Raw genomic sequence first — 111900 nt, 5'->3', positions numbered from 1 at the left:
TCTCCACCTCACCCGACCTGGCGAGCCGCCGGGTGGACTCGCGGGCGTCGTCCATCAACTCCCGCCAGTCGTCGCCGCCCAGCGCGCGGGCGGCGTCCGACGGGCAGATGCTGCTCCGGGGCCCGCGATGCTCGGTCAACGCGCGGATAGCCGCCTCCAGCCGGCGCCCGATCGGTCCGTCGCCGAGGGCGATCTCGGCGTGATCGGCGCCGCGGCCGCCACCGCCGAGCACCCGAACCAGTTCGTCACGCGACCGCTGACCCACCCCACCAGTCAAGGCCACGGCGCCGCCCATTCGCCACTACCCGGTCGAACCGGGCCCGGCCGGCTGCGCCACGCGTTCTGGCACCGCCCGCAGGCCTCAGCGGCCGCGCCACTGCGGTTTGCGCTTCTCCGCCCAGGCCCGCAGCCCCTCGGCGACGTCTTCGGTCGCACCGGCCACCTTGCGCATGGTCTCGCCGAACCGCACCGATTCGATCCAGCCCATGTCCGCGGTTCGCCACGCCACCTCCTTGGTCGCCCGCTGGGCCAGCGGCGCCGCCTCGGTGAGGGTGCGTGCCCACGCCTGGGCTTCGGCCTGCAGCTGGTCGGGCTCGACCAGCTTCCAGACCAGGCCGATCTCCTTGGCCCGCTCGGCACTCATGGGTTTTCCGGTCAACAACAACTCCATGGCGTTGGCCCAGCCCACCCGCTGGGGCAGCCGGATGGCCCCGACGATGGTGGGCACCCCGATCGACACCTCGGGAAAACAGAACGTGGCCTCGGTGCTGGCGATGACGAAGTCGCAGAACAACACCCCGGTCACCCCGTAGCCGATGCAGGGGCCGTGCACGGCGGCGATGGTCGGCTTGAACAATTCCATGCCGGATTCGAACGAGTTGATCGTCGGCTTCTCCCAGAAGGTGCCACCGAAGGTGCCGACCGAGCCCTCCCCGTCCTTGAGGTCGCCGCCGGCGCAGAAGACGCCGCCGTTGGCCGTCAGGATTCCGACCCAGGCGTCCAGGTCGTCGCGGAAGCGATCCCAGGCGGCGTTGAGGTCCTGGCGCAGCGCGCCGTTGATGGCGTTGCGCGCCTCGGGACGGTTCAGGGTGATCGTGGCAACGTGGTCGTGCTGCTCATAGGTGACCAGACTCATCACTGCAGACTATTGCGCCACGCCCGCGCCCTTGCCATGAGCCGGGGAACAATCCCTGGTCATGGCGTGCGCGGGCGGCGAAAGTCATGAAAAACGCCAAGGCGCCCAACGGTTTTCGAGGGCAACCGTTTGATGTCGTCGAAATGCACATGGACCCGCTCGAAGGCTTTGACCCGTTCGGCTTTGACCTTTTTGGTGTAGGTTCGCCGATCCGCCATCGTCAGATCCGCGTCGTCGCTGAATGCGCCGAGCAACGCGCGCGGGTAGAGCCGCTCCACCAAGACGACGTTGACCTCGGCGCACATCACCAGCGCCACCGACGCCAGGAACAGAAACGCCAATGCCCCCAACACCAGCGCGAACACGCTATTGGTGGCGCTGGCCCGTTTGACGGTGTGCGCGACGTAGCCGGCGCCGAACCACTGGAGCATCTGCCAAATGAACGCGGCGGCAAGGGCTCCGGGCCACACCTGCCTGTATGTCAGTGCGCGCGCGGTCGTGACGCGAAAGGCCACCAGGCAGATCATTGCGTTGATCGCCACGGCGGCCAGTGCAAGGCCGATCTTGCTGAACACGCCAAGCGCTCCGGTGGCGTGGCCCGCCGCGGCCAACACGGTGGCCGCGATGGCGGCCGAGCCGAGCACCAACAGCAACAGCAGGCTGCGCAGCCGGGACAGAATCGGGTTGGGGCGCTTGTGTTTCGGCACCGCCCAGATCGTGTCCATCGCGTTCTGCAGGGCCTGCCCCACGCCCAGCCCGCCGTAGAGCGCGCCGAGCAGCCCGACGGCCACGCCCACCGCTCCGCCGCTGAGCCCCTGGGGGTGATGCAGCTCGTCGCCGAGCACCGGGAACTGGCTCAACGTGCTGTGCAGCACCTGTGCTTGGAGATCGGGTCTGCCGGCCAGCACCACCCCGAGGCCGGTGGTCAACAGCAGCAGCAGCGGAAACAGCGACACCAGCCCGTAATAGGTGATCAGGGCCGCGAGATAACCGCCCTGGTCGTCGTTGTATTTGTAGACGACAGCGACGATCACGCCGACGACGCGATTCCGTCGCTGCAGCCTGTCCAGCCAACCGACCATCGCCGATCACTTCCCCCGCAAGCCGGCATCTACGTTCGATGCACTCGGCACGTGATACCCGGATTCGGCTGCCGCCAACCCCGCCGGCCGCCCCGGCGCGTTGGGGTGACGGCCGTTCGGGTGCCTATTCTGTGCGGGGTGGCCGAACCGTCTGCAGCGCAGTTGCGCACTCAGCTCGACGGTGTGACGCTGCGTGACGCCGCGCGGTTCGGCCGGCGCCTGAGGAATCTGCACGGGGGTCCACCCGAGAAGCTGCGCCAGCTGGCCGACCAGATCGCGGCCGCGCAAGCGGTCGTCGCGGCCCGTCAGGCCGCCGTGCCCGCGATCGCCTATCCCGACCTGCCGGTCAGCGAGCGGCGGCAGGAAATCGCCGAGGCGATCCGCGCGAATCAGGTGGTGGTGATCGCCGGGGAGACCGGGTCCGGGAAGACCACCCAGCTGCCCAAGATCTGCCTGGAGGCCGGCCGCGGCATCCGCGGGACCATCGGGCACACCCAGCCCCGCCGGCTGGCCGCGCGCACCGTCGCGCAGCGCATCGCCGACGAGCTGGACAGCCCGCTCGGCGACATCGTCGGCTACACGGTGCGGTTCACCGACCAGGTCAGCGACCGCACGCTGATCAAGCTGATGACCGACGGCATCCTGCTCGCCGAGATCCAGCGCGACCGTCGCCTGCTGCGCTACGACACCCTGATCCTCGACGAGGCCCACGAGCGCAGCCTCAACGTCGATTTCCTGCTCGGCTACCTGCGCGAGCTGCTGCCGCGCCGGCCCGACCTGAAGGTGATCGTCACCTCGGCGACCATCGAGCCGCAGCGGTTCGCGGACCACTTCAGCGGCGGCGTACCGATCATCGAGGTGTCGGGGCGGACGTATCCGGTCGAGGTGCGCTACCGACCGCTGGAGGTCGCCGTGCCCGCCGCGTCGGGCGACGATCCCGACGACCCCGACCACGAGATCGTGCGCACCGAGACCCGCGACGAGGTCGAGGCGATCGTCGACGCCATCGCCGAACTGGAGGCCGAGCCGCCGGGGGACATCCTCGTCTTCCTGTCGGGCGAACGCGAGATCCGGGACACCGCAGAGGCTTTGGGCGGTGCCCTCAAACACACCGAGGTGCTTCCGCTGTACGCCCGGCTGCCCACCGCCGAGCAGCAGAAGGTGTTCGCGCCCCATACCGGGCGCCGCGTCGTGCTGGCCACCAACGTCGCCGAAACGTCGTTGACCGTGCCGGGGATCCGCTACGTGATCGACCCGGGCAACGCCCGCATCTCGCGTTACAGCCGGCGCCTGAAGGTGCAGCGGCTGCCGATCGAACCCATCTCGCAGGCGTCCGCCGCCCAGCGCGCCGGCCGGTGCGGCCGCGTCGCGCCCGGGGTGTGTATCCGGCTCTACGCCGAACAGGACTTCGCGGCCCGGCCGCGCTACACCGACCCCGAGATACTGCGGACCAATCTCGCCGCCGTGCTGTTGCAGATGGCGGCGCTGCAGCTCGGCGACATCGAGAAGTTCCCCTTCCTCGATCCGCCGGACCGCCGCAGCGTGCGCGACGGAGTGCAGCTGCTGGCCGAACTGGGCGCGTTCGACCAGCACGGCGCGATCACCGACCTCGGCCGCCGCCTCGCGCGGCTGCCCGTCGACCCGCGGCTGGGCCGAATGATCCTGCAGGCCCAAACCGAGGGATGCGTGCCCGAAATGCTGGTGCTGGCCGCGGCGTTGACCATCCCCGACCCGCGGGAACGGCCGAGCGACCGCGAGGAGGCGGCCCGCCAAAAGCATGCCCGTTTCGCCGACGAGCACTCCGATTTCATGTCCTACCTCAACCTGTGGCGCTATCTGCGCGAGCAGCAGAAGTCGTTATCGGGCAATGCATTCCGGCGGATGTGCCGTTCGGAGTTTTTGCACTACCTGCGCATCCGGGAGTGGCAGGACCTGGTCGGGCAGCTGCGCAGCATCGCCCGCGACCTGGGCATCGTCGAGGACCCGTCCGATGCGCCGGCCGATCCGGCCCGGGTGCACGCGGCGCTGCTCGCCGGGCTGCTGTCGCATGTGGGAATGCGCCGCGAAGACACCCGCGAGTATCTGGGCGCGCGCAACTCGCATTTCGTGCTGGCGCCCGGCTCGGCGCTCACCAAGCGGCCCCCGCGCTGGGTCGTCGTGGCGGAGCTGGTCGAGACCAGCCGGCTGTACGGGCGCACCGCCGCCCGCATCCAGCCCGAAGTCGTGGAGCGGGTCGCCGGCGACCTGGCGCAGCGCGCCTACAGCGAACCGCACTGGGACGCCCAGCGCGGCGAGGTGATGGCCTACGAGCGGGTGACGCTGTACGGGCTGCCCCTCGTCGCGCGCCGCCGCGTCGGATACGCACGCATCGAGCCGGTGGTGGCGCGCGAACTGTTCATCCGCCACGCGCTGGTCGAGGGCGACTGGCACACCCGTCATCGCTTCTTCGGTGACAACGCGCGACTGCGCACCGAGCTCGAAGACCTGGAAGAGCGGGCACGCCGCCGCGACCTGCTGGTGGGCGACGACGAGATCTACGCGCTCTACGACGCCCGCATCCCCGCCGATGTCGTCTCGGCGCGAAACTTCGACGCCTGGTGGAAAAAGCAGCGCCACAAGACGCCGGACCTGCTCACCTTCACCCGCGCCGACCTGCTGCGCACGCACGAGACGGCGGACGCCGATCGCCCCACCACGTGGCGGACGGGCGACGTCGCGCTGCCGTTGACCTACCGCTTCGATCCCGGCGCCGCCGACGACGGGGTCACCGTGCACGTGCCGATCGACGTGCTGGCGCGCCTGGGCGGCGACGAGTTCGCCTGGCAGGTGCCGGCGCTGCGCGAGGAGCTGGTGACCGCGCTCATCCGCTCACTGCCGAAAGACTTGCGCCGCAACTTCGTTCCCGCCCCCGACACCGCCCGCGCGGTGCTGGCGGCAATCGACCCGGGCGGGGAACCGTTGCTGCCGGCGCTGCAACGCGAGTTACGCCGTCGCACCGGGGTGCTGGTCCCCGTCGACGCCTTCGACCTGGACAAGCTGCCGTCGCATCTGCGGGTGACGTTCGCGGTCGAGTCCGGTGACGGCGGCGAGCTGGCGCGCGGCAAGGATCTGCGGGCACTGCAAGAGCGGCTCACGACGCCGGCCCGGCAGGCCGTCACCCGTGCGGTCGCGGGTGATCTGGAGCGAACCGGGTTGCGCGGCTGGCCCGAGGACCTCGACGAACTGCCGCGGGTCGTGGAACGCACGGTCGCTGGGCGCACCGTGCGGGGATTTCCCGCATTCGTCGACGCGGACGGCGGCGTGAGCCTGCGGGTGTTCGCCACGTCGTCCGAACAGGAGCAGGCGATGCGACCCGGCATCCGGCGATTGGTGCGCCTCAGCGTCGCGTCCCCGGCCAAAGCGATTGCGCGTCAACTTGATCCGCGCACCCGGTTGGTTCTCGGCACCAATCCGGACGGCGACCTGTCCGCACTCCTGGACGACTGCGCCGACGCCGCGGCCGACGTGCTCGTGCCGGCGCCGGTATGGACTCGCGCGGAGTTCACCGAGCTGCAGCAGCGGGCGGCAAAGTCTTTGTCGCCGACCACCGTCGACGTTGTGGGACGGGTCGAGAAGGTGCTGGCCGCCGCTCAGGACGTGCAACTGCTGGTGCCCGCGAATCCGCCGGCCGCGCAGGCCGATGCGGTCGCCGACATCCGCGCGCAGCTGGGTCGGCTGTTGCCGGCGGGATTCGTCACCAGCACCGGGGCCGCGCACCTCGCCGACCTCACCCGCTACCTGATCGCGATCCGCCGCCGCCTCGAGAGCCTGGCCCGTGCGGTCCAGGCCGATCGGGAGCGCATGCAGCGGGTGCACGCCGTGCAGGACGCCTACGCCGAGCTGTTGCGTGCGCTGCCCCAGGAGGCCAGCACGGCCCCCGACGTTCGCGATGTCTCCCGCCAGATCGAGGAACTCAGGGTGAGCCTGTGGGCCCAGCAACTCGGCACGCCCCGCCCGGTCAGCGAGCAGCGGATCCACCGCGCGATCGATGCCCTGCGCGACCGCTGGTGATGGCTGTTCCCGCCACTTTCAACCTATAGCGCACCCGGGGGCTTGCCGCAAGGCCCGGGTGGTGTTGCAAAATCGCTGTCCTCAACCGGAATTCAGGCGAATCGGGGTGGCGAAGTGGGTGTTTCGAGATCAGCGGAGAGCTCGCGCGGCGGCATGGAGCACGCGGTGCTCATTGCCGGCGGCGGGCCGACGGGGCTGATGCTGGCGGGCGAACTGGGCTTGGCGGGGATCGACGCCGCCATCGTCGAGCGGCGCACCAACCAGGACCTGGTGGGGACGCGGGCCGGCGGCCTGCACGCCCGCACCATCGAGGTTCTCGATCAGCGTGGCATCGCCGATCGGTTTCTGTCGCGGGGCCAGGTGGCGCAGGTCGCCGGCTTCTCCCAGATCCGGCTGGACATCAGTAACTTTCCCACCCGGCATCCCTACGGACTCGCGCTGTGGCAGAACGAGATCGAACGCATCCTGGCGGACTGGGTCGACGAACTCGGCGTGCCGATCTATCGCGGTCAAGAGGTCGCGACCGTCGCGCAGGACGGCGATGGGGTGGACCTCGGGCTGGACGATGGCCGGGTGCTGCGGGCCCAGTATGTCGTGGGGTGCGACGGCGGACGCAGCGTCGTCCGCAAAGCCGCCGACATCGATTTTCCGGGCTGGGAGGCGACGACGAGCTATCTGCTCGCCGAGGCCGAATTGGATTCGGGGGCCGGGCAATCCCCGCAGTGGGGCATCCATCACGACGCGCTCGGTGTCCATGCCCTCTCGGTTGCCGAGGAGGGGGGACCGGTTCGGATCATGGTCACCGAGCGGCGCCTCGGGCCGCCCACCGAACCCACGCTGCGCGAGTTGAGCGAGGCCCTGGTCGCCGTGTACGGCACCGACTACGGGATCCACAGTCCCGCATGGATTTCCCGGTTCACCGACGCGGCGCGCCAGGCCGCCAGCTACCGGCGCGGGCGGGTTCTGCTGGCCGGCGATGCCGCACATATCCATCACCCGGTGGGCGGGCAGGGCCTGAACACCGGGGTGCAGGATGCGGTGAATCTGGGCTGGAAGCTGGGCCAGGTGGTCGACAAGACATCGCCCGACAGCCTGCTGGACAGCTATCACGCCGAACGGCATCCCGTCGCTCGCCGCGTGCTGCGCAATGCGCTGGCGCAGATGGCGCTCCTTCGCCCCGACGAACGCACCCAGGCGCTGCGCGACACCGTGACCGAGCTTCTCGAGATGGACGAACCCCGCGCCCGCTTCGCAGCGATGATGTCGGGCCTGGACATCCGGTACGACCTGGGGGAGGGGCACCCCCTGGTGGGGCGACGCATGCCCGACCTGGATCTGCTCACCGCCGACGGTTCGTCGCGCGTCTTCGACCTCCTGCGAGATGCCCGCCCGGTGCTGCTCAATTTCGGGGAGGCCGGCCGCATCGACATCGCATCCTGGGCGCACCGGGTGCGACTCGTCGACGCGAAACATGTTGGTACATGGCAGCTTCCGGCGCTGGGCGCGGTGAGCGCACCGACTGCGGTGTTGATCCGGCCGGACGGACACGTCGCCTGGGTCGGCGCCGGAGCCGACGCGGCGCTGCGCGGGGCCCTCGGCACCTGGTTCGGACCGCCCGTCGCAACGTGAGGGCGGTACGCGCGCCGAAAAAGGTGACTTGTGCCGCCCGGCGCAGGGTGTAACGTGCGTGTTCGCTGTTCAAGAGCAGGAAGCACGCACCGTGGATATCGCAACCGAGCAACCGCCGGCGGCGCCGGAGGATTGGGCCGAGGCCCAACCCTTGCTCAGGCCGGTGTTGCGACCGCAGAGCTACGTGAATTACTTGGTCAACGCCGGCGGTCAGCCGTGGGTGCGCCCGGTGTTTCCCTTCATCAACGAGATGGTCGTGGTCGACCTGCCCACCGTGCGGGCCATGGTGACACCGGCGGAGACTTCAGCGTGGGGCATCACCGGCGATGAGGCCTTCGCGGTGGCCAGGGAGAACCTGTCGGCGCGTCAACAGACCTTCGCCCCGGGCGAGAAGTTCCTGTTGAAGGATGCCGACGGCGGCACCTATATCGATTCGATGATCCTGGCCACCGGCTGGCTGGGCTCGCTGGCGGTGGCCGGCGGCCCCCGTCCGCTGGTGTTCTTCCCCGGCGACGGCGTCTTGCTGCTGGGCACCGACGCACCCGACGACGCCGCGAACCTCTTCGAGGTCGCCGAGCAGATGTACCTCGATGCCGAACAGCCCATCTCGCCACAGGGCTACACGATCGAGGGCACCGTCATCGCGCCGTTCGACCAGGCCGGCCCGCATCCCCTGCGCGAGCTGGCGCTACGGGCCCGAACCTTGTTGGCCACACAGGAATACCGCCATCAAACCGAATTCTTGCGGGAGCACTATGAGCGCGAATTGTTCCCGCAATACGTCGGCGAAGCGCAGGTGATCGAGACGGCCTGGGGCCGGCGCACCACCGCGGCGTGGGGGCAGGGGATCCCGTGGGAGCTGCCGCAAACCGACTACGTGACCTTTTTGGTCGGCGATCCGTCCAACGTTTCCGACAAGTTCACCGTGCCATTCGCCACCGTCGTCGATGCGGTGGGCATCCTGCCCGTGGCGGGAATCAGCCCGGTCCGCTACCGGGCCAACGAATGGCCCACGCCCGAGCTGCTGGCGACGCTGAAGGCGCACGCCGTCGACTTCCCGAGCGAATGAGGGTGCTCGTCTGAGCCAGGCCAGCGACCGCTCAGTCCGGCGGCTCGTTGGTGGCACCTCGAACAGCCGCCTGTTCCCGGTCGCTGCGGTTTCCGGGAACGCCTTCGGCTTCGCTTTCCTCGGTGACCTTCTCCTCGAGCTGATCGACGATGTTCTCCAGCTCCTGCGCGCGGCTCAGCGGGTCTTTGTCCGGTTTGGTCATATCGCTTTCCAATGGCGTGGGTGGGGACGGGACCCGGCGCCGGGAACCCGCCGCTATTCAATACCCGATCGAGCGGTTGTTAACCAGAACCGGCCGGCCGCGAGACAGACGAGACACAGCGCCGCGACGGTGGAAGTATCGCAAGAGTGGCTACCGAGAAACCTCAGACCATCGCTTACCCCGCCGACGCGCGCCCGCATCGCCGCCACGCCGATTCGCTCGACCCACACGTCATCGTCCTTTTCGGGGCGACCGGCGATCTGGCCAAACGAAAACTGATCCCCGGTCTGGCCTATCTGGACCAGTCGGAATTGGCGCCCAATATCCAGATCGTCGCCACGTCGCTGGAGGACCTGAGCCAGGAGGAATTCCGCGAACTCGCGAAGGAGGCAATCGATTCCTTCGGCACCCACAAGCTCTCGGACGAACAGTGGGCCAACTTCGCCAGCATCATCAGCTACGTCCCACAGGGCGCCGGACCCGAGGGGCTGGCCGAGGCGGTGGCCCAGGCCGAGGAGAATCTGGGTCCCAACGTTCGACGCCTGCACTACCTGTCGGTTCCGCCCAAGGCGGCGCGGGCCGTGATCACGATGCTGCGCGACGCCAAGCTGGTCGAGCGTTCGCGGGTGGTGATGGAGAAACCGTTCGGCACCGATCTGGCCAGCGCGGTGGCGCTGAACGACTTCGTGCACGAAACCTTCGAGGAATCACAGATTTTCCGCATCGACCACTTCCTGGGCAAGGAAGCCGCGCAGAACATCCTGGCGTTCCGCTTCGCCAACGGTCTCTTCGAGCCGATCTGGAACCGCAATTTCATCGACCACATTCAGATCGACATTCCCGAGGCCCTGGGACTGGATCAGCGGGCGAATTTCTACGAAGAGACCGGGGCCTACAAGGACATGGTGGTAACCCATCTGTTCCAGGTGATGGCGTTCGTGGTGATGGAGCCGCCGACCGCGCTCGAACCGTTCGCCATCAGCGAAGAGAAGAACAAGGTCTTTCGGTCGATGCTGCCGGTCAAGCCGTCCAACGTGGTTCGGGGTCAGTACAACGGATATCGCGACGAGGACGGGGTGGCAAAGGATTCCGACACCGAGACCTTTATCGCCCTCAAGGTCGGCATCGACAACTGGCGATGGGCCGGGGTGCCCATCTACCTGCGCACCGGCAAGAAGATGGCCGAGGGCATCCGCATCATCTCGATCGCGTTCAAAGAGGCTCCGCGGACCATGTTTCCGCCCGGGTCCGGGGTGGGCACGCAGGGGCCCGATCACCTCACATTCGACCTCGCCGACAACTCGAAGGTCTCGTTGTCGTTCTACGGCAAGCGACCCGGCCCGGGCATGAAGCTGGACAAGCTGTCCATGCAGTTTTCCTCGCAGGAGATCGACACCGTCGTGGACGTCCTCGAGGCCTACGAACGCCTGATCCTGGACGCGATGCGGGGCGACCACACGCTGTTCAACACCGCTGAGGGCATCGAATCATTGTGGGAGCGTTCCGAAGATCTGCTCACCGATCCGCCCCCCGCCAAGATGTATCAGCCAGGCACGTGGGGCCCCAACGCTATTCACCAACTCATCGCGCCCAACGCATGGCGGCTGCCGTTCGAGCGGGGGTGGCGCGAAGCCAAGTCCTAACGGAACCGCTCGCCCGCCGAAAATGTTAAGGCTCAGGTCAATTCGGCGCTGAGGTAACTGATCGAGTGACGGAATTGCTTGAGGATTTCGTTGTCCGGTAGCACGAATCCGTAGTCCGCATAGACCTCTTCGGTGGGGCGCCGGGTGACGTTCCAGCCGGTGTCGGCCAGGTGCTCGGCCGCCGGCCGTCGCTCGCCGAGCCAGACGAGCTCGGCGACGTCGATGTCGAGCCCGTGCTGACGCCAGGTGTTGCGCATCGCCCGGGCGCGTTCGTCGGTGAACACGCTCATGTCGGTGATGTTCTCGGTGGCCAGCCGGCTGCCCGGCGCGCTGAGCGCGGTGATGTTGTCCAACAGCCGGTCCTGGGCGTCCGGCGGCAGGTAGGGCAGCAGGCCCTCGGCGATCCAGGCGGTGGGGGAGCCGGCGTCAAAACCGCTGTCGCGCAATGCCGTCGGCCAATCTTCGCGAAGGTCGATGGCGACGGTCCGCCGTTCCGCGGTCGGTTCGGCACCGAGCCGGGTCAGCGTGTCGGTCTTGAAGGCGATCACCTGCGGCTGGTCGACCTCGAAAACCACGGTGCCCGACGGCCATGCCAACCGATAGGCCCGCGCGTCGAGCCCGGCGGCCAAGATGACGGCCTGCCGTATCCCGGCGGCGGTGGCGGCGCCGAAGAAGTCGTCGAAAAACCTCGTCCGCACCGTCATCTGTTCGCGCCGCTGTTGCAGCGTCATCGGCATGTCGTCGCTTTCCAGCGGGATGTCGTTGTCCAGCATGCGGATGAAGAAGGGGTGACCGACCGCCCGCACCAACGGCTCGGCGAATCGGTCATCCAACAATGGGTCTGGCTCGCGGGACGCCAGCGCCCGGGAGGCCGCCACCATCGTCGCGGTCGCCCCCACGCTGGAGGCCAGGTCCCAGCTGTCGCCCTCGCTACGCGCCGAACCAAATGATGACATTCGCTTTCCCCTTCCGGGATCCACTAGACGCGTCGCCCAATTCGCCTGCCTGGCCGCACACCACCGGCGACCGCACCACCGGTACCGAAGGGTACTTTCTGCCTATGCCGAGCGCACCCCGCACCCACCGCGCAGGCCCGTGACTCCCGTCCCGCTCCTCGACCACAGGAAGTGAACCGCTTTCATGGCACCCACCCTGCGCCCGCGCCGATCCGCCCTGTACCTGCCCGGCAACAAGCCACGCGCGCTGGAAAAGGGTAAGACGCTGCCGGCGGACGTGCTGATCTTCGACCTCGAGGACGCCGTGGGTCCCGACGCGAAGGCCGATTCGAGGACGACGGTGTGCGACGCGATCTCGTCGGAGAGCTACCGCCCCCGCGAGGTCGTGGTGCGCATCAACGGCCTGGACACCGACTGGCACGACGATGACCTGGCGGCCGTGGCCCGATCGAGCGCCGACGGCGTGCTGGTGCCGAAAGTCGAGACGGGCCAACAGGTTCAAGCGCTGGCCGACGCGCTGGACGCCTTGGGAGCGCCGAAGTCGTTGCAGCTGTGGGTGATGATCGAAACGCCCCTGGCCTTTCTGCGGTCCGAGGAGGTCGCGTCGGCCAGCGATCGCCTGGCCGGTTTGGTGGTGGGCACCAACGACCTGGTCAATGAGCTGCACGGCCTGCACGTCCCCGGGCGCGCGCCCGCCGTACCCGCCCTCGGCTTGGCATTGTTGGGAGCACGGGCGGCCGGAAAGGTCATCTTGGACGGTGTGTTCAACGACATCACCGACGCGGGCGCATTCCGGGCCGAGGCCCAGCAGGGCCGCGAGATGGGCTTCGACGGTAAGACGCTGATCCACCCGTCGCAGATCGCCCCCGCCAACGAGCTGTTCGGGCCGTCGCACAAAGACGTGGAGGACGCCCGCAAGATCGTCTCGGCCTACGAGGAGGCCCAGGCGGCCGGCACCAGCGTCATCACCGTCGACGGCCGCATGATCGAGAGCCTGCATGTGCGTGACGCCCAGCGCATCCTCACCCTCGCCGATCTGATCTCCGAGATGGAATCCGCTTCCTAGGGCCGGCGGCCCGCGACGGGCGTTCGATGCCGCTCACACGGTAGGTTGAACGCGTCCGGAGGCGACTCGAGAGGAGAAAACGTGGGCCAGACCGCGGCCATGGCCGAGGCCGACCGCACCTGGATGATCGACACCCTGCTGGCGCTGCTGCAGACCCCGAGCCCGTCGGGACGCACGGACGCGGTGATGCAGGTGATCGGCGACATCTTCGACCACTTCGGGGTGCCATTCACGCTGACCCGGCGCGGGGCGCTGACCGCCGAACTGCCGGGTGAGTCCGCCACCATCGACCGGGCCCTGGTGGTTCACTCCGACACCATCGGCTGCATGGTTCGCGACCTGAAGGACAACGGCCGCCTCCAACTGGTTCCGGTGGGCACGTTTTCGGCGCGGTTCGCCGCGGGCGCCCGGGTGCGCATCTTCATCGACGACCCCGAGGAATTCATCACCGGCACGGTCATGCCGCTGAAGGCCAGCGGGCATGCGTTCGGCGACGAGATCGACACGCAACCCACGAACTGGGAGCACGTCGAGGTCCGCATCGACCGCAAGGTGTCCTCGCGAGAGGACCTGGTTCGGCTCGGCCTGCAGGTCGGCGATTTCGTGGCGTTGATCACCAGCCCCGAGCTCACCGCCGACGGTTTCATCGTGTCGCGCCACCTGGACGGCAAGGCGGGTGTCGCGATCGCGCTCGCGCTGGCCAAGAACTTCTCCGAGAACAAGGTGGTGCTGCCGCACCGCACCACCATCATGGTCACCATCACCGAGGAGGTCGGCCACGGGGCCAGCCACGGCCTGCCCGCCGATGTCGCCGAGCTGGTTTCGGTGGACAACGCGGTGTGCGCGCCGGGCCAGCATTCCCTCGAGGACGGTGTGACGATCCCGATGGCCGACATGCACGGCCCGTTCGACTACCACCTGACCCGCAAACTCTGCCGGCTCGCCCACGAGCATGGAATCCCGTTCGCCCGCGACATTTTTCGCTACTACCGCTCCGACGCCGCGGCGGCCATCGAGGCCGGGGCCAACACCCGCGCGGCGCTCGTCGGCTTCGGCCTCGACGGCAGTCATGGCTGGGAGCGCACGCACATCGATTCGCTGGAAGCCGCCTACAACCTCCTGCACTGCTGGCTGCAGACACCGTTGACGTTCGCCAAATGGGACGCCAAGCCGACGGGCGCTCTGCGCGACTTCCCGTCGTCGGAGCAGCCCGCGCCCAGCGAGCGGTGGGTGCCGCTGGCCCGCGGCGATTTCGAAAGCCCCGGCGAAGCGTCGCCCGGAACGGTCTGGCCACCCTCGGAAGGCCCCCAGGCCTGATGCCGCTACATCTGGGCCCAGACGATCTTCGTCTGTAGGTAGGCCTCGACGCCGGCCTTGCCGGACTCGTGGCCCCAGCCGGACTGCTTGTAGCCGCCGAACGGCATCGAGTGGTCGTAGGGGAACGCGCAGTTGAGCCCGACGGTTCCGGCCGCCAGGCGCTTGGCCAGCCGATGGGAGCGGCCCAGGTCTTTGGTCCACACCGTGGCGGCCAGCCCGTAGGTGCTGTTGTTGGCCAACGCGACGGCCTCGTCCTCGTCATCGAAGGGCAGGATCGTGACGACCGGCCCGAAGATCTCTTCCTGGAACAGCCGGCTGGTGTCGGGATCGACGTTGGTGACGACCGTCGGGTGCACGAAGTACCCCTTCCGATCGAGCCGGTGGCCGCCGGTGACGATCTCCGCGCCATCGGACCTGCCCTGCTCCAGGTAACCGAGCACACGGTCGAGTTGCTTCTGGCTGATCAGCGGCCCGCTCATGGTGCCCTCTTCCTTCGGGCCGCCCATCTTCATGGCATTCGCGACCATCGCCATACCCTCGACGACCTGGTCGTACACGCCACGCTGCACCAAAATGCGCGAACCACACACGCAGGCCTGCCCCGAGTGCACGAACGTGCCGAACGCCGACATGGGGATGGCCTTCTTCAGTTTCGCGTCATCGAAGATCAGCACCGGTGACTTGCCGCCGAGTTCGAGGGTGACCTTGTTGAGGTTGCTGTCGGCCGCGGCGTGCACGATCGCGCGGCCCACCTCCGTCGAGCCCGTGAAGGCGACCTTCTCCACGTCGGGGTGCGCGGTGATCGCCGCGCCGACCGTGTGCCCGTAACCGTTGACCAGGTTCGCGACCCCGTCGGGCACCCCGGCCTCGGCCAGCAGGCGCATCAGCACGTGTGCCGAAAGGGGCGTCTCCTCAGCGGGTTTCACCACGCTGTTACAGCCGGCCGCCAGCGAGGGCGCGAGCTTGGCGCAGAAGTTGAACACCGGCCCGTTCCACGGGAAGATCAGTCCGACCACGCCGTAGGGCTCGCGCACCGTATAGGTGTGCATGTGCGAGTCGACGCCGGTCAGTCCGCCGGTGTTCACGTCGCGCGCAATCCCGTCGATCTTGGTACACCAGCCCGCGTAGTAGCGGAACCACTCGGCGCCGATCTTCACCTGCATCTGCGCTTGAGCGGGATACATTCCGGCATTGAGCATTTCGAGCTCGGCGAGCAACTCGGCGTTGTCGTCGATCAGGTCGGCGACGCGCCACAAGATCTTCGCCCGCTCGTAGTCCGGCTTTCCGGACCAGATCCCCGACTCGGCGCTGGCCTTCGCGCGCGCGACCGCCTCGTTGACGGCTTCGGTGCCGCAGTCGGTGAACTCGGTGATCTGTTCCTCGGTGGAGGGATCGAAGACCGGGATCACGTCACCGGTACCCGGGCGTTCTCGGACCTCGTCCAACACGGATTGCACCGTCATTGCGTCTCCTCAGTGAATGCGGCAGAAGTTACGCGCTTAACCCCTTGCTGTCTACGACATCCGGCACAAGGAGCGTCCACGCGCCGCGGCGCCTAACGGCCGCGGGGGATCCGATCGGCGCGCCAGCACCGAGACTGCATGGGGACGTCTATCGTCTCCGCGCCGGGGAAACGCTCGGTCAAGATGGCTCGGGCGTTGTCGAGCCGCTGCGCGCGGTCGTCTGGAGAGCCGATGATCACCCGGCTGTAGGTGGCCAGCATCGCGACGACGTCGTCGACGGTCATCGTCCGCGCGAATTCGAACGTCTCCCGGGTGATGTTGTGGAAGATCTGCGGGTCCGGCAGCACGACGTTCTCGTGGCGCCGGCGGAACCGGTCGGGCGCATCCAATTCGGATGAGTCGTCCTTGGGCAGCACCTCGAGGTCGCGGACCCAGTCGACGTCACGGTCCCGACTGGTCCAGATCAGCCCGAACCGCCCGCCGTCGCGCAGTACCCGGCCGATCTCCGGGACGGCCCGGTCGGGATCCATCCAGTGCCATGCGGAGGAGACGAAGACCGCGTCGGCGCAGCGATCAGGGAGGGGAATGGCCTCACCCGTGCCCGCCATGGCGCGAACCTCGGGGGACCGTTCGGCCAGCACCGCCCGCATCCGCGCATCGGGCTCGACGGCGACGACGTGCGACGCCCGGCCGACGAGCGTGCGGGTGAACAGTCCGGTGCCCGCACCGACGTCGACGGCCATCTCGCAGTCGGCCGGCAGCAGCCAGTCCACCGCTTGCCGCGGGGGCTGCGGCCGCAGCCCGTCGTAGTCCTGCGCGATCGACCCGAAGGACATCGCGCGTTCTTGGCGATCAGTCACACGCGACAAGGTAATCCAGCTCGCTGTGCAAGCCATGAGAAGTTGTGCCGCCTCACCACAGCGCGCTGTGATTGACGAGTGCGTCCGCGATGAGCCCGGTTCCGAAAACCAGGAACAACAGGCGCACCGACATCGGGCCGTAGCGGGTCAGCGCACGCACGATCGCCCGCTGAATGCGCTTGGCCCGCATGGTTCTTCTCATCGAGAGGGCAAGGATCAGCAGTGGCGGCGACAGCGCGATGGCCCAGTAGACGAGGATGATCAACGGCCAGAGCGGCGGGCGCGGGTGTAGCGCCGCGAGCATCGCCAAGCCGGTGAGATAGGGCACGGCGGTCGGAGCTTGGCCACTGCCCACCGCCAGCCCCAGAAACCCGAGCAGCCAGGGTCGTTGGCGCATCGCCGCCAGCGCCCAGCCGGGCGCCGACGACTGCGCGGTCAATGGAAAGTAAGCCAAACAGATCAGCGCGATCCCCAGCAGCAGTTCGCCCCGGAAGCGAATCGCCGGTGTCAGGTGAAAGTCGAGGACCTCGGTGATGAAGCCGATGCCCAGCACCGTGCACACGCCGAAGGTGGTCGTCACCGCGAACACGCCCGCGACGTAACTCAGGGCGCCGGGAACCGGAGACCGACGCCCCAGCCGGCTATCGAAGATGACGGCCGAGACCACTCCCACGTTGAGCACGTTGAGCGAGTCGAGAAACGCCAGTCCGGCAAGCGCCAGTGCCAAAGCCACCACGCGTCAGCACCGGGCCTAGCGTGCGGATTTACGGGCCGCCCACAGCGGGCTGCGCACTGACCACGGCGAGAGGACCAAGGCGGCGATCATGCTGCAGACAATACGAGTTCGGGTGAAAGCGTGTGGGGTGAGGCTTGCGGTTCGCACCGGTGATCACGCGCTCGCCGCGCGGGACGCGGGGGGCGACGGCGTCGGCGCACGTCATCCACGGCATCATCGAGGCGTCGGCGGGGCGCGCAGTCGCGGCCACGGTTGAACGGCACATCATGGAGGGGGCGGCAACCATGACCACGCTTACCGGGCGGGATCGACGCGAATACCTCGCCGGGGCTTGGACGTTGGAGTCTTACCAAAACTCCAAGGTGGACGGCTCCAACGTGCTCGCGGACCGTGCCCCGTTCGCCCTGGGCAACCTTCACGTCGATGACGACGAATTGGCCACGGCGGCAAGGGGTTATCTGGCCTACGCGGGCCGCACCGACTCGAGGAGAGACCCGAATGGGATTGCTCGACCATAGGATCGCCGTCATCACCGGCGCCAACTCCGGGATCGGGTTGGCCACCGCCGAGCGGTTTCTCGCCGAAGGCGCCGCCCGGGTGTTCATCACCGGCCGGCGCCAGCCCGAACTCGACGCTGCGGCACGCACATTGGGCCCTCGCGTGAGCGCGGTGCGCGGCGACGTCGGAACGTCGGAGGATCTCGATCGGCTCTACGCCGAGGTCGCGGCCGCCGGTAAGGGACTCGACATCGTGATGGCCAACGCCGGATCGACCCGGGTGGCGCGGCTGGGGGAGATCACCGACGACGACCTCGACGCGCTGCTGACCACCAACGTCAAGGGAGTCGTCTACACCGTGCAAAAGGCGCTGCCGCTGCTCAACGACGGCGCGTCGATCATTCTGACCGGGTCCACCACCGCCGACCGCGGCCGCCCCGGGCTGAGCATCTACGCCGCCACCAAGGCCGCCGTGCGATCCCTGGCCCGTGCCTGGGCCAACGAACTCGCCGACCGCAACATCCGGGTCAACGTCATCGTGGCCGGGTCCACCGCCACCCCCGGAAGCAACGCGCTGGCCGCGCAGACCGATCCCGACGCCTCGATCGAGGAGTTCCGCGCCGGGCGCATCGCCACCATCCCGCTGGGCCGCTTCGCCGACCCCACCGAGATCGCCAATGCCGCAGTGTTTTTGGCCAGCGATCTGTCCAGCTTCACCACCGGATCCACCGTCACCGCCGACGGCGGATTCAACCAGGTCTGACCCGTTCGCCGGGTCAATGCCCGGATGGCACCCGCCGGCCTATGGCGGGGGTTCGGCTCGGGTGTGATTCAGCGGCGACGCCTCGGCGCGCTGTCGGACAGTTCATCGAATAGGGCCTGGTTCAGGCCGAACGCGTATTTCACCTCGCCGACTATGCGATCGATGTCGCCCGCGTCGGGACGCAGCGCGTCGAGGCGAGCCCGATAGGCGTCCTTATACGGTTTGGGCCGCACCGGGAATTCATAGAATGCCAGTCCGGCGCCGCGGAGATTGAAGGTGCGATCCAGGATTTTGCCGATGCCCCGGCCTCCGGAGAGGTCCCCGAGATAGCGTGTGTAGTGGTGGGCCACCAGCGCGCCACCCCACGTGAGCGTGCCCAACCGCTCGGCGTAGGCCGCCGCCGCGGGGGAGTCGACGTCGCGTGCGGCGCCCGGGGCCAGCCAGTGATCGAGGTCGGCGTCGATAGCGCTCAGGCGCTCCAGCGCGGGGTCGTACACGGCGGCCACCATGGCATCGTCGCGACGGGCTCGCACGGCGTCCTCCAGGGCGGCGTACACGACACGCAACCGAAGCAGGTACTCGGAATAGCCCGATGCGCCGATCCGGCCGGCCAGCAGTTCGGTCATGAACGGGCTCTGCTCGGCGGCGTCGTGTTCGGCCGCCGAGCCCTGCTTCATCGCGACCGACAGACGGCGACTGGTGGGGACGGCGACCGAGCACATGACCTGCTCAGATTACATTGGTCGTCCCGGCGGGACCGGTCACCGCGGGGGGCCAACCGGAGTCGACGCCGCGGTGCCTTCACCGTCGAACCCGGACACGGCTTGGTCCTGTTCTCCGACGGCCTGGTGGAACGTCGCGGCGAGCGGATCGACGGCGGGCTCGATCTGTTGGGCGCGGGGCATACCATCATCACGCTGCTTCGTCCCTGAACTCCCGCTAAGCGATTCGTATATCAGCGCCTAATCGAGCGGCGGCCATCTACAGTTCGACAAATAGCGAGCTGCATTGACCACTAAAGGACAATACGATGGCGAAAAGTGTTGCAACCAAAAACGACAACGAAAAGATCGTGGTCGACTTTATCCATGCCGCTTACGGCACGAGCATGGACGTGGACGCGATGACCGCGCTCATGGCCGACGATTTCGTGTGGCAGCTGCACGTGCCGCTGTCGCCGGTCGTGCGGGGCCGTGACGCGGCGCGCGCCGAACTCGAGAAGCACAACACCCTGGCGACGGGCATGATCGAGGGGAGTGAAATCCGCACGATGGTGTCCGATCACGACACCGTCGTCGTCGAGCGAGTCGACGTGAACGCCATGAACGGCGTGGCCGTCACGTTCCACGTCACCGCGATTTTCGAGGTTCGCGACGGGGCGATCACGCACTGGCGTGAGTACTGGGACACCAGTCACGTAGCTCAACAGCTCGGCATAGATCCCGCGCTGATGTTCGCGCCGTTGGGCGATTAGCCTGCGGGGCAGAGGATTTGGCGGGCCGAGCTAGCCGTTGGCGCTGAGGATTTTGATCGCGAAGACCAGCGAGTCGCCGGGCTGAATGCCGGCGCTGGGCTGGCCCTCGGGGTAGCCATCCGCGGGGACCATCGCGACGGCCACCGTCGACCCGACCTTCTGCCCCGCGATGGCCTTCTGAAAGCCCGGCACGACTCCGGTAAGCGGGAAGTCGACCGGCGCGCCGCGCTGGTAGCTGCTGTCGAAGACGGACCCGTCACGTCCGTTGACACCCATGTAGCACACGGAGACCCTGGCGGTGTTCGAGACCACAGGCCCGTCCCCGGCGTGCAGCGTGTGCACCTGGGTCTGGCCCACGCTGAACGGCGTGGTCACCTTCACCAGCGGAGCGGCGGCGTCGGTGGATCCGGTGACCGCGACGCTGCCCGTGGTGCCACTCAGCGTCCAGTCGGGCGTGGCACCGTTTTGCGGCGCCGCGGTGGGGCACGAGCCGGCCGCTGTCGCCGTGCCTGCTCCGGCGAGCGTCAGAACGGTTGCCGCGACACAAGCCGCGAGCGCGACGGAGGAAAACATCCGGGAGGACTTCACCGCCGTCACGCTACAGCCAGTTACTGCGTCGCTCGGCGGGGGTCCTCAGGTGCAAAGGCTGGGGGCGTCGCAGACATTGCCGGGGCAATAGATCGAGTGGGCGGCGTTGACCAGGCTTCCGACGTCCAACAGCGTGACGCCCTTGGTGTCCAAGCGGGCGTGCAGGTCGTCGGCGATCTGTTGCGGCGTCCAGCCCCAGGTCAGGTCGTAACACACGTCGTGCGCCTCGGCGATGAGCGCCTCGTCCGTCTTCGGCGGCCAGGTGAGGCCGGCGGCCCGCAGTTGCGCGAGGTACGCGTCATCTTGGGGAGTCGCGGCCGCGGTGCCGGCGGTGCTGACCAGTGCCGCAGCGGCCAGCAGGGACATGGCAAGCGCGGCCGGCCAACGAGTTGAGGGCATGCGATTCCCTTCCTGTCCTGGTGGCGCGATCGAGGCCGCCAAAAGCGTGCTGCTCCAATACAAGACAGATGCAGCATAGCCGCAGCTGACCCCAACGGCTCGCCGAAAGTTTCGCCCGCGCGGGTCGGCTAGCCGGTGACGCCAGCCAATTCGCGTGCCACCGCATCGAAGGCGCGCAGGGTGTCTGACATGTGCGGCTCGTGAGTCTGTAGCTGCGTGGACAACTTGGCGGCGACCACCTCCGCACCGCGGTTGATGTAGATCATCTGACCGCACATGCCTTGGCAGAGCACGACATTGCTGCCCGGGTAGGGGAACCACATCTGGTTGCGGTACATGCCGCCGGGCATCTCGTTGTCGTCGGGGCTGGCGGCGAACGCCTGACGCGAGTCGGGTCCGCCGTCGAGGGTGTCGGCGATCCACGCCGACGGCATCACGTGCCGGCCGGTCAACGAGACGCCGTCCCGCAAGAACAGTGACCCGAACCGGATCATGTCGGTGAGGCACGCGCTGATGCCGCCGTCGAAGAACCCGGTGCCCTCGGCGTCGACGCCGATCGTGGCGTCGCATTGCGCGCCGATGCGGCTCCACAACAATTCCGACATCAGCTCCGGCATCCGTTGGCCACCGGCGATCTCGCAGATCCAGCCCAGCACGTCGGTTTCACACGAACGATATTCGAACGGACCACCATGAGCGCGCTTCTGGCGCAAGCCCAACAGGAACTCCTGCAGCGTCGCGGGAGCGTCCGGACTACTGCCGGGAGCCCAGCCCATTGCCTGGTCGAGCAGGTGTATCTGCGCGGCCGGGTCGTCGTAGTTCTCCGAGAAGGCGATGCCTGACCTCATGTCCAGCAGGTGGCGCACCGTCGCACCGGCATAGCCGCAATCCTGCAGGGCGGGAACGTATTTCGTGACCCGCGCGTCGAGATCGATCGCACCGTGCCCGTGCAGCGCGCCTGCCACCGCGCCGATGAGCGATTTGCTCACCGAGAACAGCAGGTGCCGGCCTCCGGCGTTCAACCCGTTGAGATATTCCTCGGCGACCATCGCGCCGCGGAAGGCGACGGCCCACCCGTCGGCGCCGGCGCCGGCCAGCACCGCGCCGACGGTGGTGGCCGCGCCGTCCGTGCCGATCAGCGGGATCCCCGACAGATCAGCAGGAGCTGCGGGCACCGTCGCGACCGGCCCGGTCCCGCGCGAAATGACCGCGGTCGGTACGAAATCTTCGACATGCTGGAACGACCACCGCGCGTACGGCGCCGACAGCCAGTTGTCCAGTGCGATACCGGCCGGGGCGCGTTTCACGCTCGTGCGACGAGCCGAGAAACGATCGGCGCGGCCGGCGTCAAGGGGGTTGAGACGAACTTCGCCTTCATCCCCTTGACCCAGCGCTGGCAGCGCTCGCTGAGCCGATAGTCATCCGTCTGCAGGTGTGAGCGAGTGACGAGCACGCCGAGTTGGGCACCCTGCGAACGTAAGTCGCCAGGTGCGGCGACCCGCATGTAAAAGGCCTCGGAGCCGTCAAGCAGCGTGGCCCAGTCGTTAGCGGTCCGCGAAAAGGAGACCCGCCCGTCGTCGTCGATCCGCCACACCCCGGTGCGTGGCGTCGCGGTGAAGAGCTCGATATCCGACGACGTCTCGGTGATGATGACCTGGCCCCAGACCTCGTCGTCGCCATAGCCCCGCTCCCAGCGCGAGTTGACCTCATCGATGTCGAGCTCGTAGTCCACGTCCATGTACTCGAGCAGATGAAAGAGGAACAGCGGCATGTCGGCGTAGGCCTCGGTGGTCAAGTTCGTCATCGGGCTGGCACCGCTCAGGCGGGGATTCACCTCGCCGAGGTAGAGCTGGTCGGCGTCCAGATCGTGCAACAGGTCCACCTCGAAGTAGCCGCGGTAACCCTCGCGGCGCATGACATCGCCCAGCTTTGCCACCATTTCCCGGGCGGCGTGGGTCTGGGCGGGCGGCAGCACCTCGCGCCAGATGTCATTGCCACACCAGCTGCCCCGGCTCGGCGTCAGCTCCGAATATCCGACGAGACTCGTCATCGCGGGCCCGACCACCGTGCCGTGCCGGGTCACGGCACCTTCGAGGCACACCTCGACGTTGCGGATCCGTTTCATCACCTTGAGCTCTTGCCCCACCAGGTCACCGGCGTGCTGGTCCCAGTCGCGCTGACCGTGCACAAAGAACGTGCCGCTGCCGGCGTTGCCGTAGGCGATCGAGATGACGAGGTCATCTCCCAATCCGGCGTTGTCCGCGAGCGCCAGCAGCTCGTCATAGGAGCTGGCCCGGCCGATCGTATTAGGCACGCTGGGCACCCCCGCCTCGTCGGCCAGGCGCGTCATGACGATTTTGGAACCCAGGCGCTGGCGCAACTCGGTCGGCGGATGCATGACTTCGAGGCCTGCCGACCGCGCGAGCGCCTGAATCTCCTCGTTCAGCATCACAAAGCAGCACTTGCCGCCGGGACCTTTACCGGCGATGAACTCGACCGTCTCGGGATCGGATAGCAGATGGCTGCACACCTCGTCCATGGAATCGAAATCGCGGCGGTCGCGCCGCCGGGGCACGAACACGCGCGAGTGTGTGCCTTCGAAAGAGTCAAAGTAGGTCAGGTAGAAGAAGTTTCGTATCCAGCGATCAACGCCGAGGAGGTTGAACGGCGTGGGCGAGATGAAGAAGAGCGGCACCTTGTTCGTGTGAAAGAACGCGCGTATGTCCGAGAGGCCGTTCAGCGTCCGGCGCGGCTCGGGCCCCGTCACGTCTGTCGCGGTGACATCGAGGCCCGAACCCCGGGCGAGGGTGGCGGCGCGGCCGGACGTGGCGCGCTCGGCGCAACGTCGATGCAATGGCGTATCTCCATTCGACAAGTGTGCGCCCTGTCGGCGCCAGTGTCGAAGGGGAAACAGTCCCGAATGCAGACAGCGAGCCGGACGATACGCCTGGGCCCAAGGGCCGTGGCCGGCGTTTAGGCCGTTGCCCCGCAGCGCGTTTGGTGTGTCCCGGGTGGATATCGGCCGGGGTGTCGCCGCGAATTAGTCGGCAGCGCCGGGCCGGCCCGCGCCGACCCTGGCGGGTCCGAGCATGACCGGGAGGTGCTTGATTCCGTGCAACAGCGTGCTGTCGTTCGGGGTCGGTTCGTCCGCGAGGGGGAGTTCGGGGAATCGTTCGAAGAGCGCGCGCAAACCGATGTTGAGTTCCATCCGGGCGAGCGGCGCGCCGAGGCAGGCGTGGACACCGGTGCCGAAGCCGATGTGGTCGCGGGCGTTGACCCGGGTGACGTCGAATTCGTCGGGACGATCAAAGACGGCCGGATCGCGGTTGGCGCCGGCGATGCTGAGGAAGACGGTCGAGCCCGCCCGCACGGTGTGGCCGCCGATCTGCAGCGTTTGGGCCGCCACCCGGGCGCCGAATTGGGCGACGGAGCGGTAGCGCAGGGTTTCTTCGACGGCGTTGGGCCAGCCCTCGGGCTGCGCGTGGAGGCGGGCCAGCTGGTCGGGGTGATCGAGGAGCGCGGTGACGGCGTTACCGAAAGCGTGTGTGGTGGTGATGAATCCGGCGCCGAGCAACAGCCCGGCGAACATCTTGACTTCGAGGGCGGTGAGATCGCTGTCCTGCAGCACGGCAGACAAGACGCTGTTATCGCCGCCGCTGCGCCGCAGCCGCTCGATGTGCGCCTCGAGATAGCCTTCGAATTCGCGCAGCGCCGCGAGGGCGGTCTCGAAGTCGCGCCAGGAGGGCACCGTGGTGGTGAGCAGCTTGGCGCCCGGGTCGGCCATACCGTAGAGATAAGGAATTTCGTCGCGCGGAATCCCCAGCAGCTCGGCGATGACCTGGATGGGAATCTGAGAGGCGTAGTCGGCGATCAGGTCGCAGTGAGCGTTGCCGCCGAGGTCGTCGAGCAGGGCGTCGACTATCTCCTGAATGCGTTGGCGCAGCCTATCGGTGGCCCGCGGGGTGAATGCCCGCGACACCAAGCGTCGCAGGCGCTCATGCTCGGGTGGGTCGATGACCAGTAGAGACGGCGGTTCGAGGCCGTTCAGTACGCCGGGATTCGTTTTCACAAGTGCCCATTGAGCCATAGAAACGGTGACCGATCGTGGGGCTTGGCGGTCCGAAACCTATCGTCCCGCAACACCTCTCGGACAATTCGCGCATCGGCGGTGGCCCAGCCACCGATCACCTCCGACAGGCGCCCCCGTTCGCGAATCTGCTCAATGAGCTGATGCGCGTTGTCGGGTCGGTTGTTGTCGATCACCAACCGGGCGAACGGGTCGCCTCGGCGAGCCAGCAGCTTCAGCGTCGCGCGAGCCAGTCCGTATCCCAGCAGCCAGTGCGACCGGGTTTTGAGCGCCATCTCCGTATTGTTCGCCCCCACCTCGCCGGATGGATAGAGGCGCGCGCCAACGTCGCCGAGGCTAGGTACCTCGGTGGTATTCGTCTTTCATCAGGACATCGACGCCACGCCAGCCCCAATACACCCGGTGGGCCTGGATCAGGCCTCCCTCGATCTCCATCACCTCGACGAAGTCCATCTGCTCGCCGTCCGGCGTCGCACGGGGATACTCCCACGTCACGCGCCGTCCGTCGGTGAAAAAGCCTGCCCGGTGATAGGCGCGCAGCGTCGGCGTGCGCGCTACCACCTCGGCGAGAAAGGGCCGTAGCTGCGGGTGCCCGCGGCGGATTCCCTCCTTGCCGGTGATGTGGGCGGCCAGCGGACTTTCCAGGGTCGCATCGGTGGCGTAACAGGCGAGCAGCGCGTCCAGGTCATGAGCTGCCAGGGCGTCTTCCCACGCCTGCACCACTGCCTCGATCGCGCGCCGCGGGGCTGTCGTGTTTGCCGCGGTGTCTTCGGTGTCCATCGGCCCATCGTGACGCCGTATTGCTTCGGTGCCGCCCGAAATGTCCGCCGCCTATCGTGGTGGCATGCCCAGCGATCCCGCACTCGCGATCGCCGTCCGGCACGGCGGTGACGCCGATATCGGCAGTGTTGCCGCACTGATCGGCGAGCGCGCCCGTGCACGGGTATTGATGGCGTTGCTCGACGGGCGCGCGCTGCCCGCCAGCGTGCTGGCCAGCGAAGCCGGGGTGGCCGCTTCGACGGCCAGCGAACACCTTGCCCGACTGGTCGATGCCGGCCTGCTGACGGTGCACCGCCAAGGCCGCGCCCGCTACTTCCGTCTGGCCGGCCCGCCGGTCGCCGAAGCCTTGGAGGCGCTCGCCCGAATCGCTGCGCCAGAGCCGATCCGTTCCCTGCGCCAAGGGACGCGTGCGCACGCCCTGCGGCGCGCCCGCACCTGTTACAACCACCTCGCCGGGCGGCTGGGGGTGGCGATCATGAGCGCGATGCTTGACCGGGGACTGCTCGCCGGCGGGGACGGACGCTACCGTCCCGGTGTCGCGGTCGCCGACCGGCTGTCGGCTCCAGGAGCGGAGCTGACCTACCAACTCACCGCGGACGGACGAGAAGCCTTGAGCACCTTGGGAATAGACCTCGCCGCTGTCGATCGCAGCAAGGTCATGATCCGCTATTGCGTGGACTGGTCCGAACAACGCCACCACCTGGCCGGCGCGCTCGGGGCCGCGCTTACTCGACGCCTGTTCGACCTGGACTGGATCCGGCACATCAATCAACGCCGCGCGGTGGTGCTCACCGATGCCGGACGGCAGGGACTCAGCCAGACCTTTGGCCTGCCCGCGAATTGGGATTGACTGTTTAGCCGGTCAACCCGCGACCGAGCGCTCGAGAGCGGCCAGCGACGTGGCGAGGTAATCCTCGCCGAAGATGGGCATCTCGCCGACGCGGTCTCGGAAAGCCTGCGGCGTGCGGCTCCAGTCGTACGTGAGGGTGAGGTCGGTGCGGTCACCGTTCGGCACAAGGTCATAACGCCAGAACCAGCCGCCGGGCGTGTGGTTGCCCGCGTCGTCGAGCACCCCCGGCATCCAGGCAATGGCGCGGTCCCGCTCGAACACATGCACCAGGTTGTGCGTGACGTAGTCGCCGCCCGCGGCGATGAGGTACATGTTCATCGCGAACATCTGTCCCGCGCCGGTGATCGGGGCCGTGTCCACCGCATTGCGGACCCAATCCGTTGGCTCGGTGTCCTGGTGCCGGGACGGGTCGGCGAGGACCGTGAAGACTTCGGCCGGGGTGGCAGCGATGGTGCGGGTGACCACGTAACGTTCGGCGGCGCTCATCGCGTGGCCTCGGTCGTCGTGGATCCGTAAGCGGCTGCAATAGCGGGGGAGTCGAGCCACCCCGAGTAGGTGGGCCGCGACGGCCACCCTTCCGGCGAATCGAGCCAATCCTCTTGACGACCCCACGGCAGAATGTCGATCAGCCCGAACGAGTGACTCAGTTGCTCGGTGCCTCGCCCATTCGTATGCCACGTGCGATACACCGTGTCGCCGTCGCGGAGAAACACGTTCACGCCGAAACCGCCACCGGGCGGGGCGTCCATGTCGGCGGCGAACGGGCTCTGCGATGACGAGTACCACTCCATCCGGTTGCCGACTTTCCGCTTGTAGGCCAGCGCTTCCTCGATCGGTCCGTTGGTGACGATGACGAACCGGGCGTCGTAGTTCTCGAGGAATTTCAGTCGGGTGAATTGCGACGTGAATCCGGTGCACCCGCTGCACTGCCATTCCGCGCCGTCGGACCACATGTGGTGATAGACGATCAGCTGGGATCGCCCGTCGAACACATCGACCAACCGGAGGGGTCCATCGGCACCGACCAGGGTGTAGTCGGGCAACTCGACCATCGGCAGCCGTCGCCGCTGGGCGGCGATCGCATCCAATTCGCGGGTGGCGGCCTTCTCGCGGTTGCGCAGTTCGTCCAGTGCGGCCCGCCAGGTTTGGTGATCGACGACTGGCGGCAACGCCGTGTGTTCGGGGGACATGGCTCCGCCTTTGCTCTCGATTTGTCCGTCCGAAAGGTCTGACCGCTCGCGCGTCCGAACTTCATCGGCGCACCGGCCCGTCAACCGTCCATTTGCCGACCCCGGCAGTCGGGAGTCGCCCGCGTTTGCTCGAGCGCCGAAAACGCTATTGACCTCCACGGCCGGGGTTGGGTTCGATGAACGGATAGTGACGAGGGGAGGTCCCCGTGAGGACATTCATTCGCCAAGCAGTCGTCATCGTCATGCTGGCGTTCGCATCGATGGCGGCCGTGACGGTGTTGACACCGGCGGTGAGCAAGGCCGACTGCGCCGACGGCGAGTGGTGGGACCCGACCGGCAAGGTTTGCCGGCCGCTGGGGGTCGGGCCGCAACCCTTGGCGTGCGACCCGGGCCAGTGGTGGGACCCGACGGCCAATGTGTGTCGTCCCTTGGGTGTCGGCCCCCAACCGCTCGCATGCGACAACGGCTGGTGGTGGGATCCGGGCACCAATGAATGCCGTCCGCCGGCCGGCTAGCACCTAGACGGCGGGATCCCGACTGATTCAGCAGAGCGGCGTATTGGCGTTCCAGGGCCTTGGCCGCACCGCCATACCAGCTCGGCGAGACCGACAGTGACATCGGATCGGGGAAGATCTCTTCGGCCCCTTGCTCCACCCCGTCGAAAATGGCGCGCGCCACGGACTCCGCTGAGGACTTGGGTATGTCGAGGCCTCGGGTCATATCGGTGTCCACCGGGCCGGTCAGGACCGCGTGAACGCGTACGCCCTGTCCTGCGAGAAGAACTCGCAACGACTGGGTGAAGTTGAATGCGGCGGCTTTCGAGATCGAATAGGCCGGAATCAGCGGTAGCGGCGCGAGCGCGTTAACCGAGAGATTGTTCACGATGGCACCCCGAGACCGAATGAGCAACGGCAGCAAGGCCTGAGTGAGGTCGGAGGTGCCGAAGAGATTGACGGCGAGGTGTTGTTGGAGCACCGCGCGATCACTCAGGTCGTCATAGAGCGACACGCCGGCGTTGTTGACGAGGATGTCGAGGGATTCGAGTTTTATCGCGATCTGCTCGATCTGCGCGGCGTCGGTCACGTCCAGGCTCACGGCGATCACCCGCGGGTCCGGATGCACCGCCCGTCGCCGGGTGCCGGCGTACACGTTTTTGGCGTCTCGACGCAACGCCTCCTCGACCAGGGCCTTCCCGATGCCCCGATTGGCGCCGGTCACCAGAACGGTCTTGCCAGCGATGCTCATACATCCTCCTAGATCAAACGGCAGTTTGAAGCGGTCGAAGATGTAGATCCCGCGTGGCGCAGAAACTAAGCGGCCGTGGGCCGCCTAGTGCCGCGGGCGTTGCTCCGAACCAACCGGCACATCACGGCGTTCCCGAGCACATGAACGGAAACCCGCACCACGGCTTGCGCGTCGCCTCCGGCGGCGGGGGACCACCCTCCCAGACACCGGGGGCCGCGTTTCCGTGCCCCCAGACGACGCCGTACCAGGTGTGGCACTGGCTGGCGTCCCAGTCGACTTGCGTTCCCGGGCAACCGCGGCCGGTCTGCGGGTGCAGCCCGGTCTTCTGGTCTTCGGGGCAACAGGTGTATGGCCCGCTTGCACCCGGTGGTACCGGCCCGTCTTCGGGCGCGAAGCCATGCGTCTGCGGCACGGGACCCGGCTGGGCCTGTGCGGGACCGAGGGCGAGCCCCAGCCCGGTCACCGCCACACCGCCCGACAACAGCGCCGCGCCAACGATTTTCTTCGCCACTCGATGGATGTCCACAGCAGTGCCCTTTCGCAGGTATCGGAAATTCAACGCCGAAACTCGCGAAATTTTTGCGCTTTGGCGCGGCTACCGATCCCAACAAGGGGTTAGCGCATCACACACCGGCCGGGACCAGCGCCGCCGACGTCCGCATCTCGTGCCGCAACGCGGCGAAGTCGGTGATCGTCTTCGTGGTCACCGTCGCCACCGGGCGCGAGTTGCGGCCGGTGGCTTCGCGCTTGGACACCATCACCACACTGTCGATGTAGGGCTGGATGGTGGTGGCGTTCTGCACGGTCGCCACGATGACGAGCTGGAAGCCGAACTTGCGGAACGCCTGCAAAGCCTGCTGAGCGAACTGCGGGTCGGACTTGGAAAACGCCTCATCGAGCATCAGCTGAGCGAAAACCGGCTTGTTGTCGGCACTTTCGGGATTGGCCAGGTTGAAGCTCAACGCCCCGGCCAAACAGAACGCCATCAGCTTCTCCTGCTCGCCGCCGGAGTTGTCGCCGGCGTTGCTATGCGTGCGGATCAGCTCGTCACTGCTGACATCCCACTCGGCACAGTCGAAGGTGAACCGGTTACGGACATCGAGGGCGTCACGGGTCCAGGCCTTGTCTTCAGGAGCCGTCGAGGCCAATCGGTTACGCAGGCGCAGGATGTCGGCGTACTGGTCCAGGATGGCCTGCTTGTCGCCGAGGCCGACCTCGGCGATGCGCCGTGAGATGGCCCGAACGATCTCGGTGAGCTCGGCGACCGCGGTCAGGCTTCGCGCCGTGGCGCGCAGGGTGAGCCGGGTGCCGCGGTTGAACTCCACCGCACCCAGCCCGGTGTTGACGCGTTCGATCTGCTCGCTGATCCGACGGGCCTCCTGCTCGGCGACGCGGTGCAGGGTCAGGATGGCGTCGGGCGCCTGCTCGGTGACCAGCCGCATCATTCGCTCGTAGGCCTCGGGCAGTTCCCGCTCGTCGATGTGGCGGCACAGCGCGACGTAATCGTGCACCCGCTCGTCGAAGACGTCACTGTCATTGGGGATCGCGTCGGGGAACGCGGTGTCGAACGTGTTGAGGATCCGCGCCAGCTCATCGTATGAGCGCCTGCGGCTTTCGCGCAGTTGCTCGCGCTCGCGCCGGATGGCGGTGAACACCGCGTCGCGGTGCGGTTCGGGGTTGAGCATGTCCAGCGCGACGGGCACTTCGGCGGCGTAGCGGTTCAACAGATCGGTCAGCGGCTCCGAGACGAAAGCCGGAGCCAGCCGGTCCTGGAGCTCGAGCAACCGGGTGCGGCGACCGTCGAGGTCGTCGCGGCGGGTCTGGATCGCACCTCGACGGGTCATCAAGGTCTGGATCTGTTCCCAGCATTCCTCGGCCCGCGCCGTCAGCGCCTCGATATCCGGATTGTCGGCCAGCAGCAGCTCGAACTGCTCGCGCAGCCGATCGGCGTGGCCGTCGGCGGTCTCGGTGTCGACATGGGTCCACTGCTCGTATTGATCGCAGATCGCCCTGAACGCCGCGGCCCGGTCGCGCCACTGCTGGCGCTCGGCGGCGATGTCGTCGGCGACGCCGCGGGCGCGGCGATACGCCTCTTCGGCGTTGGCCAGATCCACGGTCAACGCGTCGACCTTGGCGGCGACATCGCCCTGGTAGATGTAGTCGGCCTGCTTGAGCGGTCGGCGGTCGTCCTTGATGGCCAGGCGTTCGGAGTCCTTGTACAGGCCGTTGTCGGTGACCGCGCGCCGGAAGCGGGGAAACACGTCGGGGGTGTCGACGCAGATGTGATCTCCGGCGGCGGCGATGACGTCGGCGGCCTCGGCGGCGCAGTCATGGTTCGGGTCGACCACGAACAGCTTGCCGGCCAACGTATTCGGCTCGGCTTCGGTGATCTCCGCGCCGATGAACCTGGTGCGGACGTGATGCAGCTGCAGCCGGCCACCCATGTTGGTCTCGTTGACGAACCGCAGCACCGCGGCGTAGTGGCTGTCGGGGACGAGCAGCCGCAGACCCACGCCGCGCAGCACCTTTTCGACGGCGACGCGCCAGCGACTGTGCTCGGGCCGCAAATCCATCAGCTCGGCGATGTAGGGCAGCTCGCCGGGGTGGATACCGACGGCGGCGCAGATGTTTTCGCGCATGGTCAGCGCGAACTCCGGCAGCGCCGAGCCGACACGCTCTACGCGTTTGAGCTCCTTGGCCGCGTCGTCGCGAGCGATGCGTGCGACTTTCTGGGCGTACTCGGCGTCGGTCGAGGCCTCCCGGCCGCGATCCAGTTTCGCCAACAGCTCGGTGGCGCGGGTGGTGAGTTCCTCACGCAGATTCCAGAATTCGTCGGCGGTCTCCGGGATGTCGAGACCGTGCGTGTTGAGCATGGCTTCATAGGCGGTGCGCCGGCGCGACACCTGCTCGGCGTGCGCCTCGGCCGCGGCCACCTGCGACTGCAACGGGCCCAGGCTGGTGCTGGATCCGCTGATCTGGGCGTTGAGCGAATCGCCTTCGGCCTTGGCCAGATTCAGCTGGCGGGTAACGTCCTCATATTCGTTGCCCAGCTGATCGATGGTGGCGTCGAGCGATTCGATCTGCGACGGGCACTGCGTCAGCCGGACGTGGTCGGTGTAGGCCCGGACCATCGGTTGGTCGACGAGATCGATGATGCCCAGGTCTGAGGACTCCGAGGCGTAGCGCTGCTGGATCTTCTCGATGTCGCCGAGGATCTTGCGCTTGCGTTGCGCGACGGCCAGCAGTTCGCGGGCGTCGACCAGCGGATCGATCTGCTTGAGCGCCTCGGGCAGCCGGGTCAGGCTTCCCGGCTCGTCGAGCATGAACTCCCGGACGAACTGTTCAAGGCCCCCAACGCTTTTCAGCGATTTGGCCTTGCCGAGCAGCTGCTGCGCGGCATCGGAAGCCCGGATGCCGATGGTGGCATACAACTGGGCGAGGTACTGCGACTCCACCTTGGTGGAGAACCGCCAGTCGTCCTTGAACACCGCGGCGTCGAAGCGGCCAGCGGCCCAGCGGTTGCAGACGTTCTCGATATCGCGGTCGCCGTCGGCCAGCACGAACCGGCTCGAGGAGTCCGACCGCGATTCACCGGTGAGCCATTTGAGCACCAGGCCGGTCACGGTGCGGCCGGTGTTGCTGCGGTAGGTGACGGCGACCGCCGACCAGGCGGTGCCGTCGCCGCGCAGATACATGACCTTGCTGGTGCCGGCGTCGCTGCGCTGACCCCAGGCCCCGCGGACGTATTTGTCGACGGTCCGCCGGCCGGCGCTCGACCCGGCGGCGGTGTTGTCGCCGGAGGCGTTGAAGTTGCGCCGGTTGAAGGGCAGGAAGCCAAGCGAAATGGCATCCAGCAGTGAGGATTTGCCGCTTCCAGAGGCACCGGCGATCAGCGCGCCCCCTTCGCTGAATCCGATGGAGTGGTATCCGTCGAAGACGCCCCAGTTGATGACCTGCAGGCGCGCCAGGTGGAACTGTTCAGTCATCCTCGGGTTCCTCCCCTTCGCCCTGCACTCGCTCCTGGGGGACGCCGCCGCCCAGGAGCACCTCGAACTGCTGCTGCAGCTCGGCGATCACCGAGGCCGTCATGACGGCGTTGATGACCGGGCTGACCGTGTAGCTGTCCTCGTCGTCGCGGGTCTTGCGCAGGATCTCCAGCGACGTCAGCCGGGCGATGGCGCCGTCGATGCGCGCGCTGAACGTCACGGCGTCGCGGTCGACATCGTTGAGGACGCCGGAGAACAGCCCGTGCATTTCGTCGCGGCTGATCACGACGGCCTGATCACCGGAGGCGCGCATCATCTGCGCCAGGTGCAGCGCCAGGATGGAATCATAGGTGCCCAGCGGTTCACGGCGCAAAAGCTTTACGCCCCGGGCGGATTCGTAGCGGGCCTGCTCGACGAACGCGACCCCGTCCGTCTCGGAGGCGCCCTCGACGACGCGCAGCAACAGATCCAGTTCCGACAGCCGGACCGAGAGTTGGGCGCGGTATTCCTGCACCCAGGTGTAGACGTCGCGATCGGCGTCGGCGCTGATGTAGCGGCGGGTCAGCAGCTGTTGTAGCGCCCAGCAGGCCCGGTCGGGCAGCTCGGAAACGTCGCCGTCGAACCGGGGCCGGCGCTGGTGCGGGATGCGCGCGGTCTGGTCGACCTGGGGGAGGGCGGAGAATCCGCTGTAGTCCGCGGTCTCCTTGACGGTCTCTTCGACGGTCACGCAGTGGCTCCCAGCAGACTGGAAACCGGCTCGGTGAACATCAAGTGGGGCACCTCCATTTCGCGGTCGCGCCCGTCCAGGGATTGAAAGCGGACGGTGACCGATTCGGAAGCCTGCGCGGATTCCGGTTGTTTGAGCGCCCAGGACCACAACACGATGACGTGGCCCAGGTAGGCCGAGTCGAGCATCGCGACCGCGTCGGGCAGCGACAGCTTGGCCCCGGAGCCGATCGCGGTGTTGATCATCTCGGACATCGCGGGCGCGTCGACCTGCGTGGTGAGCGCTGCGAAGCTGGTCAGGTCGACCTCGCCCTCGGCCGCCTGGGCCGGCTTCGGATTGGACAGGTCACCGATCCGGAAGCTCAGTGCCCCAACGGAACTGAATGCGTGGCGGGCCAGGGGGAGTTCGATGTCCAGCCTGGAGTCGGTCAGCGAGGCTTTGAGCAGGTTGCGGGCGGCGCCGATGGCCTCGTTGAGCTGACGGGCCACACCGCGGCTCTGTTCGAGGGTGCCGAACGCGGTAAACCGTTTGACGCGCTGCGCGCAGCGCTGCTGGATGCGTTCCACTTCGTCGATCTGATGACCGACGAGTTCGAAGAAGCCGGCCATCACCCTGCGCAGGGCGGGGTCGAGGGCGGGCAGGGCTTGGGCGACGGCGGCGACGTCGGCTTCGAATTCGGCACGTTGGTCGGGGTCGTTGATCATCCGCAGGAAGGCGCGGTGCGAGTCGCGCCCCTGCGACTCCCACGCGGCCTCGTAGTCGGCGTACATGCGGCGCTGACGGTCGCGGTATTCGACGTTGCTGTCGATCGGCTCGTCGAGGGCCGCGGTGGCCCGCTCGATCATCGTCCCGTACTGACCGATGTCGGTGATCAGACGTTCCATCTGCAGGGCGATGGCGTGGGCTTCGTCGTAGGCGTCGGTGAGGTCGACGTCCTGGCTGTGCTCGGCGGAGGCCCCGCCTTGGTCCAAGGCGTCGAGTTCGGCTTGTAGAGCGGCGATTTCGGCTTGGATGCCGGCGCGGATACGGTCGGGATCGTTGCCGACCCGCAACGCGATCTGCTTGAGGCGGGACGCGATGCCGTTGATCGAGCCGCCGGTGGCGATGGTGTCCTGGCGGCGCATGCCCCGCAGGAAATCGAGCGCCCGTCGGGCTTCCTGGGTCAGATAACACAGGTTGCGTTCGACGCCGGAGCGCTGGTCGGCCACCCGATGTAGCCAGCCCTGACTGGCCCACGACTTGATCAGGGCCAGCCCGGACTGCTCGCCACACTGATCGAGTTCGGCCAGGTCGCGTTCGAGCCGGATGACGAGGTCGGTCTCGGGGACCACACCGCCGCTGAGCTGGCGCTCCATCAGCGTCGCATACAGATTGAGGTTCAACGTGGCCAGCAGGCGGACGGTCGGCGAACCCTGAAGGCCGCGGTTGGACTCGAGCAGGTCGGCAGGCGACAGCGTTGTGTCGTCGTCCAGCACGCGCCCTCCGTCTCGATCGGTCATGTCTCGGACGCTCCAAGATAGGGCACGGAGGCGACAATCGGCCTTCGGCCGGCGGGGTGTCGGGGGATGGCTTCGCCAAGTCGGTCACAGCGGTCTCAGGCATCGCTCGAGCCTCAGTGGTCACCGGGCGCAAGCAGGGCGAACGGCGGGGTTGGCACTGCGAGGTATGCGCGGACGCCCTAGCCCGGAACAGAGCTAAAATCCGCTTCATGACTGCGCTGCTGGTCGCCAAAGCCCTTTTGCTGGGCTTTCTCATCGTGGCCTGCGGTGCCCTCATCGTGACGTATGTGCGCCGGCGCCGCTCCGGCGTGCAGCCATGGCAGAACCCTTATGCCGCACCATATCTCGACCTGTATCGCGGCGGACTGCCCCCGGTGCCGCCGCCGCCGTCCATGGCCTATGAGCGATCCGCCGACGGCGAGCCTCCCGCGCGCGGTCCCGATGGCGTTGCCGGTTAGCCCCAGTAGGCGAAGTTGCAGGTGGGTCGCGGTTCACTCTTGAGGGACACGAGCTTGTCGCCGTCCATGATGATCGTGCAGGTGAGCGGGGCGTCTCCGCCATCGGCGGATACCTGCGACTCCACTTCGTTGTACACCGAGTACTGCTTCTCCCACGGCAGCGGCACATTGGTCTCGGTCTGCTCCGGGCCTCCGTTGATCCGGTAACGAATCGTGACGGGGGCACTGCCGCCGCTGACCTTCATCACCGCAGTGCCGACCGGCTGGCCGGTGGGCGCCGCGGAGCTCGGCGCCGCGGGTGTCGACGTCGCGATCGCTGACGTGGTGCCGACGCCGCTAGTCGGATGTACCGCGTGTCCGGTGGTGCTCTTGGTGCATGCCGTCGCGACAACGCCTGCGAGCGAAAGGCTGATTACCACCGCGACCGCATAACGGTAGGAACGCATTTCCAAAGCGTAGTGACCGGGAACGGTCGCCGCAGCAAGTGCGCCGTAGGGGTGTGGCTCGCAATCGCCCACCATGGTCGCTGTCGGGCCGGCCTGACTGCGGCGGTGACGCGGCCGTGCTCACCCGCGAGCGGGCCCTACTGGTCGTCGGTGAGGTCGCCCTCCACGGCTTGCCGGCGGCGCGCGTCTACCCCGCGATGCCACGCGTCGTGGATTCTTATGTTGTGAACGATCGTGCCGCAGCCCCTGCACGTGTAGAGGGTGGGGGATCGACGCGGCTCGTAAAGCTCGTAGTCCGGGTCATGGCGTGCCATCGGTGATTTCCCCCCGCCTCTCCAAAAGAGCTGTAGATACGTCGGTGTCAGCCCGCCTTGTCAAACTGGATGCCTGCGTTGGATGCGGCGTCGAGGTCCCCGGCTACCCGAGGAGCTGAGCATTCGAAGACCTCGCTGTTCGACGCGCGACTAATATCTTCATGGACGACAGTACATGAACGCGCGCGCCAATGTGAACTCAGGAAAATGGCCTGTGGATTTCCTCGAATTCACCGATCAGGGCCGGACCAGCTAGCGGCTTTAAAGGTGATGGGCAGCGAAATCCGCGCCTTGGTCGACCATGCCATTCGCCGCATACACAGTGTGAGCGATTCCGGGCGGTCCGGGCGGTGCACCATCGCAAATGTTGTCATCGGGGGCGCACAGCTGAATGGTCTTTGCTGCGTAAAGGGGACCGATCGTGATGGGCGGCGCGCCGGCACCGCGCAGAAACTCACTGGACGGTGTTCCGAACAAGACGACGGCGGCCACGTGATCAGCCACCGTCCGCGGCAGCGGTTGCGGGACGTAGGACACGAACTCCTGCGGCACTTCCTTGGGCACGGAAGCCGACGTAACGAAGCCCGCGACGGCGGCGCCTTGGGAGTACCCGCCGAGCACCACTCGGGTGTTCGGGCAGTTCGACGCCGTGGTCTCGATATGAGTGCCGGCGTCCCTGATCCCGTCCACCACGGTTCTGGCGAAAGCGATGCCGCCGTTGAAGTCGCTGCTCGCCTCGTAATTGACCGGATAGACCGCCATCGACCTGCCTCCCAGCCGTGATCCGAGTGCGTCGACGAATGCCTGCCCGATCCCGCCGACGCCAGGTGGCTCGCCGGTGCCGCGGGCGAACACCACTTCGACGTTGGGACATGGTTCGGCGGAAGCCGCGGGGACGGGTGCACAGAGAAACCCCGCCCAGGCTGTTGCTAGCGCAGTCGCGAGAAAAGAAAAGGATCGTAGCGAGCTCATGTCTGCGGATGCCCAGGTGCCATTCCGTCGAAACGGGTGTTTATTCAGCTTGGAGGGCGATTAGTTTCGTCATCGATTCCGGTCTGTATCCCCGACACCGCCAACCGCACTCCAGGGGAGCACCGATGACCGCTACCTATACCTTCGACGTCTTTTCGAGCCTCGACGGCTTCGGGGGCGTCAGCGGAGGGGATTGGGGCGGTTACTGGGGCAAGCAAGGCCCAGAATTGCTCGACCACCGGCTCGCGTTGTACAGCGAGGAACAGCGAATGGTCTTCGGCGCCAACACATATCGACTCTTCACCCAAATGCTGGCCGAGAGCACCGAGGATTCCGACGTGCGCGACCCGTGGGTCACCCGGATGAGGCAGCTGCCGGCCACGGTGGTGTCCACGTCACTGGGTGGACCCCTCGACTGGCCAGACGCGACACTCGTGCGCGGTGACGCCGTCGACGTCGTCGCCCGACTCAAGGACGAGTCCGACGTACCGTTGCGCTCGCACGGCAGCCTGTCGATGAACCGAGCGTTGATGGCCGCCGGCCTGGTCGACCGGGTCCAGGTGACGCTGTTCCCGGTGATCACGGGCCGCACCGGTGATGATCCGATCTTTCGCGGTGCGGCCGACTTCGACCTCGAATTGGTCGAAAGCCGAACGCTGGACGGCAATATTCACGAGCTCATCTACCGGCCCAGCCTGCATGCCTGAGCCTCGGGCGCGCCACCTATCCGGACATCGGCGTCGTACCACGAGCCACCTCCTTGGCCGCCCGAACTGAATGACCGCCCTGTTACCCGGTTCGTGCACGCGAACGATCGACGCGCGCCCCGGCGACGCGTTGGTGGCCGAGTTGTCGGGTCTCGGTTCGGTCCATTTGTCGTTCGAATAGGGAATGGCGGCCAGAACCAGCCGAATTGCTAGCCTTTCCAGACGACCTTGTCCGTGCCTCCGGCATCCCGATAGACGACGCTGTCGGGGTTCGTGCCATTGCGAACGTCGAAGTAAATGCGTCCCGTAACCGGAGTACCTAAGGGGAGTGGCCCTTCGGGAAGGCCGTCGGTCTGATTGCCCTTCATCACCGCGAACGTCGAACTGTTAACAGCCCGAGCGTTGAAGTCGGCGATGTTCGGAGTTGCATTACCGCTCACCCCTTTGGCCGTGACGTCGGAATACCAAATCCCGTCGTTATGGCCGCTGGGCTGCAGGTTGCTCACGGTGTAATCGATGGTGCCGCCCATACTGGAGATTTCCGCCATCTGTCCGAACTGCAGCACTTGCGGGTCAGCCCATGCCGGTGTCGCCGCGAGGATTCCGGCGGCCGCCAACACGGCTGTTGCTGCCGTGGTTTTCGATGCAATGTGTATGAACGCCACGTCGGGCCCCCTTCGTGATGTGCCGTTATCCAGGAGCGGCAGCTGGACTGAGGGCTATCCAAAGCTCGGAATTTCAAACCTGATTTGGCTGAATGGCGTATCGATCCTGCGCTCAATAATTCGCTTGGGTAGCCGACCATTTCCCTGTCCGGGCCATTGCTGTTTGGACTGCTCACCGACGGGACGGGAGTGCTACGGCGTGTGACGGGGTGCGGCGGCGGCGTAAGTTCGGTCCGGCGAGGGGTCAGCCGCAGCTCGGCCCACACCACAGGAAGACGCGAGAGGAAACCATGACGAGGATCGGATACCGCCACACGGCAGCCGTCGGCCTGGCCGCCGCCGCACTGATCACTGCGGGCTGCAGCAGTGGCAGGAGCGTCGACGCGTCGGCGCCGCCTTACGTCGCGGTGAGTGCCACCTCCACGTCCGGCATCCCGGCGCCGCCCACCGAGGTGAAGCTCATCGGGGAACGCGACGTCGAGGTGACGCTGACGGGCCCGATCGCCGCCAAGTACTCGACGGCAACCGAGGAACAGAAGAAGGCACTCGGCAAGCCACTGACGGGTGACCGCAACGCAGGCACGCGGGAGAGCGGCCTGGTATTCCAGCAATTCCAAGGCGGCGTGATCACCGCCAGGAACGACCAGGCCGGCACGCCCGCGTATATCACCCTCGGCAGGATCCGGGAGGCCTGGAATATCCCGCGCAACCCGGACGGCACGCCGGCGGTCACCGGCACCAACGGGTCGGCAGGTCCGCTGGGTTTCCCGACCAGCGACCAGACCGCCGCCGGCGATCTGCTCGTGTCGAACTTCGAACACGGCAAGATCGAGTACAACCAGAAGACCGGCCAGGTCGACGTGACGGTCAATGGCAAGGTCGTCCCGTCGGGGCTCTAGTACGAATCGCGCGCGAGGACAGCACCACCGGCAGCCGCCGCAACCCCACGCCGACTGGAAAGTGCTTATTCGATCGACGGCGGGCGTTTAAGCCTTTTAAACGGCGAACCTGAGATTGGGGAGTCGCGCGAAATGGGTATCCGCAGTCAAGCGGCACCGGCCGCGGCAACCCGTAGATCGGAGCGATCGTGATTATCCTCGGCATCATCCTTCTCGTTGTCGGCTATTTCACCGGACTCAGCATCCTCTACACGATTGGCGGCATCTTGGTGCTGGTCGGCATCATCTTGTGGATCTTGGGTGCGGTGGGGCGTCCCGTCGCTGGCCGCAAAGTGTGGTTTTGACGCGCGTCGTGCCGCGTGGCTCTAGCGAGCCAAGACGGCTCGTCAAAGATGCGGAATCTGTTGGGCGCTGGGCTCACCCACGTGGTGGATGAGCGTTCACGGGATCGGCGGGCAGACCGATGCTAAGGGCGGCGCTATGGCGCCCAGCGACGGCGTCGTTTCACGATGCGATGAACGCGAGAAGATCCGGGTTGAGTACATCCGCGTGCGTCGTAAGCATGCCGTGCGGGTAGCCGGCATAGGTCTTCAACGCCCCGTTCTGTAGTAGGTCGACCGCTCGGGGTACCGAGCTGGCAAACGGAACGATTTGATCGTCGTCGCCGTGCATTACCAGGACCGGGACTGTGATCGTGCGCAGATCTTCGGTGTAGTCCTGCAGCCAGGAAACCACTGTCTCGTAGTGCGCGTGGGCGCTACCGGACATGCCCTGTCGCCACCAGTTCGCGATCACCGCCTCGGACGGCTCCACGCCTGAGCGGTTGAATCCGTAGAACGGGCCCTCCGGCACCGCGCGGAAGAACTCCGATCGATTTCCTAAAACGCCTGCCTGCACCGCGTCAAACCATTCCTGGGGTTGCCCGCCCGGATTGCTCTCCGTCTGGAGCATGCTCGGTGTCGGGGAGGACACCAGTACCGCCTTGGCGACCCGTTCCTGGTGGCGCGCCACGTAGCAGGCCACTTCGGCGCCGCCGGTCGAGTGCCCGATATGGACGGCCTCGCGGAGGTCGAGTCGCTCGGTCAACGCGGCCAGGTCGGCCACCCAATGGTCGATGTCATTGCCGTTTCCGGTCTGCTCGGATCGGCCATGCCCGCGCCGATCATGAGCGATCACCCGAAAACCCTGGTGCAGAAAGAACATCATCTGTGCGTCCCAGTCGTCGGCCGTCAGCGGCCAACCATGACTAAAAACGATCGGCTGACCAGAGCCCCAGTCCTTGTAGAAGATCTTGACACCATCCGCCGTAGTGATGGCAGGCATAGTCGTTCCTCTCGCCGTTGCCCTCTCGCGAGCTCTCCTCGCGATCAACTGACAGTCAACCCCAACCCACAAGTTTTTTCGCTGCAAGCTCTCCAGCAAGTTGACAATTAACTGGCGACGCCTGCTTGGGAATCCCACTGCTCAGCAAAAGGATTGCGCGACTTCGGTTTACAAACCACCGTCACGCAATCGGAGACCGTGGCGTATTGACCCGGCCGAACGACATGGAGTAGGCGACGCACAGTTGGGGCAGGCCTGATTCCTCTGCGAATGACTGCGTCGTTGACTGGTAACTCTGCATACTCAAGTCCTGCATAGTGCCCCGTGCCAGACTCGATCGGATCTCATAGAGAAGTCGGACCTATCGCACATCGCCATTCGGATTACTCGACCGATGGAGGTTCCACTGGCCGCAATCGGGGGCCAGGACGTCGTTGACGTCCACTTCGAGTCCGCCGACCTTCGGCCCGGGATTGGACGCCGTGCTCACGACGCGCTGGTAGAGAACAGCGGCGGGGTGAACCCGATTGCCGGACCAGGCTTTAGTTTGCCAGGCCCACCGTCGGCCAGCAGTGCTCGAAGACCCGATAACGCCATCGGCCGCAGCCCACTGGCACACATCGATGCCCCCGTAGACTCCGGTGCGTTGCACGCCGAGAACCGAGTTGATTCCCCGAAACCACTGCAGCGCCACGCGATTCCAGGTGTCGCGGTTGATGCCTTCGTCGATAGTGAAGAAAATCGGCGCATCCTCGCCGCCGCCCGCCGCGGTGTGCAGCTGCCAAGCGGTGCGCGCGTCCGCGATGCCGCCGGCGTAGCCCCGCGTGAAATCGGACGGTGCCGACCCGCCCGGCTTGCCGTATTGGTAGTTACTGACGATCACCAAGCCCGCGGCTTTCAATGAGTCGGCGTAGGGCCGAGTGATCGGCTTGGCGCCAAAAGACGAGCCAGGGCGTGACAGCGAGACGTAATTGACCACCCCGCTATAGCCGGCAGCTCGGATCTCCTGCGCCGGAATCTGGCGCGCGGCAAAGTCGATCAGTCGAGGGGGAGCGGCGGCGGCCGCGGTGGGCATGCCGCAGGCCACTGATGCGGCGCCCAGACCGGCCAACGCGGCAGCGTAGCGGAGCGCGTCGCGCCGGGAAACCGTGCGCAACCGCACATCGCTTGCCGTTGAGGGCAAATCGTGCATCGCGCGATGCTATCGAGGCGACTGCGGTTGCCGATAGACCTGCGCCAGCCGAAACGCGGTTGCATTCCCAAATAGATACCAAGTGGTGACCGTTCGGCTATGACCTCGGAAGCCGCGTGCGAAACAACCCGCCGTGCAGGCAGATTGATGTCTCGCCGCTAACCGGCTTGTCCCACGATCGCCCGCGCTGCGCGCTCGGCGATGAGCATGACCGGCGCGTTGGTGTTGCCCGAAGTGATGGTGGGCATCGCCGAAGCATCGACCACTCGAAGGCCGGCGGCGCGATACACGCGGCAGTCTGTGTCGAGCACCGTGGCGGCCGAGCGCGGCCGACCATGTGCGTCAAAGGCTCCCATCGCGCAGGTGCCCACCGGGTGGAAAATAGTCGTACCGAGTTCACTAGCCGCATTCTGCAGCTCTTCCTCGCTCACCAAGTGTCGGCCGGGAAGCAACTCTTGGGGGCGGTAGCGGGCCAGAGCTGGCGCCGCCATGATCTGCCGGGTCATCCGGAGGCCAATCACGGCGGTTTGACGATCGGCGTCAGTTGACAGGTAATTGCAGGTGATCTTCGGGTGGGTCTGTGGATCTGCGTCGGCCATGCGCACATTGCCACGCGAACTGGGTCGCAGATTGCAGACCGAGGGAGTGATCGCTCCGAAGGGGTGTAGGGGTTCGCTGAACTTCGGCAAAGACAAGGGCTGGACGTGCCACTCCATATCGGGACTGCTTAGCGCGGGGTCGCTCTTCGCGAAGGCCCCCAGGGTGGAAGGCGGCATGGTCATGGGTCCCGATCGCAACAGCAGGTACTGAAGTCCCATGCCCGCGCGGGTGATCCAATTCCGGTACAGCGTGTTGACGGTAGGGGCGCCCCGGATCCGGTAGACCGTTCGAAGCTGCAGGTGGTCCTGGAGGTTCTCGCCCACTCCTGGCAGATCGACGGCCACCGGCACCTGATGCTGGGCGAGCAGGTCGGCCGGGCCCAGACCCGAGACCTGCATCAGGTGCGGCGAGCCGATGGCTCCGGCGCTCAGGATCACCTCCCGGCGGGCTCGCACGTCGATGATTCGATCACCTTTGAGCAGCCGCACGCCGGTGACACGGTGCTGCGCCGTGGTCCAGGCACCGCGACGCTGATCATCGTGGACCTGGTCGTCCATCAGAAGCCGCAAGGCCTGCGTCTGGGTGTAGACGGTGAGGTTGGGTCGGCGGGCGACCGGATGCAGGAAAGCGTCAGCCATCGACCAGCGGCGGCCCCGCTTTTGGTTGACATGAAAGTACGCACTGCCCGCGTTGTCGCCCCGGTTGAACTCCTCGATGGGGGCGATGCCCACCTGCGCGGCGGCGGCCTGCCAGGCGTCCAAGATCTTCCAGCTCACGCGCGGCCGCTCGACGCGGATCTCACCGCCGGCACCGTGCCAGTCGTCGGCGCCGGCGAAGTAGTCTTCCAACTTCTTGTAGATCGCCAGTGTCTCGCCTGGGGAGTCCGGGCCGCCCCAAAGCCATCGCTCGTCACCGGTGGCCCGCGCCCACAGCTCGTAATCGCTGGCCTGCCCGCGCATGTGGATCATCGCGTTGATCGACGAGCACCCGCCGATCACGCGGCCCCGCGCGTAGAGAATGCTGCGGCCGGCCAGACCTGGGTCGGCCTCGGTGGTGAAACCCCAATCGGTGCGGGGGTTGGCCATTGTGTACAGGTAGCCCACCGGCACCTTGATCCAGAACCAATCGTCTGGGCCGCCCGCCTCAATGAGGAGCACACGGCGATCGGGGTTGGCGCTGAGCCGATTGGCGAGCAGGCAGCCCGCGCTGCCCGCTCCCACAATGATGAAGTCGAATTCGGCGGCCGTGCTCATTTTCGGTATCGGTCCTCCCAGCGTCGGATGCGCGTCCTAGTGTGCGCGACGATGTCCTCGTCGCGGCGGGGAATGAGCGGCCCCAACCGGAGTCGACCATTGACCACGCACAACGCTTTAGCTTTGGCATCTGAAACTTGGTGTCGCGATGAGTTTCGCCCTCCGGGGCAGTCTGATCTTCATGGGCAAACTCATCTATGGCTTCAACGTGTCGGTGGACGGGTACATCGCCGACGCACACGGCAGTATCGACTGGGCTGATCCGAGTGACGAACTGCACCAGTACTGGAATGACTTCGAGCGCGAGACCGCGTGCGCGTTCTACGGTCGTCGGCTCTACGAACTGATGTCCGCGTACTGGCCGACCGCCGACAAGGCCCCGGACGCCACCCCGATGATCGTCGACTTCGCGCACATCTGGCGTGAGATGCCCAAGGTGGTGTTCTCCCGCACGCTGGAATCGGTCGACTGGAACTCCCGTCTGGAACGCGGCGACCCGGTCGAGGTGGTGACGAAGCTGAAAGCCGAAACCGACGGCAGCTTGGAGGTGGCCGGCGCGACGCTGGCCGCACCGATCGTGCAGGCCGGACTGGTGGACGAGTACCGGATCGTGGTCGCGCCCACCGTCGTGGGCGGCGGCACCCCGTTCTTTCCAACACTGCCGTCATGGACCTCGCTGCGCCTTTTGGAAAATCGCACCTTTCCCGGCGGCACGGTCCTGCTGAGATACGAGGCCATACACGACTAATGCGGATACACGGCTCGACGAGCTGCGGACACACTGCGCGGACCTAAATGCGCTGGCGTGCAATAGAAATGGAATCGTTTGACGGCGGCTTACACGGCTCGTCGCACAGTGCGGGAGCCGGATTGTGTGCTGTGACCGTTAATGATCGTTACCGCAATCGTGATCTCGCGCTCGTATCGTCGGATATACGAGAAGCTGAAGCTTTCGACCGTCAATAACGCCAATCGGCGTCCGCAAGCCCGGGGGACTGACATGACGACCGCAATCGCCGCGCGCAACCCAGTCGAGGAAGACGCAGCTGACGGCCATGACGATCTCCTGTTGGCGGTCGCGAAACTCAACGCGATGGCGCTAGGGGACACCGTTCGCGTCGAAAAGCAGCGCCCGAAACTCACGGAAGAAGAGATCGTGCGCGCCGCGATGACGGTGATTTTGGTATCCCTTGTGACGGTGATTGGCATCGCCGCGGGCGCAATCTTGACAATGGGTTAGCGCGCTTACAGCGGACGGCAGGTCCTGAGATAACTGAGGAACGAGGCCTGCAAGCCGGTGACGTGCGTTTCGTGCAGGATCTCGCTGGTGACCGCTTCGCCGCGCGAGGTGAGAAGATGACGGATCGTGGCCGTGTTTTTCGCGAGGCGTTGGTAGACGGCAAGGTCTCCGAGAAGCTCTCGGTCGTTGAAGGTCAGATGAAGCTTGGCGGGACGCGGGCTGTCACCCATGTCGTGGATCTGGGCGAAGATCTGACTGTCTTCGGCGATGACGCCGGGGCTGCCCGCTCCGATGCTCTCGAAGAGGGCGGTGCCGGTGAGCCAGGTGTAGAGGCTGAAAAGTCCGCCGTAGGAGTAGCCGAAGAGGCCGTGGCCGCCTACGGCTGTGCCGTAGTCGTGTTCGATCCGTGGGTGGAGTTCCGCGGCGAGGAAGCTCAGGAACGCATCGGCGTGGGTGTCGCGCAATTCGGCGAGATAGGCGTCGGCTTCCTCGCGTGTCCTCGCGCCCGCTTGCACTCCCATCTCCACGGCATCGATGAGCTCCTCGGTGATCGGCTCGCCGGGTGGAACAAAGTCTCTGTTGCGCAGCCGATCCCAGTCCCGTGCCTGCTCGCCCGCGTAGCCAACGCTGACCTGGATGTAAGGCTGGATCCGTTGCATGGGATCCATCTGGGTGACGATGAGCGGAGCCGTCAGACCCACAGCCCAGTTCCCGTCGAGCACGTACACGACAGGCACTTGCGTCGTGGCGCGGTTGGAGCCCGGTGGCGTGGTAACCCAGACGCCGTAGTCATGCCCACCGCTGGAACGCATCTCGAAATAGTCGGTGTCGGCGAGACATCCTTGCCACATGGAGCTCATCCAAAGTCCTTCACGCTGCGCCGGCCGATTGTCTCGTGCAAGCGAACGCTGTTGGCGCGAAGCGACGCTCCTGTCGGCCCCCTGTACCCATGACCATTAGTGTGCAGCAACAGGAAGCAACGGACGGGACGTGCGTGTGCGATGGAGCTGATTCACCTGATGCAGACCGCGTACTTTGTTGGTAACCATGCATATTCGAATTGCTGATATGCCGCCGTACGGCGGGGGAGAGGTCGGCGTGCAGCCGACACCAAGAGGCTGTGAGGCGCAGACCTAGGTAGTAGTTCGGGGACGCGCAACGTGTTCTGGTCGAAAACCAGTCCATTTGGCCAGGGCCGGGAGGAGTCCGGTTGCGTTGCCGTCGGTATCGACCCAAGCGACCTGGCCATCAGGTCGGATCAGCACGGCGTGGGGGTTAGCCACGCATCCGATGACCGGTAGGTGCCACAGGCCGGGATAGCTGGCGTCGACTACCCCCTCGTGGATGAAAGCTACAACCGTCCAACGAGCACGATGGTGTTCAGGCGCGGCGTTCGGCGGCGGAGATGCCGCCTTTGAGGAGCTCGTCGATGACCTTCTTGAACACCGGCAGCATCAGCCGGTCAACACCGACGATCTTCAGCGTTGACCGTAGATGCCAGCTGACCTCGGTCCCTGTGTCTGCTTCACGCAGCTGGATCGTGCCGATGTGATTCCGGGTCGGTGCGCCCGAGAGCATCTTGTACGCGTAGCGGGTGGGTCGCTCATATTCGATGATCTCCTCGACGAATGGGGGTCCGATCACCACCAGACGTCTGATCGCGCCGACACCGTTTGGTGCGGGGGTTCCCTCTCGATCGAGCGTGCTGCGCCGGCATGCCCACACGTAGTCCGCGATCCCGCGGTGGTCGGTCATGGCGTCGAACACGGTCTCGATCGGCGCCGTCGAGGTTCGGGTAAGGGTGAACTCGATCATCCGCACCCCATGCTGCCCGTGCGCGCTGCCAGTATCCAGTTGTCCGCCGTCATGATCCGTCCCCTCTCGCTACGGAGAACATAGCCCCATGGCCTGAAGCTCATCGAGGCCGCACAAGCCCGCTGGCGTGAAGTCAACGCATCCGAAACGGGTCGCCCTGCCGAACCTCTTCGACAGGCTGTGCAGGGCGTGGCTAACGCAATGTAGGTGAGGATCTCGGTATCCCACCCGAAGACTCCTTGGCGATACCGGAAAGATCTCAGTTGGGGTGGGGGTCGATGGAGTTGGATGTTATGGGGGTGGGCCAATCGACGGGCGATTCGCGCAGTGACGAGATGTCGGGCAGCGGCTTGCGGCACAGCGCGCTGGCCTGCTTGGGCGTCATGCCGAGCGTCCGCAGGACACGTTCGGCCACCGCGTCGACGGTGGCATCGGTGTCACGTTCGGGACGCTCGCGCAGCAGCGTGGTCAGGCCGATGAACATGCCGCCGGCGATCGCCAAGCCCAGTTCAGCATCGCCAATCGTGAACCGCCCCTGATCGATCGCCGCGGCGATATCGCGCCGCGCCCGTGGAGACAATCCCCGGTCCGACAGGATGAGTGAATCTCCGTGCGCCAGCAACAACGCGGCCTCCTGCGGACGGTAACGGAATAGTCGCCCGCTCAGTCGGTAGTTGGCGGCAAACGCCTCGGCGGGGTCCGAGATCGATCCGGTGAAGCCGTCGAGCAGGGCGCCGAGGTCATCGAGGGCGTCAGTGACGGCCGCTGCGAACAGCTCCTCCTTGCTCGAAAAGTGGTTGTAGAACGACCCCATACCCACATCGGCGGCCTGGGTGATCTCCAGGATTGGAACGCTGGTCTTACCTTGCGCGATAAAGCTTTTCGCGGCCCGCACCAGAGCGTTGCGGGTGCGCAGCTTGCGCCGCTCCAGGCGATTGACCGGCGTGTTCGACAACTCGGCGGGATCGCGTTCGGGCACGTCCATGAGCCACAGGTTACCAGTTCGGCTCAATTCTGAGAATATCGTCAGAACACTTGACTGAGCTTTCGTACGTATGTGACGATTTCGTCAGCTCGAAGTGGAGGAAGCAAGGCATGGCACAGACGGTGGCGCCGATGAGCGATGGGCACGCGGGCCTGCACAGTGATCAGGGCGCCCTGCCGGGCGAGCATCCTGGGAGGTCACGGGATCCGATCATTCGGGTGGCCGACATCGCCTGGCTGGAGTTCGACAAGCCCGACCTGGTCCGCGCGGAGGCGTTCGCCCGGGCCTTCGGGTTCGGCGTCGCCCGGCGCGATCCCCACCAGCTGCACCTGCGCGGCACCAACGCCGGTTCGGCGTGCGTCGTCCTGCGTCGTGGGCCGCGCACCCGGTTCGCCGGACTCGCCTTGCGCGCGGCCGACGAGGTCGACCTGGTGCGGCTGGCGGACAAGACCGGCGCCTCGCTGCAGCCGCTTCCGGAGTCGCTCGGGGGAGTGGCGGTGCGTCTGACTGATCCCAGCGGCGTAGCGGTCAAGGTCGTCGCCGGTCTTCACCAGTTGCCGGCCCAACCCGCTCAGGTACCGCAGGTCCTCAACACCGGGCCCGATGACGCGCGGATCAATGCCACCGTGCGGCCCCTTCGCGTGCCCGCCCGCGTGCAACGCCTCGGTCACGTCGTGCTGCAGTCCACCACCTATCTGCGCACACTCAACTGGTACCTGGACACGTTCGGGATGATCGTCAGCGACTTCCTGTTCTTCCCCGGCCAGCGCGCCCGCGGGCCGGCGATGAGTTTCATCCGCTGCGACCGCGGCACCATCCCGGCCGACCATCACACCCTCGCCCTGGCCCTCGGTCCAGCCAACCGCTATATCCATTCCGCCTACGAAGTCAGCGATCTCGACGCGCTGGCGGCCGGCGGCGAATACCTGCGTGAACGCGGCTACTACCGGTCCTGGGGTATCGGTCGCCACATCCAGGGCAGCCAACTGTTCGACTACTGGCGCGACCCGGACGGCTTCCTCGTCGAACACTTCACCGACGGCGACATGTTCGACAACACCCTCGAACCCGGCTGGGCCCCCTTTACCGCATCGGGCCTGGCGCAGTGGGGGCCACCGGCGACAAAGGACTTCCTCGACGCCGACCCCCGCGCCGCCCGCCACCAGGTGACCGCGATGCTCACCGCCCTGCGCGCGGACAACGAATTCGACCTCAACCGTCTCATCGGATTACTGAAAGTAGCTATCTCGTGACCATTTCCGTCCTCCGCACCGCCGACGGCTGGTGGGTGCAAAGCGCCACCGGCGCCGCCCGCATCGATACCAGCGCCACCACCACAGCCGAACTCCTCGCCGACAGAGCCGCGATCGACGCGGCTGCCGCGACGGCCGGCACGGTCGCCCTCGACGAACTGAAGTTGCTGTCGCCGGTGACGACCCCGTGCCGCGTCGTCGCCCAGATGACGAACTTCGAATCCCACGTGGTCGACGCCGGCATGGACCCAAAGACTGTGCCGCTGACCTTCTTTCGGAAGTCTTCGGCGTCCATCACCGGACCCTTCGGTGAGATCGTCCGCCCGCAGCACGTGGGTCTGCTGGATTACGAAGTCGAAATCGGCCTCGTGATCGGGCGCGACATCCCGGTGGGCACCACCATCACCGACGCGAACCTGGCCGACTACATCGCCGGTCTGACCATCACCAATGACGTGTCCGCTCGTGACATCCAACTGCCGCAAACGCAGTTCTACGAGGCGAAGTCGTACCCGACCTTCACGCCGGTGGGGCCGGCGCTGGTGCTCGTCGATCCGTCCGAGTTGGCCCGATTCGGCGACCTGCGGCTGCGGCTGAGTGTCAGCGGCGAGGAACGTCAGAATTCGGTCGTCGACGGCGACATGCTCTACCGGCCGCTACAAGCACTGCAATCGCTGACACGATTCCAAGACCTCGCGACGGGCGATCTGATCCTCACCGGCACCCCGGCGGGCACCGCGCTGACCGCCCCGCCCAAGCCGGTCGAGATCATCGGCAACCTGCTACCGCCGGCCGTCAAATGGAAAGCCTTCTTCTCCCGTCAGGCGAAGAACCCGAAGTACCTGCAGCACGGCGACGTCGTCGAGGCATCCATTGCCACCGACGACGGCGCCATCGACCTCGGTGCCCAACGGCTGGCGGTGCGCCACGCATGAGCGGCCCGGATGGCGCGCCCACTGAGCACGTCTCGGTGGCCATTGTGGGCGGCGGTCCGACCGGTATCACCGCGGCGACCCTGCTCGCACAGCACGGCGTGGACACCCTGGTGCTGGACCGGTGGCCACAGGTCTATCCGCAGCCGCGCGCCGTGCACCTCGATGACGAGGTCTACCGGATCCTGGCCCGGCTCGGCATCGCCGAAGAGTTCGCCGCGATCTCCCGTCCGGCCCGCGGTCTGCGCTTGGTGGACCGAGACCTGAAGGTACTGGCCGAATTCCGGCGCGACACCCCGGTGACGCAGAACGGATTTCCAGCGGCAAGCATGTTTGATCAACCCGAACTCGAGGAGTTGCTCCGCCGCAATCTCGCCCGTTTTCCGCACGCCCGGTTCCGAGGTGACGTCGAGGTCCTCGGGGTTACCGCAAGCGCGGCGGTAGGACCGCTGCACCTGCGGATCCGCGACCGCATGACCAACCTTGAGTCGGTGATCAGCGCCGACTACGTGCTGGGCTGCGATGGCGCCAACAGCACAGTGCGCGGCGCGATCGGCGCGTCGATGCGCAACCTGAAATTCGATCAGCGCTGGCTGGTCGTCGACATCACCACCACCGCCGACCTGCAGCAGTGGGACGGCGTGCATCAGGTCTGCGACGGGCAGCGGGCGGGAACCTACATGCGCATCGGGCCCACGAGGTACCGCTGGGAGTTCGCGCTCCTCGATCACGAATCGGCCGACGACTACGCCACTCTGGCCGCCCTGCGGCCGCTGATCGCCCCGTGGACGCGACACGTTGCCGACGCGGACCTGCGCGTCATGCGGGCCGCCGAATACACCTTCCGCGCTCAGATCGCCGACCGCTGGCGGCGCGGGAACGTTTTCCTGCTCGGCGACGCCGCCCACCTCACGCCGCCGTTCATCGGTCAGGGCATGGGTGCCGGACTGCGCGACGCGATGAACTTGGCGTGGAAGATCGCGGCCGTCCACCGCCGAAGTCTCGCGCCCAGCGTGCTCGACAGCTACGAAGCGGAGCGACGGCCGCACGCCCGGGTCATGATCGCCCTGGCGCTCTATGTCGGACGCGCCATGACCTTTGGTGGCCGGCTCGGCGCGGTCGCGCGCGCCGTCGTGCTGCCCCGCGTGCACAAGGTGCCCGGACTACGGGCGAAGGTCACCGATTCGCAGACCCCGCCGCTACGGTCCTCGACGCTGGTCCAGCGGACACTGGCCACCCGCCGTATCACGGGACGGCTCTGTCCAAACCCATTCCTGGACAACGACTGCCGGCTCGATGACGTGTTGGGTTCAGGCTTCGGTGTGATCACCACCGTAGAGCTGAGCCCGCCGCAGCAGAACATCGCGGCGGCACGTGGCGCCCGCACGGTTCACGCCGCCGCCGGGTCCGAGCTGGCTCGGTGGCTGAACCGCCATCACGTCAAGGCCGCAGTGCTTCGACCCGACCGCACCGTCATGATCGCCGGCCGCAACCTCACCGCCCTGTGCCGCGCTGTCCCGCTGTTCCTGGTGGACCAGGCGTCGGACCCCTCGCCACATACCGCCCCGGCCCACTACGAATAGGAATCGTCCACGTGTTTCGTCGCCCCCCTGCTGTGCCGGTGTACCGGCCCGACATCTACACCCGCGCAGCCATCCTCGATCCCCACCCGCACTACCGCGCCTTGCGCGAACTAGGGCCCGTTGTGTGGCTGGCCCGCCACCGCCTCTATGCCCTGCCGCGCTACGCCGCATGCAAGGCCACCCTGCGCGACGACGGCCAGTTCCTCTCCGGACAGGGAGTCGCAGCCAACCCGCTGACCAACCGACTGTCGCGCGGCACCACCCTCAACAGCGACGGCGCCGACCATGACCGGCGCCGAAAACTCCTCGCGCACCGCATGATGCCCCGGGCCCTGCGTGCGCTCGGCGACGACATCGATGCCCAAGCCCGCGCCATCGTCGAGGTCGCCGTGCACCGGGAACGGGTGGACGCGGTCGCCGATCTCGCCACGGCCCTGCCGCTGGCCGTTGTGCCCGATCTGGTGGGTTGGCCTCGTGATCAACGAGCCCGGTTACTCGACTGGGGCGCAGCCACATTCGACGTCCTCGGACCGGCGAACCTGCAGGCGCTCAGGGCCGTACCACGCAGCCTACAAATGCTGCGCTTCGCCCGCCGCGTCGTACGCGACCGCAACGTGCTACCCGGCAGCATGGCCCATGAACTCCTCACTGCTGTCGACGAGGGCAACCTCGCCGTCGATGAAGTGCCGCCGCTGCTGATCGATTACATCGCCCCGTCCCTGGACACCACCATCAGCGCTATCTCTAATGCCATCTACCTGTTCGCCAAACACCCCGACCAATGGGAACTGCTCAAAAGCGATCCCGCTTTGATCCCCAACGCCGTCAACGAAGTCGTGCGCTACGAATCCCCGCTCCGCGCCTTCACCCGAAAGACATTGCACAGCACAGAGATCGAGGGGACGCCCATCGCTGCTGGCGCCCGGCTACTGGTCATTTACGCCTCAGCCAACCGTGACGAACGCGAATGGGATGCTCCCGACGTCTTCGACATCCGCAACGACGCTGGACGCCACGTCGGGTTCGGCAACGGCGCGCACGCCTGCGCCGGCCAAGCCCTTGCGCGGCTCGAGACCACCGCAATGCTCAAAGCCCTCACCGAGGCCGTCGAGCGCATCGAGATCGCCGCCGAGCCGACCTGGGCGATCAACAACATCATCCACCGCCACGAACACCTGCCGCTGCGGCTGATCGCGGCCTGAACTCGGCGGCGATGCCTCAGACTTCCCACTGACTTGTCGAAGTGCGCGGCCCCGCAGGGGGAGAGGCATTGCGCCGCCCTCCGGCTCAAGTGTCGACTGGGCGAGCGGGGACAGGCGAGAGGCGGGGGTCGACCCGCGCCATCAGTCAGTCCAGGGGGCCGAAGCAGCCGTTCAGCTTCGCTAGTGATGGTTTGCCGGAAAGGAGCGTGCGCTCAGTGGCTCCGGTACCGATCTTGTCAGTTTAGGTTTCGATAGCTATCGACTACGCCGCGTAGTAGTGCTTGACTGGAAGCATGGGTGCAGACGCGTTGACATTGCCGATTCAGCCGCTGACTCACCGCGACGGTGGCCGCCGAGCGTTGCAGGTGACGCTCGGAGTACTTTCGCTGATCCCATTCCTGTCGGGGCTGGCGGGGATGGCCGTTGGCCCGAAAGCATTGCCGAGCGCACGCACGCCGGATCCGACCACCGATAGCGAGTACCGCTTCATAAGCGCCTTCTGGTTCGCCACTGCGCCGGTCATCTGGTCAGCCATACCGCGCATCGAACGACGGACCAGCCTCGTCCGTGGCCTGACTGCCGTCGTGTTCGCCGGCGGCCTGGCGCGCTTGGTCTCGTGGCGGACGACGGACCGTCCGCATCCGGTCTTCGTCGCGGCGATTGCGTTGGAGCTGTTCGGCATTCCGGCGGTGATGGCGTGGCAATCTCGGGTCGCGCACGCGAACAATTCACGAGACTGACGTACTCCCAGACTAGCAACGTCAATCCGTGATTCATCGGGTGAAAACGGTGGATCCTACTGGTAGCCCGCCATATTCGATCCCGCCATATTGATCCCGATGTGGAGTGGTGAATCGGCTGAAAGGCGGCCGGGGGGACGCTGCTGGTCTCGCAGCGCCACGGACAAACGCGGTTGGGGTGTGTACGGGCCACACCATTCGGCTGCCCAGATTCCGCGTTACATGTAACATGGTGGCATGGCAGTGAGGGACAGGGTCGGCGAGTACAGACGGCGGATGCGGGAGCGGGGCCTGCGGCCCCTGCAGGTCTGGGTGCCTGACGTGCGCACTGAGAGTTTTGCCGCCGAGGCGCATCGGCAGGCTTCGTTGGTCGCACGAGCGGACGAAAGCACCGATGACCAGGACTTCATTGAGGCAATCTCGACGCCATGGGACGAGGAGTGAACAGAGGGGAGATCTGGACCGTAGCGGGGGGTGTCTACGCGACCAAACCGCGTCCCGCGGTCATTGTTCAGGATGATCTCTTTGCCGCCACGAATTCAGTGACGGTTGCTCCGATGTCCAGCACGCTGTTGGACGCGCCGTTGATGCGCATCCGGATAGCCGGCGGAGACGGCCGGTTATCCGGACTTGATCACGACAGTGACGTGATGATCGACAAGCTCACAACAGTCAAAAGGTCGAACGTCCACACCCGAGTCGGCCGGCTGACAGCCGAGCAAGTCGTCGAGATCGAGCGAGCGATGATGGCATTCCTCGGCCTTGCGCGATAGGCGAGTGTCCGTTCCGGACGAGCTTGGATAAGGGGCAGGGTTGATGTCGCCCAGCGCAATGCGGCCTACCGGTAAAGCCGCATATTCGATTCCGTCGTATTCACCCCGTCGGGTACCCGCGTGGTGGGAGCGGTTGGCAGGATCGACGAAGGAAACCGTGTCGGGAGCGGCGATCGCGCGACGGTCTAGGGCTTGGGTTCAGCGAGTATCCGCTCCCACTGAGCACGTCCCCTGGGCGTTAGGCCGACGTCGCGAGTGTCGGGCCATTCCTCGATCTCGGTTATTGACTGTTCGCACCATTCGATGAGGCTGCGGTAGAAGTCGCCAATGAACGTAGACTGACGTTCGATGAGGTGAAGCCGATGCGGGAACGGGCCGCCCGTGTCGAGCAGTTCTTCGACGAGTGTTGTGCCCTTGGCATGCAATTCGCGAGCGTGGCGCGCGGTCGCTTCCAGGGCCGCGCGAAGCTCCTCTTTGGTGGCCTGGTCGCCGAGGAACAGCCTGAGGAACCCCTCGACTTCGAGCAGCGGCGCCGCTGGTTCGCTGCCGAACCACTCCTCAAGCGCCGCGCGGCCTTCCGGTGTGATGGTGTAGCGCGTGGCTTGTTTTCTGCGGCCGTCGACAACCTCGGCGGTGGCGTGTCCACGTTCGACTAAGCGCTTGAGCTCCGCGTACAGATGGGCATCCGATCGCGGCCAGAAGAAGTGCATGCCGCGTTTGATCTGCGCCACGATTTCGTAGGCGGTCCACGGCTTGATGCCCAACAGACCCAGGAGCGCGAACGATGTGGTGGTCGGCTGCGAGGTCATCCCTTGACAATACTCCATTATGGAGTAACTTACTTAATCTCCACACTGGAGTACGGAGGCGCAGATGAACGACACCGGATGCGTGGCACTCGTCGACACCACCAGGGACGAACTGCGGGAACGCATCGATGAGGCGCGGAAACGGTTCTATGGGGTGGCTCGCTCCGCGGATCCCCAGGCTCGGCGACGAGGGTTGGATTGGACGGTCCATCAGGTCATCGCCCACGTGCTCTGTGTCGCGCGCCGCTATCAGGCGATCGCCGAGGGGCGGGACTTCCGCCGCGCCCGCTACCCACGCGAGCTCGATCGGATCAACCACGAAGAGATGTTGGCGGCAATGGCACCAATTCCGGAGCTGCTTGACCAACTCTCGGCGCTCGAACCGGTGATAGACGCGTTCTTTGACAGCCTGCCCGATGACTACACGGCTGAGTTTCATTGCGGTGCCATGGTTTCCGGAGTAGTCGTGCAGATCAATTGGCTCTTCGACTTGATCCTGCACGGAGAGGACATCGCGCGATCGGTCGGTGTGCCCTGGGAGATCCGTGAGCGCGACATGTTGCTCCTGCTGCGCGAGGGCCTGGAGGTCGCGCCCGCATACCTCAGTGGGGCGATCGCCCCCACCACCGACATCTGCGTGGCTCTGCAGATCCCTGACGCTCGACCCTACGTGGTGCATGTTCATGACGGCATCGCGGAATCGCGCCCGCGCCGTCCGGGCGACCGGCCGGACGCTGTTGTAAAGGTGCCGGCGTCAACGATGATCACGCTGCTAATCCAACGCATCGGACCGTTCACTGCCGCGCTCCGGGGTCTACGCATCGTCGGGGGAAAACGGCCGTGGAAGGCGCTGAAGCTGCAATCTTGCTTCGAGCCTGTTTAGCCGGGTGCATCCTACGGAAGGACGGATTGATGGCGACGCGCGACGATCACGCCGAATCGGGATCGCGCATAGGCGCGATGACCGATGACCTGTATCAGCTGTATCTACGTGTAATGCGGCGCGTCGGCCACTATCACTGGTTCTCCCTGTTGATGAAACACGCTGGTTCACGAGTCGACCGGGCCTTGATCCGCGCGAGCCGTGGCCGACTGTCGCTAGGTGGACCCCATATGCCAACAATGTTGCTCACGACGCGAGGCAGACGAAGTGGCAAAGAGCGGACCGTTCCCCTGTTCTTTGTCCGCGACGGCAAGAATCTCGTCGCCGTATGCGAGAACTTCGGACTAGAAGCAACATCCAGTTGGCCAAGAAACCTGCTCGCCGACCCCAAGGCGCGCATCGAGATCAACGGCGCCACTACAAACTACCTTGCCCGCCCGGCCACAGAGGAAGAGGTCGCGCACAACATGCCAAGGCTCAACCAGATGTGGCCTGCGCACGACACCTACCTTCAGCGAAGCGGCACGCGTCACGTAATTGTCTTTGAGCCGGTCGATGCTGAGACGTGAAAAATGTTGTGCTTCAAATTGTTACGTGACGTATCGCGACCATGGTTGGGCGGCGAGTTCGGCGTGGCGTTGGGTAACTTGGTAGCTATAGCCGAGCAGTTCAGCCACGAGGGGAGGCGGTATTTCGGCGACCAGGTTCTGGAGCGCCGAGTTGCGTCCGCCTAGAAGGTTGACTCCTAGTTTCCGCAGTCGCAGCATGATCGATTGCGGGTCGAGGTGCGTGCCGGGGCGGTAGCCGGGGAACAGCCACGGGTTGGCCACCATGCCGCCGCCGGTGCGGAGGTTGGGCCGGTTGCGGAGGTGGTGGCTAAGCAGCCCAGCGAAGGGACCTGGGACAGGAATTGGTTCGGCGCCAAGGGATATGCGCATCTCGCGTGGGCTGGATACGACCGCCGTGGTCTTCAACGCCACGATTCTGGTTAGTGGTTGGGCGTAAAGCAGCAGCAGGGTGCCGGCAACACGATAGGGCAGCGATTCCGCTTCGCCGGTGAGGAGTTCTTTAAGCCAGGCCAGGCGCTGCTCTTGGGTCAGCGTGCGGGTGGTCTTGGCTTGTCGATGATCGATGACCACGGTGGTGTTGATCTTGCTTTTCTTGGCCCAGACGAAGAAGGTGCGGATCAGATGGCGTGTGGTGGGCCCGGAAGCGAGGTATTCGTCGACGTCTTGGTGACGGCAGGTGGCCGCGGTGCGGTGATGGGTGGCCTCCAGCCAGGTGAGGAACTTGATCGTCTCGGTGACCTCTTGTTTGGCGGCGCGTTTCGGGCCGTCATTGGCCTGACCGGGCGCGGAGTTGCGGCGTAGCCGGCGCAAGTGGTGCCATGTTGCGAATTGTTCAACGGGCGCTCTCACCGTAGGCGATGCAATGTTGTCGAGCTTGGCGGCCAGCCATGACTCGAAGCGGGCCAGGTGTTCGTCGCGGCGGGGCAGCAGGTCATGGTGTTCAAGCAGGCTGCGCAGGTGCGAGATGTGGCGGCCGCCCCCGGCCGCGTCGAGGCCCTCGTGGGTCAGCGGGATATTGCCGCTTGCGAGCGCCTTCAGGAGGGCCTGGACTGTGGGGGAGCGTTTCCAGGTGAGGATGCTTTCGGGTCGCTCAACGCCACAGAGGATTTCGACGATCGTGGCCATGGCGCCCGGGTCTACCGCGCCCTCGACGATCAAGGGTGTGAGGTCTTCGCGCAGGGCACAGCGTGCGCACTGTCGGCGTCGATACATTTCGCCTTCCGCGCCGCAGTTTCGGCAACGGTGGATGCCGGGGATGCCGGCGCACTTTAGGCATACCGGGCGCTGATCGGCGTGGTTGAGTCGGCCCGGCAGCACCCCGTCGTGTCCGCAGTGCGGGCAGATGCCGTGGGTGCGCATGGCGGTGTAGAAGCAGCTGTTGCAGAGTTGGTCGCCGGGCCAGTACACGCGCAACCGGTTGGCCATGCGCTCGCATCGGCTGCACCGAGATGCTCCGTTGGTGACTCGTGGTCGTCCTCGCGTGGTGGATCGCCGATTGGGATTAATCGGCATCGCGGATCACCCGCGCACGCCGTGGCCGTACCGACTTGTTCAGCTCGACGACGTTGGCGGAGGGCGTGGCGGTTGATGAGGCCGTTTTCTTGCGACGGATGTCGGTCGCGGTGACGGTGATGAGATCTTCGATTCCGCAACCGAAGATGTCACATAGGGCCGCCAAGAGTTGCACCGAAACCCGTTCGGGCCGTTGATGAACCACGCGATACACCTGCGGCCGCGACAGTTGAATGCCGCGCTCGGCCAGGCGGGGGATCAGGTCGGTGCTGTTGTGCATGCCGTGGGCGGCCATGATTTCGGCGAGCCGCCAGGTGTAATCGACTTGGCGTTTCATGAGGTCTCCTCGTCAGCGAGTGCCAGGGCGTCGTGGATGGTGGCGTCCAGTACGCGGCGCAGGGTACGGATGCGGTAGTCGCTGGACACACAGGTGTAAAGCGACGTGGTGCTGGCGTGCTCGTGGCCCAGCTGATGCTGCACGAACATCGGGTCCCAGCCGTCTTCGATCAGATGGGTGGCATACGAACGGCGTAGCGAGTGCAGATCCAGCCCGGGCGAGAATCCGAGAGTGTCGCAATAGCGGCGGAATCGGCGCAGCAGGGTGTCCTCGGCGACGAGCGCTCCACGCTCGCTGGGGAACAGATCGATCCCGTCGTCGATGTAGGGCTGTCCATGAGCGAGCCAGTCGGCGATCACTTCGGGCGTCCAATCGAACACGGTGAGCACGCTGCGGCGTTTGGGTGGCGAGCCCTTCTTGGCCTTGCCGTAGCGCACGTGAACCAGCCCGTAGCGACCGAATTCACGCGCGTGGGGATTGCCGGCGAAGTCTACGGTCTGAAGATGCCGTAGTTCGTTGAACCGCAGCCCGTACGAGTAGGCGAGTTTGAACATCACGGTGTCGCGGTAGGCCGGCAACCAGCCCTTGCGTCCGGAGGCGGCGATCAACGACACCTGGTCGTCGGCATGGTCGAAGAGCTCCTGCAGCTCCTGTTTGGCGAAGGCACGCTTTTGCGGCGCCTGTTCATTGTCTTGGACGTGCGCGGCGGTGTTCCACTCGAAGAACACCTGGGCCGGGTGCGTCCCGAAGCGCTGCTCGCACACCCGATCCCAGCCATAGTCCGGATCGGAGACGTAGGAACAGAACAGCCGTAGCGCGTTTTGGTACCCACGGATCGTTGACTGCCTGCACCTCTGGATTGAGCGCAGATCGCCGAAGAACTCCTCAACCATTGCCGGCGTCCAGGTCCACGGGAACTCATTGGTGTAGGAGAGGAACCGCTCGACAAGCCGGATCCGTTGGTCGATCGTGTCGTGCGCAAGGTTGCGGCACAGTTGCTGGTTGCGCCACCCCTCGAGCATCTCCGACACGGTCTGCGTCTCCGGGTGCAGCAGCGGAACTGAGCCCACAACGTAGAAGCGGCCACTCTTGTCGACAGGCAAAACGGCCTCCAACCCGTCTCATCTGATGAATCATTGATTCGTCTGATGAATCATTACCACATTGCACCAGGTCAACGCCAGGCACTCGCGGCGGCTCGTCGTGCGTGTCACGGTCGGACATCCCGGCATATCCAACCGAACCCACCGCGAAATACTCCAAACCCGCTGCTCGGAGGCGTTTTCCACGCCCGTTCAGGCCGCGGGCCGTGAAGTTGGACGGGGAAAGTGATTGATTCATCTGTTGCAATATGCGGTATTTTACTTGACATAATGTCGCTTATCGGCAAAAACCATGCGAGTTGTATTGGATGAAAGTGCTCGCACCGGTTGATGATTGGCTCATCTACGCAGTTCTCGGCGCTGTTCCGACGCTCCGGTCTTCGAACGAGCCGCTGCGGTAGTTGTGCAGGATGCCGAGGCTGGCGTGTCTTTCTATCACTTAGTGAATGATTCGGGCGTTAGGTGAAAGGCCCGTCCGCCCGGCGTCATAGCCGGCAGCCCACGACCTGCCCCGCCCTGCGCCTAGCCGCCCACAATACGTCACTGTGACGAATTGCATTGGGCGGCGGGGCTTTTGATGCTTCAGATTCGTTCGATCGTCAGCACGATCTCGGATAGCGGCCGACATGGCTGACGAGTTGCCGGGTTCATTCCGCAGGTTTTTGAGGCTCGATGACGTTTCGCTGCTCCGAGCTGACGAGACGGTGCTCGATGCGATGTTTGACGGCTGGCGCGCTCAGCTCGTAACCGCCAAGCCCGAGCGCCGCGGCTCCAGCCACTGCTGCCGTGCCTCCGAGAACCGTCTGCCGAGCAATCTCCACGGCAGGAGGTTAGCCCATCTTCCTAAGTTTCGCCAGACCGATATACTTAATGTGCTCATGTACTAGCATCCGCGCACATACTCCGTATGAGGCAATATGCGTTGGGATGCGAGTTCTTCCTGGGTAGTTCACACCGCCACGGAAATTGGACGAAGCCGGCCCCGGCCCGATTACATTGGGGCATGATGTAGACTGGCGGCGTGAACACGTCGGACAACGGTATTGACAGGATCGCCGAGAGCGTCCGACAAGCTGCGCTCCTGGCGATGCGCAACCTTCTCAATCGCGATGAACTCAGCGTGTCCGCGATGGAGGTGCTTCACACGTTGAGCGTTGAAGGTCCAACTCGGCTCACGGCGCTCTCCGAGGCCATTCACGTGAGCCAGCCGGCTACGACGCAGCTGATCCAGCGACTCGAGCGTCGCGACCTGGTCGCTCGCGTGGCCGATCCTGAGGACGGCCGCGCAACCATCGTCGACGTCACTGAGAGTGCACGAGATCTGTTGCGCAGGCTGCGCAGCGAAGACAACGAAAAGCTCGCCACCCTTCTCGCGACACTCCCCGGGAGCGATCAAGAGGCGCTACGGCTCGCCTTGTACGTCGCCGGCCCGATCATTCAACGACTGAACGAGAATGCCGCGCTCCTCGCACTGGCCACTACCGGGCCCGCGATGAGCAGATGAACCGAAACTAACCGACCTAGCGACCGCACGCACAGCTCGGTCACTGCGGTCATGGGGCCCCGAGAGGGATCCACTGAAGGGAAGAACAATGACCAATCTGCTTGTCCTCGGAGGCAGCGGACGCACCGGGGTCCATGTACTCGCGTACGCCGCCGCGCGCGGTCACCGCGTACGGGCTCTGGTGCGCAACCCCGACGTCGTCCAGGCTCCCGCTGGAGTGGAACTCATTGCGGGTACGCCGTCCAACATCGATGACATTCGCAAGGCCGCCCAGGGCACCGAGGCGGTGATCAGCACCCTCAACAATGCGCGCGCATCGGACAATCCCTGGGCCAAGCCCGTCAGCCCGCCGATGTTCATGACCGACGCAACCTGCAACGTCCTAACCGTGATGGGCGAGCAGAACATCGGCCGGATCGTCATCACTTCGACGATGGGCGCGGGCGACGACTGGGCCCGCATCAACCCGATGTTCAAGTTCCTCGTCAATATCTCCAACATATCAAGGTCGGCTTCGTCGATCACACCGGTGTCGACAAGCTCGTGCGCATCTCCGATACCGACTGGACTCTCGCCAGGGCAGTCGCCCTTACCGACAAGCCGGCCAGCGGGTCCGTGCGGGCCGCGGAAGCAGGCACCGATAAGCCCGGCATGCGGATCACCCGCGCCGACCTCGCCGCGTTTCTCGTCGACACCGTCGAGGACGGCACTTGGATCCGCCAGGCACCGATCGTTTGGAGTTCGTGATGCGCGCCCCTATGACATCAGTGAAGTCGTCAACCGCTGTCGTGGTGGCAGCCATCGCGTTGGCCTCTGCATGCTCTCCGGCACCCAGTAAAGCGCCTCAATCCGCAGGTTCCGCGACGCCCAGTATTTCCGCAGCGCCCGGTATCAAGGATCTTGGGGCGGTGCCGCAGACACAGCTGGCGCCGCCGCCGCTGAACGTCACGGTGAACCAGCCGGATGGCGGTTCGGGTTTAGTGTTCATCAATGGTGGCGAACCGGGGGCGGCGAATCTGTTCGGCACCGGGAACACCGGAATCCCGTCAGGCCCGGAAATCCTGGATAAAAAAGGGCGGCCGGTGTGGTTTTTGCAGATCCCCGGCGACCAGGATGCCGTGAATTTCCAGCCGCAGACCTATCAAGGTAAACCGGTGCTGACGTGGTTCCAGGGCGACAAGCTGGCCGGTGCCGATTACATCGCCGATACGAACTACAACATCATCAAGAAGATCACCACAGAGGACGCCCCGTCGGATCTTCATGAGTTTCGGCTTACCCCAGATGGGCATGCGCTGATCACATCGGTGAAGGAGGTCGATGCCGACCTGTCTGGTATCGGCGGGCCCAAAACCGGGAAAATCGCCGACAGCTTTGTCAACGTTGTCGATGTTGCTTCGGGAAAGACGGTGCTCGAGTGGGATTCGGCGCAGCACCTTCCAGTGACCGATAGTGTGCTTAATTACACTCAGCTGCAGGGCATTCCGGGTGAAGGGGTGCTTCCGCTGCATGTCAATTCGATTGCCCCCGACCCAGATGGAAATATGCTGGTGTCGGTGCGTTCGGCCAATGAGCTGGTCGATGTGAATCCGCAAACCGGCGCGATCAACTGGAAACTGGGCGGGAAAAATTCGGATTTCAAACTCGGCCCAGGGGTGGACTTCGCCGGACAGCATGACCCGACATTCGTGGACGAGAACACGATCATGCTGTTCAACAACAACGTCGATCTGGGTGGAACACGCCATGGCCCTTCGAGCATCATGTGGATCCGGCTGGACCGGCAGGCCAAGACCGCAACCCTGTTGCGGAACTGGGTCCAGCCCGAACCGGTAGACACCTTCACCCAAGGCAGCGCGCAAGCACTTGCCGACGGCAACACGTTCAGCGGCTGGGGCGACGCTAACCACATCACCGAATTTGCCCCCGACGGACGCATCCTGTGGAATGCCACCCAGCCCAAAACCTCGACGCAACACGTCGGCACTGGCCCCAAAGCATTGGCAGTCGGGGATGGGACATACCGCGCGTTTTTGCAGCAATGGAGCGGGCATCCCACCCAGAAGCCCGAGCTGACCATGTCCAACGACAACGGCCAACCCATCGTGCACGCGGTGTGGAACGGCGCCACCGACGTCACCCAGTGGCGGGTCCTGTCCGGCCCCTCGCCTGACAAGCTCACGCCACTGGCAACCACCGACTGGAACGGCCTGAACACCCCGGTGGCACTGCCCGCAGGCACTGCCACCTCCGGCAATTACTTCACGATCGAGGCCCTAGACAAAAACGGCGCCACCATCGCCGCCAGTGACCCCATGAAAGCCTGACCCAAGCGAGCTTCCCGGGAAGCGTTGGCTGCCGAGAAGTTTCGGCGGACAACAGTTCCATTCACAGGCACGACGCTGGTGAGGAACACGCCGCTGACTGACCCCGACGGGCCGGGCGATACCCTGCCCGTTACGGTCACGCGGCGACTGTTCGGCGACAGGACAGGGCCGCGCGCTTTCGTCACTGTGACACTTCTCCCCTGTTTCGGTAACAGGAAAGTCACTGCCGCACTGGGTTTTTGCCCGAACACGTCACACGCGGTCAAACGCCGCGAGCACTTGGGCGCCCGGAGACCGTGTAGTGGTCTGACCTGATGCAACTCTCTTGGTGGCGGCCCTGCACATCAACGTGGACAACTCGCACCTGTCGAGCACGCACCGCTACCAGTTGGCAATTCGCAGCTCACGCCTCCCAGGGATCAATACGTCGCAGTGACGAATTGCCGTCCACCGCAGGCACTTTGGAGATGCCACCCACAGGGTTTTACGAACGGACGCTCGACGCTGTCCAGCACTGGGCAAGCCGCCTACAGGGCAACGGTTCCCAACACCCGGGGGTCGGTGTGGGTGGGTAGAGCCCCGGACACGCCATCCCCCCTTCCCCGCCCCTGGCCCTCAATACGTCACTGTGACGAATAGTGTTGTGGCGCAGGGTTATTGGAGTGCGGCGTTACCGGGTGTTAGTTCGGCTTGTGCCCCCACGCGTGCGGCGATGGGTGTCGGTCGACCAGAGGTGGCCGCAATCCGAGCACTGCAGATGCACCAGGGTGCCCTTGTTGCTCAGGAGGTACTGCCAGTGCGTATCGCAATTGCGACTGCTTCGGCAATCACCACACTTGGCGCCGTGATCGCAGCGCGGGCACGCCAACCATGCGCGGCGGCCGCGATCCGCGGTCGGATCAATCGGTAGCACGAGCGGCCGTCCGTTCGGGCAGGACGCCGGCGCGGACCAACTCGTCGTAGACCCGCTGCTGCTCCTCGTCGAGATTCGAGTACAGCATGTCGTACGCCTGCTCTTCCTCGGTCAGGACGGCGATGGGATCCCAGTCGTCACCCATCGCTTCGACCATGGCGCTGCGCCTACGCGCCTCGTCGAGGGTCAGGTCATAGGCAAAGTCGAGGTCGGCCATCGCGCTCCCAGCCATTAGATATGCAAACGAAGGGCCAGGATGACCCCAATGACGCCGCCCGGTCTATGACCTAGGTCACCGTTGCCGGTTGAGGTTCGTCACACTCTGTGCTGACCACCGACGATTCGGAGGCGGCGGATCGACACGACGGCGACCAGACCGGGGCTGGCTGTCGCAACCCTGGAAGGGGTCTGCCGACCCCCCACTTTCCCTCCCCGCCCATCGGCCGCAATACGTCACTGTGACGAATACCCTTGCAGAGCAGCGCTTTTGACGACCCCCTGTCATGTGGTGTGCGGCGGAAAGTACATCTCCTGCTTTACCGTGCACACCAATTCGCCGTTGCGGTTGAACATCGTCCCACTCGCCAGCGCCAGGGACCCGGCGCTGCTCGGTGACGACCGATCGTAGAGAAGCCAGTCCGACAGCGCGGCCGGCGCGTGGAACCACACCGAATGATCACGCTGAGCAGATGCCCCGACCCCGCCGCGTGCCGCATGCGCCGGCTCGGTCAACGTCACCGCCGACAGATAGGCCACCAGGCTGGCGGTCAGCGGCGCATCATCAGGAACCTCGCCATCGGGTCGCCACCACATCGGCGCCCGAGCGGGTGGCGTGACCTCCGAGTCGATGATCCGGCGCTCGAACCAGCGCAGGCTCGACCACCGCCCCGGCGCGCTCTCGTCGGACTCCGCCAAATGCGGCGCAACCCATGGCAGGGACTCCGGGCTGGCAGCCGCCGGCATGGGTGGTTGGTAGGCGACCCGCGTGGGCGCGGAATCGGCGACTTTGAACGACGACATCGCTTCCATCAGGATCTTGCCGTCCTGGCGCGCGGTGACCCGTCGCGCCGAAAACGTCCGGCCTTCCTGGAGGTCGACGACCTCGAAGTCCACCGGCCGGCGCGAATCGCCGGGCCGCAGGAAGTACGTGTGGACGCTGTGCGGAGTGCGGCCCGGCGCGGTGGGGCTTGCCGCCAACAAAGCCTGGGCGGAGATATGGCCGCCGAGAATATGGTTGGCGGGTGCGGGTAGTTGCTGCCCGACGAAGACCCACTGGTCTACCCTCTCGAGCTCCAAGGTGGCGAGCACGTCGCCCAGCGAAGATGACATCGCCACGTATCTTGCCGGATCGCTTCTCACGCGCCGAGTCGCCGGTACCTCTGCAGCCGCCGTAAAGCCTGCGCCGACGCCGGCCCGGACGACGGCCGCAGCGCCTTGTCGAGTCGCCCACGGACGCCGTCGATGTCGAGATGCATCCCGATCGCCACCAGACAATTGGCCGCGGCCCCCGGTGGCGCCTTGTCGATATCGATCGCACCGCCCACCAGGTTGACGACGTAGTCGCGGACGGTCGCGCGCTGGCGCACCGCCACAACGCCTTTCATCCTGAACACCTGCGGCGGCGGATCTTCGAGAAGATCGAACAGGGCATCGGGGTCGACGCAGCCCGTGCTGCAGGCCGTGACGGCGTCGGCATGGACGTGGTCATGGTCGTGCTCGGGCTCCAAATCCAGAAACGACAGCTGCCCGGCCTGGCCGGGCGCGGACGGGTCGAAGAGCAGCTCCGGATCTATCCGGCCGGCCGAAGTGCCCACGACATGTACACGCGGATTGCGTTGCGCCGCACGTTGTGTGACGCGTTGCACCACCGCCGACCGCTCATCCTCGGGAATTCGGTCGAGCTTGTTGACCACAATCAGCGAGGCCGCACCGTAGCGCACCGGCGGCAGTGTGCCGCAATCCACGGTGTCGAAATGGTTCACGGCGTCCACAACGTCGACGAGTCCGCCCGCACGCACGCCGCGGATCTCACTGAACCCGATGATCCGGGCGATCGCCACCGGGTCGGCCAGCCCGCTGGCCTCGACGACGATGGCATCGAGGCCCCGGGCCGGGTCGGCGAGCTTGATCAGCGCCTCATCGAGCCCGCCGTCGTCGGGCAGGCAACAGATGCATCCTCCGGCGATGGAGGCCGGCTCGTCGACCTGGCCCGCCACCAGACCGGCGTCGATATTGATATCGCCGAAGTCGTTGACCACCACGCCGATCCGGGCGCCAGGGTGCCGTAGCAGGTGGTTGAGCAGCGTCGTCTTACCGGCTCCGAGATGACCGGTGAGCGCGATGACGGGTATCGCAGCCAAGCGCTCGCCCTCCACATCGACACCCGGACACCCGATGCTAACGGGCGTGCGCAGTGCATGTGGACGCGGTACGGCTCTCCCCATTCACGGGATCAGGCGGCATCGCGGACAATGGCATACGAAGATCTGTCCGCATTTACAGAATATTGGCAGCATTTTGTCCGTATTTGCGGCTAGTTCTGACCTTAGACTCACTGCTTGCGGCTCACAGCTCGGCCTTGTGTCCGCGTTTGATCGTGCAGCTTCTGGGTGGCAGGTGCGCTCCGGGCGAAAGGAGCAGGCGGTGGTGGTTCCCCTCCTTGATGAGACGTGGGCGCGACGGCCGGACCGGACGGGCCGGCGATGACCGCGCCGATGTGGATGGCGTTTCCGCCGGAGATCCACTCAGCTCTGCTTTCCAGCGGACCCGGGCCCGGGCCGCTGCTGGCCACCGCAAGCGCCTGGGATTCGTTGAGCGCCGAATACACCTCAGCGGCCGCCGAACTCACAATCCTGCTCGGTGACGTCCAAGCCGGCGTCTGGGAAGGGCCGACCGCGTCGGAATATGCGAGCGCGCACGAGCCTTACCTCGCATGGTTGATGCAGGCCGGCGCCGACAGCGCCGCCATGTCGACCGCGCAAGAGACCATCGCAATCGCATATACGACTGCGCTTGCCGCGATGCCGACCCTGGGTGAATTGGCCGCCAACCACGCACTTCACGCGGTGTTGGTATCGACAAACTTCTTCGGGGTCAACACCATTCCGATCGCAATCAACGAGGCCGACTACTCGCGCATGTGGGTGCAAGCCGCCACCACCATGACTACTTATCAGGCCGTCTCGACGACGACCGTCGCCGCCAGCCCGCAGGCGGTGGCGGCACCGCAGATCATGAATGCCGACATGAGTTCCGGCGCAATGAATTCCGGGTCCGGCATGAGCGGCGGATCAAGCATGGGCGGGAATCCCTACATCATGGGGACCTCATTGCCACAAAACCTCCAGGAGTGGCTTGAAGCGCTCTTTCCGTTCAACCCGTTCTCCCCCGAGGGCTGGTCGATGCATCCCAGTTTGTCGATGTTCCTCTCACGCGTGGAAACCCTGATCCCGATGTATGCGCACAACCCCTCGCAACTGCTCGAGACGATCGTGATGCTCGCGCTCCAATTCGTGATTCATCGAACGCTCGTGTTCATCAATCTCCTTCTCTTCAACCCGGTGGGCTTGCTGAGCTTTTTTCTGAGCAACCCGATTTACACCCTGGGGTTGGCCGCCCCGGTTCTGGCTGTTCCCGCGGGAGCGGCCGGCGGCTTGGCGGGCTTGGCAGGCCTGGCCGCAACGGTGCCGGCGCCCGCTGTTACGCCAATTCCGGCGCCGCCAACCATAATTCCCATCCCCGAGGCACTTCCGACCCCTGCCGTCAGCGCCGCACCCGCCACGAGTTCGGCGCCGCTGCATGTCGCGACGCCGGCGCCGGGAACAGTGACCGCCGCAAGCGGCCCGCCGACTCCGCCGCCGTCGCTCCTAGGGCCAGACAGTGCCATCTCCGCGCAGGACTTCGTTTCGCCGTACTTAGTTGGTGTACTCAGCGGGGCGGTCGAGTCGAAACTCGGCGATAAATCGCGGCAGCCCGCAGCGGCCGCCGCAACCGCCGCGTCGGCCGCTGCGACACCGGCCGCGGCCAAGCAGGAGACTCGCCGACGTCGGCGAAGCGCGCCTGAGCGCATTGACCGCGGTTATCGCTACGAATTCCTTGACCTGGATGCCGAACCGGATCCGAACACCCCGTCGGCGGCTGCCGGACAGGCCCGTTGCTCGACGGCATCCGGCCAGGGCACTGCACCGCTGGGACGCACTGCCACCGGGACGGACACAGTGCAGCGTGCGGCGGGGCTGAGTAGGTTAACCGGCGAATTCGGCGGCACGACGACCGTCCCGATGATGCCCAGCAATTGGCACAGGTGAGCCCGGCGGTGGCCGGGCGAGCATAACAGAGCAGTTGCTCTGTTATAGTGGCCGCATGCCACGCCCACGTGTCCACGATCGCGATGTGGTCCTCGATGCCGTCGAGGACCTGGTGGCTCGATCGGGCCCAACCGCGGTGACCATCCGCGCGATCAGCGCGGCGGTGGGTATGTCCAACGGCGCCGTGTACCACACGTTTACATCGCGGGCCGGCCTGATGGGCCAGGCTTGGCTGCGGGCGGGTCAGCGCTTTTTGGCGGTGCAGACCTCGTTGGCCGACGAAGCAATTGCCGGCAGCGGCCCCGTCGAGGCCATGGTGGCCGCCGCCGACGCGGCCGTGGTGTTCACCGAGCGGTATCCCGGTTCGTCGACGCTGGTGCTGCGCGTGCGCCGCGAGGAGGTGCTCGCCGATGACGTGCCCGCAGATGTCGCCGACGAGCTGCGGCGTCTGGACCAACTTCTCGTCGCGCTGATGGTGCGGCTTGCCATCGCGGTCTGGGACCGCAAGGACGCGGCGGCGGTGGACACGATAACGAGCTGTGTCGTCGACCTGCCCACCGCGCTGCTGCTGCGCCGCAACCGGCTCGGGAGCCCCACCGCACGCGCGCAGCTGCACGCGGCCGTGCGCGCCGTGCTGGCGGTGGGACCGGCACCACGACAGCGCCGTGGCTGACGAATCTTTCTATTTACCAACCTGACTCAGGAGGAAGTACATGACAGTGAGACTGGAATACGCTGACAAGATCGCGATCATCCGGCTGGGTGAGGACGAGAACCGTTTCTCCCCTGCGTTTCTGGACGACATCGATGATGCGCTCAACCAAGCCGTCTCCGACGGCGCGCAGGGGCTGGTCACCACCGCCGGCGGAAAGTTCTACTCCAACGGCCTGGATCTGGAATGGCTGGGCGCTCATACCGATCAGGGGCAGTGGTACATCGGCCGGGTGCACCGACTGCTGGCACGGATGCTGACCCTGCCCCTACCCACCGCGGCCGCGGTGGTGGGTCACGCGTTCGGCGCCGGCGCGATGCTGGCCGTCGCGCACGACTTTCGCGTGATGCGCGCCGACCGCGGCTACTTCTGTTTTCCCGAGGTGGACATCCGCATCCCGTTCAACCCCGGCATGGCCGCGCTCATCCAAGCCAAGCTCACGCCCCGCGCCGCCGTCGCCTCCATGACCACCGGCCGACGCTTCAGTGGTGCCGAGGCAGAAGAATTCGGCATCGTCGACGCCGCCTGCCCCGAGCGTGCGGTCACCGACACCGCCGTCGACATGCTGCGACCGCTGCACGGCAAGGATCCGGGCACGCTGGGCGCGGTCAAACAGACGATGTTCGATCACGTGGTGCGCGCCCTGGTCGATGACGAGGACGGAGCGACATCATGACCGGAGGGAACCCCGTCACCGCACCCGGTGCCATCCTCGGAATCTGGAACAGGCTGCAGCGCTTGCCTTTCGGCAACAAGATATTCAGCTGGGCAGTGTGTTTGAAGGCGCCATACTTCGCCAGCGTGCACCCCACCATCACGGTGTTGCGGCCGAGGCGCTGCGAAGTGCGTGCACCGAACCGCCGAGGCAGTCACAACCACCTGGGTACCTATCACGCGATCGCGTCATGCAATCTTGCCGAATTGGCCGCCGGCATGATGACCGAGGCCACCCTGCCGAAATCCCACCGCTGGATCCCGGTGGGAATGACCGTCGAGTACCTGGCCAAGGCGGACACCGACATGCACGCCACCGCATCGGTGGATTCCATGCCGGAGTTCGGCGATGAGCCCACCACGCTGGTCGTACCTGTGCAGGTCAGCATGGCCGACGGAACCCTGGCGGTGCGCGCGGAAATCACCATGCACATCTCACCGCGGCCGTCCCGGCCCAGCTGATCCGCCGTCCAACCCCCGTTCGCATTTCCGCCTTGGACACCAAGGCCGTTCCTGTATGGTCAGCGATGTCTGCCGGCGCGAGGGAACAGGGGCTTTCGATGGCAAAGAGGCTCCCCGACAACGCCTTCACGTCCCCGCAGGTTCTGGATCCCGGCTTACGCAAGGTGGCGCGGTTCGTGCCGCGCGGTTACGCCCTGCACCGCGGTCTGAGGTTTCAGCGCGCAGTCATGAACCTGATGGGCAACGCGGGACGCCTTCGCGCCGTGCCCGTGGCCGCCGTCAACGAGCACGTCACTGTCCGCCTGCATCGCCCGGCCGGCCTTCCCGACCGCGCACCCGCGCTGCTGTGGATCCACGGCGGCGGCACCATCATGGGGCACGCGGCCCAGGACGATAAGTATCTGCGCAAGCTGTCTGCGCGCACCGGGTTCGCGATTGCGGCGGTCGAACACCGGTTGGCTCCCGAACACCCCTACCCCATACCGGTCGAAGACTGTTACGCAGCGCTGCTGTGGCTAGCCCGCCAACCGTGGGTCGACCCGGATCGGGTCGCCATCGGCGGCGCAAGCGCGGGCGGGCATTTCGCCGCCGCGGTCGCGCAGCGGGCGCTTGACCGCAACGACGTCCGCATCGCCTTCCAAATGCTGGTCTATCCGATGCTTGACGATCGCACCGGCGCCAAGCGCGACGGCCCCCGGCGAATCATGTGGACCGAATCCGACAATCAACTGGCCTGGCAGTGGTACCTCAACGGCGCCGATCCCGAAGAAGCGGCACCGGCGCGCCGGACGGATTTGTCGGGCTTACCGCCCGCCTGGATCGGAGTCGGAACCTTGGATCTCTTCTATCAGGAGAGCGTGGAATACGCCCGGCGCCTGCGCGAGGCGGGCGTGCCGGTGCACGAGGAGATTGTCCCGGGCGCGTTTCATGCGTTCGATCAGCTCGCGGAGAAGGCACCGATATCGACGAGGTTCTTCGAGAGCCAGTGCGATTATCTGCGGGGCGCATTTGCGCCCAGCGGATGACCGTCGCCATTGAGCGCCTCATGCTCGAATTACCTAGCGCAGCAACGCCTTATGCTGTGATACTGCGCCCCGCCGCACGTCGCTTCGGTCAATGAGCTCGGTCGACCACACTTTGCTGCCGGACTTGACAGGGCGAGGCCGCCGACCCCGAACGCGGCACCTTTTGACTGCAAAGTGTGCATAACGTGCAACTATATGGGTATGGGCAATCCCGTAGGGCTACGCGAGCGCCGTCGCCGCCAGACGAGCGCCGACATCCGCGACGCCGCGGTGCGCCTCACGCTGGAACGCGGCTTCGAGAAGGTCACCGTTGACGAGATCTGCGCCGAAGCCGGAATCGCCACGCGCACCTTCTTCAACTACTTCCCCAACAAGGAATCCGCGCTCGCCTACGGCCCCTCGGACATACCTCCCGAGCTGGTGGAGGAGTTCGTCGCCGCAGGTCCGGCCCCCTACTCGGTGGTGCTGGCGGAGCTGATCACCCTGGCCGCCCACCACCTGCGCGACGTGCCGCCGCGCCGCGAACACGCGGCCCACATGCTGGAACTCGCCAAGACCTCCCCCGCCGTGTTGGCGGCATTCCTCGCCGACTTGGAGCGATTTCAGAATCAGTTGACCGACATCATCGTCCGTCGCCAGGCAATGCAACCCGACGACGAGATGGCGGCGCTGATCTCGGCGCTGGCGCTGACAGCGGTACGGTCCGGCATCGAGCGGTGGGCCAGCGGCGAGGCAAATGAAACCGCCGACACGCCGATGCCCTATGTTGAGCGTGCCGCGGCGCTGGTGAACAGCATCTTCACAAAGTGACCTGAAACACCAATAGCAAATGTTGCATGCACTGCAAGATATGCACATCATGTACTATGCGCTGGTGGCGGTACGCGGGGAGGCTTCAGCAACAAGGCGAGCCGGGTATCGACGCCGGGGACGTCAGCCGGTGTGGGTGGGCAGCATTCACCGCGCTTGACGCTCCAGCGCGCGCGAACCGTAGGACTCGACGAACTTCGTTGTTAAGCAATGCGACTGGTGGGCACTCACCTGCCCACTACCTCTGGTCGCGCAAACGCTGATCCGCGTCACGACCGCGTGGCGGGGAAGGGATCACCTAGGTGCAGATTTCGAGACTTGTGCGCAACGCCTGGTTGCCGCTGTTGATCGTGGCGGTCGTGGTGGTCGGCGGCTTCGCGGTCGTTCGGGTCAAATCGTTTTTCGGCGCCCACGACACCGGCATCATGACCAGCCCGCGGCTCGATGACTCGAAGCCGTTCAAGCCCAAGGTCGTTAAATACGAGGTCTTCGGCTCGGCCAGCCAGGCCAACGTCAACTACTTGGACCTGTCCGCCGACCCGAAACGCGTCGATGGCGCACCGCTGCCGTGGACGCTGGTCCTGAGCACCACCGCCCCCTCGGTCTTCCCGAACCTGTCCGCGCAAAGCGACGGCAATTCGCTTGGCTGCCGCATCACCATCGATGACGAAGTCAAGGCCGAGAACATCACCCACGGCGTGCACGCCCTGACCTTCTGCTTGGTGAAATCCGCATGAGCACAACGATCGACGACACCCGCACCGACGCCATCCCCGTCGTCAAAGAACCCGTGCACGATAAAATTCCCCGGATCATCCGGACGTTGGCCGTGCCGATCATCATCGGCTGGATCGCGCTCATCGCGGTGCTCAACGTCGCCGTCCCCCAGCTGGACGAGGTCGGCAAGATGCGTTCGGTGTCCATGGCGCCCGACGATGCGCAATCGGTGGTCGCGACCAAGCGGATGGGCGCGATCTTCAACGAGTACAAATCCAACAGCTCGGTGATGATCGTCCTGGAGGGCCAGAATCCTCTCGGCGCCGACGCGCACGCCTACTACGACCAGATGGTGCGGAAGCTCGACGCCGACACCAAACACGTTGAGCACGTTCAGGATATGTGGAGCGATCCGCTGACCGGAGCGGGCGCGCAGAGCAACGACGGTAAGGCCGCCTACGTCCAGGTCTACCTGGCCGGTAACCAGGGCGAGGCGCTGGCCAACGAGTCGGTGGAATCCGTCCAGAACATCGTGAAGAGCGTGCAGCCGCCCAAGGGGGTCAAGGCCTACGTCACCGGCCCCGCGGCCCTCTCGGCGGACCAACACGAGGCAGGCGACCGCAGCCTGCAGCTCATCACATTGGCCACCTTCACCGTGATCATCGGCATGCTGCTGCTGGTCTATCGGTCGGTCATCACGGTGCTGCTGACGCTGGTGATGGTGGTGCTCGAGCTGTCGGCCGCGCGCGGCATGGTGGCTTTCCTCGGCTACTTCAACCTCATTGGGCTCTCGACGTTCGCCACCAACCTGTTGGTCACGTTGGGAATCGCGGCCGCCACCGACTACGCGATCTTCCTGATAGGCCGATATCAGGAAGCCCGCGCCATCGGTGAGACCCGCGAAGAGGCGTACTACACCATGTACAAGGGCACCGCCCACGTGGTGCTCGGTTCGGGTTTAACGATCGCCGGCGCGACATTCTGCCTGCACTTCACCAACCTGCCGTATTTCCAGACGCTGGGTATTCCGCTGGCCATCGGCATGGTGGTGGTGGTCGCGGCGGCGTTGACGCTCGGTGCGGCCGTCATTGCGGTGGCCACGCGTTTCGGCAAGACCCTCGAACCCAGACGCACACAACGGATTCGCGGGTGGCGCAAGATCGGCGCGCTCGTCGTCCGCTGGCCCGGCCCGATCCTGGTGGTGACGATTGGCGTCGCGCTGGTGGGCTTGCTGACCCTGCCGGGCTATCGCACCAACTACAACGACCGCAATTACCTGCCCGCCGATCTGCCCGCGAACGAGGGTTACGCGGCCGCGGACCGACACTTCTCGCAGGCGCGAATGAACCCGGAAGTGTTGATGATCGAAAGCGATCACGATCTGCGCAACTCCGCGGACTTCTTGGTGATCGACAAGATCGCCAAGACCGTCTTCCGGGTGCCGGGAATCGGCCGCGTGCAAGCCATCACCCGCCCGCAGGGCACGCCGATCGAGCACACCTCGATCCCCTTCCAGATCAGCATGCAGGGCGTCACCCAGCAGATGAACCAGAAGTACCAGGAAGATCAGATGGCCGACATGCTGCATCAGGCCGACATGATGCAGACGACCATCGAGAGCATGCAGAAGATGCAGAGCATCACGGCGCAAATGACCAATGACATGCATCAGATGGTCAAGAAGATGCATGACATGACCATCGACATCAACGAATTGCGCGATCACATGGCGGATTTCGAGGATTTCTTCCGCCCGATCCGCAGCTACCTCTACTGGGAAAAGCACTGCTACGACATCCCGGTGTGCTGGTCGCTACGCTCGGTCTTCGACGGGCTGGACGGCATCGACACGATGACCGACGACATCGAGAGCCTGTTGCCGATCATGGATCATCTCGACACGCTGATGCCGCAGATGGTGGCGCTGATGCCGTCGATGATCGAAAACATGAAGGCCATGAAAACGACGATGCTGACCATGTATTCGACCCAGAAGGGTCTGCAGGATCAGCAGAACGAGGCCCAGAAGAACTCCAACGCCATGGGCAAGGCCTTCGACGCCTCCAAGAACGACGACTCGTTCTACCTGCCGCCGGAGACGTTCAACAACGCCGAGTTCAAGAAGGGCATGAAGAACTTCATCTCCCCCGACGGGCACGCCGTGCGGTTCATCATCAGCCATGACGGCGATCCGATGTCACAGGAGGGCATTTCGCACATCCCGTTGATCAAGAAGGCCGCCTACGAAGCGCTGAAAGGCACGCCGCTGGAGGGTTCGAAGATCTATCTCGCGGGGACCGCGTCGATCTACAAGGACCTCAGCGACGGCAACACCTACGACCTGTTGATCGCCGGGATCTCGTCACTGTGCCTGATTTTCATCATCATGCTGATCATCACCCGAGGCGTGGTGGCGTCGGCGGTGATCGTGGGAACCGTCTTGCTGTCGCTGGGCGCGTCCTTCGGGCTCTCGGTCCTGATCTGGCAGCACCTGATCGGCATCGAGTTGCACTGGATGGTGCTCGCGATGTCGGTCATCATCCTGCTGGCCGTCGGTGCCGACTACAACCTGCTACTGGTGGCGCGGTTCAAAGAGGAGATCCACGCCGGGCTGAACACCGGCATCATCCGGTCGATGGGCGGCACCGGCTCGGTGGTGACATCGGCGGGACTGGTGTTCGCCTTCACGATGATGACCATGGCGGTCAGCGAGCTGACGGTCATCGGCCAGGTCGGTACCACGATCGGACTGGGTCTGCTGTTCGACACCTTGATCGTGCGGTCGTTGATGACACCGTCGATCGCCGCGCTGCTGGGCAAGTGGTTCTGGTGGCCGCAACGGGTGCGCCAACGCCCGGTTCCCTCGCCGTGGCCCAAGCCGGCCAAGGACGACGAACTGGCAACCGCCGCTAGGTAACCCAGTCCGGCTGGGCGTCGGTCTCGACGTTGGAGAAGTCCTTGTGTCCGAGGCCGGCGGTCGTGCCGCCGTCCACCACGAACTCCGCGCCGGTGGAGTAGCTGGACTCGTCGCTGGCCAGGTAGACCACCAGGTTGGAGACCTCCACGGGCTGGGCGGCCCGGCCCAGCGCGGTCTGGAAGATGTCGTCGGGAACCCAGTCGGTCATCGGGGTCTTGATGAGCCCGGGATGGATTGAGTTGACCCGGATTCCGCTCGGACCCAACTCCAGGGCGGCCGACTTCGTCAGTCCCCGCACGGCGAATTTGGTTGCGGTGTAACCGTGGCAGGCGATGGTGCCGGCCATGCCTTCGATCGAGGAGATGTTGATGATCGATCCCCGGCCCGCTTCCTTCATGGGTTTGACCACGGCGCGGATGCCGAGAAACACGCCCGTCAGGTTGATGTCGAGGGTGCGCTGCCACTCCGAGAGCGCGTAATCCTCCAGGGTGCCGATGTTGATGATGCCGGCGTTGTTGACCAGCACGTCGATGCGACCGAACTCGCTCAGCGCCGTGGCCACCGCCGCGTCCCAATCCTCGGGCTTGGTGACGTCGAGGTGCAGGTAGCGGGCGGCGTCACCGACCTCGGACGCGACCGCCATGCCCTCGTCGTCGAGGATGTCACCGAAGACGACCTTGGCCCCCTCGGCGACCAGCGACCGCACGTGCGATGCGCCCATGCCCCGGGCGCCGCCACTGATCAGGGCGACCTTTCCCGCCAACCGTTCTGCCACCGCGCTTCTCCTGTCGTATGGGTTCGTCTATGCACCATACGTACCGGAGGCTATGTATGGCCATACATAGCCGTTGCCAAAACGGCGCGGACACACCGGGACTAGGCCGGAAGCACCCTGCCGGTCAGGAGTCGTACGCCCGCAGCAGCGCCCGCGTGCGAGCCCGGCCCTCCGGCGACGGATCGAACGCCGCGGCGACGTATTCGTCGACGCCCGCGGCACTCAGTTCGTCGAGCCGGCCGCGGACCGTGTCCTCGTCGCCGATGATGGCGGCATCCTCCGGGCCCGCATAGCCCTCGCGGTCGAGCATCGCGCGATACGACGGCAGCTGGCCATAGATGGCGAATTGTTCGGCCGCGTGCTTGCGGGCGGCGTCGACGTCGTCGGTGACGCAGACGGGCAACGACGCCGCGACACGCACCTCGCCCTCGCGCCCGGCATCAGCGGCCGCCTGGCGCAGCGTTGGGCCGACGTGCTCGGCCAGCGTCGTGGGTCCGGTCATCCAGGTGCACGTACCCGAGGTCCGCCGGCCCGCGAGTTTGAGCATTTGGGGACCCAGCGCCGCGATGTAGACGTCGGGCCTGGGCGCACCCGAAATCATCAGCGCGCCGCGCGTGGTCACCGTCTCCCCCGTCGCGTCGGCGCGTTCACCGGCCAGCAGGGGCAGTAGCCCGTCGAGAAATTCGTTCAGCCTGCGCACCGGCTTGTCCCACGGGATGCCCCACATGCCCTCGGTGACCGCCTGGTGAGTCATGCCGAGCCCGAGCGTGAACCGGCCGCCCGAGGCAAGGCTTACCGTCAGCGCGCGCTGCGCCATCTGCATCGGATGCTGATTTTGGATCGGCACCACACCGCTGGCCACCTCGATCGTGTCGACCTCGCGCAGGGCGATGGCCAGGATGGTGAGAAGGTCCGGCTCGTAAGGTAATTGGCTCATCCACAGGCGTTTGAAGCCTTCATCGCGAAGCATCGCGAGGTTGGCGATGGTCGCGTCGATCGGCGATTCGCTGCCCGTTCCGCTGAGTTGCCCGAACATACTGACCTGCATGACCACACGCTCCTCTGCGTCGGCTTCGGCGGCGGGAAGGTTGCCGTCGTTCAACTCTACGGCCAGGTCTTGCGCCAATCCCCATCGCCGGGTGTCGCCGAACGAACCAACCTCAGGACGGCCGGGCCACGATCACCGGCATGCGAATGGAGTGCACGACGGCATTGCTCACCGAGCCCAGCAGTACACCGGTCAGACAACCGCGGCCGTGGCTGCCCACGACGGTCAGCTGTGCGGTCTCTGACTGTTCGATCAGCTGCCGAGCCGGCCGGTCGCCCACGACGATTCGGTGCACGGTGACGTCGGGGTAGCGTTCCCGCCAGCCCGCCAGCCGTTCGGACAGACTCCGTTCCGCTTCCGCCTTCACTGCCGACCAGTCCACTCCGGGAAGCCCGAGAATTCCCGTGTCGCTCCACGCATGAACCGCCTTGAGCTCGACTCCTCGCCGGGACGCTTCGTCGAAGGCGATGGTCGTGGCGAGTTCGGAGGCCGGCGAGCCATCGATGCCAACCAGGACGGGCGCCTGCGCGGGGTACGGCATCAAGGGGTCTTCGTCGTGGATGACGGCAACCGGACAGCTGGCGCGCCGCACGATGCCGGAACTGACCGAACCGAGTACTCCCCGACCAATCGCCCCGCGCCCATAGGATCCGACCACGACCATGATTGCCTCTTCCGACATCCTGGACAGCGTCGGCGTCGGGGGCCCGTGCCACAGTTCGCTTGCGATGTCGATGTTCCGGCTTGTCCTAGTGGCGTCTTCGGCGATCTTGACCGCCTCTTGCAGCAGCCGGCGGCCATCGTCCTCCTGCCACGCCAGCGCTTCGGACGCCATAGGCACCTGCGGCCAGACCGTCGTGGCGTTGACCATGTGGACCAGGGTCAACGGAATATTGCGCATCGCCGCGTCACGCGCCGCCCAGCACACAGCGAAATTCGACGCCGGCGATCCGTCGACTCCGACGACGGCGCCATGGCGCTTTGTGGATGCAGTCATGTCGATCTCCTAGTTCATCCACCACGCTATTGCCCAAACTAGGCCCGGTCATGAGCCTTTCGTCCCCAACCGGGTGGACCAGAGACCTTCGACGCGCAACCGACTCCTGGGCCGAACCGGATTGCCGGCGAGGCCAGAAGTCGCCAAATCGGTTCGATACGCCAGTCTTTCAGCGCGCACTGCCGTCAGGCCGCAACGGAGCCGGCCTTGAGATCGCGGACTTCAGCCGGCCGCCCAGTCCTTCGCGCGCTCCAGGTCGTCGAGCCCGAACACCGCGAGCTCGCCGGGGACCATCCAGGCGAGCGCGTGCACGGTGTGGGCGACCCATTCCTTGTCCGATACGACCGCGATTCGCTTGAAGGCCGAATGATGGGTCAAGACGGTACCCAACCCCAGCTTGAGATCCTCGACCAAGCCACCGGGACCGAAGCCCTCGTAATCGGACGCGATGACCTCGACGATCCTGACCTCACCGGTCTTCACCGTCTCCTCGAGGACGGGCCTGATCTCGCGCAGTTCATCGCCGCGCAGCCGGCCCGACACGCGGATTCCGGTCACGCCGTCCGGCATGTTCGGCAGCACCTCGATCATCGATTGCTCCTTTCCGCACGCTCTTTAGCATGTACGCGACGGCGTAGGCTGCCTAGTGCCGTAAGTCCCTAGGGCGCTTGCCATGTGGCCGCGGGCCGTCCAGGGCCGGCTCAGCCGACGATGTCGAAGATCGCCGCGGCGGAGGTGACCGCCTTGTCACCGTTACCCTCGTCGTGCAGCAGCATGCGCACGCCGACGCGACCGGAACCGCCCGGGTGGGCGGTGCCCGCCACCCGGAAGGGACCCACCTTGCCGCGCGACATAAACATGACGTGCCAACTGACCACCTGCAGCTTCCTCGTTCCCGCGACCGCCGCGGCGAGGTCGATCGCCGCGGTCTCGAGAACGACGTGCTGGGGTCCGATGTGGAGCGCGGCATCCGGTGACGCGAGTTCGGTGCTCAGCTCGGGAAGTACCCAGTGGCCGTCGTCGCGCCGGCTGGCACCGAAGGCCTGCCACAGCGGCGGTAGGTCGGCGGAGTCCTCGATCACCAGCTCGGTGCCCGAAACGTCCATCCGGTCCAGGCCTTCCGGCGGGATGCCGATGATCGCGCCCTGCCCCTCGTTGAAGGCGATGACCCGGCTGGGGTTGTCGGCATCGACGATGGTGCAGCGGCCGTAGCCCATGGTGCGGCCCTGGTGCACGATGCCCGATCCGACGATCTCGATCCGGTTGACGTCGTATCCGGGATCGACGATCTGTACCGACGCGATCACCGGATTGGGCACCGCGACCATGTCTGTCTGGCAGCCCTCCGGGGAGGAAATGGCCAACGGCGCCACCATGATTCCGCCCGCGTCGTTGCGCATGTCGCGGCGGATGGCGACGGTGTCATCGGTCTCGCCCAGATTCATCGAGGAGTGCTTGCGACCGATGTAACGGTAGCTCAACAGTCCCGTCCAACGCCGGTACAGTTCCTCGCGGTAGGCGTCGGAATCACCCATCAACTCTCGGATGTCACGCAGTTGACCGCCCAATTCCGTTCGCCTCCTTAGCTTTTACCGCGCCGCACCTGGTTGAAGGGCACGCCGCGGTCGTCGGCGCGCTCGCGCGGGAAGTTCAGCACCCGCTCGCCGATCACGTTGCGCGCCATCTCGGTGGTGCCGCCGCCGATGCTGGCGGTCTGACGCCCCAGATAGCGCGTCCCGATATCGAGCAACCCGCCGTCGTCGTCGACCACGGCCGCCGGGCCGGCCACGGCCAAGGCGGTATCGGTCTCGACGTCATGCACCTCGGCCATGTACAGCCGGATGATCGATCCCGCGGCCGGCGGCAGGGACCCGCTGGCCACGGCGTGAAAGACGTGCTCGCTGAGTTGGCCATGCACGGCGCGATGCACCAGCGCCCGGCCGACCATCTCCTGAAGTCGTTGATTGCCGGCCTGATTCGTCTTTTCGATCAGGGACACCAGGTCGACGGAGACGTCGTGGGCCTCGGCGATTCCCGGTCCGCTGGTGTACTCCGAGCCATCACCCATCGTGCGCCGCTCGTGATAGAGCTGCCGCGACGCGACGTCCCACCCTTTGCCCGGTTCTCCGACGACAGCGTCGTCGCCCACGTCGACGTCGTCGAAGAACTCCTCGCAGAATTCGATGGAGCCGTTGACCTGCTGGATGCGGTTGATGGTGACGCCGGGATGCTGCAGCGGCACCAGGAACATCGTCAGGCCGTCGTGTTTGGGGACATCCCAGTTGGTCCGCGCCAGGCACAGGCCGTAGTCGGCGGCGAAGGCCCACGTGCTCCAGGTCTTGGCGCCGTTGATGATCCATCGTCCGTCGCGGCGCTCGGCGCGGGTGATGACCCCCGCCAGGTCGGATCCCCCGCTGGGCTCGGACAGCAGCTGTACCAGCACCTCGTCGCCGCGCAGCGCGGCCGCAATGTGCCGGCGCTTTTGTTCCTCGCTGCCCATATCGAGAATCGTGGCGCAGCAGATCGCGAAGGACGGGACGTTGAGCAACAGCGGAGTCTCGTAGGCTTGGGACTCGGCGTCGAATGCCTTTTTGTATTCGTAGCTCAGCCCGAGCCCGCCATACTCGCGGGGGAAACAGATTCCGGCGAATCCGCCGTCCCACAGCAGCTTTTGCAGTTCCCGCGCCCGGTGCCACGAGGGGAGCTCATCTCGCTCCAGCAGCGCCGCCTTGGCCGGATCGAGTCGGGGCATGTTCGCGGCGAGCCAGGCCCTGGCCCGGCTCCGAAACTCCTCGACCGATTCCGACGTCACCGGATGGCCTCTCATTCGAGCGTCGACCTTGTGCTGGGCGACTGTACAGCAACCGCCACGCGGCTGTACAGATTGGCGCCTACGCCCCGTTCAGCTGCACCGCGGCGCGAATGAGCGCCGTCAACGCCTTCTCGTCGATCTTGTCGCCCTCGTGGAAATCGATTGCGCGTCTGGTGTTGCCGTCGAGGCTGGAATTGAACAGGCCTGCGGGATCTGGCAGCGACGCGCCCTTGGCGAACGTCACCTTGACGACGTTCTTGTACGTCTCGCCGGTGCAGATCATCCCGTCGTGATACCAGACCGGAACGTCCCGCCACTTCCACTCCTCGACCACCTGCGGGTCGGCCGCCTTGATCAGTTTCCTGATGCGCGCGAGCATCTCGCCGCGCCAGTCTCCCAATTCCTTGATCCTGGCGTCGATCAGCGCGGCGGGAGATGCGGCTGCGGCGTCGTCCTTGGCGTTCGCCATCGTGGCCCACTTTCGATGAGGTTGTCGCTCGCCGGACCGTACCTCAACCGATGACGTGCGCCCGGCACACCCGACGAGACCCCGTATCCAGCGCCGGCGCCGTCCGCCAGTAATCTGCGGTCGATCACTATGACCGACACACACCCCTTCGACGGCGCCCTCCAGTTCGACCGGATCGGCACCGACCTCAGGCGCGGGCGCACGCACCCGGAGTGGGCCAACATGGTCGGACCGTTCGGCGGGATCACGGCCGCCGCCATGCTGCGCGCCGTCGAAACCCACCCGGACCGCATCGGGGAACCGCTGGCCCTGACCGTCAATTACGCCGCGCCCATCGCGGACGGCGACTTCGACCTCACGCTGCGGGCTGCGCGGACCAACCGCACCAATCAGCACTGGATCGTCGAACTGAGCCAGGACGGCGTGGTCAAGACGACGGCCACCGCCCTCTTCGCGCTCCGCCGCGACAGCTGGGCCGACACCGAGAGCCACCCGCCGAGCGCGCCGCCGCCCGAGCAATTGCCCTCCCTCGATCCGGGCCTCGTCCGCTGGACCCGCCTCTACGACATGCGCTACGTCGAAGGCGCGATGCCCGGCAAAGACGGCGACCCCGACCCCTCGTCGACCTCCACGCTGTGGGTGCGCGACCGCGCGGGACGCCCGGTCGACTACCCGGCGCTCGCCGCGCTGTGCGACATCTTCTACCCGCGGGTGTTCTTGCGCCGCGGCCGTTTCATCCCGTCCGGGACCATCTCGCTGACCACGTATTTCCACGCCGACCAGCCTCAACTCGACGCCGTCGAGGGCGACTTCGTGCTGGCCACCGCCCACGCCAACCGTTTCTCGCGCGGTTATTTCGACCAAAGCGCGCAACTGTGGACCCGGCAGGGCGGGCTGCTGGCGACCACCCATCAGATCGTCTACTTCAAGGGCTGACGGGTTTACACTTCGCCAGTGAAACGTCACGCGTGGGCGCTTGCGGAAGGGATCGAGTGGCAATGACGGAACGAGCCGAGGGCCTGGTCGTCGAGACGCTGCCGGCGATCGAGTCGATCAAGCAGCTCAAGGCGCGCTACTGCCGCTACCTGGACACCAAGGACTGGGCGGCGTGGCGCACGATTTTCGCCGATGACTTCGTCAGCGACACCTCCGAAGCCGGGGGCAAGGTGATCGCCGGCGCCGACGAGTTCGTGGCGTTCACCCGGCGGGCCCTCGGCCGCCCGACACAGCCCACGGCGCACCAGGTGCACACACCCGAAATCGAGCTCACTTCGGCGACGACCGCGCGTGGCATCTGGGCGCTGCAAGACGTCGTCCGATTCGGCCCCGGGGTAACCTTGGTCGGCTACGGCCACTACCACGAAACCTATGAGAACATCGCCGGCCAGTGGCTTATCAAGAGCTCCAAGCTAACTCGACTCCGCGAGGACATCGTGACGCCGTTCTTCTCGATCTTCGTCTCTCCCCGGCTCCGCACGGCGATCGGCAACATCGCCGGACGGGTGATGGATCGGTGACGCGCCCATGACAGTTGACACCGTTCTGGTCACCGGCGCCTTCGGGCAAGTCGGTAAGCGTTGTACGCAGATCCTGCTGGAACGCGGCAGAACCGTCGTCGCGATGGATCTGCGTAACGACAACACGGTCGCCATCGAAAAAGAAATCGCGGCCGGCGCGCACCCGGGGACGTTGATTCCTGCGTACACCGACCTACTGGACGCCGAGGCGGTCCACGCTCTCATCGCCGCCCATGAGCCCGGGGCCGTCGTCCACCTGGCCGCCATCGTGTCCCCACCGTCCTACCGCAATCCCGAACTGGCGCGGCGGGTCAATGTCGGTGGCACCGAGAACCTCTTGGCCGCCTGCGCCGCGCTCCCCCGCCCGCCGCTGTTCCTCATGGCGTCCAGCGCCGCGGTGTACGGCTCGCGCAACCCCTACCGTCAGCCCGAGCGGATCACCCCGGACACACCCGTGAACCCGATCGACCAGTACGGGCAGGACAAAGTTCTCGCCGAGGCGGCGATCCGTGGCAGTGGCCTGCCCTACGCGCTCTATCGACTCGCCGGCGTCATCTCGCCCGACACGCAGGCGGCCATAAACGGCGACTACCTCACCCTGATGCGTTCGATGCCCAGCGACAACCGAATTCATGCGGTGGACGCGCGTGACGTGGCGCTGGCGTTCGCCAACGGCGTCGACCGCAAGGACACCATTTCCGGCAAGGCCCTGCTCATCGGCGGCAACGAAACGTACGTGCTGCTACAGCACGGCCTGCAGGACGACCTGATGAGCGCGGCCGGCCTGGGACCGCTCGGCCCCTCGGCCGGCCTGCCCGGTGACCCGGCCGACGACCGCGGCTGGAGTTTCACCGGCTGGTATGACACCACCGAGGCACAAGCGCTGCTGGACTTCCAGGAGCACGACTGGAGCCAGACGCTGGACTGGCTGGCCGAATCGCAGGGCCCCCTGCGGGTCGTGCTGCGGCTGCTCGGCCCTGCGCTACGCCCGGTGCTGCGGGCCGTTTTGATTCTGCAGCGCCGGCTGGAGGGACGCGGTCCGTACGCCGACCCGTGGTCGCTGATCGAAAAGACCTACGGCGCAGCGGCATTGGCCAGCGTCGACTAGTGTCGGCCCCTACCGATCGATCCACGCCATTTGCGCCTCGGCGTGATGGCCGCCCTCGGGCGGGGTGAGCCGATCGAGTCTGGCCAGTTGATCGGCGGTCAGCTCGATCGCGTCCGCCCCGACGTTTTCTTCCAGGCGGGTCACGCGTTTGGTGCCCGGAATGGGCACGATGTCAGGGCCTTTCGCCAGCAACCAGGCCAACGCGACCTGAGCCGGCGTGGCGCCGACGTCCGCGCTGATATCGCGCACCTCGTCGGCGCACCGTAGGTTGTGCTCGAAGTTGTCGTCGAAGAACCGCGGGTTCGTCTTGCGGTAGTCGCCCTCGGGCAGCTCCCGGGTGGAACGGATCGCGCCGGTGAGAAAGCCGCGGCCCAGCGGCGAGTAGGCGACGAACCCGATGCCCAACTCGCGCAACACCGGCAGGATCTCGTCTTCTTGATCGCGCGTCCACAGTGAGTACTCCGACTGCACCGCCGTAATCGGGTGCACCGCGTGCGCGCGACGAATGGTGTCGACCCCGACTTCCGACAGGCCGATGTGCCGGATCTTCCCCGCGGCGACCAGCTCGGCCAGCGCGCCGACGGTCTCTTCGATCGGTGTCTGGCGGTCGAGGCGGTGCTGGTAGTACAGGTCGATGTGATCGGTCGCTAACCGCTGCAGCGAACCATCCACGGCGATACGGATATTGGCGGGGCTGCTGTCCAGGCCTTGGCGGCCGGTGTGCGAGATCAGACCGAATTTGGTTGCCAGGACAACCTGGTCGCGCCGGCCCTGCAGCGCGCGGGCCAGCAGTTCCTCGTTGACATACGGGCCGTAGACCTCGGCCGTGTCGATCAGGGTGACGCCCAGGTCGGTGGCGCGATGGACGGTGCGGATGGATTCGGCGTCGTCGAATCCGCCGACCGCGTAGGCCACCGACATGCCCATCGCCCCGAGCCCAAGACGTCCGACCTGCAGCTCACCGAGCCGTGCCTGTTTCATGGCCTATCTCCTGATCGGTCGGGGACGGTAGCGTGGCGCTGTGCACCGCGTCGAGCTTCCCCCGATCTGATGGGCCACGCAAACACCTCACGGCCGGCGCGCAACCTGGCGGTCGACTACTTCCGGGTATCGGGCGTGGTGCTCATCGTGCTGGGACACTGGCTGGCCGGATCCGTGACCTACCGCGACGGGCAGTTCGGCCGGCAGAACCCGCTCGTCGACCTGCCCTGGACCCAATGGCTGACCTGGCCCTTCCAGGCCGTTCCGGCGTTCTTCCTGGTTGCCGGCTACGCCGGCGCCGTGTCCTGGACGCACCGGCACGACGACGAGGGCCTGTCGCGTCGAACCTGGATCCAGCACCGGGTGGCCCGCGTGCTCGGGCCAACCGCGGCCTACGTGGCGCTGGTGTCGGTGGTGGTGGTTGTCCTGGGCGCCTGCGGTGTGGCCGGCTCGGTGCTCGAATACGCCGGTTGGGCGGTGGCAATGCACCTGTGGTTCCTGGCCGTCTATCTGGTGGTCGTGTCGCTGACGCCGATTGCGATTGCCGCACAACGCCGTTGGGGATTGTTGGTACCGGGTGCTCTCGCGCTGGCCGTCGCGGCGGTGGATGTCGCGCGAATCGCCGGCCACGTGCCCTACCTCAACTGGGTGAACTATCTGCTGGGCTGGGGCACCCTGTATCAACTTGGGATCGCTTGGCACGGTGGGTCGTTGGCCGGCCGCAGGCCGTGGCTGCTGGCCGGTGTCTCGTCGGTGGCCTTGGCGCTGCTGGTGTGGCTGAAGGTGTATCCGATCAGCATGATCGGTGTTCCCGGACAGACCATCGACAACACGACACCCCCGACGGTGGCGCTGCTGGCGTTCGGGTGCGCCCAAACCGGACTTGCGATGGGATTGACGCCGGGCCTCAACCGTGGGCTGCGCGCCGTGCGGGTCGAGCGCGCCCTGTCCATCGCCAACAACAACATCATGGCCCTGTACTTGTGGCACATGATCCCCGTCGTCATCGTGGCGGTCGTCGGTTACCCGGCCGGCCTTTTGCCCCAGCCACCCGAAGGCAGCGCGGACTGGTGGCTGGCCCGCCTGGAATGGGTGGTCGTCCTGAGTGTCGTGACGGCGGTCGAGATTGTGCTCTTGTTCTGGGCGCGAAGGCTTTTCGCTGCCCCGTTGCCCCTCCTCGGTGTGCCACTCACCGAGCGCTCGGTGGAACCGGTGATGCTGGCCGGCGCCGCGATGGCGGCCTACGCCCTATCCCTGATTGCCGCCGAGGGCTTCGCCCCCGACGGGCGCTTTCCGTGGCTGACCGCGGTGATCTTCGCCGCCGGCGCGCTGCTGGCGGCGCTTCGCCCCGCGGCGCGGGTGGCGGCTGTCGGGCGATCGGATCGGCCACGGTCCGGCACGATCGGGTGAATCGCCTTATGCCGCGGGCGGGCGCGCGACGATGATCGGGATCCGGACCGAATGCAGGACCGCGTTGCTGACCGAACCCAACAGCAGCCTGCTCAGGCCGCCCCGGCCGTGGCTGCCGACGACCACGAGCTGCGCGGTTTCCGACTTGTCGATGAGGTGGCGCGCCGCCCGGTCCTGAGCGATGAACCGATGGACGGTGACGTCGGGATAGCGTTCCTGCCACCCCGCCAGGCTCTCGGCGAGGCTGCGTTGCGCTTCGCCTTCGACCGCCGGCCAATCGATTTCGAAGACTTCGACGACGGCGGCGTCACTCCAGGCGTGGATAGCGACCAGATCCACACCGCGACGCGACGCTTCGTCGAAGGCGATTTCGGTCGCGAGCTCGGACGCCGGAGAGCCATCCGTGCCCAGGAGGACGGGGGCATGCCGCCGGTCCGGCGATTCTTCGTCCCGTACGACCGCGACCGGGCAATTGGCGTGCCGCACCACGGTCGAGCTCACCGACCCGAGCAGACCGCGGGCCAACAACCCGTGGCCGGAGCTGCCCACGACGACCATCTCGGCCGTGTCTGCCATCTTCAGCAAGGCCGATACCGGCGCCGAGTACACCAGCTTCTTGCCGATGGACACCTTGCGGTCCCCCGGCATCGCCTCTTCGGCGACCTTCGTCGCATGCATGATCGCCTTCTTGCCTTCGTCTTCCAGGCTCGTCACCAGCGACTCGGGATACGGAACCGGCGGAAACGTCGCGGTAGGCGTCGACACCGCGTGCACGACGGTCAGCGGAATGTTTCTCATCGCCGCTTCCCGGGCGGCCCAGCCCGCGGCGGCACTAGACGCCGGCGAACCGTCGACGGCAACGACGATACCGAGTTCTTTGGCGGATGTGGACATTACGTTCTCCCTCCATCGTGAACCACGCTATCCGAGGAGGCCGTCCCGATCGTGAGGCTTTAGTCCTCAACCGTCGGGCCAGAGGTCCCGCCGATCACGAGATATGCTCAGCTGAACAGGCTTTGGCCGATGTAGTGGCCTTCAGCGGGCGCGGCCGGCACCGCGAAGATTGCTGATCCGATATGGCGGATGTATTCGTTGAGCAGGTCGTGGGCGCCCAGGCGGTTCTGCAGCCGAATAAAATCTTGCGGATCATTTTGATACGAGACGAAAAGCAGACCGGCGTTGAGTTGGCCGTTGGCGTCCAGGCCGTCGGTGTAGTTGTAGGACCGTCGGCGGATCATGATGCCGTCATTGTTTTCCCGGGCGGCGAGGCCGACGTGAGACATCGGATCGATGAGCGGGTTGCCGTCGGGGCCCTTGGCGGCGAAGTCCGGCGTGTCGAATTCACGCTTGCCGCTCAGCGGAGCCCCTTCCTCTTTGGTGCGCCCGAAGATTCGCTGCTGATTGCCGATCCGGTCGACATCCCAGGTCTCCATCAACATCCGGATCTTGCGGACGACCTGGTAGGTCCCCCCGTTCATCCAGGGCTGGTCGCTGTCGGTCACCCAGACGAACTTGTTGTATTCGGCGCTGGTGGCGATGTTGCGGGTTCCGTCCTTGAATCCCAACAGGTTTCGCGGTGTGTGCTGGCCCGGTCCGGCGGAGGCTCGACCGAACCCGAGCACCGCCCAGAACGGTGAGACGATGTTGCGGCCGAGCCGGGCCAGGTTGCGGACCGCGTGATAGCAGACCTGGGGATCGTCGGCGCACGCCTGCACGGAAAGGTCGCCGCCATGCAGGCGTGGATCCAGGTTGTCCCCGTTCAGCGGCGGCAGGTCGGTGAACACGGCGGGTCGCCGGGCGGCAAGTCCGAACCGATCGCCGAACAGCGACGGGCCCAGCCCGATGGTGACGGTGAGGCTGGCCGGGCTCAGCCCGTAGGCCTCGCCGGTGTCGGCGGGAGGCTGCACCTCGACCTGGGGCTGCACCGTCCCGACCGGCTTACCCTGCTGCAGGATCGCGGCGGCGGCCGACCAGCGCGCCAAGAGGGTCTGCAGCTCCCTCCGGCCCGCGCCGTCGGTCAGCGAGAACGACATGAACATGGCGTAACGCTGTGGGGGCGTATCGATTCCGCCCTGGTGCGGCTGGCCGTAGAACGGGTAGCTGTGCCGCAGGTCGACGGTGTCATCGTCGTCACCACGTTGTGCCGCCGCCATGGCGTGACCGGCGAAGCCGCCACCGACGGCACCGAGGGCGGCACCGCCGAGCCCGGCCAGCATGGCGCCGCCGAGCGCGCGCCGGCGCGACACCGCGGCGGAGTCCGCCTGCGCCCCAGCGTCGTTCGGGCCGCCGTCGGAAGGTGGGGTGATGTCGTCGGTCACGATCAGCCGGCCGTCACGACTTTTTGGGCGACGGTGGACAGGCTCTGGTGCAGCGGCTGGATCACCGCGGTCAGCTTCGGCGCGTCGGTGGCCTTCAGCGCGGGGGTGTAGGTCTTGTAGCCGCCGAGTGCGGCCGGGTCGCGATACCCGTCCAGGGTGGTCAGCACGCTGTGGAACTGCTGATCGATCTGGCGGACCAGGTTGGCATCGATCTTTTCCAGGCCCGGCCGCAGTGAGGCGTACGCCTGCTGCGCTCCTTCCACGTTGCCCGAAAAGTCCACCAGGTCAATGTGACTGAACGCCTCCTCCTCGCCGGTGATCTTGGTGTTCTGAATCTCTTCGATCAGATCGCTGGCGCCGTTGGCCAGATCCTCGGGCTTGTACTGCAGGGTCGCGACGATGCCGTTCAATTTGCCGACGTTGCCCACCAATTCGGTGCTGAACGCCTTCGTCCCCGCGGTGATCGCCCCGCCCTGCCACAGATCGCGCTCGATGGCGTGAAAGCCCTTCCAGCCGACCTTCGCGTCCACGGGTGTCGACTCACGCATGTCGATCAGATAGTCCAGGCTGCCGGCGTTGTCGCCGACCGCATAGCCCGGCAGCACGAAGCCCTCGACGGTGGACTCCGAACGCTCCCAGAACAACCGGGCCTTGGCGTAGGCCGCCTTCGCGCCCTCGACGTTGCCCGACTGCACGGCGGCATCGAGTGCCTTCACGCCGTCGTTGAGCTGACCGATCTGGTTGATGATGTAGGCGGCGTAGTCCTTGGTCCCCTGGCTCAGGATGCTGGCCACGGTGCCGGTAGGTGTCGCGGGCGCATTACCGGTCACCGTCAGGGTCTGGTATTCGGTGCTGGCACCCGGGCAATAGAGCTGGTAGGCACCGCCGTCCAGCGAAACCGTGAACGACACCGGGTCCAGGCCCGGCGCGAGGTTCTCCTTCTCGCCGACGATCCGCTGATCCCTGAGCAATTCGACCTCGTTGATGCCGGGCGCGTTGGTGTTGGCGACCGTGAAGGTCACCGGCCCGGCGGGCACGCTGGTGGTGTCCAGGGCGCAGCCGTCCTTGCCGCCGTCGTTGGCCATGGTGACCTTGACCGCATTGGTACCGCCCGGTTTCGGCTGCTGAGCATGGTTGGCGGTGTCACCCGAGTGTCCGCATGCGGTCGCGGACAACGCCGTCGCCGCGACAAGAACCGTTGTGGTCAGCAAGAATTCACGAGACCGGCACGCTGCCAGGGCGATGCGACTCCCCATCTATGAATTTCCTCTCGTCGGTTTGCCTGCGGTGCACGCGCACCGAGGCTATCGCTGACAGCGCGCACGCCAATGCAAAACCCGCTATTACCAACGGCAGCCAGACATTCCAGAGCTGCCGCTCCCCGCGCTCGCGGTCGCTCGCGGCGATCTCGGCCGCGGTCGAGTGGTCCTCGGCACTCGAGGTGGACCAGTCGGTCGCCAACCCGCCGAGACTGACGGTCTTGGCCCCCGTCAAGCCGCCGCCGGTCAAGATCGCGGTCCGGTTGCTCGTGGCTTGCGCGCTCACCACGGAATCACCCCGCGCGAGCACGGTGTACGCGGTGGTCGTCGACCATTGACCCTGAAACGGGCCCGGCGTGCGGCCCACCGCGAGACCGACCGGCAACCGGCCGCCTGTCATGCTCAGCAACTGATCCAGCGAGACTTCGGGCGCACCATCGGCCCCGGCAGCTTCGGAAGCCTGCCATACCTGCACGGGCAAGCCGTCCACCGTTCGGTCATCCGCCGGGACAAGCACGATGCTGTGGACGGCCGAACTGCCCTGGGGGGCGATGGTCAGCTCGCGCCCGTGTGGCCCGGTCGCCATCGACACCACGACAGTGTGGCCCGAGCGGTCGGTGGCGGTGCGGGCCCGCAGGCTCGGCGACGGGTTGGCCGGCGTCATGATCGCCAGCCCCGCGCCGAGGATGATCAGCACCACCGACGTCGCCGCCAGCAGCCGGCCGCGCGCTCGCGGCGCGGCGACGAGCCGGGCGGGCCACAGGAAGATGGCGAGTACCGGCACGGCGTACAGCAGCCAGCCCAGCACCTCGATGAGGCGAGGGTCGGCGGGGATGCCGAACACGCCGGTCGTCACCGCGCCCAGCACCGAATTGGGGGGTATCCAGCCAGACAGATCCAGCACCTGTTGCTGGCCGATGGTCACCCAGCCCGCCTCGTGCGCGGTGCGCAGCGCGCCCAGCACCAGGCCGGCGGCGATCAGCACCAGGAACACGCCGGTGACCCGGAAGAACCGGCCGAGATTGATTCGCAGCCCGCCGTAGTACAGGCCCACGCCGAGCCCGACCGACGTCGCGATGCCTACCGCGCCGCCCAGCACGGCGAACCACCGGTTGCCGTGCGACGTCTGGGCGGCCGCCAGCAAGAACACCGACGTCTCGAAGCCCTCCTTGAGGACGGCGAGGAAAGCCATGGCCGCCAGCGCGAACGCACCGCCGCGGTTGACCGCCTGACGGGCCTCCCGCTCGAGTTCCCCCTTGAGCTGGGCGGCGTTGCCGTTCATCCAGATGATCATCGACGTCACGAACACCACCGCGATGGCGTTGATGACGGTCTCCATCATCTCTTGCTGGGCCTGCGGCAGACTGGCGGCGAACAGGTCCAGGCCCACGCCCACGCCGACGCTGAGCAGCACGGCCAAGCCGACGCCGACAAACATCGGACGGACCGTTTGGCCGTTCCGCTTGAGAAACGCACCGACGATGCTCACGATGAGCGACGCCTCTAGGCCCTCACGGAGACCGATGAGAAAGGTGCCGATGAATACGCCGAATACGCCCTGCATACGCCTAGTTTCTGTCCCGCCGATCGAGACCTTCGGCTTAGCGTAGCCTAACCAAGCGAGGGCTATTCGCCCTGGTCCGCCGGGTCAGGAGGCCGGCGCGGTCACGAAGTCGATGAGTTCCTCGACCCGACTGATCAGCGCCGGTTCCAGATCGTTCCAGTCGCGCACGCGTGAGCGGATGTGGCGCCAGGCCCTGGCGATGTCGGCCTGATCGCCGTGCGGCAGGCCCAGGGCCTGGCATACGCCGTGCTTCCACTCCACCTGCCGCGGCACCTGCGGCCAGGCGCGCAGGCCCAGCCGCTGCGGCTTGACGGCCTGCCAGATGTCGACGTAGGGATGGCCGACGACCAGTGTGTCGGTGCCGCCCGGGCCGCGCCGCACCGCCTCGGCGATCCGCGCCTCCTTGGAACGCGCGACGAGGTGGTCGACGAGCACACCGAGCCGACGCCCGGGGCCGGGCGCGAACTCGGCGACAATGTCCACCAGATCGTCGACGCCGCCGAGTTGCTCGACGACGACACCTTCGATCCGCAGGTCCTCACCCCACACCTGGGCGATGAGCTCGGCGTCGTGGCGGCCCTCGACGTAAATTCGGCTGGCCCGGGCGACGCGGGCGCGAACACCCGATACCGCGACCGAACCGGATGCTGTCCTGTTCGCGGCGGTCGGCGCGGGCCGGCGCGGCGCGGTGAGGATGACGGGACGCCCCTCTAGCAAATAGCCTGGGCCCAAAGGAAATCCGCGCACATGACCGCGCCGGTCTTCCAGATCCACCCGACCGTATTCGACGCGCACCACCGCGCCGACGTATCCGGTTTGGGCGTCCTCGACCACCAGGCCCGGTTCGGCAGGATGCTCCGTCGAGCGGGGCTTGCGTCGACCCCCGGCCAGCACATCGGTTCCATAGCGATCCACCACGCCGGCCATCCTAGAAAGCCTTGCGGCCAAACGCCGTTACGGCGCGCCATGGCCGGCGAATCGTCAGCGAAATCACTGCCCGGATGCCGCGGTGCCGTCCGTAAAAAATGCGTTTAACTGTGTGGCGTTACTCAGCTGATGGCATCGCTGATGGTACGTTGCTAGCCATGGCAAGCACTGCCGCGTATGCGCAACTTGCGGCGGTTAGCGAGGTGGACGTATGGACCTGTCGCACTGGGTGACAAGCATTGTGGCTTTCGTGCGCGCCGGCTACCCGTCCGGCATGCCCGTCACCGGGTACGTGCCGCTGGTGGCGTTGACGCGCCGACGGCTCTGTGACGACGACATCACCGCCATCGCAAGGGATCTCATCGCGCGTCGGCTCTGGCCGATCAGTTCCATCGATATCGGCGTCGAGGTCACCCGGATCACCAACCAGCTGCCCTCCCCCGACGACGTCTCGCGTGTGCAGCGTCGCGTTCATGCGCTGCGCTGCTCGCGCGGTTAAGCGGCGCCGAACGATTTTGCCGTCACGGTGATTTGCGCACCGGGGCGCCACAGGCCTTCAGATAATCGGCGTAGTTCCAGGTCTGCAAAAACTGTTGACCCGCTTGCAATCCTCGCTCGTAGAGGGCTTCGCGTTGCGCGGCGGTGATGTTGAAGTCGATCGGGCTGACCTCGTCGGCCGGCACGAAGATGGTGCGCCGGACGGTGCACGGGTCATCGATGTAGGCGTTGTCCTGATTGCTCACCAGGGTCTCTATCGCCGCAAGCCCCAACGACACCGGCCCATGGACCGGATGGGTGGGCGGGATGCCGGGACGCGCGGACAATCGAATCCCGAAGGTGGGCCAACGCGGTTGCGCATCGGGCCGGTCGAACAGCTCGACCGGAAAGTCCGACAACAACCCGCCGTCCACCCACGTCGCGCCGCCGACCCGAACGGGCTCGAACACATACGGAATGGCCGACGACGCGTGCACCGCGCGTGCGACCGGGAAGTCGTCGGGGTCGATGCCATAGGAACCGAGATCCCAGGGAATCCGGACCAGCCGGCGCCGCGACAGGTCGCTGGCCGTCACGACGAGCGACCACGCGAACTGTGTGGGCTCTTCGCCCGTGCGCAGATCGCCGAAGGTCTTCACGCCCAGATCGCGGAGCAGCCCCGCGAGCAACTGCTCGAGATACGCCCCGCGATAGACACCGTCTGACGTCAGCAACGACAATGCCCCGCCGATCAGCGGTATCCGCCCGATCCAGTTGCGGTCAAGGAACTTTCGATAGTCGATCGCGCGCATGATGTCGGCGAGCCGGCTCAACGGCTCACCGGCCACCTGCAGGGCGGCGACCAGCGAGGCGACGATCGCACCCGCGCTGCTTCCCGCGACACGCGGAAATCGGTAGCCGGCCTGGGCGAGCGCATTCACCGCCCCGACCAGGCCGATCCCACGGACGCCACCGCCCTCGCACACCAAGTCGGCACGGTCTGTGCTCACCGCAACCCCCTGTCCGGATCGATCAACAAATTCGGCTGCCCTCCACGCCGAAGAAGTGCAGGTGTCCGGGCACCGGGTGCAGGCGCACCCGGCTGCCCTTCTGCGGGGGGTTTCGCCCGTCGGCCCGCGCGACGATGGGCGCATCGATCACCTTGGCGGAGCCGGTGATTCGCCCATACAGGTAGGCGTCCGCCCCCAGCTCCTCCACCACGTCCACCTCCATCTCGACACCGAGGCCACCCAGCTCGAAATGTTCGGGGCGTACCCCCACCACGACCTCACCCGCGGCGCCGGCAACTTCACGGGGCAAGGCGATGGGCCAATCACCCAGCGACACAGCGGAATCCACGACGGGAAGGGTGAACAGGTTCATCGCCGGGGATCCGATGAAGCCCGCCACGAAGACATTGTCCGGGTTTCGGTAGAGCTCGCGGGGCGGTGCGAACTGTTGCAGCACGCCGTCGCGCAGGACGGCGACGCGGTCGCCCATCGTCATCGCCTCGACCTGGTCGTGGGTGACGTAGACGGTGGTGGTACCCAGCCGCCGTTGCAGTGCGGCGATCTGATTGCGCGTCTGGACCCGCAGTTTGGCGTCGAGGTTCGACAGCGGCTCGTCCATCAGGAACACGTGCGGCCGGCGCACGATCGCACGCCCCATCGCGACTCGTTGGCGTTGTCCGCCGGACAGGTCTTTCGGCTTGCGATCGAGATAGGGTTGCAGGTCAAGCAATTTCGCCGCGTCCAGCACCCGCTCCCGGATCTGGGCCTTCGGCGTCTTGGCGATCTTCATGGCGAATCCCATGTTCTGGGCCACCGTCATGTGCGGGTAGAGCGCGTAGTTCTGAAAGACCATCGCAACGTCGCGATCCTTGGGATCGAGGTGGGTGACGTCGCGCTCGCCGATCCGGATGTGCCCGGAGTCCACGGCTTCCAGCCCGGCCACCATCCGCAGCGAGGTCGTCTTGCCGCACCCGGACGGTCCCACCAAAACGACGAACTCGCCGTCGGCGACGTCGAGGTCCAGGTTGTCCAGGGCGGGGCGATCCGCTCCGGGGTAGCGGCGGGTCGCCCGCTCGAAAGTCACCGAAGCCACGGCTAGCCGCCCATACCCGTGACCGCGATCCCGCGGACGAACGAGCGTTGCGCGATCGCGTAGATGATGACCAGGGGCAGCATGATGAGCATCGAGGTTGCCATCAGAACCGGCCACCGGGCAACATACTCGCCCTTCATCCGGACCAGGCCCAGGGTCAGGGTGGCCAGGCTGTTGCGCTGAATCATCAGCAACGGCCACAAGAAATCGTTCCAGACGTTGACCCAGGTGAGTACCGCCAGCACCATCACGGCCGGCCTGGCATGCGGCAACAGGATTCGCCAATAGACCTGCCACGGGGAACAACCGTCGAGTATCGCGGCCTCCTCGAGATCGGTGGGCAGGGTGCGGAAGAACTGCCGCATCAGGTACGTGCCGAATGCGCTGCCGAAGAAACCCGGCACGATCATCGCCCAGGGGGTGTCGACCCAGCCCAGGGTCCGCATCACCAGGAATTGCGGGATCACCGTGACCGTCAGGGGCACCATCAATGTGCCGAGGTAGACGACGAACAGCGCGTCGCGGCCACGGAAATCCAGCCGCGCGAAGGCGTATCCGGCCAGCGAGCAAAAGAACACATGCCCCGCCGTGACACAGCCCGCGTACAACACGGTGTTGAAAAACATTCGCCCGAACGGCATCAACGCGAACACCTCGGTGTAGTTGGACCACCGCGGGTGCGCCGGCAACAGCGTGGGTTCGCTGACCTCGCCCTCGGTTTTCAGCGAACCCGACACGGCCCATGCGATCGGGAACAGCGCGCACCAGGCGACGGCGAGCAAGGCGCCATACACCATGGCACCGCGCACCGCGGTGCGCTTGATGACACCCTCACTTAAGCCCACGCGAATTCTCCAAAGATCGTCGATGGCTGACTCGCAACTGCACGACGGTCAGCACCAGCAAGACCGCGAACATCACCCACGCCAGCGCGGAGGCATATCCGAATTCGAGGAACGAGAACGCGTGCTGGAACAGCATGATGCCCAGGACGTAGGTCGCCGACTCCGGCCCGCCGCTGGGGCCGGTGAGCACGTACACCATGTCGAATGCCTGGAAGGCGTGGATGACCGAGATGATGACGACAAACGAGATCGACCCTCGGATCAACGGAACGGTGATGGAGACGAATTGCCTTATCTCGCTGGCCCCGTCGATCTTGGCCGCCTCGTAGACCGTCCCCGGGACGCCTTGCATCGCGGCCAGCAGGACGACGGCCGCGAAGGGCACACTGCGCCAGACGCTGACGATGCACAGCGAGGCCATGGCCCAGCGCGGCTCGACCAGCCACGGGACCGGCCCGAGTCCGACCCAGCCGAGCATGATGTTGAGCAAGCCGTTATCGGTGTTGAACACGAACTGCCATACCACCGCCATCACGACCGATGAGATCGCCAGTGGCAGAAAGACAATCGTCCGGAAGACGCCGATGCCCCTGACCTTCTGGTTCAGCACCCCGGCGACGGCCAGGCTGATCAGCACCGTCGGCACGACCGTTCCGACGGTGAAGATAACCGTGTTGCGGATCGCGATCAAGAAGAGCGGATCCGAGGTGAACAAGTCGCCGAAGTTCTTCAGCCCCACGAATTTCGGCGGGGTGAACACGTCCCAGCGCTGGACGCTCATATACAGCGAGAAACCGAGCGGGAAGAGCATGAACACCGCGACCGCCACCATGTTGGGTGCGACGAACAACCGACCCGCCCATGCGTGTCGGCGCCACGGGCTCGGGTTCTGCGGGGTCTTCGACGCCGCCCTGCCCGCCGCTGCGGTTGCGCCGGTCGCCTCCATCGCGGTCACGGGCTGCGCAGCACTTCGTCGACGGAACGGTTCAACCCGCTCAATGACGTCGCCGCTTCGCGGCCGCGCAGGACGGGACCAAAGTTACGGTCCATCAAGGCATTGACCTTCTCCCACGCCGGCGTGATGGGCAGACCCTGTGAAAACGCCGGACCCTCGGTGAGAATACTGAGATTGCCCAGCCGCCGATGGGCCTTGGCGAATCCTTTTGATCGCAGCGCCGAGCGCAGCACGGGAACGAACAGGCAGGATTCACCGATCAGCGCCTGGCCGACGGGGCCGGTCGCGAACTTCACGAACTCCCACGCCTGTTCCTTGCGCGGGCTGCTCGCCGAGATGGCCAATCCGGTGGCGCCGATATCGGAGCACGCGGCATGCCCCTTTCCCAGCGCCGGGCCGACCGGCAACGGGGCGACGTCGAAATCCAGGTCCTCGGCACGGATATAGGTCTGGTAGCGCCAGTGGCCGCCGAGCGCGATCGCCGCCCGGCCCACCGCAAACAGGTTGGGCGTCGACATGGACTGCGTCTCGGATGCGTTGGGCGCGACCCGGTACGTGTTGGCCAGATCGGCGTAGAACTGCACCGCTTCCTGGAACGCCGCGTTGTCGAAGTTGAAGTGGGTGGGGTTCAGCCGCGGGTTGGACCAGGCGACGCCGTTGTTCATCGCGAACAGGCCGGCCGAGTAGTAGGAACCCCAGGTGTTGACGAAGCCGTACTGCGCCGCGCGCCCGGCCGCGTCACGCTTGGTCAACGCGCGTGCGGTGTCCAGGAATTCGGTGAAATCCCACGGCTGCTCCCACGTCTTGGGGGGCGCCGGCACGCCGGCTTCGGCGAAGAGCCGTTTGTTGTAGAACAGGTAGTTGCCCGACCACTGTTCGGGAAGTGCGTACTGCTTCCCGTTGAAGGTGAAGGTTTCGTACAGCGCCGGAATGCTGTCCGCCCGGAGCTGGTCGGCAAACGATCTGTCGCGCGCCAGCAGCGTGTTCATGTCCAGCAGCACACCGCGGTCGGCGAGTTCGGCGTAGGACAGTTCCCAGGTCATCAGCACGTCGGGGCATTTTCCGCCAACACAGAACGTCGAAAGTTGTTGCATGACACCGGGCCCGGATTGCACGGGACGAACCTTGATATCGGGGTGCCGGCGCGCGAACTCGTCGACGACGCGCATCCTCGCGTCACGCTCGTCCGGGTTGGCCGCGAAGAAGAAAGTGAGCGCGTCGTCCTCCGGAGCGCACCCGGCCGACCACGGAGCCAGCGCCGCAGCGGAAAGCGCGCCAGCGCCCCGCAACAGGTCACGCCGCCCGAACGGCTTATCGAGCATGGCTCTCCCGGTCCTGCCCCGCGGCCGCATTTCCGGCCGACTGTGTCTGACGTCCTTGGTACCCGATGAGCTTGTGATCTTCCTGGGTCCGCCACCGGGGCAGCGTCAGCGCGGCCCGGCGGATTCGCTCGGCATTGCCGGTGATGTCGATCGTGTGGATGCGATCGTCGGCGCCGATGCCGATCACCAGCAGGACCTGAGCGCGCCCGCGGGCCGCGAGCACGATGCCCGGCGTCCCGTCGATGAGCATGACAGCGCCTGCACGCGCCCGCACAGCGAACCGCCGAGTCTCCCTGGCGACCTCCTCGGCGCCGCGCACTGTGGTTGGCACGTCGGCCGGGACCAGCGCCCGATCGACCGTGCGCACCACGTCTGGTGCCAGCAGCTCGAGCAGGCCGGCGATGTCACCGCCGCGTGAGGCCGCCAGAAACGCCTCGACCACCTTGAGGTGCTCGGCCGTGCGGCGAGGCCGGGCGGCCGGGTCGGCGTGCAGTCGCCCGCGGGCCCTGCTGGCCAGCTTCTTCGCGGCGTCCGGCGAGCGGTTCATGACCGCGGCGATCCGCTCGAACGGCATGGCGAAGACGTCGTGCAGCACGAACGCCACGCGCTGCGCCGGGGACAGCCGGTCGAGCACCACGAGCAGCGCGCTGCTCACCGACTCCGCCAGCAGCGCGTCCTCGTCGGCCGGCGCCGACGCCACCCGGACCAGCCGGTCCAATTCGTCGGCTTCGGCCAGCGGCTGCTCGGCGCGGCGCTTGCGCAGCCGAAGCTGGTCGAACGCCTCACGCGCGGTGATCGTCGTGAACCAGCCGGAGAGGTTGTCGACGCCGCTGAAGTCCGCGCGGCTGGCCTTCAGCCACGCCGACTGCACCGCGTCGTCGGCGTCGGGCACCGAACCCAGTAGCTGGAACGCGACCGACCTCAGGTGTCGTCGATCGGCGTCGAAACGCTGCGCCAGATCCGCCAAATCCTGTGTTGCGTTCATGGGTCACCTTTTCCGCGCGGAAGCCGTCAAGAAGTTGACCGCGTCCAACGGAGTTCCACCGGCGAAGGAGACAAACACCATGACCCTACCGATTGTGCGCCACGATGCACACTGCTCGCATTCGACCCGCCGCGGCGGAAATCACTGCGCGACAAGGGATTGATCCGGATGAACACCGCACTCGTCGCCACCACGCTGACCACCGCCGTCATTACCGCCGCGATCGCGGTCGCCGACTTCGTGCCGGCGCGATTCGTCCTGGCGAACTCTGCCCAGGTCGGGGTGCCGCGGTCGTGGTTGCCGGCGCTGGGCGCGCTGAAGCTGGCCGGGGCCGCCGGGATCGTGGTCGGACTGCTGGGCTTGCGCGAATTGGGCATCGCGGCCGCCGCGGGCCTGGTGCTGTTTTTCCTCGGTGCGGTGGCGACGCATGTGAGGGCACGCGTTGTGTACAACATCGCGTTTCCGGGCGCATACCTGTTCCTTTCCGGGGCATCGCTGGTGCTGATGGTGCTCCGGTGAGACACGGGCGTGACGGGATCAGGCGGGAAAGAATCTGATCCGGTTGATCGCGGCGCCGGGCCACGCCACATCGGCGAACACAATGGCGCGCCCGTGCCCCGAGTGGAGTGAGACCGCCACGGTGCGGCCGGCGCTGCTCGTCTTGGTGATGCCGGCGCCCTCCAGCTGCACGGCCAGCTCGGCCAGGTCGAGGGGGTCGCGATCACCCAAAGTTATTGCGGCATCTGAGGACAGCGCCCGCGCGGCGGAGGACTCGTCGTTGCGCCCGACGGCCTCCAGGAACGTCGTCACCAGCCGCTGGTGGCGCGCCCCCACCCGCCGGAATCCGGTCACGAAGCCGGCCGCCCCGCCCCATCCTTGGTTGCTCACCAGCGCGGCGGACAGGTTCAGCGCGGGCCGGAGGGCCCCCGGGCCGGTGCGCAGGAACTGCGCCATCATGGCCGGAAGCTCCCAATATGCCCGCAGATGGCCAATCTGCCACTCGCCGTTGGCTTCTCGGAGGTCATATCGCAGAAACGCCGGGATGAACATCGTCACGGCCGAGCCCATCGCCACCTCGAGCTCGAGATCACGCAGAACCGTCGTGCCGACCACGACGTCGAGATCGCGGTGGAACTTGATGTCACGCGGGCCGATGAAGGTGTCATAGAAGCGGCCGATTTGCTCGTGCCCCACGTGCGGCCGGGAGCCGACCGGGTCCTCGACACATCCGTCGCCGGTAAACAGTCCCACCCACCCGGCACGGTCGTGCGCGGCCGCCGCCTGCGGCGAGCGCTCCACGGCGGCCAGCAGATGCTGTCGATCCAGTGGCGCCACCATTACGGCCCCCCAACCAACTCGATGCCGGCGGACCGCATTTCCGCCAGCGCTTCGGCCGCCGAATCCACGTCCGCGGCCGCGGTCAGATCGACGAGCACCCTGGTGGTCAGCCCGGCCGCCGCGGCGTCCTCGGCGGTCCGCCGGACGCAGAAGTCGGTGGCGATGCCGACCACGTCGACCTCGTCGACCCCGCGCCGGCGCAGCCACTGCAGCAGCGTCGTCCCGTCGTCGTCGACGCCTTCGAAACCGCTGTACGCCGCGGCGTACGCACCCTTGCGAAAGACCGCGTCCAGGTGCCGGATGTCCAGGTCCGAGCGAAGATTCGCGCCGGCGCTTCCGGCGACGCAGTGCACCGGCCAGGAGGACGAATAATCCGGGTGGTCGGAGAAATGATCACCCGGGTCGACGTGAAAGTCCTGTGTCGCCACGACGTACCGGTAGCCCGGGTCACCGGACAGATGGGCGTTGATCGCGGGTGCCACGGCGGCGCCGTGGGCGGTGGGCACCGAGCCGCCCTCGCAAAAGTCGTTTTGCACGTCGACGATGATCAACGCTCGCACGCGCTCCACCCTATCGGTGTGCGCCACTACGCGACTCTAGCTGGGGTTATCGGGGTGGCGGTTTGCTCGACAAGCTGCCGGGTAATACACCGGCCATGGTGCTCAGGAGAATCGCGCGACCCCTGTTATCAGTGGCATTCATCGGGCAAGGAGTCAATTCACTGCTGAACCCCAAATCCGCGGCGGAGGCCGCGGCGCCGGCCGTGGACGGCCTGCAGGCCTTGCCGGATTCGGTGAGTAGCAGCATCCCCAGCGACCCCGAGACGGTCGCGCAGACCACCGCGGCCGTGCAAATCGGCGGCGGCCTGCTGCTTGCCACCGGCAAACTCCCCCGGATCGCATCGGCCGCCCTCGCGGTGACGGTGTTGCCGGCCAACCTTGGGACGCACTCGTTCTGGAACGAGAGCGACCCGGTAGCCAAGGCCCAGAAACGCCAGCAATTTCTCACCGACCTCAGCCTGCTGGGCGGCTTGTTGATCGCCTCCGCCGACACCGCCGGCAAGCCCTCGCTCGGGTGGCGTGGTCGCCGAGCGGCGGAACGGCTCTCCGAGCGGGTGTCGTCGGCGTGGCCCGGGTCGGACGATTCGGCCTTCGATGCCGATTTTTCCGAGTTGGGTGAGCGCATCGCGCACGGCTTGCAGATCGGCGCGGAACGGGGCCGCGAACTGGCCAGCACGGCGGCCGAACGCGGTGCCCCCTATGCGGAAGCGGCGCTCGAGCGGGGCCGCGAATTGGCCAGCACGGCGGCCGAGCGCGGCGCGCCCTACGCCGAGGCCGCACTCGAACGCGGCCGGGAACTGGCCAGCACCGCGGCCGAGCGCAGTCGGCCGCTGGCCAAGAAGGCACGCAAGCGCGGCGAGGAATGGGCCGACGAGGCCGCCGACCGCGCGGCGTATCTGGCGGAGAAGGCGCGCAAGCGCAGCGAAGAACTCGCCGACGAGGCCGCCGACCGGGCCGCGCCCCTGGCCAAGAAGGCCCGCAAGCGCAGCGAGAAGCTGGCCAAGAAGGCGCGCAAGCGCAGCGAGAAACTGGCCAGCACGGCGCGGGCGCGCGGGGAGGAATTCGCCGAAACCGCGCGTCAGCGCGGCAGCGACCTGGCCGACACCGCCCGCGAGCGCGTGGGGGGTCAGGTCGAGACCGGGCGCCGCAATCTCCCCTGGTAGTCGGGCGAGCCGTTGTCCGCATAACGCCGCGACCTAATCGGGCCAGCGAGCCCGCAGGACGTCCGGCGTCCACGCGGGCCAGTCGGGTGCTCCGACCGTCAGGCCACCGCTGAGTCGCGCGACGATGCGCGGGCCGCGCAGGCGGCTGTTGTCGTAGACCGTCGCGAGATCGGACAAGGCGATCGCCTCGGCCACCGGGGCCCACAGCCGGCGATGGCGCTGACGGATCTTGGCTTCCGGCACGTCATGGCCGCCGGCTTGCACCCGGTGTCGAACGCGTTCGACCGCAAGCTCTTCCGGGATGAGCAGCACGTGCAGCACGACGGTGAAGCCCGCGCCGCGGGCCGCCTGAACTAGGTCGAGCTTGGAGGGGTGGGAGAAGACGGTCTCGGCGATGAAGGACCGGCCCAGCTCGATCAGCTTTGCGCGGGTGTCGGCGGCGATGCGCGCGGCGTCGTAGGAGTGCGACGCCGGATCCTGCGGCCAGCGCTGCCGTGCGATTTCGTCGGCATTGACCACCAGGCTGCCGGGCAGCAGCGGCGCCAGGGTCAGCGCGATGAACGTCGACTTACCGGCGCCGTTCGGCCCGACCACCAGGTCAAGTCGATCCATGGCACCGCCGAACCGCTGACCACCGCCGGGTCAGCGGGTGCCCCCGAGCACCACGGCGGCGCCGTCGGGGCGGTGCTCGACGATCTCGCCGTCGTCGTTGAGGGCGACGGTGGTGACCCCTTGCCCGGCGAGCGTGGCCCCATAGTTGGTGCGCGCCAAGCTTTCCTCGATGGCCGCGGAGATCTCGGCGTTGAACACCACGCCCTCCTCGACGGTGAGTTCGCCGGTCGCCAGCTGGCCGGTGAGCGCGGCTTCCACCCGCCGCCGCGAGGCGGTGTGCTGACTGGATACGGCCCGCCCCACCCGTGCCCAGTGGTCGAGTTGCTGCTTGGCCGAGCGGCTCTGCCGGGCGCCCTCGGCCGCCGCGCTGTCCATCAGGTCGGAAGCGACGCGGGTGACGCGATCGACGGCCTCGGCCATGACTGCCTCCTCTGCAGCATTACGTTACAAGCTGTAGCACAATGCTACACCGCGGCCGCCGCCGCGGCTATTCGCGCGCCCGCACGACGGTGTCCACGATCGCGTCGACGTCGGGGCCGACGTCGACGGTCATGCCGGCCTCGTCGGGACCGAGGGGCTCGAGGGTGTCCAGTTGCGAACGCAGCAGTGCGGGAGGCATGAAGTGGTCGGTGCGGGCCGCCAGCCGGGCGCCGATCAGCTCCGGCGAACCCGACAGGTGCAGGAACTGCACCCCCGGACAGTGCGCGCGGAGCTGGTCGCGGTATGTCCTTTTCAGCGCCGAGCAACTCACCACCGCGCCCGCGCGATGGGCGGCCAACCATTCGCCGACCGTCTCCAACCAGGGATGGCGGTCGTCATCGTCGAGCGGTTCGCCGGCCGCCATCTTGGCGATGTTGGCGGCCGGGTGCAGGGTGTCGGCGTCGACGAACGGGACGCGCAGGCGCCGGGCGAGCGCCGCCCCCACCGTCGACTTGCCCGAGCCGGAGACGCCCATCACGACAACGGGGGCCGATCCGCTCACCTAAGTCTGTTCGCCGAGGTTGCGGTTCCATTCCAGCCAACCGACGCCGCTGCGCCCGTCGGCCGTGCTGACCGTCGCCCATACGCGGGGGAACTGGCTGACCCGCCCGTCCCGCGCGACGAGCCGCACCGGTGCCTGGCCGCGCACGTCAGCGTTCGCGGTGATCTGCGCCGGCTCCAGCTTCAGCGTTGCGTCGAGCGGTAACCCGTTGGCAGCGAAGGACTCTCGCGAGTCCACGGTCTGCAGCTCGGCGGCCTTGCCGTCGGCGTCCTGCGCATAGCCGATGCTGAACGCGGGCGCCCCGGGGATCCGGATGTTCACGCCGTGCAGGTGCGTGCCGTCGTCTAGATGCAGCGCGCTCCAGATCCAATCCATGCCCCACCAATCGCGCACCCCCCACGAGTGATCACGTTGGCCCGCAACGGAATTCAGGCGGTAGCTGGTATCGCCGACGGTGACGGCGCCCGAGACGGTGCACGGGATTTCATACCGCGTGGTCACCGCGTATTTGTACGGGGCGCCGTCGGTGGCCCACACCAGGTTCAGGCTCATCTCGACGGGGGCGCCGGGCTCCCCGCGCAGCAACGCGGACGGATCGGGGTAGGCATGGGCCCGCGCCCGCACGTCGACGCGATAGCCCTGCAGGGGCGCGTCGACGGCATGTTCGAGCTCGAAGTCCTCGGCCCGCACAGACCACGGATCCGAGGGCAGCGGCACTTGCGCATCCACGGCGACGGTCGGCAGGTCGGGTCCGCACAACAACACGTGCACCCACGCGGTCTGCTCGTTGGCCACCCGCCCCAACCGGAACCAGCCACCCAAACCCTGTGCGGGGTCGGCGAAGTCGGCGTACCAGCTCTCACTCCACAGCGGTTCGGCGGTGGGCTCGTGGGCCAGTTCGTCCTCGACGTCCGGCCGCAACGGTTCGGGTGCCGCCGCGACGGGCAGCGTCGACAGCGCGTCGGTATCCAGGACGTGGTCGCAGTGCCGCCGCAGCATCGTCATGAACATCTGATCGCCGCGGTCGGTGCGCTCGACCAGCATGGACGAGACGATCGCCATCATCACCCCGAAAAAGCTCTGCCGGCGCACGCCGTCGGCGACGTCGGCGAGACTGAGTGGCGCCGCCGGTCCCAGCGCCTCGTGATAGGCGCGCAGCAGCGCGTCGTAGTGCTGCCGGCGATCCTCGGTGGACAACGCGCAACCGAGGAAGTAGGCCAGGTCGGTCGGCGCCGGACCCCACGACACGGTCTGCCAATCGACCACCGTCAGCGCGCGATCGGCACCCTCGATACCGAACAGCATGTTGTCCAGGCGATAGTCGCCATGCACCAGGCCCTGGACGCGGCCCCGTTCGGACGCCTCCGCCTCCTGGGCCAGGTAGCCATCGAACGCGGCCACCAGCCGTTCGCACACCACGCGATGCTCGGGTGCGATCTGGTCGCCGTAGCGATCGACGAAACCCGCGTACAGCGGGGTGATCATTGCCTGGTTCAGCGGCGCGTCACGGTTGAGCCACGGCGCCTCGGCCAGGGAGGCGTCGCCGAGCAGCGGCCCGTGCAATCGGCCCAGCTCGACGGCGCCTAGGCGGGCCTGTTCGATTGTGGCACCGGCGATTTCGTCACCAACGACGGCCGGTCCGGCATCGCCCAGCAGCAGATCGAACACACCCGTCGAGCTGTCGACCGCCGCGTGGTAGCAGGGCGCGATGGGCCCGCCCAGACGCGGCGCGATGTCGCCGTAGAAGCGCACCTCCCGCTCGTAGAGCCCCAGTGCCAGCCCGGTCTGGCGGCTCACCGCATCGGTGGCCGCGACCTTCAGCACCACCGACTCGGGCCCGCCGTCGGCCTCGGCATAGCTCAGCCTGACCCGGTAGCACCCGCTCATCTGGCCGGTGCCGATGCGCTCTACCGAGAAGTCGGCGATGGGTCCGGTGCCGATGACCGCGGCCAGCCAGGCGGCGGTGAGGTCACTGGGTCGTTCGATGACTTGCTCGGTCTCGGCGTGCATGAGGGTTAGCGTGCCAGCTCAACGCGCCAGTGAGAAGCCGTCCCATGCCATTCGGCGATGCGGGTGTGGATCGAACTCGACGCGCGACCTGCGGTCGAAGACCATGACGGCACGATCCTCAGCGGTGTAAAGGGGCCAGTCCTCCCCCGGTACGCCGGTCCGGCTGAAGGCGCGCCAACGCCGTTGCACTTGATTGCTGACCCGCAATGCGGCCCGGCGGTCCGCCGCCGCGGTCAACAATGCGCCGAATCTGGTGCGGTAGACGTCGAAAACGGCGAGCAACTCGGTGGCGTGGGTGGCGCCGAAACCCGACCAGCGCAGCGTGCGCGGCGCGTAGTCGTACCGGTAGAGGTAGGTCGGGGCGTGCGCGCCGTGCGCCTCCGCGATCTGCCAGGCCGCCGAGGCGAAGGCGAAGTCACCACCGAGCTGGATGCAGGCCGCCCGATCGGGATAATTCGGATATGCCGCGGTAATGCGTTCGCGGATAGCGGGTTCGGCCTCGGCGAGCAGTTCTTCGACCATCGCCTCGTTGGTCGGCAACATCGCCAGGAATCGGGTGAACAGCCGGCCCTCTTCGGCATTGGTGCCCACGATCAGCGGTACCCGGTGGGCCGCACCGCGCCGCATCGCCTCGACCGGGTCCAAGGGCAGGACGTCGTCACCGACGACTGGGCCAATCGGGAAGGCGCCCAACCTGTTCTGCATGCCCTCGTCGATCAGCCGGTGCTGGGTTTCCACCAGTTGTGCCGCGGACGCCTGCATCAGCGCGTTGGCGGCGTCCCGCTTGCGCACCCCCAGCAGGTTGGCGAAGCGGATCGCGAATTCCGCGGCAACCTCTCTCGACCGCACCAGACCCGACGCCGGACTTTCCGAGATCGCGCGGGCGAACAGGCCTTCGGCGGCGGGCACCGCCAGCAGCGAGGCCGTGATGCAGGCGCCCGCGCTCTCGCCGAAGATGGTGACATTGTCCGGATCACCGCCGAACCCGGCGATGTTGTCACGAACCCACTGCAGCGCCAGCACCAGATCGCGCAGATACAGGTTGCTGTCGATCGTGATCTCCGGCGTCGACAACGACGAAAAGTCCACGCACCCCAGCGCGCCCAGCCGGTAGTTCACCGACACGTACACACACCCGCGGCGCGCCAGCGCCGCACCGTCGTACAGCGGTGTCGCCGAGCTGCCCAGGAAGTAGCCGCCGCCGTGGATGAACACCATGACGGGCAGCGGCCCCTCGGCCTCACCCTCGGGCGCCACCACGTTGAGGGTCAGGCAGTCCTCGCTCATCGGCTGATAGCGGCCTCCGAGACCCGACATGCCGAGCAGGGTGTAACGGCGCTGCTGGGGCGCGCAGTTGCCGAACCCATGGCAGTGCCGAACACCCGACCACGGCTGGGCCGGCTGCGGCGCCCGGAAGCGCAGGCTGCCCACCGGTGGACGGGCATACGGGATCGACCGCCACCGATTGACCCCGTCGCGGGTAAAGCCTTCGACGGTGCCGATGGCCGTGCGTGCGCGGACGGTGCGGTCATGCATAACCCGACGGTAACCGACATGACGGCCGTAACGCGCGCGCAGCGCCTTAATTCCCCGGCGCGGCGGTTAGCCTGACTGGATGCGGAAAGCTGCGATGATCGCCGCGTCACTACTGCTCGCGGGGTGCTCCCACACCACGGGCGGCCATTCGGCACCGCCCCAAAGCCCCGCCCAGCCCAGCGCCGGCGCACCGGGAAGCGCGGCGCCGCGACCAACCGGCGCGCCGGGCGCCGGTGCGGCAATCTCCGACGTCATCGCCTGGATAGAGACCGGACACCCCGCCGATCCCGGCCGCTTTCACACCGCCACCCGCGACGGGGCGACCACGCCCCTGGGCGACGACATCGCGGTGAGCGCGATGGGCGGCAAGGTCTCCTGCATGACGGATGCCAAACACACCGGCGGCGCCCTGGCCTGCCTGGTGACTTTGACCAACCCACCGCCGGCCCCCGCGACGGCCTATGGCCAATGGCACGGTGGCTGGATCAGCTTCGACGGGGTGAACCTGCAGGTCGGATCCGCCCGGGCCGATCCCGGTCCCTTCCTCAACGGCAACGGACCGGAACTGGCGAGCGGAGATTCGCTGTCGTTCGGTGACTATCGGTGCCGCGCCGACCAGACCGGCCTCTACTGCGTGAACTATGCGCACCAGTCGGCGGCCAAATTCAGCCCCGCAGGCATCGAGCCGTTCGGCTGCCTGAAATCGGCGCCCCCGCCCGACGGCGTCGGCGCGGCCTTCAGCTGCTGAGGCCGCCGGCGATCGTCGCGAACAGCTCGCTCATTTCGTCGCCGGGCCCGCCTCGCCGTCCGAGCCGTCCCCGGTCACCGAGGCGCCAGTGTCGTTGACCACGACGCGAGCTCCGCGCGTGGCCAACAGCTGTGCGTACTGCCTGCCCAATCCCCTGGCGGCGCCGGTGATCACGGCCACCTGGCCGTCGAACCGCAGTTCGCCGGTCGGCATCGTCACCAGCTCACCGAAAGTTCTTTCATGCCATAGATATTGGCGTCTTTGAACCTCAGCTGCTCCGGCGGCACCGCCAGCCTGAGCCCGGGCAGGCGCCGCGCCAGCGTGGCGAAGGCGACCTGCATCTCCACGCGAGCCAGGTTCGCTCCGATGCATTGATGAACGCCGTACCCGAAGCCCAAGTGCCCGCGGACGTTTCGGTTGGGGTCGAAGGACTCGGGGTTGTCGACGAATTCGGCGTCCCAGTTGCCGGCGAGCAGGCTCATGACCACGAATTCCCCGGCGCGGATCAGTTGGCCACCGATCACCAGGTCTTCGGTCGCGACGCGGTCGACCTGGCTGTGCACGATGGACAGGTAGCGCATCAGCTCTTCGACGATGTTGGCGATCACGGCCGGATCGTCGGTTTGCCCGAGTCGCTCGAACACCTCGGGATGTTCCAGCAGCGCAACGGTTCCCAATGCGATCATGTTGGCCGTGGTTTCATGGCCCGCCTGCATCATGATCACACTGTTCATCGCGGTGGTGGTGTGGTCGAGCTGACCCGTCGCCACGTACTCGGTGAGCAGGCGGCTGATCAAATCGTCCCCGGGTTCGCGTGCTTTGCGTTCCACCAACTCCTCGATGTAGGCATACATCGCCCCGAACGCCTGGCCCTTTTCCTCGTCGGTGGATTTCTGGTCAAGCCCCTTGGTGGTGTTGTGCTGGAAGATTGCCAGGTCTTCGGGCGGCACCCCCAGCAGCAGGGCGATCACCATCGACGGCACGGGCAAGGCGAATTCGCGCACCAGGTCGGCCGGCGCGCCATTGCCGATCATCTGGCCGAGATAGTGGTCGACCATGTCCTGAATATGGGACCGCATCGATTCGCAGCGCCTGAAGGTGAAGTTGCTCGTCATCATGCGCCGTAACCGGTGATGCTCGGGATCGTCGATCCGCGCGAACATCACCGCCACCTTGTTGTCGGCGTCGGTCGGCAGGATCGAGTCCGGAATGGTCTTGGCGGACAAGCGCGGATCGACCAGCGCCGCCCTGATGTCCTGGTAGCGGCTGACCACCCAAACCGGGTTGCCCTGGAACATCGCTCGTCGCAGCCCGGGCCGCTCGCGCCACTCCGCAAACTCGGGTGGGGCCGCGAGCGGGCAGTGCGACGGCCGCGGGGCGGGCAACACGGGAAGGCTTGCGTCAGGCCGGGATTCGGAGGTCTCCAAAGGTGTCGCCATAACCAGTTTTCCACTAAGTGTCAGTTGGCTGCCAGTTGTATGAGCGTAAAGCTGCGCTTACCGGCAGTCAACTGTCAGTTACGCTGTCATGATGACCGCGGTCGAAGACCGGCCGTTGCGGGCCGACGCGGCGCGCAACGTCGAGCGCATCCTGCGCGCGGCGCGCGAGGTCTATGGCCAGTTGGGACCAGACGCCCCGGTGGAAGCCGTCGCGCGCCGCGCCGGCGTCGGCGAGCGAACCCTGTACCGAAGATTTCCGGCCAAGGCGGACCTGGTCCGCGCCGCCCTGGATCAGAGCATCGCCGAGGACCTCACGCCGGTGATCGACAGCGCCCGCCGCGCGAAGGATCCGCTGCGCGGTCTCACCCAGCTCATCGAGGCGGCGATATCGCTGGGGGCACGCGAGCACAGCCTGCTGACGGCGGCGCGCCGGACCGGATCACTCACGGCAGACATCTCGGTGCCGCTCAACGCGGCGCTCGGCGAGCTCGCCCGCGCGGGGCAGCGAGCCGGGAGCATCCGCGCCGACCTGGTCGCCGACGACCTTCCTCGCCTGATCGCGATGCTCTTCAGCGTGCTGTCCACCATGGACGCCGGCAGCGACGGCTGGCGGCGCTATGTCACCCTCGTCGTCGATGCGATATCGGTCAACGAACGGCAGCCGTTGCCGCCGGCTGCGGCGCTGCGCTACGAGCTGCAGCCGGACAGCTGGCCCCTGTGAACGAGCGGCCGCTCAGCTAGCCGGCAGTCCCGCCTTGACCGCGGCGTCTTGCTTGCGGGCGAGATCGAGCACTACGTCGGCCGGCGTCGGATTGCCGATGACGCAGTCGGATTCCAGATCGACCATGGCCCTGCCTTCGACGAACACCGCCTCGGAGATCTCCATCGGGTTGGCCGGGTCGGTTCCCTGGCCGATCACCATGAACCCGTTGGTGCCGATGTCGATGGGCTGCTGCTCGCCGTTGACCTTCTTCCCGACGACGTCGCGCATGTTCGCAGCGGTCTGGGTGGCGGTGGCCGCGTCGGGAAAGACGGCGATGGTGTCGATGATGGTGCGCTTGCCGTCGGGGTTCTTGAAAACCTGTCCCACACCGGTGATGCCGCTGGGGTTCTGACTCGGCGGCCCGTCGGCGGTGGCATTGGGGCCCACGTCACTGGGTTTGATCAGCAGGTTGCTGTAGTCCACCGGGGCTCCCGGTGCCCCCGCGCCCGGACTGGCCGAGGGGCTCGATGAACTGGCCGAGCTGGACGGCGTGGCCGAACCGGAAGATCCCGTCGAGTTTTTGTCCCCGCCGCAACCCACCACCGTGGCGCCGAGCAAGATGGCGGTAGCTGTCAGGCCGAGCGCGGACGTCCGCACCGTATTCATGAGGT

At 66.3% G+C, this 111900-nt stretch carries 111 protein-coding genes and 6 pseudogenes (1 of these 117 only partly in view); 49 read left to right on the top strand and 68 right to left on the bottom strand.

Annotated elements, in window-relative coordinates; translation table 11 throughout:
* The 3 genes from AC5Y5B_RS13590 to AC5Y5B_RS13580 all read right to left on the bottom strand — a co-directional run.
* Positions 1 to 283 carry the 5' portion of a DUF3253 domain-containing protein gene (locus tag AC5Y5B_RS13590; protein WP_240631654.1) on the bottom strand. The gene continues 77 nt to the left of window position 1, outside the view, so only the first 283 of its 360 coding nucleotides appear in the window; it begins with the start codon at positions 281 to 283; its stop codon lies off the left edge, out of view.
* A gap of 78 nt (positions 284 to 361) precedes the next feature.
* A complete protein-coding gene (locus tag AC5Y5B_RS13585) occupies positions 362 to 1135 on the bottom strand; it encodes an enoyl-CoA hydratase/isomerase family protein (RefSeq protein ID WP_112631463.1) in 774 nt (257 codons plus the stop codon).
* Between the two features lie 59 nt (positions 1136 to 1194).
* Positions 1195 to 2217, bottom strand: a complete 1023-nt coding sequence (locus tag AC5Y5B_RS13580; RefSeq protein WP_500005588.1) for a YihY/virulence factor BrkB family protein — start codon at positions 2215 to 2217, stop codon at positions 1195 to 1197.
* Positions 2218 to 2355: 138 nt separating this feature from the next.
* Between AC5Y5B_RS13580 and hrpA the strand changes: the two genes are divergently transcribed.
* The 3 genes from hrpA to AC5Y5B_RS13565 all read left to right on the top strand — a co-directional run bounded on the left by hrpA (position 2356) and on the right by AC5Y5B_RS13565 (position 8965).
* On the top strand, positions 2356 to 6267 hold the full coding sequence (hrpA, locus tag AC5Y5B_RS13575; RefSeq protein WP_500005587.1) for an ATP-dependent RNA helicase HrpA: 3912 nt from the start codon (positions 2356 to 2358) through the stop codon (positions 6265 to 6267).
* A 153-nt stretch (positions 6268 to 6420) separates the two neighbouring features.
* Entirely contained in the window at positions 6421 to 7896 is a 1476-nt protein-coding gene (locus tag AC5Y5B_RS13570; RefSeq protein WP_500005650.1) for an FAD-dependent monooxygenase, read from the top strand.
* A 91-nt stretch (positions 7897 to 7987) separates the two neighbouring features.
* Entirely contained in the window at positions 7988 to 8965 is a 978-nt protein-coding gene (locus AC5Y5B_RS13565) for a DUF1444 domain-containing protein (protein WP_500005649.1), read from the top strand.
* Positions 8966 to 8996: 31 nt separating this feature from the next.
* Here AC5Y5B_RS13565 and AC5Y5B_RS13560 read toward each other — a convergent pair whose 3' ends face one another.
* Positions 8997 to 9179, bottom strand: coding sequence for a hypothetical protein (locus tag AC5Y5B_RS13560; RefSeq protein WP_197497982.1), 183 nt, complete (start codon positions 9177 to 9179; stop codon positions 8997 to 8999).
* 134 nt (positions 9180 to 9313) lie between these two features.
* Here AC5Y5B_RS13560 and zwf point away from each other — a divergent pair, with 134 nt between their 5' ends.
* Positions 9314 to 10810 (top strand): glucose-6-phosphate dehydrogenase, encoded by a 1497-nt coding sequence (gene zwf, locus AC5Y5B_RS13555; protein WP_500005586.1) that lies wholly within the window; start codon positions 9314 to 9316, stop codon positions 10808 to 10810.
* A gap of 32 nt (positions 10811 to 10842) precedes the next feature.
* Here the strand turns inward: zwf and AC5Y5B_RS13550 are convergent, their stop codons facing one another.
* Positions 10843 to 11766, bottom strand: coding sequence for a class I SAM-dependent methyltransferase (locus AC5Y5B_RS13550; RefSeq protein ID WP_112631451.1), 924 nt, complete (start codon positions 11764 to 11766; stop codon positions 10843 to 10845).
* 184 nt (positions 11767 to 11950) lie between these two features.
* Between AC5Y5B_RS13550 and AC5Y5B_RS13545 the strand changes: the two genes are divergently transcribed.
* Positions 11951 to 12832 carry an HpcH/HpaI aldolase/citrate lyase family protein gene (locus AC5Y5B_RS13545; protein ID WP_500005585.1) on the top strand — a complete coding sequence of 294 codons (882 nt, stop codon included), beginning with the start codon at positions 11951 to 11953 and terminating at the stop codon, positions 12830 to 12832.
* A gap of 81 nt (positions 12833 to 12913) precedes the next feature.
* The gene (locus AC5Y5B_RS13540; protein ID WP_500005584.1) at positions 12914 to 14149 is read left to right on the top strand and encodes an osmoprotectant NAGGN system M42 family peptidase; all 1236 of its coding nucleotides are present in this window, start codon (positions 12914 to 12916) and stop codon (positions 14147 to 14149) included.
* Positions 14150 to 14154: 5 nt separating this feature from the next.
* On the opposite strand, the gene AC5Y5B_RS13535 is transcribed toward AC5Y5B_RS13540, so the two are convergent.
* The 3 genes from AC5Y5B_RS13535 to AC5Y5B_RS13525 form a co-directional block, all read right to left on the bottom strand.
* Positions 14155 to 15612, bottom strand: a complete 1458-nt coding sequence (locus tag AC5Y5B_RS13535; protein WP_112631445.1) for an aldehyde dehydrogenase family protein — start codon at positions 15610 to 15612, stop codon at positions 14155 to 14157.
* Positions 15613 to 15704: 92 nt separating this feature from the next.
* The gene (locus AC5Y5B_RS13530) at positions 15705 to 16472 is read right to left on the bottom strand and encodes a class I SAM-dependent methyltransferase (protein ID WP_500005583.1); all 768 of its coding nucleotides are present in this window, start codon (positions 16470 to 16472) and stop codon (positions 15705 to 15707) included.
* A 52-nt stretch (positions 16473 to 16524) separates the two neighbouring features.
* Positions 16525 to 17208 (bottom strand): GAP family protein, encoded by a 684-nt coding sequence (locus AC5Y5B_RS13525; RefSeq protein WP_500005582.1) that lies wholly within the window; start codon positions 17206 to 17208, stop codon positions 16525 to 16527.
* A gap of 134 nt (positions 17209 to 17342) precedes the next feature.
* On the opposite strand from AC5Y5B_RS13525, the gene AC5Y5B_RS13520 reads away from it, so the two are divergent.
* The gene (locus AC5Y5B_RS13520) at positions 17343 to 17726 is read left to right on the top strand and encodes a hypothetical protein (RefSeq protein ID WP_500005581.1); all 384 of its coding nucleotides are present in this window, start codon (positions 17343 to 17345) and stop codon (positions 17724 to 17726) included.
* Entirely contained in the window at positions 17707 to 18468 is a 762-nt protein-coding gene (locus AC5Y5B_RS13515) for an SDR family NAD(P)-dependent oxidoreductase (protein WP_500005580.1), read from the top strand. The genes AC5Y5B_RS13520 and AC5Y5B_RS13515 overlap by 20 nt, the downstream gene beginning before the upstream one ends.
* 68 nt (positions 18469 to 18536) lie before the next feature.
* On the opposite strand, the gene AC5Y5B_RS13510 is transcribed toward AC5Y5B_RS13515, so the two are convergent.
* On the bottom strand, positions 18537 to 19190 hold the full coding sequence (locus tag AC5Y5B_RS13510) for a biliverdin-producing heme oxygenase (RefSeq protein ID WP_500005579.1): 654 nt from the start codon (positions 19188 to 19190) through the stop codon (positions 18537 to 18539).
* Between the two features lie 308 nt (positions 19191 to 19498).
* Here AC5Y5B_RS13510 and AC5Y5B_RS13505 point away from each other — a divergent pair, with 308 nt between their 5' ends.
* A complete protein-coding gene (locus AC5Y5B_RS13505; protein ID WP_112631434.1) occupies positions 19499 to 19942 on the top strand; it encodes a limonene-1,2-epoxide hydrolase family protein in 444 nt (147 codons plus the stop codon).
* A 30-nt stretch (positions 19943 to 19972) separates the two neighbouring features.
* Here the strand turns inward: AC5Y5B_RS13505 and AC5Y5B_RS13500 are convergent, their stop codons facing one another.
* From AC5Y5B_RS13500 to AC5Y5B_RS13475, 6 genes and pseudogenes are all read right to left on the bottom strand, one after another.
* A complete protein-coding gene (locus tag AC5Y5B_RS13500; RefSeq protein WP_500005578.1) occupies positions 19973 to 20530 on the bottom strand; it encodes an FKBP-type peptidyl-prolyl cis-trans isomerase in 558 nt (185 codons plus the stop codon).
* 45 nt (positions 20531 to 20575) lie between these two features.
* Entirely contained in the window at positions 20576 to 20929 is a 354-nt protein-coding gene (locus AC5Y5B_RS13495; protein ID WP_430917718.1) for a DUF732 domain-containing protein, read from the bottom strand.
* A 128-nt stretch (positions 20930 to 21057) separates the two neighbouring features.
* Positions 21058 to 22236, bottom strand: coding sequence for a serine hydrolase domain-containing protein (locus AC5Y5B_RS13490; protein ID WP_500005577.1), 1179 nt, complete (start codon positions 22234 to 22236; stop codon positions 21058 to 21060).
* Positions 22233 to 23696: a biotin carboxylase gene (locus AC5Y5B_RS13485; RefSeq protein ID WP_112631557.1), complete on the bottom strand. Its 1464-nt coding sequence runs from the start codon at positions 23694 to 23696 to the stop codon at positions 22233 to 22235. Before AC5Y5B_RS13485 ends, AC5Y5B_RS13490 begins: the two co-directional genes overlap by 4 nt.
* Before the next feature lie 273 nt (positions 23697 to 23969).
* A pseudogene (locus AC5Y5B_RS13480) lies at positions 23970 to 25291 on the bottom strand (cytochrome P450).
* Between the two features lie 61 nt (positions 25292 to 25352).
* Positions 25353 to 25796: a nuclear transport factor 2 family protein gene (locus AC5Y5B_RS13475; RefSeq protein ID WP_500005576.1), complete on the bottom strand. Its 444-nt coding sequence runs from the start codon at positions 25794 to 25796 to the stop codon at positions 25353 to 25355.
* Between the two features lie 64 nt (positions 25797 to 25860).
* On the opposite strand from AC5Y5B_RS13475, the gene AC5Y5B_RS13470 reads away from it, so the two are divergent.
* Positions 25861 to 26646, top strand: coding sequence for an ArsR/SmtB family transcription factor (locus AC5Y5B_RS13470; RefSeq protein ID WP_500005575.1), 786 nt, complete (start codon positions 25861 to 25863; stop codon positions 26644 to 26646).
* A gap of 12 nt (positions 26647 to 26658) precedes the next feature.
* Here AC5Y5B_RS13470 and AC5Y5B_RS13465 read toward each other — a convergent pair whose 3' ends face one another.
* On the bottom strand, positions 26659 to 27132 hold the full coding sequence (locus AC5Y5B_RS13465; RefSeq protein WP_500005574.1) for an SRPBCC family protein: 474 nt from the start codon (positions 27130 to 27132) through the stop codon (positions 26659 to 26661).
* A complete protein-coding gene (locus AC5Y5B_RS13460) occupies positions 27129 to 27836 on the bottom strand; it encodes a DUF899 domain-containing protein (protein ID WP_500005573.1) in 708 nt (235 codons plus the stop codon). Before AC5Y5B_RS13460 ends, AC5Y5B_RS13465 begins: the two co-directional genes overlap by 4 nt.
* Positions 27837 to 28042: 206 nt before the next feature.
* Between AC5Y5B_RS13460 and AC5Y5B_RS13455 the strand changes: the two genes are divergently transcribed.
* On the top strand, positions 28043 to 28351 hold the full coding sequence (locus AC5Y5B_RS13455; RefSeq protein WP_112631423.1) for a hypothetical protein: 309 nt from the start codon (positions 28043 to 28045) through the stop codon (positions 28349 to 28351).
* 211 nt (positions 28352 to 28562) lie between these two features.
* Here the strand turns inward: AC5Y5B_RS13455 and AC5Y5B_RS13450 are convergent.
* From AC5Y5B_RS13450 to AC5Y5B_RS13430, 5 genes and pseudogenes are all read right to left on the bottom strand, one after another.
* Positions 28563 to 29081: pseudogene (locus AC5Y5B_RS13450) on the bottom strand (SDR family NAD(P)-dependent oxidoreductase); the annotation flags it as partial.
* Between the two features lie 121 nt (positions 29082 to 29202).
* Positions 29203 to 29607, bottom strand: coding sequence for a hypothetical protein (locus tag AC5Y5B_RS13445; RefSeq protein ID WP_112631421.1), 405 nt, complete (start codon positions 29605 to 29607; stop codon positions 29203 to 29205).
* A gap of 97 nt (positions 29608 to 29704) precedes the next feature.
* Positions 29705 to 33067, bottom strand: a complete 3363-nt coding sequence (locus tag AC5Y5B_RS13440) for an ATP-binding protein (RefSeq protein ID WP_500005572.1) — start codon at positions 33065 to 33067, stop codon at positions 29705 to 29707.
* Entirely contained in the window at positions 33060 to 33794 is a 735-nt protein-coding gene (locus tag AC5Y5B_RS13435; RefSeq protein WP_112631417.1) for a DUF4194 domain-containing protein, read from the bottom strand. The genes AC5Y5B_RS13440 and AC5Y5B_RS13435 overlap by 8 nt, the downstream gene beginning before the upstream one ends.
* Positions 33791 to 35293, bottom strand: a complete 1503-nt coding sequence (locus AC5Y5B_RS13430) for a DUF3375 domain-containing protein (protein WP_112631415.1) — start codon at positions 35291 to 35293, stop codon at positions 33791 to 33793. Before AC5Y5B_RS13430 ends, AC5Y5B_RS13435 begins: the two co-directional genes overlap by 4 nt.
* 209 nt (positions 35294 to 35502) lie before the next feature.
* Between AC5Y5B_RS13430 and AC5Y5B_RS13425 the strand changes: the two genes are divergently transcribed.
* Entirely contained in the window at positions 35503 to 35751 is a 249-nt protein-coding gene (locus AC5Y5B_RS13425) for a hypothetical protein (protein WP_112631413.1), read from the top strand.
* Here AC5Y5B_RS13425 and AC5Y5B_RS13420 read toward each other — a convergent pair.
* Both AC5Y5B_RS13420 and AC5Y5B_RS13415 read right to left on the bottom strand, forming a co-directional pair.
* Positions 35748 to 36197, bottom strand: coding sequence for a hypothetical protein (locus tag AC5Y5B_RS13420; protein WP_165821734.1), 450 nt, complete (start codon positions 36195 to 36197; stop codon positions 35748 to 35750). The genes AC5Y5B_RS13425 and AC5Y5B_RS13420 overlap by 4 nt on opposite strands.
* 575 nt (positions 36198 to 36772) lie before the next feature.
* Positions 36773 to 37483, bottom strand: coding sequence for a cutinase family protein (locus AC5Y5B_RS13415; protein WP_500005571.1), 711 nt, complete (start codon positions 37481 to 37483; stop codon positions 36773 to 36775).
* A gap of 125 nt (positions 37484 to 37608) precedes the next feature.
* On the opposite strand from AC5Y5B_RS13415, the gene AC5Y5B_RS13410 reads away from it, so the two are divergent.
* Complete coding sequence (locus tag AC5Y5B_RS13410) at positions 37609 to 38190, top strand: dihydrofolate reductase family protein (RefSeq protein WP_112631409.1); 582 nt, start codon at positions 37609 to 37611, stop codon at positions 38188 to 38190.
* A gap of 79 nt (positions 38191 to 38269) precedes the next feature.
* Positions 38270 to 38371 (top strand): annotated as a pseudogene (locus tag AC5Y5B_RS13405) (2-keto-4-pentenoate hydratase); the annotation flags it as partial.
* A gap of 28 nt (positions 38372 to 38399) precedes the next feature.
* On the opposite strand, the gene AC5Y5B_RS13400 reads toward AC5Y5B_RS13405, so the two are convergent.
* Positions 38400 to 38855, bottom strand: coding sequence for an MPT63 family protein (locus tag AC5Y5B_RS13400; RefSeq protein ID WP_500005570.1), 456 nt, complete (start codon positions 38853 to 38855; stop codon positions 38400 to 38402).
* A 290-nt stretch (positions 38856 to 39145) separates the two neighbouring features.
* Here AC5Y5B_RS13400 and AC5Y5B_RS13395 point away from each other — a divergent pair, with 290 nt between their 5' ends.
* A complete protein-coding gene (locus AC5Y5B_RS13395; protein ID WP_500005569.1) occupies positions 39146 to 39754 on the top strand; it encodes an LGFP repeat-containing protein in 609 nt (202 codons plus the stop codon).
* Positions 39755 to 39942: 188 nt separating this feature from the next.
* A complete protein-coding gene (locus AC5Y5B_RS13390; RefSeq protein WP_500005568.1) occupies positions 39943 to 40098 on the top strand; it encodes a hypothetical protein in 156 nt (51 codons plus the stop codon).
* Positions 40099 to 40258: 160 nt separating this feature from the next.
* Here the strand turns inward: AC5Y5B_RS13390 and AC5Y5B_RS13385 are convergent, their stop codons facing one another.
* The 3 genes from AC5Y5B_RS13385 to AC5Y5B_RS13375 form a co-directional block, all read right to left on the bottom strand.
* Positions 40259 to 41077, bottom strand: coding sequence for an alpha/beta fold hydrolase (locus AC5Y5B_RS13385; RefSeq protein ID WP_500005567.1), 819 nt, complete (start codon positions 41075 to 41077; stop codon positions 40259 to 40261).
* A gap of 361 nt (positions 41078 to 41438) precedes the next feature.
* Positions 41439 to 42269 carry a DUF1906 domain-containing protein gene (locus tag AC5Y5B_RS13380; RefSeq protein WP_500005566.1) on the bottom strand — a complete coding sequence of 277 codons (831 nt, stop codon included), beginning with the start codon at positions 42267 to 42269 and terminating at the stop codon, positions 41439 to 41441.
* 158 nt (positions 42270 to 42427) lie between these two features.
* Positions 42428 to 44122 carry a GMC family oxidoreductase gene (locus AC5Y5B_RS13375; protein ID WP_500005565.1) on the bottom strand — a complete coding sequence of 565 codons (1695 nt, stop codon included), beginning with the start codon at positions 44120 to 44122 and terminating at the stop codon, positions 42428 to 42430.
* A 181-nt stretch (positions 44123 to 44303) separates the two neighbouring features.
* Between AC5Y5B_RS13375 and AC5Y5B_RS13370 the strand changes: the two genes are divergently transcribed.
* Both AC5Y5B_RS13370 and AC5Y5B_RS13365 read left to right on the top strand, forming a co-directional pair.
* On the top strand, positions 44304 to 44870 hold the full coding sequence (locus AC5Y5B_RS13370) for a dihydrofolate reductase family protein (RefSeq protein ID WP_500005648.1): 567 nt from the start codon (positions 44304 to 44306) through the stop codon (positions 44868 to 44870).
* 141 nt (positions 44871 to 45011) lie between these two features.
* Positions 45012 to 45362: a hypothetical protein gene (locus tag AC5Y5B_RS13365; protein WP_500005564.1), complete on the top strand. Its 351-nt coding sequence runs from the start codon at positions 45012 to 45014 to the stop codon at positions 45360 to 45362.
* Positions 45363 to 45367: 5 nt separating this feature from the next.
* On the opposite strand, the gene AC5Y5B_RS13360 is transcribed toward AC5Y5B_RS13365, so the two are convergent.
* From AC5Y5B_RS13360 to AC5Y5B_RS13345, 4 genes are all read right to left on the bottom strand, one after another.
* The gene (locus AC5Y5B_RS13360) at positions 45368 to 46222 is read right to left on the bottom strand and encodes an alpha/beta hydrolase (protein WP_500005563.1); all 855 of its coding nucleotides are present in this window, start codon (positions 46220 to 46222) and stop codon (positions 45368 to 45370) included.
* A 273-nt stretch (positions 46223 to 46495) separates the two neighbouring features.
* On the bottom strand, positions 46496 to 46645 hold the full coding sequence (locus AC5Y5B_RS13355) for an aromatic-ring hydroxylase C-terminal domain-containing protein (protein ID WP_500005562.1): 150 nt from the start codon (positions 46643 to 46645) through the stop codon (positions 46496 to 46498).
* Between the two features lie 97 nt (positions 46646 to 46742).
* Entirely contained in the window at positions 46743 to 47177 is a 435-nt protein-coding gene (locus AC5Y5B_RS13350) for an SRPBCC family protein (protein WP_112631382.1), read from the bottom strand.
* Between the two features lie 259 nt (positions 47178 to 47436).
* A complete protein-coding gene (locus AC5Y5B_RS13345) occupies positions 47437 to 48162 on the bottom strand; it encodes a TetR/AcrR family transcriptional regulator (RefSeq protein ID WP_044485768.1) in 726 nt (241 codons plus the stop codon).
* Between the two features lie 110 nt (positions 48163 to 48272).
* On the opposite strand from AC5Y5B_RS13345, the gene AC5Y5B_RS13340 reads away from it, so the two are divergent.
* From AC5Y5B_RS13340 to AC5Y5B_RS13310, 7 genes are all read left to right on the top strand, one after another.
* A complete protein-coding gene (locus AC5Y5B_RS13340) occupies positions 48273 to 49415 on the top strand; it encodes a VOC family protein (protein WP_500005561.1) in 1143 nt (380 codons plus the stop codon).
* Positions 49412 to 50350 carry a fumarylacetoacetate hydrolase family protein gene (locus AC5Y5B_RS13335; RefSeq protein ID WP_112631378.1) on the top strand — a complete coding sequence of 313 codons (939 nt, stop codon included), beginning with the start codon at positions 49412 to 49414 and terminating at the stop codon, positions 50348 to 50350. The genes AC5Y5B_RS13340 and AC5Y5B_RS13335 overlap by 4 nt, the downstream gene beginning before the upstream one ends.
* Entirely contained in the window at positions 50347 to 51930 is a 1584-nt protein-coding gene (mhpA, locus tag AC5Y5B_RS13330; RefSeq protein WP_500005560.1) for a bifunctional 3-(3-hydroxy-phenyl)propionate/3-hydroxycinnamic acid hydroxylase MhpA, read from the top strand. Before AC5Y5B_RS13335 ends, mhpA begins: the two co-directional genes overlap by 4 nt.
* 11 nt (positions 51931 to 51941) lie before the next feature.
* Positions 51942 to 53132 (top strand): cytochrome P450, encoded by a 1191-nt coding sequence (locus AC5Y5B_RS13325; RefSeq protein WP_500005559.1) that lies wholly within the window; start codon positions 51942 to 51944, stop codon positions 53130 to 53132.
* A gap of 293 nt (positions 53133 to 53425) precedes the next feature.
* Entirely contained in the window at positions 53426 to 53872 is a 447-nt protein-coding gene (locus AC5Y5B_RS13320; protein WP_112631374.1) for a DUF4345 domain-containing protein, read from the top strand.
* A gap of 237 nt (positions 53873 to 54109) precedes the next feature.
* A complete protein-coding gene (locus tag AC5Y5B_RS13315; RefSeq protein ID WP_007771025.1) occupies positions 54110 to 54316 on the top strand; it encodes an antitoxin MazE-like protein in 207 nt (68 codons plus the stop codon).
* Positions 54313 to 54645: a type II toxin-antitoxin system PemK/MazF family toxin gene (locus AC5Y5B_RS13310; protein WP_077092192.1), complete on the top strand. Its 333-nt coding sequence runs from the start codon at positions 54313 to 54315 to the stop codon at positions 54643 to 54645. The genes AC5Y5B_RS13315 and AC5Y5B_RS13310 overlap by 4 nt, the downstream gene beginning before the upstream one ends.
* A 185-nt stretch (positions 54646 to 54830) precedes the next feature.
* On the opposite strand, the gene AC5Y5B_RS13305 is transcribed toward AC5Y5B_RS13310, so the two are convergent.
* Positions 54831 to 55454 (bottom strand): PadR family transcriptional regulator, encoded by a 624-nt coding sequence (locus AC5Y5B_RS13305; RefSeq protein WP_112631370.1) that lies wholly within the window; start codon positions 55452 to 55454, stop codon positions 54831 to 54833.
* Positions 55455 to 55518: 64 nt separating this feature from the next.
* Here AC5Y5B_RS13305 and AC5Y5B_RS13300 point away from each other — a divergent pair, with 64 nt between their 5' ends.
* On the top strand, positions 55519 to 56337 hold the full coding sequence (locus AC5Y5B_RS13300) for a maleylpyruvate isomerase N-terminal domain-containing protein (protein ID WP_500005558.1): 819 nt from the start codon (positions 55519 to 55521) through the stop codon (positions 56335 to 56337).
* 29 nt (positions 56338 to 56366) lie between these two features.
* Complete coding sequence (locus AC5Y5B_RS13295; RefSeq protein WP_205869009.1) at positions 56367 to 56906, top strand: nitroreductase/quinone reductase family protein; 540 nt, start codon at positions 56367 to 56369, stop codon at positions 56904 to 56906.
* A 21-nt stretch (positions 56907 to 56927) separates the two neighbouring features.
* Here AC5Y5B_RS13295 and AC5Y5B_RS13290 read toward each other — a convergent pair whose 3' ends face one another.
* The 3 genes from AC5Y5B_RS13290 to AC5Y5B_RS13280 form a co-directional block, all read right to left on the bottom strand.
* Complete coding sequence (locus tag AC5Y5B_RS13290) at positions 56928 to 58331, bottom strand: site-specific integrase (RefSeq protein ID WP_500005557.1); 1404 nt, start codon at positions 58329 to 58331, stop codon at positions 56928 to 56930.
* 76 nt (positions 58332 to 58407) lie between these two features.
* Positions 58408 to 58755, bottom strand: a complete 348-nt coding sequence (locus tag AC5Y5B_RS13285; RefSeq protein WP_112631364.1) for a helix-turn-helix domain-containing protein — start codon at positions 58753 to 58755, stop codon at positions 58408 to 58410.
* On the bottom strand, positions 58752 to 59858 hold the full coding sequence (locus AC5Y5B_RS13280; protein ID WP_205869007.1) for a tyrosine-type recombinase/integrase: 1107 nt from the start codon (positions 59856 to 59858) through the stop codon (positions 58752 to 58754). The genes AC5Y5B_RS13285 and AC5Y5B_RS13280 overlap by 4 nt, the downstream gene beginning before the upstream one ends.
* A gap of 626 nt (positions 59859 to 60484) precedes the next feature.
* On the opposite strand from AC5Y5B_RS13280, the gene AC5Y5B_RS13275 reads away from it, so the two are divergent.
* The 5 genes and pseudogenes from AC5Y5B_RS13275 (at position 60485) to AC5Y5B_RS13255 (ending at position 63689) form a co-directional block, all read left to right on the top strand.
* Positions 60485 to 60745, top strand: a complete 261-nt coding sequence (locus tag AC5Y5B_RS13275) for a hypothetical protein (RefSeq protein WP_500005556.1) — start codon at positions 60485 to 60487, stop codon at positions 60743 to 60745.
* A 134-nt stretch (positions 60746 to 60879) separates the two neighbouring features.
* On the top strand, positions 60880 to 61362 hold the full coding sequence (locus tag AC5Y5B_RS13270) for a MarR family winged helix-turn-helix transcriptional regulator (RefSeq protein ID WP_500005555.1): 483 nt from the start codon (positions 60880 to 60882) through the stop codon (positions 61360 to 61362).
* Positions 61363 to 61450: 88 nt separating this feature from the next.
* Positions 61451 to 61762: pseudogene (locus AC5Y5B_RS13265) on the top strand (NAD(P)H-binding protein); the annotation flags it as partial.
* Between the two features lie 143 nt (positions 61763 to 61905).
* On the top strand, positions 61906 to 62109 hold the full coding sequence (locus AC5Y5B_RS13260; protein WP_500005647.1) for an NAD(P)H-binding protein: 204 nt from the start codon (positions 61906 to 61908) through the stop codon (positions 62107 to 62109).
* Between the two features lie 161 nt (positions 62110 to 62270).
* The gene (locus AC5Y5B_RS13255) at positions 62271 to 63689 is read left to right on the top strand and encodes an arylsulfotransferase family protein (RefSeq protein WP_500005554.1); all 1419 of its coding nucleotides are present in this window, start codon (positions 62271 to 62273) and stop codon (positions 63687 to 63689) included.
* An 899-nt stretch (positions 63690 to 64588) separates the two neighbouring features.
* On the opposite strand, the gene AC5Y5B_RS13250 is transcribed toward AC5Y5B_RS13255, so the two are convergent.
* From AC5Y5B_RS13250 to AC5Y5B_RS13240, 3 genes are all read right to left on the bottom strand, one after another.
* Positions 64589 to 64819, bottom strand: coding sequence for a DUF6400 family protein (locus AC5Y5B_RS13250; protein WP_254849927.1), 231 nt, complete (start codon positions 64817 to 64819; stop codon positions 64589 to 64591).
* 284 nt (positions 64820 to 65103) lie between these two features.
* A complete protein-coding gene (locus AC5Y5B_RS13245) occupies positions 65104 to 65931 on the bottom strand; it encodes an acyl-CoA thioesterase (RefSeq protein ID WP_500005553.1) in 828 nt (275 codons plus the stop codon).
* A gap of 26 nt (positions 65932 to 65957) precedes the next feature.
* Positions 65958 to 66962 carry a CobW family GTP-binding protein gene (locus AC5Y5B_RS13240; protein ID WP_500005552.1) on the bottom strand — a complete coding sequence of 335 codons (1005 nt, stop codon included), beginning with the start codon at positions 66960 to 66962 and terminating at the stop codon, positions 65958 to 65960.
* A gap of 342 nt (positions 66963 to 67304) precedes the next feature.
* On the opposite strand from AC5Y5B_RS13240, the gene AC5Y5B_RS13235 reads away from it, so the two are divergent.
* The 8 genes from AC5Y5B_RS13235 to AC5Y5B_RS13200 all read left to right on the top strand — a co-directional run bounded on the left by AC5Y5B_RS13235 (position 67305) and on the right by AC5Y5B_RS13200 (position 76266).
* Positions 67305 to 68909: a PPE family protein gene (locus AC5Y5B_RS13235; protein WP_500005551.1), complete on the top strand. Its 1605-nt coding sequence runs from the start codon at positions 67305 to 67307 to the stop codon at positions 68907 to 68909.
* A gap of 55 nt (positions 68910 to 68964) precedes the next feature.
* Positions 68965 to 69582, top strand: coding sequence for a TetR/AcrR family transcriptional regulator (locus tag AC5Y5B_RS13230; RefSeq protein WP_500005550.1), 618 nt, complete (start codon positions 68965 to 68967; stop codon positions 69580 to 69582).
* Positions 69583 to 69622: 40 nt separating this feature from the next.
* Entirely contained in the window at positions 69623 to 70297 is a 675-nt protein-coding gene (locus AC5Y5B_RS13225; RefSeq protein ID WP_500005549.1) for an enoyl-CoA hydratase-related protein, read from the top strand.
* The gene (locus AC5Y5B_RS13220) at positions 70294 to 70797 is read left to right on the top strand and encodes a hotdog fold domain-containing protein (RefSeq protein WP_044485780.1); all 504 of its coding nucleotides are present in this window, start codon (positions 70294 to 70296) and stop codon (positions 70795 to 70797) included. Before AC5Y5B_RS13225 ends, AC5Y5B_RS13220 begins: the two co-directional genes overlap by 4 nt.
* A gap of 98 nt (positions 70798 to 70895) precedes the next feature.
* Positions 70896 to 71822 (top strand): alpha/beta hydrolase, encoded by a 927-nt coding sequence (locus AC5Y5B_RS13215; RefSeq protein ID WP_500005548.1) that lies wholly within the window; start codon positions 70896 to 70898, stop codon positions 71820 to 71822.
* 201 nt (positions 71823 to 72023) lie between these two features.
* Positions 72024 to 72632 carry a TetR family transcriptional regulator gene (locus AC5Y5B_RS13210; RefSeq protein WP_500005547.1) on the top strand — a complete coding sequence of 203 codons (609 nt, stop codon included), beginning with the start codon at positions 72024 to 72026 and terminating at the stop codon, positions 72630 to 72632.
* Positions 72633 to 72934: 302 nt separating this feature from the next.
* Positions 72935 to 73369, top strand: a complete 435-nt coding sequence (locus AC5Y5B_RS13205; RefSeq protein WP_500005546.1) for an MmpS family transport accessory protein — start codon at positions 72935 to 72937, stop codon at positions 73367 to 73369.
* Positions 73366 to 76266, top strand: a complete 2901-nt coding sequence (locus AC5Y5B_RS13200; RefSeq protein WP_500005545.1) for an MMPL/RND family transporter — start codon at positions 73366 to 73368, stop codon at positions 76264 to 76266. Before AC5Y5B_RS13205 ends, AC5Y5B_RS13200 begins: the two co-directional genes overlap by 4 nt.
* Here the strand turns inward: AC5Y5B_RS13200 and AC5Y5B_RS13195 are convergent.
* The 7 genes from AC5Y5B_RS13195 to AC5Y5B_RS13165 form a co-directional block, all read right to left on the bottom strand.
* A complete protein-coding gene (locus AC5Y5B_RS13195; RefSeq protein WP_500005544.1) occupies positions 76259 to 77041 on the bottom strand; it encodes an SDR family oxidoreductase in 783 nt (260 codons plus the stop codon). The genes AC5Y5B_RS13200 and AC5Y5B_RS13195 overlap by 8 nt on opposite strands.
* Positions 77042 to 77165: 124 nt before the next feature.
* Positions 77166 to 78089: a TIGR03564 family F420-dependent LLM class oxidoreductase gene (locus tag AC5Y5B_RS13190; RefSeq protein ID WP_112631544.1), complete on the bottom strand. Its 924-nt coding sequence runs from the start codon at positions 78087 to 78089 to the stop codon at positions 77166 to 77168.
* A 112-nt stretch (positions 78090 to 78201) separates the two neighbouring features.
* Positions 78202 to 79086 carry a universal stress protein gene (locus tag AC5Y5B_RS13185; RefSeq protein ID WP_500005543.1) on the bottom strand — a complete coding sequence of 295 codons (885 nt, stop codon included), beginning with the start codon at positions 79084 to 79086 and terminating at the stop codon, positions 78202 to 78204.
* A 222-nt stretch (positions 79087 to 79308) separates the two neighbouring features.
* Positions 79309 to 79677 (bottom strand): SpoIIAA family protein, encoded by a 369-nt coding sequence (locus AC5Y5B_RS13180; RefSeq protein ID WP_112631336.1) that lies wholly within the window; start codon positions 79675 to 79677, stop codon positions 79309 to 79311.
* 110 nt (positions 79678 to 79787) lie between these two features.
* Positions 79788 to 80654, bottom strand: a complete 867-nt coding sequence (locus AC5Y5B_RS13175; RefSeq protein WP_500005542.1) for a hypothetical protein — start codon at positions 80652 to 80654, stop codon at positions 79788 to 79790.
* A 14-nt stretch (positions 80655 to 80668) separates the two neighbouring features.
* Positions 80669 to 81898 carry an acyl-CoA dehydrogenase family protein gene (locus AC5Y5B_RS13170; protein WP_500005541.1) on the bottom strand — a complete coding sequence of 410 codons (1230 nt, stop codon included), beginning with the start codon at positions 81896 to 81898 and terminating at the stop codon, positions 80669 to 80671.
* A gap of 79 nt (positions 81899 to 81977) precedes the next feature.
* Positions 81978 to 82367: a DUF1801 domain-containing protein gene (locus tag AC5Y5B_RS13165; protein ID WP_500005540.1), complete on the bottom strand. Its 390-nt coding sequence runs from the start codon at positions 82365 to 82367 to the stop codon at positions 81978 to 81980.
* Positions 82368 to 82496: 129 nt separating this feature from the next.
* Here AC5Y5B_RS13165 and AC5Y5B_RS13160 point away from each other — a divergent pair, with 129 nt between their 5' ends.
* From AC5Y5B_RS13160 to AC5Y5B_RS13150, 3 genes are all read left to right on the top strand, one after another.
* Positions 82497 to 83303 carry an acyl-CoA thioesterase gene (locus tag AC5Y5B_RS13160; RefSeq protein WP_500005539.1) on the top strand — a complete coding sequence of 269 codons (807 nt, stop codon included), beginning with the start codon at positions 82497 to 82499 and terminating at the stop codon, positions 83301 to 83303.
* Positions 83304 to 83365: 62 nt separating this feature from the next.
* Positions 83366 to 83884, top strand: a complete 519-nt coding sequence (locus AC5Y5B_RS13155; protein WP_112631328.1) for a nuclear transport factor 2 family protein — start codon at positions 83366 to 83368, stop codon at positions 83882 to 83884.
* A 7-nt stretch (positions 83885 to 83891) separates the two neighbouring features.
* Positions 83892 to 84992: an NAD-dependent epimerase/dehydratase family protein gene (locus tag AC5Y5B_RS13150; RefSeq protein WP_500005538.1), complete on the top strand. Its 1101-nt coding sequence runs from the start codon at positions 83892 to 83894 to the stop codon at positions 84990 to 84992.
* 9 nt (positions 84993 to 85001) lie between these two features.
* Here AC5Y5B_RS13150 and AC5Y5B_RS13145 read toward each other — a convergent pair whose 3' ends face one another.
* Positions 85002 to 85973: an aldo/keto reductase gene (locus AC5Y5B_RS13145; protein ID WP_500005537.1), complete on the bottom strand. Its 972-nt coding sequence runs from the start codon at positions 85971 to 85973 to the stop codon at positions 85002 to 85004.
* A gap of 69 nt (positions 85974 to 86042) precedes the next feature.
* On the opposite strand from AC5Y5B_RS13145, the gene AC5Y5B_RS13140 reads away from it, so the two are divergent.
* Positions 86043 to 87383, top strand: a complete 1341-nt coding sequence (locus tag AC5Y5B_RS13140; protein ID WP_500005536.1) for an acyltransferase family protein — start codon at positions 86043 to 86045, stop codon at positions 87381 to 87383.
* 6 nt (positions 87384 to 87389) lie between these two features.
* Here the strand turns inward: AC5Y5B_RS13140 and AC5Y5B_RS13135 are convergent, their stop codons facing one another.
* The 5 genes from AC5Y5B_RS13135 to AC5Y5B_RS13115 all read right to left on the bottom strand — a co-directional run bounded on the left by AC5Y5B_RS13135 (position 87390) and on the right by AC5Y5B_RS13115 (position 93442).
* Entirely contained in the window at positions 87390 to 88277 is an 888-nt protein-coding gene (locus AC5Y5B_RS13135) for a universal stress protein (protein ID WP_112631320.1), read from the bottom strand.
* 107 nt (positions 88278 to 88384) lie between these two features.
* Positions 88385 to 89701 (bottom strand): iron uptake transporter deferrochelatase/peroxidase subunit, encoded by a 1317-nt coding sequence (gene efeB / locus AC5Y5B_RS13130; protein WP_500005535.1) that lies wholly within the window; start codon positions 89699 to 89701, stop codon positions 88385 to 88387.
* A gap of 2 nt (positions 89702 to 89703) precedes the next feature.
* Positions 89704 to 90957: an iron uptake system protein EfeO gene (efeO, locus tag AC5Y5B_RS13125; protein WP_289176294.1), complete on the bottom strand. Its 1254-nt coding sequence runs from the start codon at positions 90955 to 90957 to the stop codon at positions 89704 to 89706.
* Positions 90917 to 92524: an iron uptake transporter permease EfeU gene (gene efeU, locus AC5Y5B_RS13120; RefSeq protein WP_112631316.1), complete on the bottom strand. Its 1608-nt coding sequence runs from the start codon at positions 92522 to 92524 to the stop codon at positions 90917 to 90919. The genes efeO and efeU overlap by 41 nt, the downstream gene beginning before the upstream one ends.
* A gap of 84 nt (positions 92525 to 92608) precedes the next feature.
* Positions 92609 to 93442, bottom strand: coding sequence for a DUF3097 domain-containing protein (locus tag AC5Y5B_RS13115; protein ID WP_112631542.1), 834 nt, complete (start codon positions 93440 to 93442; stop codon positions 92609 to 92611).
* Positions 93443 to 93662: 220 nt separating this feature from the next.
* On the opposite strand from AC5Y5B_RS13115, the gene AC5Y5B_RS13110 reads away from it, so the two are divergent.
* Positions 93663 to 93950, top strand: coding sequence for a DUF3349 domain-containing protein (locus AC5Y5B_RS13110; protein WP_112631314.1), 288 nt, complete (start codon positions 93663 to 93665; stop codon positions 93948 to 93950).
* 22 nt (positions 93951 to 93972) lie between these two features.
* On the opposite strand, the gene AC5Y5B_RS13105 is transcribed toward AC5Y5B_RS13110, so the two are convergent.
* The 6 genes and pseudogenes from AC5Y5B_RS13105 to AC5Y5B_RS13080 form a co-directional block, all read right to left on the bottom strand.
* A complete protein-coding gene (locus AC5Y5B_RS13105) occupies positions 93973 to 94938 on the bottom strand; it encodes a patatin-like phospholipase family protein (RefSeq protein ID WP_112631312.1) in 966 nt (321 codons plus the stop codon).
* Positions 94939 to 94960: 22 nt separating this feature from the next.
* Entirely contained in the window at positions 94961 to 96031 is a 1071-nt protein-coding gene (locus AC5Y5B_RS13100) for an ABC transporter ATP-binding protein (RefSeq protein ID WP_500005534.1), read from the bottom strand.
* A 2-nt stretch (positions 96032 to 96033) separates the two neighbouring features.
* Positions 96034 to 96828 carry a carbohydrate ABC transporter permease gene (locus AC5Y5B_RS13095; RefSeq protein ID WP_430917760.1) on the bottom strand — a complete coding sequence of 265 codons (795 nt, stop codon included), beginning with the start codon at positions 96826 to 96828 and terminating at the stop codon, positions 96034 to 96036.
* A 34-nt stretch (positions 96829 to 96862) separates the two neighbouring features.
* Positions 96863 to 97767: pseudogene (locus tag AC5Y5B_RS13090) on the bottom strand (carbohydrate ABC transporter permease); the annotation flags it as partial.
* 60 nt (positions 97768 to 97827) lie between these two features.
* Positions 97828 to 99153 (bottom strand): ABC transporter substrate-binding protein, encoded by a 1326-nt coding sequence (locus AC5Y5B_RS13085; RefSeq protein ID WP_112631308.1) that lies wholly within the window; start codon positions 99151 to 99153, stop codon positions 97828 to 97830.
* The gene (locus AC5Y5B_RS13080) at positions 99143 to 100138 is read right to left on the bottom strand and encodes a sigma-70 family RNA polymerase sigma factor (protein ID WP_112631306.1); all 996 of its coding nucleotides are present in this window, start codon (positions 100136 to 100138) and stop codon (positions 99143 to 99145) included. The genes AC5Y5B_RS13085 and AC5Y5B_RS13080 overlap by 11 nt, the downstream gene beginning before the upstream one ends.
* 168 nt (positions 100139 to 100306) lie before the next feature.
* Between AC5Y5B_RS13080 and AC5Y5B_RS13075 the strand changes: the two genes are divergently transcribed.
* Positions 100307 to 100657 (top strand): DoxX family protein, encoded by a 351-nt coding sequence (locus AC5Y5B_RS13075; protein ID WP_112631304.1) that lies wholly within the window; start codon positions 100307 to 100309, stop codon positions 100655 to 100657.
* 18 nt (positions 100658 to 100675) lie between these two features.
* Here AC5Y5B_RS13075 and AC5Y5B_RS13070 read toward each other — a convergent pair whose 3' ends face one another.
* Positions 100676 to 101476, bottom strand: a complete 801-nt coding sequence (locus AC5Y5B_RS13070; protein ID WP_112631302.1) for a ketosteroid isomerase family protein — start codon at positions 101474 to 101476, stop codon at positions 100676 to 100678.
* A complete protein-coding gene (pncA, locus tag AC5Y5B_RS13065; RefSeq protein ID WP_112631539.1) occupies positions 101476 to 102036 on the bottom strand; it encodes a pyrazinamidase PncA in 561 nt (186 codons plus the stop codon). The genes AC5Y5B_RS13070 and pncA overlap by 1 nt, the downstream gene beginning before the upstream one ends.
* A 95-nt stretch (positions 102037 to 102131) precedes the next feature.
* On the opposite strand from pncA, the gene AC5Y5B_RS13060 reads away from it, so the two are divergent.
* Complete coding sequence (locus tag AC5Y5B_RS13060; RefSeq protein ID WP_500005533.1) at positions 102132 to 103199, top strand: DoxX family protein; 1068 nt, start codon at positions 102132 to 102134, stop codon at positions 103197 to 103199.
* Between the two features lie 33 nt (positions 103200 to 103232).
* Here the strand turns inward: AC5Y5B_RS13060 and AC5Y5B_RS13055 are convergent, their stop codons facing one another.
* From AC5Y5B_RS13055 to AC5Y5B_RS13035, 5 genes are all read right to left on the bottom strand, one after another.
* On the bottom strand, positions 103233 to 103811 hold the full coding sequence (locus tag AC5Y5B_RS13055; RefSeq protein WP_500005532.1) for an ATPase: 579 nt from the start codon (positions 103809 to 103811) through the stop codon (positions 103233 to 103235).
* A gap of 30 nt (positions 103812 to 103841) precedes the next feature.
* On the bottom strand, positions 103842 to 104231 hold the full coding sequence (locus AC5Y5B_RS13050; protein WP_112631296.1) for a TA system antitoxin ParD family protein: 390 nt from the start codon (positions 104229 to 104231) through the stop codon (positions 103842 to 103844).
* A gap of 67 nt (positions 104232 to 104298) precedes the next feature.
* The gene (locus tag AC5Y5B_RS13045) at positions 104299 to 104793 is read right to left on the bottom strand and encodes a gluconokinase (RefSeq protein WP_112631294.1); all 495 of its coding nucleotides are present in this window, start codon (positions 104791 to 104793) and stop codon (positions 104299 to 104301) included.
* Positions 104794 to 106803 carry a DUF7064 domain-containing protein gene (locus AC5Y5B_RS13040; protein ID WP_500005531.1) on the bottom strand — a complete coding sequence of 670 codons (2010 nt, stop codon included), beginning with the start codon at positions 106801 to 106803 and terminating at the stop codon, positions 104794 to 104796.
* An 18-nt stretch (positions 106804 to 106821) separates the two neighbouring features.
* A complete protein-coding gene (locus AC5Y5B_RS13035; RefSeq protein ID WP_112631290.1) occupies positions 106822 to 108339 on the bottom strand; it encodes a carboxylesterase/lipase family protein in 1518 nt (505 codons plus the stop codon).
* Between the two features lie 79 nt (positions 108340 to 108418).
* Here AC5Y5B_RS13035 and AC5Y5B_RS13030 point away from each other — a divergent pair, with 79 nt between their 5' ends.
* Positions 108419 to 109087, top strand: a complete 669-nt coding sequence (locus AC5Y5B_RS13030; RefSeq protein ID WP_500005530.1) for a hypothetical protein — start codon at positions 108419 to 108421, stop codon at positions 109085 to 109087.
* A gap of 39 nt (positions 109088 to 109126) precedes the next feature.
* On the opposite strand, the pseudogene AC5Y5B_RS13025 reads toward AC5Y5B_RS13030, so the two are convergent.
* Positions 109127 to 109300, bottom strand: a pseudogene (locus AC5Y5B_RS13025) (SDR family NAD(P)-dependent oxidoreductase); the annotation flags it as partial.
* Between the two features lie 2 nt (positions 109301 to 109302).
* Positions 109303 to 110526 (bottom strand): cytochrome P450, encoded by a 1224-nt coding sequence (locus tag AC5Y5B_RS13020; RefSeq protein WP_112631285.1) that lies wholly within the window; start codon positions 110524 to 110526, stop codon positions 109303 to 109305.
* A 91-nt stretch (positions 110527 to 110617) separates the two neighbouring features.
* On the opposite strand from AC5Y5B_RS13020, the gene AC5Y5B_RS13015 reads away from it, so the two are divergent.
* Positions 110618 to 111247 carry a TetR/AcrR family transcriptional regulator gene (locus tag AC5Y5B_RS13015; RefSeq protein ID WP_112631538.1) on the top strand — a complete coding sequence of 210 codons (630 nt, stop codon included), beginning with the start codon at positions 110618 to 110620 and terminating at the stop codon, positions 111245 to 111247.
* A 12-nt stretch (positions 111248 to 111259) separates the two neighbouring features.
* Here AC5Y5B_RS13015 and AC5Y5B_RS13010 read toward each other — a convergent pair whose 3' ends face one another.
* Entirely contained in the window at positions 111260 to 111895 is a 636-nt protein-coding gene (locus AC5Y5B_RS13010) for a hypothetical protein (RefSeq protein WP_500005646.1), read from the bottom strand.
* Between the last annotated feature and the right edge of the window lie 5 nt (positions 111896 to 111900).

It is taken from the genome of Mycobacterium sp. NGS33, from assembly GCF_059812885.1.
The sequence above is the reverse complement of the archived record's forward strand: the minus strand, read 5'-3'. Positions and strand labels throughout refer to the sequence as shown.

Bases quoted from the DNA above. Each gene is read 5' to 3' on its own strand.
- AC5Y5B_RS13070 (WP_112631302.1), bottom strand. From the start codon at position 101,476: ATGGTGGCGCCACTGGATCGACAGCATCTGCTGGCCGCCGTGGAGCGC.
- AC5Y5B_RS13550 (WP_112631451.1), bottom strand. From the start codon at position 11,766: ATGTCATCATTTGGTTCGGCGCGTAGCGAGGGCGACAGCTGGGACCTG.
- AC5Y5B_RS13475 (WP_500005576.1), bottom strand. From the start codon at position 25,796: ATGGACACCGAAGACACCGCGGCAAACACGACAGCCCCGCGGCGCGCG.
- AC5Y5B_RS13410 (WP_112631409.1), top strand. From the start codon at position 37,609: ATGACCGCTACCTATACCTTCGACGTCTTTTCGAGCCTCGACGGCTTC.
- AC5Y5B_RS13285 (WP_112631364.1), bottom strand. From the start codon at position 58,755: ATGAAACGCCAAGTCGATTACACCTGGCGGCTCGCCGAAATCATGGCC.
- AC5Y5B_RS13230 (WP_500005550.1), top strand. From the start codon at position 68,965: ATGCCACGCCCACGTGTCCACGATCGCGATGTGGTCCTCGATGCCGTC.
- AC5Y5B_RS13380 (WP_500005566.1), bottom strand. From the start codon at position 42,269: ATGCACGATTTGCCCTCAACGGCAAGCGATGTGCGGTTGCGCACGGTT.
- AC5Y5B_RS13470 (WP_500005575.1), top strand. From the start codon at position 25,861: ATGCCCAGCGATCCCGCACTCGCGATCGCCGTCCGGCACGGCGGTGAC.
- AC5Y5B_RS13430 (WP_112631415.1), bottom strand. From the start codon at position 35,293: ATGACCGATCGAGACGGAGGGCGCGTGCTGGACGACGACACAACGCTG.
- AC5Y5B_RS13250 (WP_254849927.1), bottom strand. From the start codon at position 64,819: ATGGCCGACCTCGACTTTGCCTATGACCTGACCCTCGACGAGGCGCGT.
- AC5Y5B_RS13340 (WP_500005561.1), top strand. From the start codon at position 48,273: ATGGCACAGACGGTGGCGCCGATGAGCGATGGGCACGCGGGCCTGCAC.
- AC5Y5B_RS13135 (WP_112631320.1), bottom strand. From the start codon at position 88,277: ATGTCCACATCCGCCAAAGAACTCGGTATCGTCGTTGCCGTCGACGGT.
- AC5Y5B_RS13210 (WP_500005547.1), top strand. From the start codon at position 72,024: ATGGGCAATCCCGTAGGGCTACGCGAGCGCCGTCGCCGCCAGACGAGC.
- AC5Y5B_RS13295 (WP_205869009.1), top strand. From the start codon at position 56,367: ATGGCGACGCGCGACGATCACGCCGAATCGGGATCGCGCATAGGCGCG.
- AC5Y5B_RS13140 (WP_500005536.1), top strand. From the start codon at position 86,043: ATGGGCCACGCAAACACCTCACGGCCGGCGCGCAACCTGGCGGTCGAC.
- AC5Y5B_RS13290 (WP_500005557.1), bottom strand. From the start codon at position 58,331: ATGGCCAACCGGTTGCGCGTGTACTGGCCCGGCGACCAACTCTGCAAC.
- AC5Y5B_RS13155 (WP_112631328.1), top strand. From the start codon at position 83,366: ATGACGGAACGAGCCGAGGGCCTGGTCGTCGAGACGCTGCCGGCGATC.
- AC5Y5B_RS13495 (WP_430917718.1), bottom strand. From the start codon at position 20,929: ATGCCCTCAACTCGTTGGCCGGCCGCGCTTGCCATGTCCCTGCTGGCC.
- AC5Y5B_RS13020 (WP_112631285.1), bottom strand. From the start codon at position 110,526: ATGGCGACACCTTTGGAGACCTCCGAATCCCGGCCTGACGCAAGCCTT.
- AC5Y5B_RS13425 (WP_112631413.1), top strand. From the start codon at position 35,503: ATGACTGCGCTGCTGGTCGCCAAAGCCCTTTTGCTGGGCTTTCTCATC.
- AC5Y5B_RS13085 (WP_112631308.1), bottom strand. From the start codon at position 99,153: ATGCTCGATAAGCCGTTCGGGCGGCGTGACCTGTTGCGGGGCGCTGGC.
- AC5Y5B_RS13035 (WP_112631290.1), bottom strand. From the start codon at position 108,339: ATGCATGACCGCACCGTCCGCGCACGCACGGCCATCGGCACCGTCGAA.
- AC5Y5B_RS13110 (WP_112631314.1), top strand. From the start codon at position 93,663: ATGGACCTGTCGCACTGGGTGACAAGCATTGTGGCTTTCGTGCGCGCC.
- AC5Y5B_RS13350 (WP_112631382.1), bottom strand. From the start codon at position 47,177: ATGATCGAGTTCACCCTTACCCGAACCTCGACGGCGCCGATCGAGACC.
- AC5Y5B_RS13370 (WP_500005648.1), top strand. From the start codon at position 44,304: ATGGGCAAACTCATCTATGGCTTCAACGTGTCGGTGGACGGGTACATC.
- AC5Y5B_RS13545 (WP_500005585.1), top strand. From the start codon at position 11,951: ATGGCACCCACCCTGCGCCCGCGCCGATCCGCCCTGTACCTGCCCGGC.
- AC5Y5B_RS13465 (WP_500005574.1), bottom strand. From the start codon at position 27,132: ATGAGCGCCGCCGAACGTTACGTGGTCACCCGCACCATCGCTGCCACC.
- AC5Y5B_RS13185 (WP_500005543.1), bottom strand. From the start codon at position 79,086: ATGACTGCATCCACAAAGCGCCATGGCGCCGTCGTCGGAGTCGACGGA.
- AC5Y5B_RS13535 (WP_112631445.1), bottom strand. From the start codon at position 15,612: ATGACGGTGCAATCCGTGTTGGACGAGGTCCGAGAACGCCCGGGTACC.
- AC5Y5B_RS13060 (WP_500005533.1), top strand. From the start codon at position 102,132: ATGGTGCTCAGGAGAATCGCGCGACCCCTGTTATCAGTGGCATTCATC.
- AC5Y5B_RS13215 (WP_500005548.1), top strand. From the start codon at position 70,896: ATGGCAAAGAGGCTCCCCGACAACGCCTTCACGTCCCCGCAGGTTCTG.
- AC5Y5B_RS13375 (WP_500005565.1), bottom strand. From the start codon at position 44,122: ATGAGCACGGCCGCCGAATTCGACTTCATCATTGTGGGAGCGGGCAGC.
- AC5Y5B_RS13015 (WP_112631538.1), top strand. From the start codon at position 110,618: ATGACCGCGGTCGAAGACCGGCCGTTGCGGGCCGACGCGGCGCGCAAC.
- mhpA (WP_500005560.1), top strand. From the start codon at position 50,347: ATGAGCGGCCCGGATGGCGCGCCCACTGAGCACGTCTCGGTGGCCATT.
- AC5Y5B_RS13515 (WP_500005580.1), top strand. From the start codon at position 17,707: ATGGGATTGCTCGACCATAGGATCGCCGTCATCACCGGCGCCAACTCC.
- efeO (WP_289176294.1), bottom strand. From the start codon at position 90,957: ATGGGGAGTCGCATCGCCCTGGCAGCGTGCCGGTCTCGTGAATTCTTG.
- AC5Y5B_RS13075 (WP_112631304.1), top strand. From the start codon at position 100,307: ATGAACACCGCACTCGTCGCCACCACGCTGACCACCGCCGTCATTACC.
- AC5Y5B_RS13320 (WP_112631374.1), top strand. From the start codon at position 53,426: ATGGGTGCAGACGCGTTGACATTGCCGATTCAGCCGCTGACTCACCGC.
- AC5Y5B_RS13010 (WP_500005646.1), bottom strand. From the start codon at position 111,895: ATGAATACGGTGCGGACGTCCGCGCTCGGCCTGACAGCTACCGCCATC.
- AC5Y5B_RS13095 (WP_430917760.1), bottom strand. From the start codon at position 96,828: ATGGTGTATGGCGCCTTGCTCGCCGTCGCCTGGTGCGCGCTGTTCCCG.
- AC5Y5B_RS13055 (WP_500005532.1), bottom strand. From the start codon at position 103,811: ATGGATCGACTTGACCTGGTGGTCGGGCCGAACGGCGCCGGTAAGTCG.
- AC5Y5B_RS13200 (WP_500005545.1), top strand. From the start codon at position 73,366: ATGAGCACAACGATCGACGACACCCGCACCGACGCCATCCCCGTCGTC.
- AC5Y5B_RS13080 (WP_112631306.1), bottom strand. From the start codon at position 100,138: ATGAACGCAACACAGGATTTGGCGGATCTGGCGCAGCGTTTCGACGCC.
- AC5Y5B_RS13300 (WP_500005558.1), top strand. From the start codon at position 55,519: ATGAACGACACCGGATGCGTGGCACTCGTCGACACCACCAGGGACGAA.
- AC5Y5B_RS13275 (WP_500005556.1), top strand. From the start codon at position 60,485: ATGGCTGACGAGTTGCCGGGTTCATTCCGCAGGTTTTTGAGGCTCGAT.
- AC5Y5B_RS13360 (WP_500005563.1), bottom strand. From the start codon at position 46,222: ATGAGCTCCATGTGGCAAGGATGTCTCGCCGACACCGACTATTTCGAG.
- AC5Y5B_RS13420 (WP_165821734.1), bottom strand. From the start codon at position 36,197: ATGCGTTCCTACCGTTATGCGGTCGCGGTGGTAATCAGCCTTTCGCTC.
- AC5Y5B_RS13160 (WP_500005539.1), top strand. From the start codon at position 82,497: ATGACCGACACACACCCCTTCGACGGCGCCCTCCAGTTCGACCGGATC.
- AC5Y5B_RS13235 (WP_500005551.1), top strand. From the start codon at position 67,305: ATGACCGCGCCGATGTGGATGGCGTTTCCGCCGGAGATCCACTCAGCT.
- AC5Y5B_RS13030 (WP_500005530.1), top strand. From the start codon at position 108,419: ATGCGGAAAGCTGCGATGATCGCCGCGTCACTACTGCTCGCGGGGTGC.
- AC5Y5B_RS13585 (WP_112631463.1), bottom strand. From the start codon at position 1,135: ATGAGTCTGGTCACCTATGAGCAGCACGACCACGTTGCCACGATCACC.
- AC5Y5B_RS13225 (WP_500005549.1), top strand. From the start codon at position 69,623: ATGACAGTGAGACTGGAATACGCTGACAAGATCGCGATCATCCGGCTG.
- AC5Y5B_RS13145 (WP_500005537.1), bottom strand. From the start codon at position 85,973: ATGAAACAGGCACGGCTCGGTGAGCTGCAGGTCGGACGTCTTGGGCTC.
- AC5Y5B_RS13345 (WP_044485768.1), bottom strand. From the start codon at position 48,162: ATGGACGTGCCCGAACGCGATCCCGCCGAGTTGTCGAACACGCCGGTC.
- AC5Y5B_RS13570 (WP_500005650.1), top strand. From the start codon at position 6,421: ATGGAGCACGCGGTGCTCATTGCCGGCGGCGGGCCGACGGGGCTGATG.
- AC5Y5B_RS13580 (WP_500005588.1), bottom strand. From the start codon at position 2,217: ATGGTCGGTTGGCTGGACAGGCTGCAGCGACGGAATCGCGTCGTCGGC.
- AC5Y5B_RS13050 (WP_112631296.1), bottom strand. From the start codon at position 104,231: ATGGCCGAGGCCGTCGATCGCGTCACCCGCGTCGCTTCCGACCTGATG.
- AC5Y5B_RS13395 (WP_500005569.1), top strand. From the start codon at position 39,146: ATGACGAGGATCGGATACCGCCACACGGCAGCCGTCGGCCTGGCCGCC.
- AC5Y5B_RS13505 (WP_112631434.1), top strand. From the start codon at position 19,499: ATGGCGAAAAGTGTTGCAACCAAAAACGACAACGAAAAGATCGTGGTC.
- AC5Y5B_RS13040 (WP_500005531.1), bottom strand. From the start codon at position 106,803: ATGCACGCCGAGACCGAGCAAGTCATCGAACGACCCAGTGACCTCACC.
- AC5Y5B_RS13165 (WP_500005540.1), bottom strand. From the start codon at position 82,367: ATGGCGAACGCCAAGGACGACGCCGCAGCCGCATCTCCCGCCGCGCTG.
- AC5Y5B_RS13245 (WP_500005553.1), bottom strand. From the start codon at position 65,931: ATGTCATCTTCGCTGGGCGACGTGCTCGCCACCTTGGAGCTCGAGAGG.
- AC5Y5B_RS13510 (WP_500005579.1), bottom strand. From the start codon at position 19,190: ATGTGCTCGGTCGCCGTCCCCACCAGTCGCCGTCTGTCGGTCGCGATG.
- AC5Y5B_RS13180 (WP_112631336.1), bottom strand. From the start codon at position 79,677: ATGATCGAGGTGCTGCCGAACATGCCGGACGGCGTGACCGGAATCCGC.
- AC5Y5B_RS13415 (WP_500005571.1), bottom strand. From the start codon at position 37,483: ATGAGCTCGCTACGATCCTTTTCTTTTCTCGCGACTGCGCTAGCAACA.
- AC5Y5B_RS13220 (WP_044485780.1), top strand. From the start codon at position 70,294: ATGACCGGAGGGAACCCCGTCACCGCACCCGGTGCCATCCTCGGAATC.
- AC5Y5B_RS13460 (WP_500005573.1), bottom strand. From the start codon at position 27,836: ATGTCCCCCGAACACACGGCGTTGCCGCCAGTCGTCGATCACCAAACC.
- AC5Y5B_RS13315 (WP_007771025.1), top strand. From the start codon at position 54,110: ATGGCAGTGAGGGACAGGGTCGGCGAGTACAGACGGCGGATGCGGGAG.
- efeU (WP_112631316.1), bottom strand. From the start codon at position 92,524: ATGCAGGGCGTATTCGGCGTATTCATCGGCACCTTTCTCATCGGTCTC.
- AC5Y5B_RS13190 (WP_112631544.1), bottom strand. From the start codon at position 78,089: ATGCAGGTCAGTATGTTCGGGCAACTCAGCGGAACGGGCAGCGAATCG.
- AC5Y5B_RS13150 (WP_500005538.1), top strand. From the start codon at position 83,892: ATGACAGTTGACACCGTTCTGGTCACCGGCGCCTTCGGGCAAGTCGGT.
- AC5Y5B_RS13365 (WP_500005564.1), top strand. From the start codon at position 45,012: ATGATCGTTACCGCAATCGTGATCTCGCGCTCGTATCGTCGGATATAC.
- AC5Y5B_RS13385 (WP_500005567.1), bottom strand. From the start codon at position 41,077: ATGCCTGCCATCACTACGGCGGATGGTGTCAAGATCTTCTACAAGGAC.
- AC5Y5B_RS13440 (WP_500005572.1), bottom strand. From the start codon at position 33,067: ATGACTGAACAGTTCCACCTGGCGCGCCTGCAGGTCATCAACTGGGGC.
- AC5Y5B_RS13305 (WP_112631370.1), bottom strand. From the start codon at position 55,454: ATGACCTCGCAGCCGACCACCACATCGTTCGCGCTCCTGGGTCTGTTG.